The following is a 115,343-nucleotide window of genomic DNA, read 5'->3' on the forward strand; positions in this document are numbered from 1 at the left end:
TCTAGTGCGTTTAATAACAAATCAATTCGTTTCAAAGTAATTTCCTCCCTAAATAGTTAAAGTCTCAATAAAATCCTTATAACTCTGTAGACATTCTACATTTTCAAATAAACTTCCTCCTGATCTCACTCCACAAACTCGTTCAATTATGTAATTAAAATGGCTCACATTTTTTCACTTTACACGTATACTAGCGACAAAAAAGAAGAGGCCGTTCCCAAACAGCCTCTTCCATCTATTTTGGAAGCTCCACCCGAACAGTAGTCCCTTCCCCTTTCGTACTATACACTGAAACGTTTCCATGATGCAGTTCAACAATCTTCTGCACAATAGATAACCCTAAACCACTACCTTCTACATTTCTTGCTCTTGCCGTATCTACTTTGTAAAAACGATCAAAAATACGATCCATTTCTTCTTTTTCCATACCGATTCCGTTATCGGATATCGAGATAATGACACTAGACTCTAACTCTTCGACAAAAAACTCAATGGTCCCAGCATCGTTTGAAAATTTAATGCTATTCGTAAAAATATTACTCCATACTTGATGAAGTAAGTTTTCATCGCCTTGTATTGTAATGTCCGGCACATCAAACTCAACAGTGATATCTTTCTCACGCCACTTCCATTCGAGCATAAAAATGACATCTTTAATTTGCTTTTGTAAATTGAATTCTTTTATTTGCAACACTTTCTCTTCTTTATCTAATGAAGCAAGCGTGAGTAACTGTTTACATAAACTAGACATTCGCTTACTTTCGCCCTCAATAATTTGTAAGTAATGATTTCTTTCTTCTTCACTCATCTTTTCTGTTTGCAACGTCTTCGAAAAACCTTGTATAGAAGAAAGCGGCGACTGGAATTCATGTGAAACGTTTGAAACGAATTCTTGTCGCATTTCATCTAGTTCTTTTATACTTTTCGTCATCTTTTGGAAGCTTGTAGATAACGTTCCTATTTCATCTTTTCGTTTTACGTCTAATTCAATTTCATATTCACCACTCGCAATTTTTTGCGTAGCCTTCGTAAATTTACGAATTGGGCGAACGATATAACCTGCTGCAATCGCTATAAAAATAATACTTAATAACACAATAAACCCAAGTAAAACCGCTAAGAAAATTCGCATCTCACCAAATTGGTTCTGAATGTCAGGACGAATAAATAATGCGTACTGTTTATCCCCGTGTTGTACTGGGACACCGACACTATTAATTAACTCATTATCAAAAAAACCGGTAATAAAGAGACGCGTGGGATACGTAGAAACACCATTAAATGTTTCGCCATGCAATACTTTATGTACGGTATCATCACTAATAGACGTCTTACGAAATGCATTCCCGATACGCTTTCCATTCTTTTGATCATCGACAATATAAATTTCATATCCTAACTTTGCAATAGAATGCAAGTATGCCTCTTGATTTCCTTCACTTTGCTTTTCATATAATGACTTAACTTCTTCCGCATACGCTAAAATCTTCTCACTATTGTACGGTTTTAACTTCACTTGATAATATACGTTCGTTAATAAAAAACCGATAATACTACTAAGAAGCATAATCCCCACTGTCATAAAAACAAATCTAGAATATAGTGATTTCATCTTATTTCAGCTCCAACTTATAACCGAGTCCGCGCACTGTCGTAATTTGAAAATCATCAGTTCGTTTTGAGAAACGATCTCTCAGTCGCTTCACATGAACATCAACCGTTCGTTCGTCCCCTTCAAAATCCATTCCCCATACTAATTCAATTAACTCTTCTCTTGAAAATGTTCTTCCAGGATAACTAGCGAGCTGTGATAATAATTCAAATTCCTTCAATGGAAGTAAAATCGTTTGACCGTTACACTTTACTTCAACACCTTTACGATCAATTGTCGTCCCATGAAGTGTAATAATGTCTGCACTCAGCATTTGATAACGGCGCAACAATGCTTTCATACGGAAAATGACTTCAGCTGGCTCAAATGGTTTTACAATATAATCGTCCGTACCAGAAATGAATCCTTTTTCTTTATCGACTAACTGATCTTTCGCAGTTAATAAAATAACAGGTATATCATGGTACTTCCGTATTTCTTCACATAACGTATAGCCATCAACGAACGGCATCATAATGTCTACTATCGCAAGATGAATATTTTCTTTCTCTAATACGCCTTGCGCTACCTTTCCATCTTCTGCTTCAAAAACTTTAAACCCCTCTTTTTGTAAATGGTAATGTAACAACTCTCTAATATGCTTATCGTCATCAGCTAATAAAATATGTATCATCTTCATTAAACCCTCTCTTGTTCATCCTTCTACATTTCTTACATTAAGAAACAATTGGTTTTTTTGCAAGAAAAAGAAAAAGAATCTATTTTGAAAAAAGATTATTCAAAATAGATTCTTACGTTTTAGTATTAAGATTATTTTAATGAAAAGTAATTTCTATGCTTTAGAAATATCAACGAATCCTTCTCCAAATACGTCACGAACATCGTGTATAGCGATGAACGCAGCAGGATCTGTAGTTTGAACAATCCGTTTTAGCTTCACTACTTCTTGCTTATTAATAACAACATAAAGGATTTCCTTCGGAGTTTTCGTATAATAGCCATGACCTGAGTACACGGTAACCCCTCTGCCCATTAAGGTAGTGACCTTCCCGGCAATCTCATTCGGGTTATCAGAAATAATTGTAATGGCCTTTTTCGGATTTAATCCTTCAATTACAAATTCCATCACTTTCGTTGCTACATATAGCATAATAATTGTTATCATCAGTTTTTCTGCACCAATGATGAAATAAGATGAAAACGCAACAATTAAATCGAAGAACAATAAACCATAGCTAATGCTCCATCCTAAATATTTATGCGTCATCCTTGCTAAGATGGTAGTACCTGCTGTTGTTCCGCCAACACGAATAATAAGACCAATCCCGCACCCAATAAATATTCCTCCGAAAATGGCATTTACAAGCATTTCATCCGAAGCAATCGTCCAACCTTCTGTCAAATGAAGGAATAGCGAGTTCGTAACTACAGCGATAATCGTATAAATTGTTGTAATCTTATTCAAAAATTTATAACCAGCTATTAACAAAATCGCATTTAAAATTAAGTTAACTAAGCCTGGTGACCATTCAAATAAATAGTACGTAATAATCGTGATACCTGTTACTCCACCCTCACCAAACTCGTTCGGGATAACAAACAAATTCACACCTAACGCAAAAAGAAATGCACCGATAATAATAAAAATAATGTCTGTCGTTCTTTTTTTCATACAGTACCTCACTTCTTATGTAAATATTTATTCTGTCATAAACTCTCACCATTATATCGTGGAATATTCAAATCGAACAGTGGTTTATTTTTATTTTAATATAGGATGATACATCAACTTTAGCCTATATCCACATGTGATTAAAAAAGGATAACAACTGTATTTATTATGTACTACAAATAAAGTTTTGATTTCACATGCAATTCAGCCTAAAAAATGAATATACACACTCTCACTCGCACAAACTTCGAATACAAAGCAAATAGGCGAAGCTATAGAATAGACTTCGCCTCAAGCGTGTGATTATAAAAATGTATATGAGATTTTATATTCATACATTCCAGAAATACATTTACTTATCTTTCTCCATATATTCTTTAATCTTTCGTTCTTCCCACTCTTTTCCGAATATCCCAAATGGAAAAGTTGTTAAACCGTGTATAACGATACCGATCCCCCAACCTCCAAGTGGATATAAAAACCATAATTTACTTGAATCAGAACTTATATTTATGAAAAAAAGCATTAAGTTAACTAATATATAGACCGTTAAATGAATATAAAACGCTTGTAAATTCTCTACCCTTTTTTTAGCTCGTAAATAAACATCATCTCGCTCCACCCTTAAACACCTCTTTCCATATTGTTTTTTTCACCTTCGCTCCAGTATTAACATCATATTCTAATCCGAAATCCGTTATTCTCAAAAAAACATAAAACAAAAAAGTACCCATCGAATTATCATACATATGATGATTCGATGGGTACTGCATGATACATTTGTTATTTACAAGCGTCTAATTAAGACCAAATCCAAACACCATCATTATTTTCAACGTTGCTCTTTACCTCATAAACTTTTTCGATATGATCAACTGTGTTCCAGTTAATAGAACTTCCGCCCCAACCTACATACTTCATATCAACTTTTACTTTCTCACCTGTATTAAATACTTGTCCCTTTGTTAAGAAAACATCAATAATAACTTTCTTCCCGTTTAGCGATGGATACTTAACTACGACATATTTAGTAGCACCGTCTCCCTCATCTTCCATCGTCCCTATTTTTGATACTTCTCCAATCACATAATCAGGAGAACCATCTTCTTTCATGTGCATGCCTAACTTGTTTGTTGTATTTTCAATTGCAGTTGCAACCATATATTCTGTAAAATTACGCATCATAGATCCAGTAGCTTTTACTTCATCTCCTACTTTCACGTTTGAAAGAGAATCTATATACACACTAATAGGTTCTTCATATTGCTTAGATTTCACAACAAGTACACCGTTATCTACTTCTACTACTCGTCCTTCTAACGTCGAGATATTCGATTCAATAGAAGCTGCACTCACTTTTGTTACTTCTAATCCTGGTAAATTTGTTCCTGATAATGCTGCGATCCCTAAAGCACCTGCTAAAATTAATTTTTTCATACCCATTATGAAACATCTCCATTCATGATGATTTTATTTTTGATTGGATACGACCAACCTGTAACTATTATAGTTACAGGTTGTAAAAAATAGCAACCATCTTTCTTATGCAATGTTGCATACTGTACTTTTTAAATATAAAGCGGTTTTCCCTATATTCAGCACTACTGCTAAATTCTTGCATAACAGCAGGTAAACGGATTGATGATGAAGAAAATAATCTCATGCATCATATTTTTCAATACTACAGTTTGTATAATTGTAGTCCATTACATTATGTAGGAGCGGAATTCATATGTTAATAAAACCAAAGAGATTACAGCCAGGAGATATCGTAGCAACAGTAAGTGCTTCATGGGGAGGAGCGGGTGATTCTAAGCTAAGATGGCGTTATGAGCAAGGAGTAAAGAGATTAGAAGAAGTATTCGGGCTTACAGTTATCCCAATGCCAAATAGTTTAAAAGGTAGCGAATACCTTTATAACAATCCAGGGGCTCGTGCGGAAGATTTAATGACAGCATTTAAAGATACGCGTGTTAAAGCAATTATTACGAATATTGGTGGGGAAGATAGTATCCGTTTACTACCTTATATTGATTTTAATGTGATACGTGAAAATCCGAAAATCTTTATGGGGTACTCTGACGATACCGTTTCACACTTATTTTGTCATAAAGCAGGAATTTCCTCTTTTTACGGTCCAGCAATCTTAACTGATTTTGCCGAAAATGTAGAGATGAATCCTTATACAATTGAAATGGTAAATCGGACTCTCTTTTCAAATGAGACAATTGGCGAGATTCAACCAGCTCCTGAATGGACGAGTGAGCGTTTAGAATGGATAGAGGTAAATAAAGATACAAGGCGTACGATGAAACAAAACAATGGCTATGAGGTACTTCAAGGCTCTACTACTGTACAAGGACGCTTAATTGGTGGTTGTATAGAAGTATTGGAATTTGCAAAAGGAACGGAACTTTGGCCTGAGAAAAAACATTGGGAGAATCGTATCCTTTTCTTTGAAACTTCTGAAGACCATCCAGAACCAAGCTATATAAAGTATTGGTTACGAAATTACGCAGCGCAAGGCATTCTCCAAAAAGCAAAAGGCATCATTTTTGGTAAACCAAAAGACGAAATGTATTATGAAGACTATAAACACGAAATACTGAAAGTAATGAAGGAACATAACTTAGAAGATTTGCCGATTCTTTATAATTTAAATTTTGGACATACCGAACCGAAGTTTATTTTACCTTACGGTGCGATGGCCGAAATTAATTGTGAAAATGTATCTTTTTCTATTTTAGAGAGTGGCGTGGAATAAAGTGAAACTTGAAATAAGTATAGCCATAAGTTTTATTATTATATTTCCCTGATCCTACAGGAAGAATAGCGTATTTTTTTGTTAGCTTAATAGCGATATGGCAGGACCCCAACAAATACAAACACTCCTATAAGATATGACTGTGAATTGATGCTTTTTAAATGATATGGAAATTACTTATCTAATGATAAAGGGGGATTTACTTGTATGGAAGTAACATTTACAGTAAGTAAATGGGATGAAAAACTACTCGATGATACTAGAAAAGATTTTCCTATTAATATTGCCCATATTGAATATGATATTGATGGTGAATTAAAAGGAAAAGCTTTTGTTGAATACTTATTATATTATCTAGACTCAAATATAAATGATGGTCACTTGGCTACTGCTAAAATTTCTGGATTTTTACACTTTGAAGGAATATATAAGGGGCAACAAGGGACATTTACAGCTATAGAGCAAGGAATATTTGATAAAGGAAATCTAGATTCCCCAGGAACAATTATTAAAGCTACCGGTAATTTAGAAAATCTGAGAGGGTCCTATCATTATCAGTTTACAGGTCAAACTAGTAAACTAATTTTAGAGTTTGAATTTTTAAAAAATACCCTATAATATAGTGGAGAGGACATTTCTTGTAATACTAGGAATGTCCTTTTTGTTGACGAGCTTATTCAACTATTCTTCTATTAGTTAAGAAAAGAACCGAGTATATTACATAACGTCTTATTATCAGTATTCAGCAATGTATAAAACTTTCGTTATGGTGGAATTAAAAATCTAAGCCCGATTGACATGGCCCCCACCTATTCATTACTTTTTCTACTAACTAAAGAATAATCCCCGAAAAACTCCCCTTCATAACTTCTTTTTCAAGTTGATTCCTACATGTAAACATCGCAATAATTTTCGTACGATTTTTTTCATCTGGCTCAAATCGTTCAATGGTTACGTCACAACAAATTGTATCACCGCTAAAAACAGGACGTAAAAATTCAAAATCCATCTTGCGAGCTAACACGTTATAATCACCGCCAATTTTTGTAGGCAACGTTGATGTTAACAGCCCTTGTACAACAAATCTCCCCTGCTCATCTGGTGTAACATGATGAACGCCTTCATCTTTTGATACTTCCGTAAATAATGCAACATCTTCTTTTGTAAAAGTTCGTTCAAAGGTGATTTTTTCGCCTACTTGTAATTTCATCCATACCCCTCCTCAAAAACCCTTTTAAAATAAGAAAAACCGAAACTAAAAATCATTTCGGTTTTTCACTCAAAAGAAGTTTATTTTAACGAATGTACAAACAACCCGCTGCGAAGTTTCGGTTCAAACCACGTTGATTTTGGCGGCATAACTTCTCCAGCGTCTGCGATTGCTAATAAAGCTTCCATTGATGTCGGATATAATGCGAACGCTGCTTTATATGCACCGCTATTTACAAGACGTTCTAGTTCTTCTAATCCGCGGATTCCGCCTACAAAATCGACGCGTGAATCAGATCGCGGATCATGTATTTCAAGTACTTGGCTTAATAAATGATCTTGCAGGATAGATACATCTAAACCTTTCACGAGATCATTCGCATCAAACGTTTCCTCTTTCACTGTGAGCTTATACCATTTCTCATTTACATACATACCAAATGTTTTTGGCTCATTTGGTTTATACGGAGAAACAGCTGCTTCTTCTACATAAAAGTATTGCGTGATTTGCTTTAAAAACTGTTCTTCTGATAAGCCCTTTAAATCTTTCACAACTCGGTTATAGTCCCAAATAGATAATTCATCATGAGGGAATAAAACGGATAGGAAGAAATTAAATTCCTCTTCTCCTGTGTAATTTGGAAATTGTTCTCTTCGCATTAGCCCTACTTTTGCTGCTGATGCTGAGCGATGATGTCCATCTGCAATATAAAGATTCGGGATATCTTCAAATAAGTTTACTAAACTTGCAATTACTTCTTCATCAGCTATTTTCCAAGCAACATGCTTAACGCCGTCTTCTGCTGTAAATGTATAGATTGGTGTATGTTCTTCTTTCCAGTTGCTAATTAATCGTTTCACGTCTTCTTTTGTACGATACGTTAAAAAAATAGGACCTGTATTTGCGTCACACACATCTACGTGACGAATACGATCTAGTTCTTTTTCATGACGCGTTCTTTCATGTTTTTTAATTGTATCATCTTCATACTCATCAATAGATGTACAAACGACAAGCCCTGACTGCTTTCTACCTTGCATCGTCAGCTCATAAATGTATAGTGCTGGCTCTTCGTCTTGAATGAACACTTCTTCTCGTATAAGTTGATTTAAATTTTCACCCGCTTTTTCATATACGCGATCATCGTACGGTGAAAGTGCTGGGTCTAAATCAATTTCTGCTTTATCAACGTGTAAGAAAGAATACGGATTTCCTTTTACAACACCTCTTGCCTCTTCACTATTTAAAACGTCATACGGTAAAGCTGCAACTTGTGCTGCTTTTTCTTCTACTGGACGAATGGCCCGAAACGGTCGGATTTTTGCCAAGTTTTCCTCTCTCCTTTACACAATCATTCGAACGGCTACAACACCTGTAATTTTGCTTATATTTTCCACAATGTTCTCTTTTATTATATCATCAATTCCGTTATCAATATCAATCATTGTGTACGCCCAAGAATGTTTACTACGATTAATCATATCCGCAATATTAATATGATGTTCTGCTAAACATCCTGTAATTTGTCCTACCATGTTCGGTACATTTTGATGCATAATCGTAATTCGTTTCTTTCCGATATACGGAAGTTCTACGTTTGGATAGTTTACTGAATTACGAATATTTCCTGTCTCTAAATATTCTCGTAATTGACGTGCTGCCATGACCGCACAATTTTCTTCCGATTCAGACGTAGATGCACCAAGATGAGGCGTCGCTGTTACATTTTTCATCTTTATCACATTTTCATTCGGGAAGTCCGTTACGTAATGTGTAATAACATCTTCTTCTAAGGCTGTTTGAAGAACTTTTTCATCTACAAGTTCTCCTCTAGAGAAATTGAATAGACGCATACCTTTTTTCATCTTCTCTACAGCGTGTTCCCCAATAATCCCCTTCGTTTGATTTGTAAGAGGAATATGAAGGGTAATATAATCACATGTTGCAAAAATTTCATCTAAACTAAATGCTCTTTGCACATGCGTAGAAAGGCGCCATGCTGTTTCAACTGAAATGTAAGGATCGTATCCGATAACATCCATCCCTAAAGCTAACGCATCGTTCGCAACTAAAGCACCGATTGCACCAAGGCCAATAACGCCTAGACGTTTCCCTGCAATTTCTGATCCAACAAATTGTTTTTTCCCTGATTCAACAAGCTGCGGTACTTCTTCACCCTCTAAATTTTTCGTCCAGCTTACTCCGTTAATAATGTTACGTGAAGACATAATAAGGCTGGCGATAATAAGTTCCTTTACTGCATTGGCATTAGCTCCTGGTGTATTAAATACGACAATCCCTTTTTCTGTACATCGCTCGACAGGAATATTATTTACGCCAGCACCAGCTCTTGCAATCGCCTTTAAGTCTTTTGAAAATTCTTCTTGATGTAAAGAATAGCTGCGAAGTAAAATACCATCTGGATGGTCCATTCTATCTCCTACTTCATAACGCTTTCCGCCAAGTACTTGCAAGCCTTTTTCTGCAATTTGATTTAACGTTTGAACACGAAACATATCCCCATCTCCCTATCTATTCTCAAGCTCAAATTCCTTCATATAATTCACTAATTGCTGTACACCGTGTACTGGCATCGCATTGTAAATACTTGCACGCATACCGCCGACTGAGCGATGTCCTTTTAACGTAACAAGGCCGCGTTCTTTCGCTTTTTGTAAAAACTCATTATTCAGCTCTTCTGACGGCGTTGTAAACGGAATATTCATAAGTGATCGATACGTAGGATCAACTGGTGAAGTAAACAATTTTGATTCATCTAAGAAATTGTAAAGAAGTGAAGATTTCATTCTATTCTGTTCTTCAATCGCAGATACCCCGCCTTGCTCTTTCAACCACTCTAGTACAAGTTTCGTTACGTAAATACTAAAGGACGGCGGTGTATTATATAAGGAGTTATTTTTGCTGTAAGTTTCATAGTTTAACATCGTAGGACAAGAGCGATCTGCTCTCCCAATTAAATCTCTTTTTATAATAGCAATCGTTAAGCCCGCTGGCCCTAAGTTCTTTTGCGCTCCCGCATATATAAGGCCAAACTTCGTAACATCATATCGTTCTGATAAAATATTTGAGGACATATCCGCAACGAGCGGTACTTTATCTAAATGTGGAATGTCCACATATTTCGTCCCCTCAATTGTATTGTTCGTTGTTATATGTATATAATCTAGTTTTTCATCGCTCCGTAAACCATCCAGCTTAGGAATCGTAGTAAACTTCGCTTTTTCAGAAGAAGCAATCACTTGTACTTCTCCTACTTTTTCAGCTTCTTGCATCGCCTTTTTAGACCATGAGCCAGTCAATACGTACCCTGCTTTTTTATACGTATTCATTACATTTAACGGTATCATAGAAAATTGTAATGACGCACCGCCTTGTAAAAACAACACTTCATACTCATCAGGAATGTTCATTAATTCACGAATTAGGCTACTCGCTTCCTCTATAATACTTTGAAAATAAGAAGATCGATGACTCATTTCCATAATAGACATGCCTGTCCCGTTATAATTTACAAGCTCCTTTTGCACTTTCTCTAAAACTGGCAAAGGGAGTATTGATGGTCCAGCTGAAAAGTTATATACTCTCTCCATCACCCTAATAACCTCCCTATTTCTCATTTTTATTAATTTTTAAACTTTCTGAATTATAACCCGAAATATAATATACGGTCAATTTGTTTTCTATTATTACGGCGCAAGACGCAATGGAATCGCTTGCATGTGCAAACTATTTTTTATAAACATACAAAAAAGTGTTAAGTACATAATCGTACTTAACACTCTAGTAGTAATAGAATAATAGCTAATTGTTCGTAAAGAACCGATCAAAAATTTGATAAATAGCAGAAAGACCAAAGAGCCAATAAATAGTGTCCACAAGCGCCGGCATTGAACCAAACCATTTCTCAACTACATTGTAATCTAACGCTACAAATAACCAATTCAAACCGCCAAGAATCACCAAAACTACTGTAAGGTAAGACAAAAATTTCATTATGATTGCCCCCTAGGTGATAAGATGGTGAAAGGCCTTTCACTAGAAATATATGTGGTAAAATTCAAAACTTACCTATTTAATAAAATTTATTTTCGGTACCAGCCGTTAATAACTGCCTCTGCTTCTTTACTATGAATTTGATACGCATGTGTACTATTATTAGAACCAATAAACCAAACTGAGAATCCTTTAAAGTATGGCTTCGATTCCAAAACATTTCGATAAGCACGCCACCCGTTTAGTTGTATATCTCTTGAAAATACATTTGAAACATTTGGATTCCACGGATTTTGCAATCCAAGTTCACGCGCCGGAACGTTAAATCCGCCAAAATAAACAGGCTTTCCTGTTGCTTTATGTAATTGTTCTAGTTGCTGAACAACATTTTGTCCACGATTATATACTGTCGTCGCAAATAAATTTTGTCTTACTTCTTCATACGATGGATTTCTTTTCCCTGAAACTTCAAACCAACTATCGATACTTACAATATCCACCTTTTTTAAATACGGACGATTGATTTTCACTTTAAACTTTGCCTCATATGAAGGATCCCAAGTTGCTGTTAACCACCAATTCATTTGATACAAAACATTTCCTTTATACTGCTTACGAACAAAATCAATCGTATCGCTCCAATATCCTTCTGCATATTCCATATTCACGAAATTAGAAGCAATCTTGAACCCATACACATTGTATTTACTTGTAATCGAATGAAAGATGTCTTGCAAAACAACCGTTTTCCAATTCCAGAAGAAATCATTAATATTACTTGGATTCCACTCCGTTTCTCCAACATTTCCTTGCTGAATATACGGGAACGGTTCCACTATAACTTGAATATTACGCTTTAATAATTCTTGAATTAAAATAATAGCCTGTTTCTTTTGTGCCTGATTAATTACCATATTAGTAGAAGTGACATTCGGAATGTCGACTTGAATCGGTACATTTACTGTATTTAAATTTAAACGTTTCACATCAGCTAACACTTTCGATACATTTCCAACTTCCCATACCGTTACGTTCCCTGATTTTATTTTTCCTGGTTGAACAGCTGCCTGTATATTCCCTTGAAAACAAAAAGAAAACAACATAATAAACACTCCTAAAAAACTTACTAAACTCTTATTTCTCTTCACAACTTTCCTCCTATTATTCTTGGCATACTTGCTTATTTTATACAACGTTTCACATATATTCCATACAAAAAAGAGTGGGATTTTCATCCAAAAAAATGCTATTCATCCTTTATTCATACCTTATTCATACTAACCTCCTAAAAATAGTAAGGTAAATAAAAAAGGAGCGTATTTCTGCTCCCTTTTTATCTTTTCACGATTGAAGTTATTGCATTTTTTCTGATAATCTAATCACATCTATCTTTTCGTATAAATAAATTTTTATACTCATAAATGTATCAAAAAATTTTTATCTATATTCGTTTTTTGTTTGTATTACTTTCATGTCTTTGAATATTCATAATTGCACCTCCATTATATTTGCATATAACACCTACCTAATTATGATATTTATGCATATAACTATATTTTTAGGGGCGTCTTATTTCGCCTTGTCATATTTCACTAATTGAATTTACAACACATCCGTATGCTATTTAGTAAGGTTTATTATTCGAGACATAATTATTGCAGTAATTAAGATAATAATAGCGGTTATCAAGCCAGATTCTCCAATCCAAATATCAGTTTGATATCCTGTACTTGCACGTGCGAAAGGTCCTTGAATAATGGCATTCCAAGTAGTATGGATAATAACCGAAGGCCAAACGCTACCTGTGATAAGTCGTAAATAAGCTGTAATATAACTGAATGGCACAATACAAAAATAGATGCCAAGTACTGAAAGAACGAGAGACGGTCCCTCTACATATAGACCAGCAATAACAATTGGAACATGCCACGTTGCCCAAATCAATCCGCTAATAAGGATGGGCCGTGAAAACTCTGCATCGACTAGCCTTGTGAGCATATAACCTCGCCAACCCATCTCTTCTCCCAAAACTGGGATTAAATTAAGCAAGCTTCCGAAAATGCCGCTCAATACTACTAGATAAATGAAACTGAATGGTTCCGGTAGATACTGAAGTCCAAGTATATTGTAGATTGGTTCTAACATACCACCTTCGGGATGCTGAAACCTCGCAATGCCGCTCAACCAGGCGATAGAATAAGTAATTCCACAAATAACCATAGGTATTAGCAGAGCAAGACCAATCCCCTTCCATATCTTTAAGTTACCGAGACTAAAAGATACATCTTTAAATCCTTCTTTCAGTATTATGCGAGTCAAAATAGAAGATAATGCTGGGGTAAACATATATACCACAATAAGCGGCATACTTTTCGTAATTATTACTACTACATTTAAGATAATAGAAGTAATGATTAAGATACTCAGAAAGAGTTGAAGTCCTATTTTAGCACGTTGGATTTTATCTTTATTGTGGAACGATTTTGCGTGTAATATCATTGTAATCCGCCCTTCCCCTTTCATTCACTTGTTTATCGAATTTACTTCTTGTCATTTCTACAGACACAACTTGGAATAGAAATATTTTGGCATACAGATCATTTCATTCATCTTTAACATCCCTCCCAAACTCATAATCGAGTCTTACTTGCGACTCATCAATATAATTATTATTTATAAGTTGTCATAGCCGGTAGTACAAAAGTGTAATGATTAACCTATGACTTGTGTCAATTTAACCTTATGACAATATGTAACTAGAAAATATGATATGGGATAGATAACAATTGAATTAAGGCAATTGGTTCGTGCAAGTACATGAATCAATCTTGCTTTTACAAATAATTCAATTGAGGTGGAAAAAATGAATAAGAAAAGAATAATTGCAATGGTTAGTACAGCTTTATTAGTCACAGGATGTGTGGAAGTAGGAAACGCTCAAACAGTAGCAGTCGAAAATTCAGGTCAATCAATCCAAAAAAATATAGTTAAATCAATACAATCACAAGCTTACCCATTAAAAACGATAGAGCCATCAAAAACATTTGAGGATTTAAAACCCCTTAAGAAAATGGTTGGGAGCGCACAATATGTAGCATTAGGAGAGAATACTCATGGAAGCTCTGAAATTTTCACTATGAAGTTTCGACTTGTGAAATATTTGGTTACTGAGATGGGTTTTACAAATTTCACAATGGAAGAAGATTGGGGAAATGGCTTAAAGCTAAATGAATATATCCAAACAGGAAAAGGGAACCCTAGGGATTTTTTAAACTTGTTATATCCTACTGATGAAATTATAGCCATGATTGAGTGGATGAAAGATTATAATGCTGATCCATCCAATAAAAAAAAGATCCAATTTATTGGGCTCGACTTAAAGGAGTTGGACCAAGGTTGCTTTAATAAAGTAATTGATTATGTAAGGCTGCATCGACCAGATTTGCTGGCAGAAGTAGAAGAAAATTATAAAGAATTGTCGGCTTTTCATGGAAGTACACAGGAATATATGGACCTTGCTCCTGAAATAAAAGAAAAGTTCAAAGCAAACGCTGAGAGAGTAGCTCGATTACTAAAAGATGAAAATACGCAAGCCAACACAGAAATAGTTTCATCCGAGTACATTTGGGCGAAGGCAACGGCAAGTGCAATAGAGAAATTTACCACAATGCTAATTCCTAACGACTATCCAAGTATGTTAAAGCTACATGAGCAGTACTTGGCCGATCATGCAATGTGGGCACAAGAGGCATTGGGTGGTAAAACGATGGTATGGGGACACAATATTCATATAGCTAAAGGAATTATCGATGAGAAATTATACCCTTATGTTGCCGGGCAGTTTTTGAAGGAACGTTTAGACAATAATTATGTCACAATTGGTAGTACAACTACGGAGGGAAATTTCACCTTATACAGCGAATATGATCCTTCCACTGGAGGTAAGATTACAACTCGCGAAATTCCACAAAATGTGAATAGCTTTAATTATACCCTCGGAAAAGTACCATATAACATGTTTTTATTGGATAACCGTCACCTTAAAGGACAAGCAGAGAAATGGGTTAAAACAAAAAGACCATTACTAAGTATAGGGGGACAAATCTTCCCAAATGAATCGGTATACTTTGATAAATCATTGCTTGAGCAATTTGATATTATTTTTCACATTCGAAAAACAAGTCCATCTCATATTAAATAAAAGTATAAAACAATCCCGTTCTTGCAGATGCAAAAACGGGATTGTTTTGTGGAGATTAATAAAAGCATCTTTTTAACCAGAAGTAGGTAGCTCTCCCCTTTTTAACATCATTTAGAAATGTCATATGACACTTTTACACTAGTGAGAATGACAAAAAAAGCAGTATGATTCGGTTATTGCATAGATAGGAGCGATGAACATTATGAAATCAAGATTCATCCAGAATGGTTATTTTTTATTGTTAACTTTCGTTACAGGATTGTTTTATTTTTGTTTTTATCTAATAGCTCTGCTATTCAGTTTCACCCTTTCATTTACGGTAGTTGGGATTCCACTAGTTATACGCGTACTACAAACTACTACACCTTTTATCCAATTCGAGCGTATACAGACGAAAATTTATACCGATATTTCAATAGACTCTTACGATAAAAGTATAACAATGGATACATCGAACTGGGTTCAGGTGAAATTAGTGCTTACAGATCGTCGCACTTGGTTTGCTATCTATTGGTTAATGCAGAAATTTGTGATTGGCATTTTCAGTCTCATTAGTGCAATCATTTTTTATGTACTGCCACTTATGTTCCTGTTGGCTCCACTACTATATCAACACATCGATATGAATATTATATTTATACAGATAGATACTTTTGCCAAGTCACTCTTTGTAATGTTTATCGGTATAGTATTTACTGCCCTAAGTATTAGAATAGTCGATGGTTTAACAAAGAAAATTGGGGGCTATACACGTAGTATGATTCGGCAACTAAACCAATAGAAGTTTGCAGTCTGTGAGTAGTATCGCAGTTTTAAATTTAAAAGTATAATAAGCATGGAGAATTAAATTATAATATAGGAAGTAAAAAGGTAGGCTACTTAGGGGGTAAATGACTTGTTAGATATGGTTAAGTATTGGTTTTGGTACGATTGGATTATGTTAGGAGTCCGTATACTTGTTAGTATCTCTATCGCCATAAACACATTAAATGTTCAGGATGGTTTAACATTGCCACTTTGGATCATTATTCTTTGGGAAATTATTGCCTTCTCAATTCCATGGGTAGCCTTACTGTTCAATTACAAATATTACCTGTTCGCAGAAATACTGATATATGGTGGACTGTGTATTTATTTAACTTCTTTATTTCCGGCAGCTTACGTTACATTTCTTATATTGGTTTTTCTGATTGCTGCGAATAGTAAGCATTTGTCCTATTATTGGACAGCTCCAACAACAGTTTTTATAACAACTGGAATTCTCTATGCGGTTGCACCAAGTAATAGTTATTGGATTTTAGTTACCCACTATGGACTTGCTTATGTAATGGGCTTCGCTTTCCATTTACTAATCGTCAATCATAAGCAAAATGAAGCGATTCGTAAACAAAACGCGGTACTTGAGCAATATATGTCTCAGATTGAACGCATTACACTGGCAGAGGAACGGAACAGACTGTCGAGTGAGCTTCATGATACAGTTGGTCACGCTTATACTTCTATTATTATGGGAATGGAAACGTTGCGGACCGAACTTGCTACTGAAATGGGTATACAAAGGCTAGATTCTCTGCTTGAAATGGGACGTAAAAGCATCGAAGACGTGAGAGGTTACCTACATCAAATGGATTCTCCGTGTCAATCGCCTTCCTTAATTCAATCTCTACAAAATCTTGGAGCCGAATTTCAGGAGCATGCTCAGGTAAATGTAAGTTTTCGGGCATACGGAGAGGAATATGAATTATCTCGGCAAGCGAAGATCGCATTCATTCGCTGCTTACAAGAATCTCTTACAAATGCAGTACGTCATGGTCAAGGGACTGAAATTATAGTTACATTGCAGTTTGAACAACAATATACGAGATTAGAAGTTCAAGATAATGGAAAAGGAAATGTAGAATGGCAAGAAGGCTTTGGAATGAATGCGATGAAAGAGCGGGCAATGAATTTGCAAGGTCAATTGTCTGTATATACACAGCCAGATGAAGGAATGCTTGTTACCTGTACCATACCGCGACAAGCTGAAATAAAAGATGGACTTATTCGTTTGTTAATTGTAGACGACCAGCCATTTGTTCGGGAAACTTTGAGGACACTACTCGATAGATATGAAGACTTAAATGTAGTCGGTTTGGCTGAGGATGGCAATCAAGCCATCGATTTGTGTGGGCGCCTTCAACCCCATGTTATACTTATGGATCTAGATATGCAACACATGGATGGAGTCGAAGCAACCAAAAAGATTAAGCAACAATGGCCACATATCCGCGTATTGATTTTTACAACTTTTCAGGATACCGAACAGGCATTGGAATCACTTCGCAACGGTGCGGATGGTTTTTTACTCAAATCTATTGAAACGTTGGAACTAGCTAATACGATTCGACTTATTCACAAAGGTGGGACACTGATTGATCAGGGAATGTCTCACAAAATATTTGAGAAGTTTGATGAGCCAAAAGAGACACCACAATCAAAAGCAACCGCTTATGAGCTAACAGCTAGGGAGATAGAAATATTGCAGCTAGTAGCAAAAGGACTTCGATACACTACCATAGCATCAAGATTATATTTATCGAATGGTACGGTCAGAAATTATGCATCCACAGCTTATGCAAAGCTAGGAGTCCGTAACAAGGAAGAAGCTGTTCAAAAGGCTCTAGAAATTGGAATTATTGAATAACAAAATATTTTGCGGGGTATAAAAAGAAGTAACAAAGAAACAGAACGCTTTGTGTGGTTTCCTTTGTAACAGAGTAAAAGGCCCGTTATCATATAAGTAAATGTTAAAACACTTACTGTTTTGCAATAATAAAATCATTGAATCTTATTCTCTAAAACACAAAAGCCTACTATCCACTTAACTAATAGTAGGCTTTTAAAATTATTTTAGGAATGGTTTATGTTCTAATTTATAAGTTTTCATCAGTGGAAATATTATCACTTCGGCTGTAAAGTTAACACTTTCCCCTCTATCCCCTCCGTATTCAATGTAGTCGTATGATACGTGCCATTTACCCAGTCATCTATTTGATCATGATACCAATCACTTCTAAAAAGTCCTGATTGTCCTGGTCCTACGATATGATAACCGTTTGACATATCTTTCGTATCAATGACGAATCTCCAAGACGCCCCGTGATTTACAATACCGTTATCACCGTAACTCGCTGCTTGAACGGTAACTTGACTTCCGCCAATTGGGACTGGTTTTTCACGATTAAATGCTAGTAGCGCTAACATACTAGATGATTTTGAAATTGGATGTGTGAACGCCAGTTGATGGTAATCGCCCCACTTCCACTCCGCAACATTCGGTCCATATTCCTTCTGTAATTTCTTCATTACATTTTCGTACGATGTATGAACAACTTTCGTAAAGCCCCCATACTTCGTAAACCAAGCGCTCTTTTCTCCTGCTACTTCTTTTCGAATCAATTCATCAACAACTTGTGGCTTCCCTTCAAATAACTCCATCACATCTTTCGGTATTTCTTTTGAAAATAACGTATTTGAAATCTCTTTCATTAACAAATGGAATAGTAATGGTGCTGCTTCATCTTTACTATCGTAAAAATTCCATTTTGTTAATTGTTTTACTCCTTCTTTCTCTACTTCATTTAAAGATGCTTTATTTAACTCTTTTAACAATATAGGAGTAAACTCTTTCCCGTATAAATTTTTTTGATCCATCTGTAACTCTTCTAAATCTTTCACCGTATACTTTTCTTTTTCTTGTAAAAATTCTTGAATACGCATTTGTCTATATGGCTGCGCCCACGTATTACTAATATGGTACGGATAATGATCATCAACAATTTTATTATTCGCAGTTGAAATAAACCCTTGTTTTGGATTGATTACTTTTGGAAGTTGATCAAACGGGATATACCCTTCCCATTCATATTCATCTGTCCATCCTGGAACAGGCAAACTACCATCACCTTTTTTACGCACTGGTATATTTCCATTCGCTTTATAAGCGATTGTGCCGTCGTTTGATGCAAACACAAAGTTTTGAGTTGGTGTATGAAAATCTTGAAGAGCCGTTTCAAACTCATTCCAGTCTTTCGCCTTATTCATATTTAATACAGCCTTTAATTCAGCAGAAGGCTCCAAAGCAGTCCATTTCAAAGCAAATACTGTTTTCGTTTTCTCTTTCCCTTTATCCGCAAACTCTGAAATGACTGGACCATGCCTCGTAACCGTAACATTATATGGGATTGTTTTCCCGCCTTTTACTTTAATAGATTCATCCACAACAGTAGCTTTTTCCCACTTATCGTTATACAGAAATTCATTTTCATTATTAGGATTTCGCTTCTCAATATATAAATCTTGCACATCAGGACCGGTATTCGTAACGCCCCATGCTATTTTGTCATTGTGACCTAATATAACGCCTGGCACTCCCGCGAAAATAACGCCACTCACATGTAAATCTTTCGTTTCAAGTTTCGATTGATACCAAATAGAAGGCGTCGCAAGAGATAAATGAGGATCATCCGCTAAAATCGGCTTACCAGACGCACTCTTCTCACCACTTATAACCCAGTTATTACTACCATTAAACTCTGGTGGAATGATCGCTTTTGCAAAACTTTGTGCTACATTCACATTTGTATTTTCCAGTTCAGCTAGCAATCTAGGCGCATCTTTCGGATATGTAGGAAATAGTTCATTTGCTTGCTCTTTCGGTAGATTTTTCAGCGCCCAATAACGAAATGCCTGACCGTGCCAATGTCCGCCTAAATCAAACGCCATATACTTGCCAATTGTTAAAGAATCTACAATTGACCACTCAGCCGGCTCATAACCTAATATAGTAAACTCGACCGGCAATTTCTTTTCCTCTTTCGCCTCACGTATAAAAGCATTCACCCCATCAGCAAATGATTGCAGGGCATATTTCGCTTCTCCATCATATTGACTAACAGACGCTTCGGCTGCTCGCCGTAAACCGAGCGTTCGAAACAACTTATCTCGATCAACAGCTGCTTCCACTACAACTTCACTCAGCATACCAGAAGCTTGCCTTCTACTTAAATCCATTTGGAACAAACGATCTTGCGCTTGTACATACCCTTGCGAAAAATATAAATCATGTGCATTTTCCGCTTTAATATGCGGTACCCCTTTACTATCTCGCTTCACCATAACAGCATGTTGTAAATCCTCTAGCTTTATCGTTCCATCTATCTTTGGCACAGATCTAAGCGTATATATGTTCAAAAAAATCGCTACACAGATAACTAACAAAAGGACGATACTACTAGACCAAATAAAAATTCTCTTACCACGAGTTCGTTTCTTTTTTATAACAACTTCCATATAACCCCTCCTTTCTCAAACTATTCGCTTCTATTTAAGGAAGCACCTTTTAGAAAAGTTGAAAAACCCATACTTTCTCATACTATGGATCATACAAACTACATACCTCTCTCTTATGTACCCCTTCCTTTCCTTCAATGAAATCTACTCGCCCTTTCTTACACCAATTCCTCAAAATCCCCTTCACATAAGCGAGCGTTCGCTTATTCTGTTCAAACGCAATTTTAAGCGCCTCTAATACTCTCTCTCCTGAAACTTTTCGTATCCACTCTTTCAATTCCTTCACGATATATGGGGATAGACTACTTATATGTTGCTCGTAAAACTTATAAACTTCACTATGTGGAGTATCCTCTTCCACTTCCACATCTTTTATTTCTTCAACAACTTCTTGTAAACTACTAGTATCCTCTTCCTCTGGCATACCAAAATACTGCAATAACAATGGAATCTGCCATTCTTCTTCCAGACATGTACGTAAAAACATATGTATGAATTCTTTATTTTTTACAGTCTTTAACTCACGTAACACACATTTTTCTACATTCGTATTTAAAATAGGGTTGTAGTGTAGCCAATTTATTATATATAACTCTTTCGTTTCCGCATCGTATAAAATCTTTCCGTATTCAACAAACCTATTTAATAACTTCTCAACAGTTTCCATACTGTAACCTGTTTCAAGCTCTGCCACTCGCTTCGGTAATACGTAAATTCCACATTGCTTCGTTTTCGTACCAGTTAACAAATATATGTAAAAATAACGCTCCTCTGGCGTTAAATCTAATATGAATTCATCTTGCCAAAAGTTCACCTGCACATTACGGTACACCGCCATATGTTTACCTCCTCCTTGCATTCATAAAGTGAAACTTTAATCAGTGGGGATTTTGTTCATCCCCCACTGATTATTAGTTGAACCAATCGGGCTTTTACGGGCAGTTGATCCCCCACCTAAGTTCTTTGCTTTTGCTGAATTTTGAGGTGGGGATCTTACTGCCCGTTAATGCGGGATAAAAAGGCAGATTTCAATCCTTCAATATACATATAGGAATGAGGGCTTTGTTTTTGCATTTGAATTCCAAATTTTTTTAACTACTACAACGACGATTTTATTTTTTCGCGCTTTTTTGTTCTTGTAGTTGTTTTTGTTTTGTATTGTTTTTTCTTAGTGATTTATTACTTGGTAGGTGCTTATGAGGGGCTTGGAAGGGGCTTAATAGTGGTTAAAATAAAAAGGAGCTGCTCCAAATTCTCATTTTGGATAGCTCCTTTATCATTCTTTCTATTTTTGACTTGCATCTAACATCTTCACTAAAAAGGCAGCTGCCTCACCACGAGTTGTTGTACCTTTAGGATTAAACTCATTATTTCCAACACCAGTAACTACCTGTAAGCTGTATAATCGTTGAACATGCTGTTTATATGTGATCAAATGTTGGTCTGTAAATGGTAATGCGACTAATTTACCTGTAACACCTTTATACTGTAATGCGTTGTCAATCATGATAGATGCTTCTTCACGAGTGATAGATGCGTTAGGATCAAAAATCCCTCCGCCACGACCGTTAATAATTCCTGCACTTGCACTACGTTTAATACCACTATGAAGTGATGGATGCGCTTCGTTAATATCTACAAATGATTTATTTCCTTCTGGTAGTTTAAGAGCATTTGAGATTAATGTCGCAAACTCGGCTCTTGTTATATTTCGATAAGGCGCAAATACACCATTTCCTTCACCATGCATAATTCCTAGGCTATTCAGTTTACGAATATGCCCTTCAAACCATTTACCTGTAATGTCATCTTTTGGTTTTTGCACTTCTTTATTTGGCACATTGTAGTTGATCTTAATCCAGCTTGGGTTATAGAAAATCCACTCATCGTTACCTACTTTATACCAACCGTTTTTAACCGCTAACACTTTGTAACGGTCTCCTTTTGAAGCTTTACGAACAATATGATGCTCAAGGCCTACGCCACTACGTACGTTTATGCCGTCACCATTCACTACAAGCTCCATATTAGGTTCAGCTGGATTATATTCATTTGAATCAAATAGCTCATTTCTTTCTTGTAAAGGCGAATCAATTTGTGCATTAACATTTGCATACCATTGAATTCCTTGTACGAAACCAGTCCAATTCCCGCGAGAAATTAAAATGTCCGGACAGTTTTTTCCACTCCATTGTTGATGCCTATAAATGTGGTCCGCGCTAATTCCTTCTTTATTCATTAAGTAACCTGCAAGTCGCTTTGCATTCTCTAACGCTTTATTGTAATCTCCATCTTGGTTAACTGAAATTTCAATACCGATAGATTCTCTATTTCCTGAACCATCACCATCTCCTGCATGCCAACCGTTTTCGTTTGTTGGTAAGTGCTGATAAATTTGTTTATCGTCCACTGTAAAATGCCATGAAGCTGTTCGGAACGTACCTTCCGTTGCTTGTTTATACAAATATTTCGCATGATTTTCAGCATTCGCACCACGGGCTATATTTGCAGTCTCATGAATTGTAATGTAACGTGCTTTCATCGGATTGGCAGGGCGAATATCAGGGTTTCCTGCTGGAACAATCCACTCTACAAACGGGACACCTGCAAGTGTTCCATATTTTTTTGTAGTCATCGATGCACTATACTGAATAGCTCTTGGCTTTTCAACCGGCTTCATTTCACGAGTAGAGCCATCATTTCGACCGTCTACATGTTCAAATGCCTTTTCAATGTTTGAAATAGCTTCCTCTTCTGCTACTTGACCTTTTTTCGCTTCTTTCATTTTATGTAACTCTTCTGTTTCATCATGTTTATGTTTATATTCTTCTAGAAGGAGCTTCTCGTTCTCCGATACTTCCTCTTCGTTAATTTGCATGTGATCAGGAGTTTCTAGATTGAAATTAGAATAGCTTAATCCGATCGTTCCATGTTCCCCTTGCGCGATACGAAGTTGATCAGTTTTACTCTCTTCTGCTGATATTGCTAAAGGCGCGCCGCCTAACATTACTAAACTAGTTGATAACGCAATTACTCTTTTTTTTATTATTTTATTCATTGCTGTAATCGATACCTACACTGTTCGTGTAAGTATCTCAACCTCCCTTTATTTTCTCATTCGTGAAAGACTATGAACCTACTATGTATATAAATATGTTTATTCCGCCTTTTTATAATCACTTCATTTTATCCCCAGCAGGCGAATAATAGTTTCTAGAAAATCCCTTAACAGACATTATTTTATAACCAATTGCTATCGCCGTCAAAAGCACTTATAAAAAATAAAAAACCTATGCTCCGATAGCTACAGCAAACGCTACTTCTTTTCTCTCTATTACTTTCACCATGCATATGCAAGGGACTATAGAAAATAGACATACCTCTTGATTACGATTAAAATTGAAAAATGAAGAAGATTTAATAAGAAATTTAGACTAAATGCTCGCAATTAAAATAATCTTTATATTAAGGAAGGAAGTGCACAGCTTTGGATTTTAAAACAGTTATGCAAGAGCTTGAGGCCCTTGGTAAAGAAAGAACGAAAAAAATATACATATCTAACGGTGCGCACGAGCCAGTTTTTGGCGTAGCCACAGGTGCTATGAAACCAATCGCTAAAAAAATTAAAGTAAATCAAGAGTTAGCTGAAGAACTTTATGCGACAGGCAACTACGATGCTATGTACTTTGCAGGCATTATTGCGGATCCAAAAGCTATGAGTGAGTCTGATTTTGATCGCTGGATAGATGGAGCGTATTTTTATATGCTATCTGATTATGTAGTGGCAGTAACTTTATCCGAATCAAATATTGCACAAGATGTTGCTGATACATGGATTGCAAGTGGAGACGAGCTTAAAATGTCTGCAGGCTGGAATTGCTACTGCTGGCTTTTAGGAAATCGCAAAGACAACGAATTTGTCGAAAGCAAAATTGCCACTATGCTTGAAATGGTAAAAAATACAATCCATCATTCGCCGGAACGAACAAAATCCGCTATGAATAATTTCCTAAACACGGTGGCCATTTCATATGTACCACTACACGAAAAAGCAGTCGAGATTGCAAAAGAAGTTGGTATAGTTGAAGTAAAACGTGATAATAGAAAAAGCAGTTTGTTAAATGCTACAGAGAGTATTCAGAAAGAACTTGATAGAGGCAGACTTGGTTTCAAACGTAAGTATGTAAGATGTTAGATTATTAAAAAAAGGTGTCAATCTAAGCAAGATTGACACCTTTTTGATAAGCAAAATGAATGAACTCCCCTAGGAAATTATTCATTTCCCCCTGTACACCTTATCCGTTAAAAACTTCTTCATTCAATTTATAAACCCTATCTCTTTTCTCATCACTTTTGACAAAAATAAGCCTTCCTTCTTTAACAAAACCTTCTAATAGTAAGCATACTTGTCCATATGCTTTCGGCTTATTCGTTGTGAATCTTTCATCTGGTATTTTGCCAGATCGTATTAATTGTTCACATAGCTCAAGCGCACTTATTTCTTCCGAATCCACTAATTCCAATATATCTTTTTGTAATGGCGATAAAGGCTCTGGTATATTAGCTACCTCCACCTTTTCTGGTTTGTTTTCTTCTTCAAATAAATCTTCGAATGAAATTTGATTCATACTTCTTTTCCTCTCTAACGATTGATTTGTATAACATGAACTGAACACTATAGCGTAGTTATTATTATGTATTACTTACCTTTTTTCATAAATCTCAAACTCATGTACATCGTTTCATATAGTATATTTTGATTATACCAAATATACGTTCTGTTTTCTATCACAGATTGGAAAAATAGAACTTACTGTATATCTACTACTATCAAATAGAGATGAATATTTATCATCTAAAAATTATAGTTTCATGTAGATCATTGAAATTTTATCCACATTACAGAAATTAATGGAAAATAATCATTGTTTATATGTTACAATTACGATGTATATGTGTAATACGTATAATAAAGTTAAATGAAACTGGGGAGGCTCTCTCAAATGAGCAAGAAAACAAGCAAAGCTAAAAAAATTTTCGGATTCGTAATCACCGCAGCACTAGCAACTACAATGATGGTAGGCACAGCAAACGCACAAACAACTACGAATAGCTATACAGTAGCTAGCAATGCGAACACTGTATTTACAGATGTACCAAAGGACCACTGGTCAAAAGATGCTATCGATTACTTAGCGTCAGCAGGAATTTATAAGGGATACGGAAATGGGAAATTTGGTTTTGGAGACAATGTTACTAGAGGACAGGTAGCTTCTTTAGTCAATCGACATTTAGGCTTAATAGCAGACGATAAACAGGCGAATATGTTTAGTGACATTACAAATCATATGTTTGAAAAGGATATTAAAGCCATTGCGCAAGCTGGAATTATGACAGGTGATGGATCAGGTACATTTCGTCCAGATGATGTATTAACTCGATATGAAATGGCAGTAATACTACAAAAAGCATTTCATTTAGAATCAAAAGGACAAGAGAAATTTAAAGATGTACCAAAAGGTCATTGGGCCTATGAAGCTGTAAATGCAGTGCGTAGTAACCGTATAGCACAAGGTGACGAGTCAGGTAATTTTAATGGAAACATGATTGTGAAGCGTGAGCAGTATGCACAATTTTTCTATAATGCAATAGCAAAGAACAGATCTTATAATTTCAACATTAATTCAAAAGAAGAACTGAAACAAATGTTAACAACAGCTTTACAGAATGGGACGTTTGGTCCATTTAAATTAAATGCACTGGGTAAAGATATATCTGAGGTGAAAAAAGAATATGGAGCGCCTGATGTTTTAAAGCAAGCACCATGTACAGAATGTGATGCACCTAATACAGCAGTATACGGAGATTATAATATTGACATGTACCCTTCGGACGCTAGATATATATGGGTAAAAATGGACATCACTATCAATGAATTAAAAGAGTGGTTTGGTGAACCAGATGAAATTGGAGCGGATATGACTAGTGAAGGCTTTATATATAATCGAGGAAGCTATTCTCTTTATTTCAGCTTCTCTGATGGTTATATTCAACGCGCTGAAATATCTAAAACTGAAGATCGTTAATACGTTACAAGCCATATAAAATATGTAAAGCATACTAAAATCCTTCAAGAACACTCTTATTCTTGAGGGATTTTATTTTGTTCCTATCTATTTTGCATAATATAAATCTATTAAACTCCCACTGATTAAACTTTATTTCTCTTGGTGTTCTGCATCCCATTCACTTAAATACGTTGCATATTCTAATTCATCTGGGTCATCGTATAACATAGAAATAAACTCTAATTTATTCCCATCACAATCTAGAAAGTATATGCTTGCAGCTGGCATCCATCTTTGGACAATTGGCTCTTCATTTCCCTTCCCCTGACTCCCTACTACCTCTATTCCACGATTCTCTAACCATAATTTAGAAGTCTTTAAAAATTCTAAATCCACACGAAAAGCGAAGTGTTTCGTCTCAAAATCTTCATTATTACGTACTTCCCATAATCCGAGCATTTGTTTTTTATTTTCTCCTACCCAAAAGAACGCAACTCGTCTTTTCGATAGTTTTTTTGCTAATGATAAACCTAACTTATTTTGATAGAAATCTATCGCCTTTTCTAAATTCCTTACATGTAAATGAGTTTCATATATGCTTTGTATCATTATATATATTTCTCCCTCTCCTACCTTCTGATTTTTGAAATATGTTTTGTTTTTATCATACAAATAAATATATTTTTAAGCATCCTACTTTTGTATAATTGTTCTTTCCTACAAAGGTATAGGTATCCAGCTATATAACCGATGTCCCAACGGCGAAATTCAATACAATGTAACTAGTGAAGTTTTATTCGCCGATTTTGAGATGGAAGCTTTACTGCCCACACATAGTGGGATAAAAATTTTATTTACATTCATGAATTTTTATAATGTAATAAAAGTAACATCTTAATACTAGAGGAGGAACCGTTCTGGATAAAACAAAAGTTATGGCTTATTTTAGTGCAACGGGTGATATATTCCCTGTTGAAGCAATTACCGACGCCCTAAGTATCGATCCTACAAAAACTTATAAAAAAGGTGATGTTGTTGAAAGACATGATAATCCGAATCTTGTATCCACCAAGACCCTATATAGAAAAGAGACGGATTGGACTATAAGCACTGGATACCAAGAATCATACGACATAAATAATCAGTTGAACGTTATTCTAAAATCTCTTGAAGGGAAAATAGAACAATTAAAACATCTCAAGAAGAAGTATAGTTTAGAGTTTCTTTTTATGGTAGTGATTCAAGTGGCGAATAACGAATCACCCGCAATGTATTTACAAAAAAACATTATTGATTTTGCTAGTTCAATTCAAGCAGAAATTCATTTTGATCTATATATTTAATATAAATAAAAACGCTATTGATATTAGAATCAATAGCGTTTTTTTATTTGAGAACAAGATATGTTTTATCTTACTTACACCTCAAAGCAAATTTTGTTTATATAACTTATTACTTCAATTTCCCCTCAAAAACAATTTTTCTACCGCACGGTTCAACTTCTGTTTTGCCGTCTTTCTTCACTTCATGAAAGATTGGCTCTTCCATGCGACGAGACGGTGCGTATCCTTCTTGTTCCATGCGCGCTAAACAGTCTGTAATTGTTTCGTTTTCGAGTACTTCAAATTTTTTCTTATTAGGTTGTTTTGTCATGCCCTAACCTACTTTCTATTTTTCTTGATGCGAATTGATTCTTCATGTAGATCATATATACCATTGCGAGAACTCCTATTATAATCATAACCGCAATGAAAAAGCTTGTATACTGTATTTTTTCTATAAATACGCCTCCTAATACAGGTCCTAGTATACTTCCTAAACTAAAGGCGATTCCAGATAATATATTTCCTGCTGGTAGTAAGTGTCTCGGTAATAAATCTGTCATAAATCCAAGACCTAATGAGAAGCACGATCCAATGACCATACCCGCTAACAACATGCAAGCAAAGACGATCCAGTAATATTGATCAAATACTGCTGCAAGTAGGAAAATACCCGTACTTACGCTAAACGTCCACGTTAATATACGGTCCCTTCCGTATTTGTCACTCAATATACCGAGTGGAATTTGTGTAATAATGCCCCCAACTGCAAATGCTGGTAATAAGAAGGATACTTCTGAAACAGACCATCCTTTGCGAAGCGCGTATACTGGTAAGTTACTATTTAACATTGCTTCGAGTACACCATATGCAAGTGGCCCAAGTAACGCAATCCATCCTAATCCAACAACTTGTTTATAACGAGAAAATGATGATTCACTCTTCTCTTCTCTTTCATCTTGTGCTGGGAATGCATTTTTCGTTGGAAGTAGTAAGAGCCAACCTATTAAACAAAGTATAGTAGATATAATAAATGGCGTTGCAAGACCGTACTGAACAGTGCTTGCTAAATACGGACCGACGGCAAAACCAATTCCGAAGAATACACCGTATATCGATACTTGTCTCCCTATTTTACTCGGGTCTGATGTTGTCGTGATCCACGTTTGTGTTCCGACATGAAGCATATGATCTCCGACTCCAACTAGAAATCTAAGAATAAACCATACCCAAAATGAAAAGGTTTGTGTAAAAAAGAATAATGAAATAATAACGAGAAACCCACCAATAACGATAATTGGTTTCATTCCAAACTTTTGCATCGGTTTTTCAAGAAACGGTGAAATAACCAATATCCCAATGTATAATGCCGTCGCATGAATACCGTTAATACTTGAACTAACCCCTTCTTGTTCAAAAATCATTGCAATGGCTGGTAAGAGCATACCTTGTGACAAACCCGAGATTGCTACAATCCCAACCATAATCCAAAAAGTAAAACGCATTGACATCCCTTTCCCTCTCCTTCTCACGCTGTCCACTTTTCATTATAAACTGTTTCTTCAAATGCGTGTACGAATATTCGCAATAAAAAAGAAGCGAAAAGAATGAATCTTTTCGCTTCTTATCCTTCCCAAACTTGCGCTTTCACATTGTTATGAAATTGCTTAAAATACGGATTTTTATAAAATGCCGTTCCATATACATATTGCTGTGCGTCAGTAATTGGTGGCTGTGTATGTTGCATTTCTAAAGGAACTACAGCTGGTGAAACTTGCATATACAGCGGATTTATCACCATTTTTGTATATACATGATGATTATATGGCGAATACGCGACTAAAAATGGGTGATGCATTGACATTCTCCCCTTTTACATACAAATTGTTATATTATATGCAATACCTTTCATTTCGGGGATTATTTCTGTTCTAGCCATGCCTCTACATGTTGTATAAATACATCTAAACAATCAATAAACGGCGAATGGCCGCAATCCTCTAACACTTTTAACTCTGCATTTGGCAAATGTTTTGCTAATTCCTCACCGACTACTTGCGGTACGACGTAATCTCTGTCACCTTGTATGACGAGTGTTGGAGCTTTAATATGATGAATTTGCTTATTTCCCTCTACAACCCCGTTATGTTCATCCGAAATATTAAATGTAATGAGCGCATAATTCACATCTACGAAATTACGCTGCGTTAACATATCGTCTAAATACTTTTCATAACGATCCGGTTCAGGTTGATTATGTGTATATATTAATAGATTCCATACTGTACGGTAATATAATTTATTCATATTTTTTATCGCATCTAGCACTGGAGCAATTTGTACTGGATCTTGTGCGATTTCTTCTTTCGTTTTTAATAAACTCGTTACGATTGGTTGCCCATTAATATCTTTTTTGAAAATCGGATAACCTTTCATTCCTACTGATTCTACTAAAATTAACTTTTCAACAAACGTTGGATGATTCGCCGTAAATTGCATGGCAACACCACCGCCCATTGACCAGCCCATTAATGAAAATTTCTTTAGTTTTAATTGATCGATAACTAGTTTTACATCTTCTGCAAAGTCTTGTATTGAATCTATCGATTTATTATATGTTGATTGTCCAAATCCTCTTAAATCAAGAGCGTAAATATGGTATTGATCTTGCAGTTTTTCAATTACTAAATCCCAGTGTTGTGACGATGTCATGTTCCCGTGAATGAGTACAAGAATTTCTGTATTTTGCCTTCCAACTTCCTGATACGCAATCGTTTCTCCGTTCGATAGTGAAACAAACTCCATTGTTGCAGGCTTAATCATCACAAGTTCCCCCATTCTTTTTCATAGAAAGAAAATTCTTTACTTGCTTAAAGAATAACATGCAGAATGTACGTTCTCAACATAAAACCTATACGAAATTTTTACATAAATCAACATGCCTATTACTAGACAATTATTATAAAAAAGTATATAGTTAGCTAGGTAACTAATTTGAAAGGATCTAACTATATGGACGAAAAACAACATTTTTTCCACATTGTCAGCCAGACTTCTCGAAAATTCACAAAGAAATTTAATGAACGCGTATCTCCAACTGGGCTATTTAGTGCGCAATGGGCCGTTATTTTCCGCATTAACCAAACCGGTTCTTGTACGCAAACAGAATTGTGCCAATACTTAAATGTTGAATCACCAACAATGACTCGTACGTTAACACGTATGGAAACGATGGGTTGGATTATTCGTACTGAAGGAAAAGATCGCCGTGAAAAGCTCATTTCTTTATCAGAAACAGCGATAAAAATGATTCCGATATGGCAAGAAGAAGTTGATACTTTCGAAGAAAAAACACTAGAAGATATTAACGAAGATGATTTACATCAAGCATTTCAAGTGTTACAAAAAATCATTAAAAATTTAGATTAAATTGGAGGGATGACGATGCAAAGTGAGAAGCTTTGGACGAAAGATTTCCTCGGAACTTGTTTTAGTAGTCTATTTCTTTTCTTAACATTCTATATGCTTATGACTACTTTACCTATCTATGTAATAGACGGCCTAAAAGGAAAACCTGAGGAAATTGGTTTAGTTGCAACTGTTTTTCTTATTTCATCTGTTTTATGTAGACCATTTACAGGAAAATGGCTCGATGAATTAGGAAGAAAGAAAATATTATTTATTTCACTTTCATTATTTTTAGCTGCTACCGTTATGTACTTCGGTGCGCAAAGTTTATTTTTATTACTTGCCCTTCGCTTCTTACATGGTATTGGGTTCGGTATGGCAACAACAGCCACAGGAACAATTGTAACTGATGTTGCACCAGCTCATAGACGAGGCGAGGCACTTGCATATTTCGGCGTATTTATGAGTTTGCCGATGGTAATCGGTCCTTTTTTAGGTTTAACAATTATTTCTCATTTTTCATTTACTGTACTATTTATCGTTTGTTCCATATTTTCATTGCTTGCATTTTTATTAGGACTACTTGTAAATATTCCGCATGAAGTACCAATGAGCAAACAAAAACGAGAAAAAATGAAATGGAAGGACTTAATTGAACCAGCCTCTATTCCGATCGCTCTGACAGGATTTGTTTTAGCCTTTTCTTATAGTGGTATTTTATCCTTTATTCCTATTTATGCGAAAGAGCTCGGTTTAGGCGAAGTTGCTAGTTACTTCTTTATTTTATACGCACTCGTTGTTGTAATTTCTCGTCCATTTACAGGAAAGATTTTTGATCGCTTCGGTGAAAATGTACTTGTTTACCCAGCTATCATTATTTTCACAATTGGTATGTTCATTTTAAGCCAAGCGCAAACTCCGTTTTGGTTCCTTGGTGCAGGTATGTTAATTGGTTTAGGTTACGGAACATTAATTCCAAGTTTCCAAACGATTGCAATCTCTGCCGCTGCAAACCATCGACGTGGTTCTGCGACAGCTACGTACTTCTCATTCTTTGATAGCGGGCTCGGTTTGGGTTCTTTCATTTTAGGTATTGTCGCAGCGAAATCAAGTTACCATAATATGTATTTCATAGCAGCTATTATCGTTGCCTTCACTTTACTTCTCTATTATGGATTGCACGGACGAAAACAAAAATTCAAGAAACAACATACAGACGGAAAAGTTTCCGCTTAACATGAATAAGGAAAGTAAACTTCCCCGTTTACTTTCCTTATTTTGTATTTCTTTCAATAGAAGCGTATACTTATAATAGAAATAAAAAGGAGGGACCGATATGAAACTTAAAAAATCTCCCCTACTCTTACTCATAATCACATTTATATTTGTAATCACAGGGCTCGGTTTTACATACTTCAAACATAATAAAACAATCCCATCGAAAAATAACGTGACGAAGAAAAATTGGTTAGATGACCCTTACTTACGTTGGTCGTATACTCATATGAAAGAATTCACTTTAATTAACGAGGTAAATAATAACCCGGATCAAGTTTTCCACTTCTCTACCGCATTACAAAACTTAGACGATTTTGCTGTAGAGCGTAGATTTGGAGATACAACTCCTCTAAAAAAACTTTTAGACGATAACAAAACAGATGCTTTTGTCGTTGTACATAATGGACAACTTGTTTATGAACGATATTTCAATGGATATAACGAGAATGAACCTCATGGCATGGCGTCATTAGCAAAGGTCTTTACTGGGGCAGTGATACAATCGCTCGCTGAAGAAAACCGTATTGACTTAGAAAAAACAGCTGACACATATATAAAAGAATTAAAAAACACACCGTTCGGTAATGCCACACTTCAGCAATTAATGGACATGCAAGTTTCTGTTGAATACCCTACTCACGGATATGAACATCCAGCGTTAGAAAATCAAGATGCACAACTATATTTAGCTAGTAATATTTTACCTCGAGGTAAAAACTACGACGGTCCGATGAACATTTATGATATGTTACGAGAAGTAGAAGAAACTGAACCGCCTGGTTCCGATTTTTCTTACGATAACGGATCAGCTGAAACACTCGCTTGGGTTATTCGAACGATCACGGATAAATCATTAGCAGAAAATGTTAGCGAACGCATATGGTCTCAAATTGGTATGGAAGAAAACGCGTATTACGTTACAGATGAAACAAAAGTAGAACAAGCAAGCGCGGGCTTAAATGCAACTGCTAGAGATATGGCGAGATTCGGGCAATTACTATTAAACAACGGGGAATATAACGGAAAACAAATCCTCCCTTCTTCTATTACTGAAGATATAATAAATGTCCAAGAAGGTGAACTTGCAGTTGGCCCTGGAGCTTCCATTTCTTATCATAATCAATGGTGGATTCCGCACAATGAACAGGATGCTTTTGAAGTGTTAGGTAGTTATGGACAATCGCTCTACATCGATCCGAAAGCAAATATGGTCATTGTCCACTTCTCTTCTAACGCTACGCCAAGTAATGAAATCCATTCCGTTTACTCCAATATGTATATTGATATTGCACATCATTTAGAGAAGCTTCCACGGTAGTGGAGGCTTTTTCTTGTTGGGGATAGAAATACTACCGCTACTTCAAAAGTTTGAGTATCCAAAATTGTAATTAAGCCTGAATTGACTAAAGCCGACAGCAATTAGAGAATGCTTATCCCCTGACTTGCTGCCGGCTTTCATTTTAAAATTTAATTAAAAAATTTTTTCTTATTATTTTTGATGTAGTGTATGACTATTACAAAGTAAATAATAGCTATGAGATTAATTATGCTTAATGTTAGACCTGATAAATTGGACCAAGGCAGTACAAAAAGCCAAAATACTACTAAAATTGAACTCACTACATATAACCATTTGAATTGATCTGTCATTTTTAATTCCCCCATTTTTCCTTCTTTAATGATTTTGTCTTTCAAGAAAGCATCTCCTTTAATTAATTCGTCAATGCTAATATTGAATAAATCACTTAATGCAATAAGTGTTTCAATATTTGGATAACCTTTTTCAAGCTCCCATTTAGAAATTGATTGTCTACTAATGTTTAATTTAAGAGCTAGTTCTTCTTGTGATAAGTTATGCTTTAAACGTTCTTCTTTTAGCTTTTTATAGAACTCCATAATTTCAACTCCTATAACTTTATTTTTACTATAGATTATAAAAATCCGTAAGAATCGAGAAGTAGCATGATGTAACCTAAGAGTAGCAATGTTTGAAACAGATGGTTGCACTATACTTCAACACACAATGAAATAACGGTTTAATAAATAAAAACAACCGGTATAAATATCTGAATTTTCTATATATTAAAGGATATTATTCAAACAACCTCGAATAATTGTAATAAATATACATAAGGAGGTTGATCTATTTTGTTTCGTTCTTTTACAAATGGTTGCGTCGCCTTAGTGCAACGTTTCTTGCCAGAGCCGTTTATTTTATCATGTTTATTAACTGTTTTTGTTATTTTCTTCGGCATGTTTGCAACGCACCAAACACCTGTGGAAATGATTAATCACTGGGGTAATGGCATTTGGGGGCTTCTCGCCTTTTCTATGCAAATGGCACTTGTACTCGTGACAGGATCTGCTTTAGCAAATGCTCCCCTCATAAAAAAAGGATTAACGAAAGCGGCAAAACTACCGAAAACGAATGGACAAGGTATTATTGCCATTTCAATCGTAAGTTTACTAGGGGCATACATAAACTGGGGATTTGGTATTGTTGTATCTGTTTTATATGCAAAAGAAGTGGCAAGGCAGCTTGAAGGATTAGATTATAGACTAGCCATTGCCTCTTCTTACTCTGGATTTCTCATTTGGCATGCGGGACTTTCTGCTTCTATTCCTCTTACGTTAGCAACTGGCGGTGAAACGTTAATTAAAACGACAGCAGGAAGTATTAAAGAAGCGATTCCAATAACAGAAACGCTATTCTCACCATACGCACTTGTACCCGTTATTATTTTTCTCGTTACGATGCCTCTCATTAACCGGGCCATGCATCCAGATGAAAAACATACGATAACGGTAGATCCTAGCGTGTTCCATGAAGAAGCCGCCGCTCAGGAAGTAGGAAACAATACATTCGCTGAAAAAATGGAAAATAGCATCATTATTACACTTTGTGTTGGATTGTTGGGTCTCATTTATATTTTCAATTACTTTTATACGAAAGGCTTTAACCTCACGCTAGACATCGTTATTTTTATGTTATTAATTGCTGGACTTATTTTTCACCGCACTCCGATTCAATACATTCGTGCCTTTTCAGACTCTACGAAAAGTGCTTCTGGCATTTTACTTCAATTTCCGTTTTATGCTGGAATTATGGGAATGATGATTGGAGCAAATAGTGAAGGACTTTCACTTGGAGGAGCTATTTCGAATTTCTTTATTAGCATTTCAAACGAAACAACTTTCCCACTCTTTACTTTTTTAAGCGCTGGCATCGTTAATATTTTCGTTCCATCCGGTGGCGGTCAATGGGCTGTGCAAGCACCAATTATGATTCCAGCTGGCGCTGAACTTGGCGTACCTGCTGCAAAAACAGCAATGGCAATTGCGTGGGGTGATGCTTGGACAAATTTGATTCAACCTTTTTGGGCATTACCGGCATTAGCGATAGCTGGTTTAGGTGCCCGTGATATTATGGGATTTTGCGTTGTTAACTTACTATATGCAGGATTTATCATAAGTCTATGTTTCCTATTTATTTAAACGAAAAGCTAGTTTTATACTAGCTTTTTTACATAATGAATCACTTATTTCCCACGCAATTTATAATCCCTCTTCCACTCTATCTCCGTAAGATGTAATGCCTCAAATGCAAAAAAATCTTCACATACTTTTTCAATTAGATGTGGATTTTCTCTCAAGAAATTCCACTGTAACGCTTTAGGAAGAAAATACATTTCATATTCTTTACTTCCCCGTACAACCTCATCAACTTCTCTTTCACAAATCCCTCTTATTAAATAATTATTTCTTAATTGCATTTGAATTTGTTCAAACGTTTCGCTACATTTTTTCAATTGAAGTAAACATGTAATATACGTTCGCAAAAGTTCATTATCATACCCACAACAGTTTATACTACGTTCCATTTCATTCATAATGTACGAGCCTTTTCTTCTCTTCATTAAAAACAAGGACTGGATCAAATTGTTCTTTATATAAATCAAGTACCGTAACCGAATGATTTGTTTCTGGTAATCCTTTTTGCACATGCTTTAAAATCGCTGCGTTATAACTTGAAGGACTAGAATGAGCGTATACAATTCGTATATTCACTACACAACAACTCCCTCTATAAGTTAAAGTTTCCCCTTCTTTAACATCTTCTCTACAATTTGCACGTTTTTCGAACTTTGTAATAAACGATTTAATACTGTAAGTAACTCTTCCTTTTCTAAATCTTTCAGTTTCTCTTTCACCGTACTTTCACCAGCACCTTGAATATCATAAACAACTGCCGCCATATGCTTACAATAATTTTCATATGGACACTCGCAGCTACTTTCTATAAAATTTTCAAGATCAATAATCACTTCATAGTTTCCTGCATTTCCAGTAACGAAAGCAAATATTTTCTTTTCTTGTATTTCAACATCTTCTACATGTCCTTCTTCATAATATTCATACCCTTTATCCATAATGTACTTAGGAATCCATTTCGTTATATCATTTAGTAAGTAAGCGTACATAACAACACCTCTTCCTTTAATTCCCTTTTGACTTCCAAAACCCTGCATGTTATTCTAATAACTGTCAAATAGCAAGTCTATATGACAAAACGACTGACACCTATTCGGCGGAGGTGTCTCTTTTCATTTGCAGCCGATATGAAGTGCCTCTTTCAGGCACATTCAATCTTTGACACTACACACTCAACACCATTCCCTTGTATCAGGCTGCTTAAGCAGTCTTTTACTCTACATACTTCAAAAAAAAGAGAGCTTAGCTCCCTTTTCCCGCCTTATAAAATACCCCTTTTTCAGTATAGAGATATTCATCAGCTAATGTAATTTTCCCATCCAGTTTCAGTTCATCTAATAGTCTTGATAAATAAAATTGATGTAACATCTTTTTCGTGAATTTTCCTTCATGATGCGAAACGATATGTTCTTGAATATCTAACAATGATATTGGCTTATTTTGCTCTATCATATATTCATAAACTGTACTACGCAGTTTTACGTATTTTTCGAGTGTCACAGTACTTCGCAACCCCTTTCTTCTTAAGATAAATTTTCGTAATCGGTTTTTTTGCAACAAAAAAACCTCTCCGATAAGAAGAAGTTACGTATATATCTTCGTCTTATCTCCCAGAACAAATATGTTCTGCTGGAATTAGCACCTGCATCGCGGTTGCTGGGTTTCATCGGGCCAGTCCCTCCACCTCTCTGGATAAGAAAATATTCACTTAATTCCTACTATACGTAATTTCGTTTTAATTGTCAAATAAATATAACAAATTATATTTTGTTCCTTACTGTTCATACTATACATATATGAATATGCAAGGAGGATTATGAAATGCACGAAAATGCTCGCGGATATGTCCAAAATTCTTTTCAATCATTACAAGAAGCAAAACATTGTTTAGAAGAAGCGCTACAGACTGTTGAAAAAGATTTTAATCGCGCTCGTATTGAACAATCCCTTTATGCGATCGAACAAGCTATTCAACGCTGTGATTACACCGTTCACATTTTAGAACAAGATTGAAAAAACTTCCCATCAATTTGGTGGGAAGTTTTTTCAAATGGCATACTTCATTATTATTGCCGTTATAATTAAAAAATATACAGAAAAATGCTCCTTACAATCTGTAAGAAGCATGAAAGAGGCAAACGAATATGTAAGTCGCGACCCTACCTTATATGAATATGCTTTTCTATGCCATGTTATGCTTATCTAATATGCCATATTTCCTTTTAAATCTTGTAAGAATCGTAATCCAAGAAGTACTAAATAGTAGTAAGAACACAACATTCGAAATCGCATGGCTCAAATCGAAGTAAAAACTTGCGATATAGTATGAAATAACTGTTTCCCACGTTGCTTCCTGTATAAAACCGAGCAGCCCCCAGAAATTCATGATCCAGCCAAATAAAAAGCCAACGAAGAATCCGTATAGTAGTCTTCCCCATAACCTTTTCATTAAAAATGTATTACGTAGTAATCCAGCTATAAACCCGATCATGCCCCAAGAGAACATTTGCCACGGCGTCCACGGACCTTGTCCTAAAAAAATGTTAGATACAATAGCTGCTGTTGCACCGATCATAAAACCAGTTTCACTCCCAAACACGATTGCAGAAACGATAATAACGAAAGAGGTCGGTTGTACACTCGGTAAAATAGAAAATGGTACGCGGCTCACTGCTGCGATTGCTGCTAACACAGCAACGAGAACAATTTCACGTGAAACAAACGCCTTTCTTTCAAAGCGGATATAGAAAGGTAACATAATAACTACTAATAAAAACAAACTACTTAACATGTAATAACCATCCATGATAAGTGTAGTAAAGAGTAATGTGCCTATTATTACTGCAAAAATACATATTATGAATGCGACATATCGTTTGGACACGCTTCGTACACATCCTCCCACGTTAATGCATATGGCAATTCTTTTCGAATGAATCGATTGATAGATGTTGTATAAAAGAAGTTTCCACTAAAAAATTCTTTCGGTGCGTCATTCATAATAACTGCTCCGTCAAATAACATCATACATTGATCCACATATTTCGCCGCAAATTCAATATCATGCGTTGCCATTACAATTGTTGTACCTTCCTTTTGCAATTTCCTAAATAGCTCTCCTACTCTTTCTTTCTTCCATGGATCTAATCCCTTTGTCGGTTCATCAAGTAACAATAACGTCGGCTTTGACAATAACGTTGTACATAATGCGAGTAATTGTTGCTCTCCCCCGCTACAATCATGCGGATGGCGTTCTTTAAGCGAATACAACCAAAACTGTTTTAGCATATCTTCTGCAATTGCTTTTCCTTGTTCTCCGTATAATTCACGTGCACGTTCATACACTTCTTCCCACACTGTATCAAATGTAAAATGATAATACGGATGCTGCGATACATACCCGATACTTTTAAATCGTTCTTTCGAATCAATTTTATGTATCACTTTCCCATTCCACTTTACTTTCCCTCTTCTCGCTTTTTGTAATCCAGCTAAAATCGTTAACAGTGTAGACTTCCCTGTACCATTTTTTCCAACGAGCGCTACCCATTTTCCTTTTTCAATCGATACTGTTAAATCTCGTAAAATAAGTGGACTATTTTTTTCATATTGAAACGAAATATGCTCCGCACTTAAAATAACTTCTCGCTTTTCACTTTGTGCTATTGGCTCATTCACATATGATATCGCTGAAAAATCATTCATTTTCATTTGCGCCTCTCGCACTGTAAACGGAATATCTGTTACATTCCACTCTAAAAACAATCTTGGAATTTGCGGAATAAATGGACGAAACTGTTCGACTTCCCACATGTTCACTATAACCGCTTTAGGACTACCATCATACACGATTCGGCCGTTATTCATGCAAATGACGCGCGTTGCCAGTGGTATTACTTCATCTAAACGATGTTCACTTAAAACGATCGTAATTCCAAGTTCTTCGTTAATACGCTTTAACAATCCTAAAAACTCTTTCGCAGCAATCGGATCTAACTGCGCCGTTGGTTCATCTAATAATAATAATTTCGGCTGCATAACTAATACTGCAGCTAAATTGACAAGCTGCTTCTGTCCGCCAGATAACGTATGTACAGATTGGTGCAATAAATCTTGAAATCCTAAGAAGCTAATAAGCTCGGCTATTCTCTTTTGAATAATATGAGACGGTAATCCGATATTTTCTAAAGAAAATGCTAATTCTTGAATTACTGTATCCATTACGATCTGATTTTCTGGATTTTGAAATACCATGCCAATTTCTTGCGCAGATAATAAATCCGGTACATTCTCTAATAAAGTACCATCATAATATGTATCTCCAGTACGCTTACCAATTGGAAGTAACTCCTTTTTAAAATGTTTTAATAAAGTCGTCTTCCCGGATCCTGATCCTCCAGCAAGTGCAATAAACTCTCCTTTTTGAATAGAAAGAGAAATATGCTGTAACGCGTATTCGTTTTCATCAGCATATACAAATGATAAATTGTTTATTTCTGCATGCGCCACCATATCCATTCCCTTCCTTCCATTATAATTGGTAGACTAATAAACATCGTAAATACGACAAACATCATTCCATCGTATTGCTGAAATAGAATAGATTCGACTTTCGGATAAATAATTAACTTTCCTCCGCCATAATTACTAAAGATGACTGCAGCTATGAATAGAATCGTTAAATAACTGAGTGTATACCAATCTCGCCTTTCCATTCTATACCGAATATACGTCGTACGCTTCGTTACACCAAATCCACGAGCTTGCATAGAATCTGCCGTTTGCAGTGCATCTTCTAATGAACAAATTAATAATACTTGCAGCAATTGCATACCATTTTTCACGCGTTCAATAATGGAACCTGCATCTACTTGTACACCTTTTGTCTTTTGGACGAGTGTTATTTTCTGTAATCGTCTAATAAACAAAGGAACAAACCTCACTGTAATCATCGTTAACAATGCTACTTTCGGTGAAATTCTAGAAAACAAATATAAAAATTTATGACTTGAAATAATATCATTATACGAAGCAAACGTAAACATAATCGCAACTAGTAATAACCCCATTACTAATCCAAACATAATCGCCTCAAGCTTAATCCGGCTATCACCTAACCAAAATAACGTAGTTCGGCCTCTATGCGTTAATAACGAATTAAATAAAATGACCATAAAAAAGAAAACGATTGTGCTCGGTAACATCTTTCTAATCTTTTCGCTATTCCCTTGCATCACATTGATTATAACGATTAATAGAATTGCTCCAATTAAAAAAAGAGGATGAAGACACATCATACATAGTATCATCACCCCGATATAATAGAAAAAATTCACAAAAGGATGTAAAGAAGCAAAACTTATTTTCATAGTCCTTTACCGAATGCCTTTCTTATTTTAATACATACACCCACTCGATTGTATCTCCTGGTTTAACTGTTACTACACCTGCACTATGGTTTGGAAACGCACCGTTCACACGATATTTCCATCCACTAGTAGCTGTAATATCTTTTTCATATAAATCATTAATCCCTTTTACATAAATATCGCCTTTAGATCCATTCGCATCCACATCTAATCCTGTACGCTGCAATACTTTATAAACTGTATCGCCTTCTTGTACATCAACCTTTTTCGCACCTAATAAGTATCCTTCATTACCTTTTACTGAGATAGTGACTTGTTTTGCTTGTGGTTTTGGTGGTTCTGGCGGATTAGGTGGCACTGGTTTCGGTGGTGTTGGAAGAGTAACTTCGTTTCCACCTTTATTCGGATCTTCTTTTTGCTCCTGCTTTGGTGTTTCTTTCGGCTGATTCACAACCTTCGCTTCTTCTTGTGCTTTCGGTTGTTGCTGTTGCTTCTCTTCTTGTGCTTTTTGTTGTTCTTGTTGCTTATTTACAGCTGGTTGTTCTTTCGGTTGTACCTGCTGTTTCCCTTCTTCCTTTACTTCCGGTTGTGCCTGTGGCTTTTCTTCTTTCGGCTTCTCTTCTACTTTTTGTTCTTGTTTCTCTTTCTGTTCGTCTTGCTTATTTTGCTCTTGTTCAGCTTGTTTTTCCTCCGGTTTTTCTTCCGGTTTCGCTTCATCTTTTTTCTCTTCTTGTTTTGCTACCTCTTCTTGCTTTGGTTCTACTTTCTTCTCAGGCTTTACAGCTGCCTCTTCACATCCGGCAAGTAGCCCAAGTGAAAGCATTAAAGAAATAAACCACTTCATCTTACTCATGTTGTCTCTCACCTTTCATAAGAAAATTAGGAGCGAATGATTGCTCCTAATTTTTGTTAAGCTGCTTTACGTCTCCATAATACATATGCAGAAGCAATACATAATACACCCATACCTACTTCTGTAGCTGCACTATGAGAGGATGCTCCTGTTTTTGGTAACGTGCTACCGTTTCCGGATTTTTTATTTTTAACCGGTTCATTATCGACAACAACTTTTAGAGTGTCATCTTTCGTTTCTTGTTGTACTTGTACTTGTTTTTGTTCTTGTGGTTGTTCAGTAACTTCTTTTTCTACTACAACATTTTCTGAATCCACATTTGGTTTCTTATCGATTTCAGGAACAGATACATTTGACCAATCATAAATCGATTTCCCAAGGTCTTTAAACTGAAGTAAAGCTAAGAATGCTTGCTCTGTAGCCATTCCGCTACCGTTTTGATCACTTGGTAACCATTTGAATTCACCATTTGGAAGTTGATATGATAGTAGATTTTGCATTGCCTTATGTAGACGATTTTGATCTACATCTTTCACAAGTGATAATCCAATAATTGCTTGCGCAGCACTATTAGAATTTTCTTGTCCATCAGCAGAGAAACCACCATTTTCTAGTTGTTCATTATATAAGTATGCAACAGCCTTTTGTACAGCTGGTTTCACATCTTCTCGGTCTTGATAAGGAGCTAACGCTGATAAAACCATTCCTGTTACATCAACGCTACTAGCACTATCTTTACTGCTTGTACTATCGTAAGTCCAGCCGCCATCTGTATGCTGTGCGTTTAAAAGGGCATCTACTAAAGCAACTCGATTCCATTTTGAATTCACTGGAACTTCATATTTCTTCGTATCAAATGCAAGTAAGGCAAATGTATAACCTGTAACAGAATTCACTTTATCTGATTCGTACAATTTTTGAACTAAATTATGTTCACCTACCTTTGTAGGGTCTGCATGCATTGCATTCATCATAATAATCGTTCTAGCTAAATCTGTCGCTGAAAAACGGTTAATGCGCTTTTCTACTTTTTCAGTTACTGCCTTAACATAATTTAATTTCGCCTCAATTGGAACATTCTTTCCAGAACGAGAAAGGCCTAAAGCTACCCAATCACTTTCAATTCCATCTTGTAACATCTTTTCAGATGTTTTAGAGATTGCTTCATTTACTTGTGCTGCTGGAACTTGAATGTTCTCTTGTTTTGGATCATCTGTTTTTGGTTCTTCTGGCTTTTCTTGTTTTGGATCATCCGTTTTTGGTTCTTCTGGCTTTTCTTGTTTTGGATCATCCGTCTTTGGTTCTTCTGGCTTTTCTTGTTTCGGATCATCCGTTTTTGGTTCTTCTGGTTTTTCTTGTTTTGGATCATCTGTCTTTGGTTCTTCTACAGTTTTACAAGTACCAAATTTATCTAATGTTTGCTGTAATGTTTCCTGGCTCATATTGCTCCAGTCTGCAACAAAACGAAAGACAACAACATCTCCAGCATTTAATTTATAACTATCTGCTCCAACTTCTGCAGATTTATCATTTACATCATACAGCCAGCCGCTTGTGTCCCCAGCCATTAAGCCGTCAATGCCTTTTACATACGTTCCAAACGACATCGTCTCTGCTGTTACTTTGTCCCCCATGACTTTTTGTAACAAACTTAAAGCTGTATCCCCATCTTTAATTTGCTCTTCTTTTGGACATAACATAATGCCCTTTTGTGATTCACCAATAATTGCAAGTTTTGCTGTATTTCCTTCAGCAAACGTAATATGTACTGTATTCGCAAAAGAAACAAATACAAGTGTAACTGCCATTAACGACGTAAGCAGCCATTTTTTTAACATTGCCATCCCAAAATTTCCTCCCTTACTACTATTTACACAAAAAAAGGCCCTTCAAGGGCGTGCAATTGACACTCTTTTTTTGTAAGTGTCGAACAAACTGTGCAACACCTCCGACCCGCATCATTCGCGGCTATATTTGTATAGGAAAAATAATTTTGTTCATGAACGTATCATTGTGATAACATTCACTTTTCTAGGCACAACTTACTTCCATTTCAGTTATCGTAAAACGATAAACCTATACATTCTGTTAATTATAAATTTCTGTATTATTTTACTATTGACAAAGAATTTTGTCCATGCTTTATCGGATTTATTTTCTAAGAATAGTAACTTATTAACTCTTAACTATGTAAACTCTTTTTACTAATAATGACGCCATCTTCATCCACATAAACATATTCATCTGGTTTCCATTCTACTTGTCCAAATTGCAATGAAATATTCCGTTCCCCTTTTCCTTCTTTTACACTTCTATTTGGCATCGTCCCTAGTGCTAAAATACCAATATTAATATTCTTTAGTTCACTCGAATCACGAACATAACCATTTACAATAATCCCTGCCAGCTTTCTTTCCTCCGCAATAGCTGCCAAATTATCACCAAGTAACGCACAATTCGTAGATGCTCCGCCATCAACAACTAATACCGTTTCTTCTGGTAATGTTTGCAACCCCTCTTTTACTAGTACATTATCATCCTTCACTTTCACCGTTGCAATTTTCCCGTGAAATTGTTCTTTCTTCCCAAAAGACTGAAAAGACTGGCGACATATTTGTAATTCCTTTTCAAACTCATCACATAAATCCGTAGTTTTCCACATCTTTTTCCCTCTTTTCTTTTTCCTTCTATTTAACATATTCTTGGATTATTTTCGTTTCCCTGTCTATTGTTGCAATAATTTGTATGCGCGGGAAAAGGACAGAAAAACTATTGCCTTAAGAAGCCACCTTTATTATAATCTATTTCACAGATAAATTTCAGAATATTAAAAATTAACCAAGTGAAAAAGGAGGGATTTTATGCAATTACAAACTGAGACAAAAAGACAACCTAGTAAACGAAAGTTTAAAATGCCTGATGCGTACGTACTACTATTTTTTATTGCCTTACTTTGTGCAATAGCTACTTATTTCGTTCCGGCTGGAGAGTTTAAAAGAGTTACAAATGGGACTGTTACAACGACAATACCAGGAAGTTATCATTCTGTTCCACAATCGCCTGTAGGGTTTGTTTCTTTTTTTACCGCTATTGAAAAAGGAATGACACTTGCTGCTCCTATCATCTTCTTAATTTTATTTACAGGGGGTGCCATTGCCATTCTTGAAAAAACAGGTGCTCTTGACGGTTTAATCTATCATGTTATTAACAAATTTCGTAATCAGCAATTACTTTTCATATGTATTGTCGCCGCACTCTTTTCTATTCTCGGAACGACTGGTATTATCGTTAACTCAGTTATCGGCTTTATCCCCATCGGGATCATCGTTGCACGCACATTAAAATGGGACGCTATCGTTGGCGTAGCAATTATCTATTTAGGCACTTATGCTGGTTTTAATGCTACTATTTTATCTCCCTCACCTTTAGGTATTTCACAAAAAATCGCGGAACTCCCAATGTTTTCAGGAATTGGTTTACGTACAGCAATTTATATCTCTTTTTTACTGGCTACCATTCTATATATTAATTGGTATATAAAACGCTTAAAAAAATCGAATAAAGGAAGCATACTCGGCGATAACTGGTTTCCAAGTAATGCTCTTTCAAGCGAGAAAGAAACAGAGAAAACAGAAGTTCCTTGGACAATACGTCATAAATTAATTTTACTCGTTTCAGCTTTATCATTAATTGCATTTTTAATAGGTGCTTTTCGTCTACATTGGACGGACGCAGAAATGACTGCTACTTTTATTTTCATAGCAATTACAGCCGGAATAATAGGTGGCATGAAAGCAAACGATATCGCTTCTACTTTTCTAGCAGGCTGCCAAAATCTCATATACGGTGCTTTGATCGTCGGAATGGCTCGTTGTATTTCAGTCATTTTAGAACAAGGTAAATTACTTGATACAATCGTTAACCAACTCGCACAGTCTCTCGAAGGACATAGCCCTGTATTTGGCGTTCTCGGTATGTATGTAAGTAGTGCCGCATTACATTTCCTTATTTCATCAGGGACAGGTGAATCTGTTATTTTCATTCCGATATTAGCTCCATTAGCCGATTTCATGCACATTACACGCCAAGTCACAGTACAGGCTGTTATGCTTGGAGAAGGTGTAGTGAACTGCCTCAACCCAACTTCCGGTGTTTTAATGGGAGTACTCGCAGCGAGCGGCATTTCTTACGGAAAATGGATTCGATTTATGGCTCCACTTGCATTCATTTGGTTTATCATTGGACTTATTTTTCTTATTGTTGGTGTGAATATTGAATGGGGACCGTATTAAAAGACTCATATTATACTTAACTTAATAAAATATCTATTCTATTATCCAATCCTATAAAAATCATTTATTCTAGTATAGATATAAACAGGGATTGATCATAGTAATCAATCCCTTCTCTCAAAGTAAAATACCTTTAAGTATTTTACTTCCAAATTTTATTTACCCATTCCGGATGATCAATAAAAGGATTACGATTATGTTGATATTTCGTAAAAATCACTTCATTACGCTTTCGCTCTAAATCATCTACCGGGTCTTGTTCATTCCATTTTAGTAAAACGGATAGTTTGCCCATGTATGGATCTTTATTGTTATTCACCTTTTCATTTAATTCTAAGTCTATTTCGCCGTTGTCTCCTTCATAACGAACAGCCATGTAAAATAGCATTCTAGCGATATCTCCTTTTACACTATTACGAGGTTCCCAAGAATCACTATCGTATTTACATTCTGTCGCTTCCGAATGATTCACACCACCATTATCAAAATCCAAATTTCCACGTGAACTATTTACAGATACATCCGTCGCTCTTAAATGATGCAAATCTGTTCCAGCTCCTGCAGTCGTTCCAAAATCACCGTGAGATTTTGCCTAAACATGCTCTCGGTTCCAATTATCAACTCCTGAACCATTCGTAAGTTTCCCTTGCGAACGCCCAGTATATAAGAGTAGCACATTATTTTTATTATTTGGATCTTCATCAGTATCTCTTAGCGCTTCCCAAACCGCACTGTATGATAACTTTGTGTGATCATCAATAATATTATGAAGTTCCTTCTTTAATTCTAAACCCGTTTTTCCTATTGCATTATTATAATATGTATCGTCATAGCTTTTTACAGTAATCTCTTGTAGTGATGCAGAAGCTACTTCACCGTGTATGATATCGGTGAATGATAGAGATGCAGTACCTAAATTGAACTACCCCCACTTAACACTCTAACGAGCTGTTTGAAGTGAGGGATTCCTACGAACACCAAGGTATCCCTCAGTTTTATGAGTAGGCAATCCCCGTAATCCCTACGGTTAGTAGCCTTATGGCCTCTTTTCTCAAATTTTCCGCTGCATTCACATCTCTATCATGATACATACCGCAAGAAGGACACTTCCATTCACGCAGGTTCAGGCTTTTCACATCTTTATTTTTGTAGTCGCAATGCGAACAAGTTTGCGAACTAGCGAATGTTTTCGACACCACAATCACTTGTTTCCCATACCAGCGTGCCTTATACAACAACATCGCTTTGAATTGTGACCATGATACTTCTTGAATCGCTTTCGCTAGTTTGTGATTCTGTAACATATTCGATACTTGCAAATCTTCTATCCCAATCACATCGTGGTTTTTGATGATCCTTGTAGAGAGTTTTTGCAAGTAATCCGTTCTTGCATTTTTGATTCGTTCATGAATACGGGCGACTTTAATTCGCTGTTTATGCCAATTCGCTCCGCCTTTTGTACGTCTAGATAGAATACGCTGGGCATGAGCGAGTTTCTTTTCTAATACCCGAGACCATTTTGGATTACCGAATACCTCACCCGTTGAAAGAATAGCAAAGTTTTTCACACCAACATCTATACCAACAGCGGAATCGGCCTTCGGTAATTCTTGTACTTCTGCTTCAGCAAGAATCGAGACAAAATATTTTCCACTTGGATTCCTTCTGACAGTAGCACTCAAAATTCGTCCTTCTACCTCACAACTTTTGACAAATTTGATAAGACCAAGTTTCGGTAACTTCAATTTATTATCTATAATCGCAATGTTTCCATTTGTATGTTTCGTTGTATAGGATTGGACTTTATTGTTCTTCGATTTAAACCGAGGTGCTTTGTTTTGTTTTTTGAAGAATCTTGCATACGAGTCAGCGAGGTTGTGAAGAGAAGATTGAAGAGCGATACTGTCCACTTCTTTTAGCCATACAAATTCTTTTTTGAGAGTAGGTAATTGCGAAGAACAAGTGCCATAGGATAACCCTTTTCCTGTTTCTTTATATCTATCATTCCACTTTTCCAAAAAGTAGTTAAATACAAATCGTGAACAACCAATTGTTTTCGTAATAGCTATTTTTTGTTCTAAACTAGGATAGATCCGAAACTGATACGCTTTATGGATAAGCATCGCTTTTCACCTCACTTCCTTTTTTTATTTGTTTAAAATCTTTTTCACGATATGCATGAGAACGATATCATGATGTAGCAAAAAATACTAATCACGTATCATTTCTTCTTTTTTGTCGAAAGTCCTCTGTCCCTTTCAAAAAAATATACAAATGAAAGAAATTTTACAATGAAACCATTTCGTAGATGTAAAAATGCCTCGGAGCTATAACATTTTCTTTCTATAGGAACGAACTGATTAGAATACCGGTACCTCATACTGATTCTTCACCAAAAAGAACCTTTAGGCTTTTTCCTAACCGTCATTCAGCTCCCACCTACTCATTGGACCATGTCCTACCCATTCCTTGAGGTGGCAGTTTTCTGTCGGGAAATGATAAATTTCAATTTTTTTATGCAATTATGCATATTTGATAAATCGTTCAAAAAACATTTTGAATAAAAATTAAGATGATAGTTCGACTTTTCCTTTTTCTATAATTGTCTTTATTTTTTTGGTGTAAAACCCTTCCTCCTCTGAAGAATAAGTACAAAAATAGATTGGATACCATGTAGGCACCAATCTATTTTAATTAAAGAAACTGTGTCAATTCTGAGTTCACAACACGTTGTGCAGTAATGATAACACTTTCAGCTGTTAGTCCATAAACACTATATAGTCCACCAGGTTGATTAGGAACAATTTGAACTTCATATTCAAATGCTTGTCCAAAAGCAGGATGAACTAAACTTAGAGTTTCAAAAGTAGAAGCATTAGAATTCACATTGAAGTTTACCTGTTCAATTAATACTAATGAACCGTCAAGTCTAAAAACTCTAGCTACTCCAGTAAGTGGGCCCGCAGTACGGTTAAGGATCTTCACCCTAACTCTATTTGCATTAGCAGGTTGATTTCCTACGTTTTCAATTGGTCCTGTAGTAAGAGCCATATAACATCACCTCCATTATATTATTATGATATTCTACGATACACATTGATGTTATAGTTTAATTACCCAATTTATTTTAAATAAAAAAGCTTGTTTCTTATATTTTTATAAGAAACAAGCTTTTCTTTTTCAACTACCATTCCTAAGATAAATCTACCCGTCTCAGAAACCATTAGGATTTCTTGACGTTTATGTTGGAATAGAACTACTACTTATTTTGCATAGAACCTATATATTTTTTAACTACTTCATATACATATTCTTGATTTGCCGCTGCTGTATTTGGATTGTATTTTCCTCCGTTTGTTTTATTGTTAAATAACACTCGAATTCCTAAAAATGGTACGTCATACGCTTTTGCGATTTGCGCTGCTGCAGCGCCTTCCATTTCTTCTACAGATGTACCGTATTTTGTATGGAACTATTTCATTCTATCCACTTCATTATTCCAAACATCTGCTGAACCTATAGTCCCTTCAACATAAAGGTTGTTGAAATCCATGAGTATGTCTATTGCTCTATTCAACATATCAAAGAAGAATATTCGGATGTGTATGAAGAAAATAAATTAGCTTTTCTTTTCCACGAAGAGGACGGAAAAGAGTATCTTGAATACGGAGAATTAGTGAAAAGCATAGGGGAAGAAGTGGCAGATTTGATTTTCGATAATGTAACAGAGAAGACGTATCAAAAAATCCAAAAAAGAAGAGAAAATAAAAAGAAAGAATAGCTTATTAGCTACTCTTTTCGTTTGGAATTTCTTGTTTTTCATATCTTCTATTAGGGGGAAATTCACGCTAATAGAATTTTCGTAATAATGTTTGTTTGTTTGTTTAATAAAATGGATATAGGAGTAAGCACACCAATACATTAGAAGTTTTGCGAACATGAAGTACATGGTCCACCAGTAGGTTGGAATACAACATTATCAACAAAAGCTACTGCTCCTTCTCCACCTGTAGCTAAGTTTTGGAAACTAACACATGCTGTAGTTACACCGGCAGGTATACACGCAACAAGAGTATAATGTTGGAAACCAGCTTGTTGTTGATTTGCAACAGGTACAATGTGTGGAATGTTTAATGGTCCAAGCGTTGTGGGGTTAGGCGGACATCCTTGACCAAGTTCTGGAAACGATACAGAAGCAACAAGGAGTGCTCCGTCTCTTATATCCCCAGCAAAAGAAAGAGTAAAGCAACAACCTTCTCCCACATCAACAGATTGAGTCATAATTCCTCCAGGTCCAATAGAAACAGCTAGGGTACTAAGGGTTCCATTTGGAAGAAAACGACCGCTGTGCGCATTTGGAAATCCTACTTCTGAAATATTTCCCGTTACAATCCATCCTGGAACTGGGTTGCCTGGTGTTGCAGGTTCATCAAATCCAGGGTTATCAAGAAGATTCGTACATGGGCAACATGCCGTAGCAGCTGGTCCCGTAGGTCCTGTAATCCCTGTAGCTCCTGTCGGTCCTGTTGGTCCAGTATTTCCTGTGTTACCTGTCGGTCCTGTTGGTCCGGTATTTCCTGTATTACCTGTTGGTCCTGTCGCTCCTGTTGGTCCTGTTGGTCCTGTTGGTCCTGTTGGTCCAACTTGAGGTGGAGGTATAGGGGGGAAGAAACACTCACACGGAATTTCAAATTTCTTTTTAAAATTACCCATTTTTATATCACCCTATCTTACCCACTTACACCCTATAACCTATGAATTAGTAAACAAACAAGTATAAGAAAAGAACCTAAAAAATAAAAAAATATAAACAGCAAGTCCTTATATCACATTCATAGATTAATTTCATAATCTATAAGGGACATAAATTCACAGGTGTTTTTTATTTTGCTTAAATTTGGTTCCAGATTTCATTCATAAATTTCATCATAAAACATGTAAATAACGTTACCTGTTCCTCCTGTTGCTCCTTCTGGACAACTTATTTTATTTTTTGCTTAACGTGGGTTTTTCCGAAATGCTGGCGATACCTCTACTATATCTTAACGTATTATTGTACACCCTAATCACACAATCGAAACACAGTGTCTTCAATAACGAAACAGTGGATGATTAGGATTAACCTGCAATAGACAAAACAGTCTTTTTATTCCAAATAAACCACCTGTGGAAATAAATGTAAATATATAACTTGTTTTTACATATATCTCGGTCGAACCCCGTTAGGGTTTATTTCGTATTCAAATCTTTAAATTCCCTACACGTAGCCTTTAGAAAAAAGAAACAACCTCTACTATAATTGAGGTTGTATGAGCTTAGCTTGATAGCGATGGGGTAGCACCAACAAAACGTGAATTTCGTACGCTAAGAGATCATTGGTTTCTTACTGTTTAGTTGTTTCTAGTGGTTGTAGAAAATCTACTGGTGCACTTTCTCTTTTGCTAAATCGGTATTCTCCTAGAAAGTTAATGTGTTCCCACCCTACTGAAGAACTATGTTTTAATAATTCTTCATCAAATTGTTCTTTTTTCTTCAAAGCTTTTATTTCTTCACTTAAATAAATAGTATTCCACATACTAATTGCATTAATTAAAAGGTTTAGTGCACTACTTCTTGGAAGTTGATTTTGTAGCGCTCTTTCTCGTAATTCACTATGTTTTCCAAAGAAAATAGCGAAAGGCAAGGCGATGAATACATTTACAAAATGACAAAACTGTAAGAATACACGAATGTTTGTAAGAAAGTTCGATGTTTTCCTTTTTCTTTTTTTATTATAGTGAAAAAGAAGAACGAAATATTCTCTTATGTAGGAAAGGAAGATACTAATGATTGATCTATTAAATAAATGGATGTTAGAAAGTACAGGCAATTTCAATATCGTTGTAGGACTTACAGCACTTCTATTTTTTGGTTCAGTAATTGCACTTATTATTATTTACAAAAAAATTGGTAAACCAGATGAAAGAACAAATGCTATTTATTTAAAAATTACTTCTCGTATGTTTACTACTCAAATTCTAATGAATGCTATATTTATTTCTTTAGTTGGTAAAGATATTGAGAATTCCCGTCAAATCTTTATATTATTTGAAGCTTTTGTATTTTTTATTGGAGCTATTTATTCGTTTAAATTATATAGACAGGAATATAAATAATTCACTTGCAAGAAACAATAAAAAAACAGTAGTGTATAAAATCACTACTGTTTTTTTATTATGCATTTTCAAATGTATACTTTTGAATATTAGTTTACTTTCAAATCCTCATAAACATTGACCTCACGTAAAATATCCTGATATCCTCGAAACATTAAACAAAAGTATACATTCAAAATATGATAAACAAAGAGACTAAAATACCCGTGATCAAAAAAGAAAAAACTAGATTCATGCTAACTTTTTTACATAATTCTCGATTGCGGAAGTTGAATTTTATCCTATTTTTCTTTTTATCATATTCTTTTGTTAACCACGACTTATTCACTTTTATTTTAATTAGTTTTCAGCAATACCGTAAGCAAGTAATAAAATATACCCGATTATACAAATTGCAATAAAATTAAGTATTATAAGTAGCCATTTCATTAAGCCTTTTTTGGCTTTTAATCCCGAAAAAATCCCTAATAATGGGAACAGAAACATTGAAATAATAAATGGTTTGCCTAATGGTAGTCCTAGAAATGGTTTACCTAATCTCAACAACAAACCACTAAACATTGTATAAAATAAAACAATGAAGATTACCAAAGTGGCAAGTGAAAAAACACTATATTTATTCATATGGGTTCACCTCCGGAAAGTTAGTTGTTATTTTCAATGTATAATATTCAAATCATTATACAATTACTATTTAATTCTTCTACAATGCCATTTAGTCGAACAATATTTTTTTAACGGCTTATTTTATATCGGAATTCGTGTTTTGTTGATGCTATCCTATAAAAAAAGACACCCTAAGGTGCCTTCCTCCGACTTGATAACCACGTTGATTTACATAATTATCGATATCGGAAGTAAATGTAAATGATTTTTAAAGTAGGTATACCTACTTTAAATTCTTGAATTGCGCTCGTTTGTTGAAGTTTAATTTTCATTATACTTTTTGTACTGAGTCCAGCGCTTTTTTTAATTCGTCTGGTTTTTGAGTGCCGATTACCACTGTGTTATATTTTAACTTTAACTCTATACCTTTATTTCCATTCATGTTATAGGCTTTTTCATTCTTAAGGTTAAAACGAATTCCCCATCCCCCAAATCGTTTTAGTGGACTGTAAGTAATGCATTCATAATGATGTATATTTTTGAAAAGGTACTGCTTATATTGAAAATGAAAAGGAACAAAACGAACATAAAGACCTTTTTCACGGACCTCAATGATCAGTTTCAATACACCAAGCATTAATACAGGAAGGGCAATCCCGAAAAACAACCACAAAACAATTAGTACCCCATTAGGGGCTGGTTTATCTCCAAACGGGGTATCAAGAATAATTTGTTGAATGAATCCATACCACATCAGCATGGCAATTCCTAGTATGAGTATCCATACCCAAATTGGAGATCGCTGAACCTCACGAAAGATAACTTGTTCTTGTTGTTTCATTAATGATTGTCACCTCCTAAGTGATTTATTTTTCCTCACTCATTTTAAGCCGTTTTGCACTTCCGAAAAAAGCACTTCCAATTATGAATATAACGGAAGAAAGGTACATTGTTATCCCTGAGTATTTATTATCAAACATTGTAATATTAAGTAAATTAATGAACATCATCAATATAAGTGATATGTACAATCCATTAATATATTTCACTTATGCCCCTCCCTTTTTACTTCACTTTTTTCGGAAACCCCTATGTAATAAATAGTGGTTTCTAAAGGTATTATTTAAAATATATTTTTCCCTATTTTACTATTTTATAGAGTTGATATGTTGTTTGTTTTCGGTTGAATATTGTATACATAATCGATTAACATAACGTATTATTACGTAGATAAAAAGGATAATCCGCCCTCATAACGGACTAATTATCCTAAAATCTGTATCTAAACTTAATAAAACTAAAACTTCTTTCCCCTATGTATCATTATTTCGTTATCTCACCAAACTGTGCTCTCGTCACTTTCGCCAAGTCATTTACATTCAGCTCAATTTGTGTACCAATCTTCCCGCCACTTACAATGATTGTTTCAAGCGATTGAGCAGTCGCATCAATACATGTTGAAAATAACTTCTTCATTCCGACTGGTGAACAACCACCGCGAATGTATCCTGACACTTTCGTAATATCTTTAACAGGAATCATTTCAATCTTCTTTTCACTTACTGCTTTTGCAGCAGCTTTTAAATTTAGCTCTTCATCTACCGGGATGATAAACACGTGATAATTTTTACTATTCCCTTGAGCGATTAACGTTTTATATACTTCTCTCACTTCACGTCCAATTTTCTCAGCTACTGATACACCATCAATTTTTCCGTCTTCCGGATCATATGACATCATCGAATATTCGATCTTTTCTTTATCTAATATTCGCATCGCATTTGTTTTATCTTTTTTCATAGCGCTCTCCTTAAAAGGTTATTTCATATTATTAAGTTTTATTATACACTCTTTTCCATTTCTCCTACATAACTTCACGTATATTTCAAAACTAAAAATATTGATAATTCAAAAATCATCTGATATAATTTGGAAAAACTTATGTTAAGGAGAGATTTGTCATGCGAAATGTTAATACTTCTTTCCAACTTCATCATCATACGTAATGCCGTGTATCCGAAGAAAAATTTTTCTTCGTGGGTACAGGGCTTTTCCTGTTGACCCACGAAGCGTTCATAAAGCTATGTGGGTATTTTTATACCTGCATAGCTTTTTTTAATTTAAAAAGGAGTGATTACAATGGAAATGAAAAATGTAAAAGGAACGAAAGACTATTTACCAGAGGAACAAGTGTTGCGAAATAAAATGAAAAGAACTTGTGAAGACACGTTTGAACGATACGGATGTAAACCGTTAGAAACACCAACGTTAAATATGTATGAGCTTATGTCTTACAAGTACGGCGGTGGTGATGAAATATTAAAAGAAATATATACGCTTCAGGATCAAGGAAAACGCGACCTTGCCTTACGTTATGATTTAACAATTCCATTCGCAAAAGTCGTAGCAATGAATCCGAACATCCGCCTTCCTTTTAAGCGGTATGAAATTGGAAAAGTCTTTCGAGATGGACCAATTAAACAAGGAAGATTTCGTGAGTTCATTCAATGTGACGTTGATATAGTCGGTGTAGAATCAGTCATGGCAGAAGCGGAACTTATGAGCATGGCGTTTGAACTGTTCCGAACGTTAAACTTAGAAGTAACGATCCAATATAATAACCGAAAATTGTTAAATGGTATTCTCGAGTCCATTAACATCCCTACTGAACGAACAAGTGACGTCATTTTATCATTAGACAAAATCGAAAAGATTGGGATTAATGGTGTACGAAAAGATGTGTTAGAGCGCGGAATTTCTGAAGAAATGGCTGATACGATATGTAATACCGTTTTATCTTGTCTAGAGCTTACAATTGCTGACTTTAAAGACGCTTTCAATACTCCACTCGTTGCTGATGGAGTAAACGAATTACAACAATTACAGCAATATTTAATCGCTCTTGGAATAAATGAGAATGCTATATTCAATCCATTTTTAGCGCGAGGACTTACAATGTACACAGGCACCGTATATGAAATCTTTCTAAAAGACGGCTCAATTACATCCAGCATTGGTAGCGGCGGTCGATACGATAATATTATTGGGGCATTCCGTGGTGATAATATAAGCTATCCAACAGTCGGTATTTCATTCGGTTTAGACGTTATTTATACAGCACTATCGCAGAAAGAAACGATATCATCTACAGCGGATGTATTTATCATCCCACTCGGGACAGAATTACAATGCTTACAAATTGCCCAGCAATTACGTGCTACCACTTCCTTAAAAGTTGAACTCGAACTAGCAGGCCGCAAATTAAAACGTGCCCTTAATTATGCAAATAAAGAGAATATCCCTTATGTGCTTATTATTGGGGAAGAAGAACTTAGTACAGAAACCGTTATGCTGCGGAATATGAAGGAAGGTAGTGAAGTGAAGGTTCCCCTTTCTTCTTTAAATAGTTATTTATAATACGAACCACCCTCGTTTGGGTGGTTTTTCTATTTTAAAGATAAGGAAACAATTAGTTTACATAAAATAATTATATTCCACTAAAAACCACAAGTATTTAATATCCAATCATCTATTATCTTTGGTAATATATACATATGAATGATTTTAGGAGGATTTACTTTGAAAATTTACATACAATCACTAAAGTGGACCACAGGGATCTATCATCTTTTCTTACTTCCTTGTTATTATTTATTTCCAAGTCTTGTTAACCTAAATGGGATACCTTTACTACTATTGATTGCTTTACATATCACTACTATTTTATTATCTAAAAAAGAAGGCATGAATACGTACCCTCATTATATCGGTATTATCGTTACTCTCGTTGCCTTCTTTCCTTATATAGACATCGTTCTACATATGATAGCAGCCGTTTTCCTTTTATTAGATGCTATTTCTACGAACACAAAAGAAGTGTATGAATCATAGCAGGTTGAACAATTTAAATTTGCGGCCATCCTTCAATAGCTATTACAGAAATCACTTGATATAAAAGTGGATATTCTTAATCTTTCTATAATAAAATGTCCAAACCAAATGGCATAAAACCTACGCCTAAGAAAAGATGACTCAGCAGTGCAATAATGTTATTTCTTAACATTACTTCTCATCCGGTTCTCTTTATACTACATGTTTTCCAACCCCACTAACAATTCAAGAAAAATCCATAGCCGTCTCTACTATAGCACTTTACCTATTAACTATTATTTTTCGTATTCCTACTCTCCAAAACTTTCTCCATATTATGAGTTGCCCATTCCATCATTAATAGAATCATTGGACGAAGTGATTCACCAAGCTCGGTTAACGAATATTCTACTTTTGGAGGCACTTCACGGTACACTTCACGATGTATGATACCATCTGCTTCGAGTTCTCTAAGCTGCAGTGTTAACATTCTTTGTGTGATATTAGGTTTTAATCTTTTTAATTCATTAAACCTCTTTGTACCATCTAATAAATGATACAAAATAACCCCTTTCCATTTCCCTCCAATGACCTCGACCATCGCTTCCACTGGACAAGAATATTTATTTAAAAATGGGTAATTTATATTATTTTCGTTTGAACAATCCATAATAAATCCCTTCCCTTACCAATAGTATCTTTTTTGATACTATACCACATAAATGTGCGTACTTGTATCTATGTTACTTTAAAAATATAATTTACTTACAAAAATAAATTAACGAAAAGAGGAACTTTTATGACAAATACAAAACAAATTACAAAAGAGAAAATTATGGAGGCTTTTCATTTCAGACATGCATGTAAAGAGTTCGATCCTATGCACAAAATTTCAGAAGAGGATTTTACATTTATTTTAGAAACAGGCAGATTATCTCCTTCTTCTTTTGGATATGAACCTTGGAAATTTGTTGTCGTGCAAAATAAAGAATTAAGAGAAAAACTACAACCGTATTCATGGGGCGCTGGTGGGCAACTTGCAACAGCAAGTCACTTTGTCATTGTTCTTTCAAGAAACATTAAAGATATGCATTATGATGCAGAGTATATTAAATATATGATGAACGATATTATTGGATTGCCTGAAGACACTCAAAAAATTAGATATGAATTCTTCAAAAAGTTCCAGGAAACAGATTTTAACTTATTACAATCCGATCGTGCTGTATTTGATTGGGCATCTAAGCAATCTTATATTGCTTTAGGTAATATGATGACGAGTGCAGCTCAAATTGGCATTGATTCTTGTCCAATAGAAGGATTTGATAAAGAGAAAGTAGATTCTTTACTTCGTCAAGAAGGCATTATACAGGGCGATAATCTTGAAGTATCTGTTATGGTTGCCTTTGGTTACCGTAAAGAAGAGCCAAAGCGTGATAAAACAAGACAGACTACGGATACAATTGTTGAATGGATTTAGTAACATAGCACGCAAAAAATAATGCTCCTTATAGCTGGATACCCATACTAAAGAAGAATCAGTTGTTTTTCTTTAGTATGAATTTGGTTTTTCATGGAAAGATATGTTAGTATGTATACAGTTTGAGTGCTCTATTTTTAGAGTCGAACAGGAGGAGAATGAATATGTCTGATATTGAAGTTGGCGAAGTGTTTACTCTTAGTGATGAGAATAATGAGGATCAGGAAGTAGAAGTACTTGGAGCGATGGATGTCGAAGGTGCAGAATATATTGCAGTTGCCTTTGTTGAAGATATCCAAACAGAAACTGAGGAAGACATTGATATCTTCTTTTTAAAAGTAGAAGAAGATAATGAGTTTTCATACATTGAAAATGACGAAGAGTTTGACAAAGTATCTGCTGCTTTTGATAAGATTTTGGATGAGCAAGAGCAAGATTAATATGAATGAAAAACACGAGGGGGATGCATATCCGCCCTCTTTTTTATTCATCAATCACCGAAAGATCTATGCAGTAATTCCAGTACTTCTTTCATCACAAAAGGCCCGTCTTTTTTCACATGCTCCGCAAATTCAGAAACGAGACGTAATGTTTTTACACTTTCAATTGGATGCTCGCCTGATGCACTTTCAGCAGAAAGCATAACTGCATTCGTTCCGTCCAGTACAGCTTGAAACACATCAGTCACCTCAGCCCTTGTTGGAATAGAATGATCTACCATTGATTGAAGCATTTGTGTCGCTGTAATAACATATGTATTCGTTCGATTACATTCCTGAATCATCATTTTCTGCAAGAGCGGAATAAATTGATACGGCAACTCTACTCCTAAATCCCCCCTTGCAATCATAATTCCGTCTGCTTCTTTACATATATCTTGAAAATTCTCGATGGCTTCCATCGTTTCTATTTTGGCAATTACATTAGGTGATGTTTCTTTGTACTGTTGTATATAATCTCGTATTTCTTTTATATGACTAGGTTTCCGTACGAAAGAACATGCGATAAAATCAATATCCTCTGCTAAAAGAAACTGAATATCTTTTTTATCTTTCTCTGTAATGGCTGGTAAACTAACGATTGCCCCAGGTAAGTTCACCCCTTTATGAGATGAGATATTACCACCTGTTTTGACCTTTGTTTCTATTTTATCCGCACTTACCGTTTCAACAATTAACTCAACTTCTCCATCATTAATTAAAATTCTACTGCCAACTTTCACGTCATTCCCAATTCCTTCATAATCAACACTTGCTTCTCTATTGCTCCCTGTAACTGGTTGCGTATGTAAAATAAAAGAATCTCCCGCCTGAAGTGTAATTTGTTCTCCTTTTACTTCACCTAACCTTATTTTAGGACCTTGTACATCGCCTAAAATTTTAATAGAATCGTCTAACGATTTCACTAAACGAATAATATCTTTATGACTTTCATGCGTGCCATGTGATAAATTCAACCGCACTATTTTCATACCATTGTTTATTAACTGCGCTAACGTTTCTTTATTATTACTTGCTGGCCCAATTGTACAAACTCGATCGATTGTCATTTTTATCACCATCCTTTTTTAAATAAGTTTCCCACATAACCTTAAAAATAACAGAGCTCATGAAATGAATAGATTTAAATTTACACGAACTTCATAAAGTTAAACCTGTTTCCCTTGCTAGCTAAGCATTAGAAGAGATATTCGATTTTTTACAAATGAAGAAATGTTGGATCAAAAGTAAAAGAAAAGTTAAGTATGGGACAAGTTATTGAGAGTTTCAAAATTTTCCTATATTGTATGAATTGAGTTCGAACTCAAAAATTTTAAAAGGTGGGAAAATTAGTGAATATGAAAAAATCTTTAGCGGTGACAACTTTAGGGTTAGCGGTTTTAGGTTTTGGTTTTACTAATCACGCAAGTGCTTCAGAGGTGGGTGCTGCAGACAAGCAGCCTGTTTTAGTTGACTATGATACAGTTCAATCAACAAAAGCATCTACTGTTCCTAGTTTGGTTGTTGCAGCTGCACCTAAGAATGACTCTAACATTAGCGTGTATACTCCCTTTTTCGGTAACCCCTATGCAGTTGCTAAATCGAAATCAACTACGACCGAAGACTATATTTATGCAAAAGCAAGAACTTTCAATGGCGACGGATCATTAGTGAATACGAAAAGTAATAGTGCAAAAAACTCAACTTATGTAAGTGCTACAGCGACCAACACAAGTGTTTATTATGGAGATGGTTATGCTATTGGTAATCATACCTATAAATTGAATGGTTATAATGATGTGAATCACGAAACAAAAGCTTCCTGGTAAGAAAGAGAAAAAAGATATGCATCTTGCATATCTTTTTTCTCTTATATTTTAAATATATTGAGGTGCTATTTATGAAACAAATGTATATTATTATCAGCGTTGTACTTATTTCGTTACTTATAATTTATGTTTTGTTCCATACTTCAATCATACAACCACATACACCTTCTAAAGAAAATAAGAGAGCGCAACAAACCAACACTATTTCTTACGGATTGAAGGATAATCAAGGCCAACATATTAACAATGGCAGTCAAATTACTAATAAGAATAATAATATTAACGTAGTATTATCATTCGTACATAGCATCGATGAAAAACGAAAATATGCATTAATTGTTCTAGAAGATTACGAACAAAAACCTTTTATAATAGAAGATACTGCAAATGAAACATCATACTATTCTTTCGATATGCAACCAAATAGCTCAATTACTACGAAAATCTCTTTACCCACTTCTCCTAATGCAAGTGAATTAGCCTTTTTAATAATTAAAAAACCTGAATATAAGTTAAAAGATAATGACTTAAATAAAGCAGCTATATTAGAAGAGATTTTAAGTATGCGCTACTCAATAAATCCCTCTCAGGAAGAAAGTGAAAAAATAAAATTCACCCCTATAGATTCAAATACTATTTTAAAAGATGGTCTTTATGAACCATTATTTGTTACGAACAATGAAGAAAAATTACAAACGGTATTTTCTGAAAGAGAAGGTAAAAAATTAACTCTATCTAACGGTAATGAAACAAAAGATGAAATGACTTATGCGATCGTGGCCTTTAAAGATTGGGAACAAGTTCAAATATTTAATAATAAAAAAGTCCTTTATACTGCAGTCGCACCTGAAACGAGACAAATTTTCAATTTCACATTACCTTCAGTGGATCAGGAAAGTAATTTTCAACTAGTTGCATTCCCATTTCCTTATAAAGTACGTGAAGATCATTATGTAAGTCAACAAGCATACGGTTCATTTCGTATCGTAGTTGAAAATGAAAATAAATAGGATTTTACAAAAAATATAAAAAAGCCTACTCACACAAGTAGGCTTTTGAAACTACGAAAGTTTCGTTAATAACTGATTTAAATCTTTTTTCGTTTTCGTCGTTAACGACTTCATTTTAGTAACATCAATCTTTTCCTTCTCCGCTCCTACAATTAACGGATACATACTTTGTCCGATTGTTTTATATTCAGCTGGATGTGATGCTTCTAACTCTTTCTCGATTACATCCCACTTTTCATTAATTTGTTTACCAAGTTTATTTACTGTTTCTAATTTAGGATTTGCAGCTAATTGCTTGTCTAAGCTTTCAATTAATGCAGCAACTTCTTTAACATTTGTTTTCACAGCTACGCTTTTCTTCGGATCTTTCGTTGTTTTTCCGTTTGAGTTTGTACTTGTACTTTGATCTGTTGTTTTTCCGCTAGTCGTTTGGTCATTCGTTTTTCCTGTCGTTTCTTTTTCTTTTGTTTTCACACCCTCATTTTGAGTTGAAGTTTTACCATTACTTTCTGTTCCTGATGATTCTTTCGTATTTTTTGCATCTTTATCTGTTTTTTCATTTGAAGAAGTATTTGTTTCTTTTTCATTATCTTTCGTTGTTTTTGACGTCTCATCTGCACTTGTCGTTTTTGCTTCTCCTTCATTTTGCGCTGTTACTTGTTCTTTCTTTTCTTTCTCTTTATCTGCTGAAGGACTACAAGCTGCCATAGTAAGCATTGTACCAATTGTTATCGATGCGATAGCGACCTTTTTCATTTTCATATAAATCCCCCTATGTTTATATAATTTATCCTCCCCTTTACGATTCGATTTCCCCTTAAAAAATCCCTTTTCATATGAATTACCATCTTTCCGACAGTAATCTTCATAATAATACGTACAAAAACTGATAAAACAATTCAAATATTCGAGTTTCTTCTACTTCATTTTTCTTCTCTCTAACAAAAGAAAAAGAGTATATTGTCACATGAAGAATTACTATCTTCATATGACGATATACTCTCCTATCAAATTTTTATCTTTCTTGACATTTTATTTATACAAAAAAATAAAATTTTCTTTTATTTTTTTGTTTCTCAACAATTGTTAACATAATATATTTATGAGTAACCACCATTTGAATGAATGACTTGCCCCGTAATCCATTTTGCTTCTTCGCTTACTAAAAAAGAAATTAAGCGTGCTGCATCCGCCGATTCTCCTACTTTACCTTGCGGGAACTTCCATACTAAATGATGCTTCAGCTCCTCTGTAATCCATCCTGTATTCGTCGGTCCTGGATCAACAGCATTCACTGTAATCCCCTTCTCCATCGCAACTGGTGCTACTGATTTTGTAAATGCTTCAATTGCTCCTTTCGTCGCTACGTATGCTAGTTCATCAGGCATGGGTCCTAATGATTGCCCTGAAGTAAGATTAATAATACTGCCACTCGCTTTCAGTGCATAATGTTTTATAAATAATGAGCTTAATAACATAGTAGCACGAACATTCACTGTATAATGTTTATCTAACTGTTCTACATTTAATTCCTCAATTCTCGTATGAGTAGCATACGCTGCATTATTAATTAAAATAGATGGATCACCTAAACGTTCTGAGACCATATAAAACAAACGATTTGGCGAATATGACTGCGATAAATTGATTTCTGCCATTTCACATCGAACACCTAAACTTTCAATCTCCTCTTTCAACAAAAAGGGCTCTTTGTCATGCATTCCCCATGGCATCGCTTTATCATACTGAGACCAGTACGTGAAAAAAATGTCTATTCCTTTTTGAGCAAGCACCTTGCATACAGCTGCACCAATTCCATTCAGACGAGTTGCCCCTGTTACAATTGCTATTTTCTTCACCTTTTCTCCTCCATCTATGGATAGATCCTCTGCACGAATACAGAGGATCTATCCTTTTATTCAATATTTGACAATATACGTTCTGCACCTAATTTTAAAATTTTAATAAAGATATAATTTACTATCGTAAACATTACAAATAAAACAATAAACATAACCCACAGTCCTACTTGAAGGAAGAAGTATAATAGACTTACTCCCGCTACAATAACTAAAGCTATTAAAATATTAGCTAAAAAATTCCACAAAGTTGTATAGCGGCTCTTAAATAATTTCTGCTCTGTATCCCAATGTATATCTGCAGTTTGTGCATCCCAGCGTGTACCGATTAAATTAATTAACAATAAACCGTTCGCACTTAATAAGAACCAAAGAACCATAAATACTGGAGAAATTCCCGCTACAACTGCCATCGTAATACCGAATACTGCTAAAATGATCACATTAATTAACCAAGCCGTTATCGCTTTCGCAAAAAAGATATCTGAAGCCTTTACTGGTAAATAACGATTCACAAACCATGAACTTCCATCTCGTGAGAATGAAGTTGTTGCAATAACGTTACTTCCCATTAAAAATAGAGAGGCACAAAGTCCAACACCAATTGCAAGACCTGCTGATTTTGGATTATTAATATAACCTGTAATCCATTTTAAATTTCCATCTTGTACAAATAAAACGAAGAACAACATAATCGGCATAACGAAAGTTTGTACGATACAATTTAAGAAAAATTGTGGTGTACGGAATAACGTTTTAAATTCTTTTTTCACATATGCTTTCAAATGTGAACTTTGTACCGTTGATTTCTGTAAGCCTTCTGCTGAAATGACCTCTTTTTTTGCTGTACTCGTTGACAGGCCAATTACCCCTTTTAAATATGTACGCTCTGCAATGTAATAAAACAACACAAAGAATACAAATGAAATAAGTGCAAAGATGATTACGTATAAAGGACCCTTCCAATTTGCATTTTCTACTAACGCCACTGCTCCAAAATATGTAGTTGGAAAATAATTTGTCATTTGTACTAAAAGAGAGGATTGATTATTGGCAAGGTAATCCGCAATTGCACCTTCCGAAAACGAACTTTTATTTTTCCACTGCAGAAATACGTTAATTCCTACAATAAATAGTATACTTACGATTCCGATAAATATATTTCCTCGGTCTTTATTTTTCGCTATATTTGTATACCTCATAATAACTGTCATCAGTAACGAAGCTAATACTAACGGCACAATCGGGAAGAGTATGTAAATAAAAATCATGTATATGTAATATGTAATAAATGCGCCACTTTTTAACCCGTACGTAATAAAGATTGGTAGTAAAATAAATGAACTCATTACGTATTGTGTAATTAATACTGTTAAAAATTTTGCCGAAATAATTTGCGCTGGTTTTAATGGTAAGGGTAGTAACATTTCAATATCATTACTGTAGTAAAATACAGTTAAAATGTTCGTAATACTCATTAAAAATACCCATATACTCGCAATCGCAAGTCCCATTGCGATAATCATTCCTGGGTCTTGCCCTAATTGTTTCATCCCTTCATACATTCCGTGCGTGATAGAACCAAATATTAAAAAGCCGACAAATAAAATGGCTGCAAATGAAAATACATATGCCCATCTCTTCTTCTTATCTGTTATGAAATCTGCATAATTTAATTTCAATAATACTTTCGTTAACGTCCAAATTTTACTCATTGCCCGTCATCTCCAAGAACATTTTTTCAAGTGATTCATTGGATTTAAAATGATCTCTCATTTCATCTAAATTCCCTTTAAACTGAAGATTCCCCTTATTAATAATCGCGACGCGGTCACAGATTTTTTCCGCTACTTCTAATACGTGTGTAGAGAAAAATACAATCTTTCCTTTATCCGCGTGTTCTCTCATCATTTCTTTTAAAATATATGCAGATTTCGGATCAAGCCCCGTTAACGGTTCATCTAAAATCCATACATCAGGCTCATGCACGAGCACACCAATAATAACGATTTTTTGTCTCATACCGTGCGAGTAACTTTGAATTTGATCCGATAGCGCATTGTAAAGATCAAATTTCTTCGCTAAAGACTCGATTCGTTCTTGGCGTACTTCTTTCGGCACCTCATACATATCTGCCATAAAGTTTAAATATTCAATTCCCTTTAATCGTAAAAACATATCTGGACTATCTGGAACATAACCAAACGTCCTTTTCGCTTCCATCGGATTTTTCATAATATCTTTACCGTTAATCGTAATCGTTCCTTTGTCCACCCCATGAATACCAGTAATCATCTTAATTGTCGTTGATTTACCCGCACCATTCGGCCCTAAAAATCCAAAGATTTCTCCACTAGGCACAGATAAACTTAGATCTTTTACTGCATAGGTAGACCCATTATAACTTTTTGACACATTCGTAATTTCAATCATTCCATCCAATCCTTTCCTTAATTACCAAATAACTATATTGATATTATAGCATACTTCTATTTTTAGATTTTTATATTTTTTCAGTTTTTTTAACCTTTAAAATAAATATACACGCCTAATCCAACGATTAAAACGACAGCTAGTATAATATAAATCATTGTCAGCCGTTTAATATTCCCCTTTGTTGCTTTACTATAATTCGCATCACCATTTCGTCCAATTAACACCGTTGCCACTACAGTAATCACTACAAGTAATACAACGATCATGATCCACGTTAGCATACCTTCCTCCCCCTCCTTACACCATTTTACAATATTATCCTCTTTATTTCGCAGTATATTTCCTCTTTTTACTATTATTATGAAAAGAATTGGAAAACTATTATTACTATACATTTCTTTATGTGATATATTTATAACATAAAGTTAATTATTTATAACAACTCAAGGAGGTCCTACCATGAAAACAACTTGGATAAAATATTTAGGATTTCTCGGTTTCTTCGGTTTCCTCGGCTTTTTTTATGAAAAAGGATTGTTTACTATGTTCTGTTTCTTCTCCTTTTTCACGACTTATAGAACGGTTCAACACGATGAACTGTTTGAACAAATCGTCAATAAATCGTGCCGCAATGCCTTTATCGTTACATTACTAACTACCGCTATCGTTATGTTTATTGAAATGTTATTTCCAAACCCTACGCTACAAGAAATTGATATCGCTCTTATTTTCTGCACACTCATTCTTACATTCGGCTTCTCTATGTTCTTTTACGATAAACCAGTTGATGAAATGGAAGATGCGCCATGGCGTTCGTAACGAGAATAAAAGAATACCGTGCCAAATCGAACATGACACAAGAAGATTTAGCGAAAACTGTTGGTGTACGCCGTGAAACAATTAGCCATCTCGAAAAAGGAAAATATAACCCTTCCTTACAGCTTGCTCACGATATAGCGAAGGCACTTCATAGTACAATTGATGAAATTTTTATTTTTGAGGATTAATTACGGACACAAAATCACCAGAACCACGTAAAAATACCGGCATCCTTCCTATGAAGAATACCGGTATTTCTCATTTATCACCCATACAAAACCGCATGAAATACGCCTAACAGTAAATATTGATCGTCTATATAATCCTCCTCATATAGATTCATCTCAATGTAATACATATCTTCCTCAAGACGAATATTCCAATCTGCAGTTACATAGCCGTTTCGTAATAACTTTCCAAGCCCAATTGTAGTTTTGTGAACAACAAATTCTTCTCTCTTATATGTAAAGGTAAATAAGAAATTTGCATCCAATAACTTCCCGTCACATACAAGTATTTCATGCTCTGCATCATTATGATCGATGTATGTTACTAAAATCCTTCTTTGACGCTGCCTACTTACATCCTTTGCAATGACGCGAATATTGTCCTTACTATCCTTTATTTCGTAAATGATATTACTACCAACTTTCGGAATAAAGTCTAGCACTTTCATCAACGTATTTTTATAATAGCCCCGTACTACGCCTACCTGTTTACTTTCATTATAAACCTCGATAGACGTCGTATCCGCTTTACTATCACACAGTCGCTTATAAGAAAGCTGCATTATTCGCTCTCCTCTTAAGTACTGATCAAATGTAACCGGATATTTTATCGCGCGCAGTTCCTTATTTAGCTCATATAAATAACGTTGAACGCTCTCTACTAATGCTGTAGTGGATATACGCTCTTGAAGTTCAAATTGTTGCCAACTGGAAGAAACCCTCCACTGATCTTCCTCTTCATATAAGAATCCGAGAATTACTTCCTCACGATCACTCGTTTCATAATTCAACTGTTCGTTCTGCCCATGTTGTACTTGTTCCATCCACTGTCCTAAATAAATACCGAGCTCTGCGACCTTCATACACGACTTCTGAAAAAGTACCCTATCACTCGCGCGAATCGTTAAATCCCCTTCAATAAAGCCCTTTGTATACGCATCATACTTTGGATCATCCTTCTGCGGAATAGCCTTGTCTAACTCAAATAAAAATGTTAGCATTCTTTACTCACCTCTAGTTATTACACCGATCGTACCTATAAATTGAACGCAACTCAAATTATATCGACGATTTTTCCAATATATCTACCGTAACTCAAAATATATCAACACAATTAAAATGAAGTTACCCTTTCTTCCGCCACTTCCACAATTTCTAAAATGTGTAGCAGACTCTCCACTTCATAAGTCGGCTTAACACCTGCCCTATTTTCTTTCAAACTCGGATTATACCAACACGTATCAATGCCGTAATCTTCTCCGCCTTTCATATCAGAAGTTAGCGAATCTCCAACGATTAATACACTTGATTTATCAGTAATCCCAAACTTTTCAAATGCATAATCAAAAATCTCACGTGCTGGTTTTTGATGACCAACCTCTTCTGAAATAATAATATGATCAAAGAAGTTACATAAAGGCGAATTTCCAATTCTTGATTGTTGCACCTTCGTATATCCATTCGTAATAATACCTAACTTGCAATCTTGTAGTTTCTCACATAATTGCACTGCACCTTCTATAAGGTGTACTTCTTTCCCTAAGTTTTCAAGGTATACATCACTAAATTGCTGTGCATCTACTTCTATATTATGAATGGCAAATAATTGTCTAAATCGATCTACTGCTAATTCACTTAGCGTAATCATTTTATTTTCTAAATCTCTCCATAATCCATTACTAATCTCTTTATAACTTGCAAGATAATCATTATATCCTGTAGGCATCCCGAACTGTACAAACGCGTTATGTAATGCGTTTCTTTCCGTTTCAGGAAAATCTAATAATGTATCATCTACGTCGAATAATATAACTTTGTATTTCATGATGTTCTCCTCAATTCCTATTTTAAAAGCTTCACTCTCATATCTTATAAGCTTTTATATATTTCATTATGAAGTGCTTTAACCCGCTCTTTATAGAATACACCTTTATCTTCTATTTTCAAATGTTCTATAAATAAGTTTGCAAGCATGACCGCTGTATCTAGTCTATAAAATAAGCTAACAATATGAGGAATAGAGTTAAAGATATTATCATTCTTATATCCAGCTCTAAATTCATCCCAGCTAACCTCATTCGTTTCAGCTATCCTCATAAGCTCTAATAATGGATGACCAATTAGGGCATTATCCCAATCAACTATCGCTTTAATTTCCCCGTTATACCCAATTACATTTGCTGGTCGAATGTCCATATGTAATAAACACTTTACATGATCTGCCGTACTAAGAGTATGTTCAATTGTTTTTGTATCCGGAAGAATAATTTCACATTTCGTAATTGTATTAAACCCTTCTATCCGTTTCACAATTCGTTCTGCTATATACTTACTAATGGGCTCTCCACTATTTTGTTCGTAATGCAAACCATCAATTGGCATACTATGAAGATTGCTCACTAACTCCCCTATTTTGCATGCAGAAATTGGCATATGATCAGTATACACACAATCCGAAATTAAAAAATCAAGTTCGGTTGAAAGATGCAATCCGTGTATCCTTGGTACTGGAATACTTTTTGAATGACAATACTTAGACAGTTCTGCTTCCTTTTGCAACGAAATCCGACTGTTAAATAAATCTTCATTTATATTTTCCACTTCTCTTTCCCACGGCACTCGAAATGCCAAAGGCCCCTTTTCTGAATCTCCTCGAAAAACAATATTTTGCACTCCCGTTCCAATCACCTTTAAATCCTGAACAGCTAGTTCCTTATAATCTAGACTTAGTATTGTTGCTAGCTTTTCTCTTAACCCCTCTGCTTTTACACGTGTATGAATCATTTTATCCCCCGATTCGTAAGTTCTTTTCATCCATTTTCTCCTCGGTGCACAACATCCTCATTAACAAAATTATAGCAACAATAATAAAAGGAGGCTAATCCAATTAGCCTCCTGACTTCTTATTTATCCTCTAACAATAACACTTTCATTTCCTCTAACGACTCTTTCGTAAAGCCTAAAGCTTTTTCAGCATATGCTTCAATTGATCCGTATTGTTTCTTAATTTCATTAATCGCAGCTTGTAAATATTCAGCACGTGCTTCAAACATCGCACCTAATATTGCTCTGCTCTCATCATTTTGTAATTTCGCACCTAAAAAGACCATCATTTTTTCATTTAATTTTTCACGGAAACCGTTACTTAGTAAGTAGTCTTCCATTACTGTTTTTTCCGGTACACCTAGTAAAAGTAATAGTAGGGCTGATCCAAATCCTGTACGGTCTTTTCCAGCTGTACAATGATTTACTAACGGTAAGTTTTCCTGGTTTTGTGCTAAGTTTAAGAAGCTCACGAATGCTTCATTACCACTTACGAAATCTTGATTCATTTTCACAAGATACTCGCCTGGTTTTCCTAACATAGAAAGGTCACCAACTTGGAAAAATTCATTTATATTCAAGTCTTTCGCTAAATCTTGCATAACTGGTAAGCAAACTTGACGAGCACCTGTAATCTCCGGGTTCGGCTTATGCTTCACTTCAAAATCTGTACGGTAGTCACAAATTAACTTTAAGCCAGACTTTTGTAAATACTCAATATCCCATTCTGTTAGTCCTGCTAATTCTTCAGAACGGTACAACTTGCCCCATTTTACTTTACGGCCTTCAATCGTTTCATATCCTCCCATATCACGGAAGTTAAACGCACCTTGTAATGGCAATCTACGCTCAGCTACTGTCACTGCTTGTCCATTACTTCCTACTAGTCTAAAATATGGACGTTCAGTTTCACTCGGGTTTTGAACTGTACATGATGATTCTCCATTTACAGTTGCAAGTAATTCTCCCGTTTCTTCAATATGATCTGGTGAAGTACTCCAATAAATACGAACTTCTTCTATATTATTTTCCCACTTTATTTGTAACGTAGTAGCTTCATTTCTTTCTACAGTTGCTTGTAACCAATTTCTTTGCTGCCCCATTCTTTCACCAACGCTTTCTCTTATAATCGAATCTTACTCTATTGTATTATAGGAATATCCACTTTGTCGTTCTCATTTTTCTTTTTATCTTACAAACAGGCAAAAAGTTCTTTTACTTGTTCAAAATTTGGACACGGATTCTCACTAGATGAGTTCCAGATTATACCTTAAAACTTCCTCACATATCGCTCAGTGGAACTTAGCAGCTGACATCCATTCTTTTCAAAAACATCCTTCATCCACTCATTTTGTACATTTGTCTCGCCAATATAATAAGATGCTCCTATTTCTTTTAAGACAAACATTGCCCCTGTAAAGAATGCTGTTTCATACCCTTTATTTCGCATATTTGGAGCGATTGCGAAATACATTAGTTTCCCTTCTTCTAACGTACCCCTTTCAATATGCGGGATGACAATCCCTATCGACTCTTCATCGATACTCGCTGTTAAACAATGCTCTTTCCACTGTTCACCAATTTCTTGTAACATCATATTTACAAATTGATCATAAGTGACTTGTTCTTCCGTCATGTCGTTCCAAAGAGAATAAAAAGCTTCTTCATCTACTTCTTCAATAAGCTTAAAATCAATTTCACTTTCTACATCTTCTACTTCGTATATATCCTTAAATACGATTATGTTTTCCGTAACATATTCAAAAGAATACGTTTCGAAGCATTTTTTATACACATCATAATTTGGACTTTTTGAAGAAATTTCAAAATGTAAGTTTTTTATTCCCTCTTTTTCAGCCTCAGCAACGCAATACTGCATCATTTGCTTTAATTGCTCTTCTGCAAAAGGCTCTGCATTATTTTCTTTTATTATTATAGAAGAAGCATTTCTTCTTATTTTAAAGTTTTTTTCTAACTGTTCTTTCATCATCATATACTTCCCTCATCTATGTCATACTCGAATTTCTACTTGTTCTCCTTGCATGAGCAGGATTGTCCTTGAATATATAGAATACTAGAAAACATCGCATCTTTAAAGTGCGGAGGAGGTTCTCCATTGGATATTACAGCGCTGCAACAACAGTTAGAGCTTATACAACAAAATGACTATACGCAACTACAACATATAGATATTAATGAGTTAACGTTGAACATGTTACAGTTTATCGGAACGACTGATAGCTATATTCGTTACCAACTTATCTATAAATGTTTTGCCCATTTTATTCATCACGAATTTCTTATGGACGATCAGCTAAAATTACTGTTGCAAACTTGTTTAAGTGATGAATATTTATATTGTGACATTTACTCCCCACATACAGATGGGGTTTTCACACGTTCTTACACCGTTTCGTTAATTGCGTTAATACTCCAATTCGCTAATTCGCACTACTTTTTTACAGAGGAGGATATCGAAGAAATAAAAAACAAACTCATTACATACACAAACTTAGAAACAGATTTTCGAGGTTATATTGAAAATAAAGGATGGGCTCATTGTCTTGCCCACGTATCAGATGCCTTCACTGAAATAGTTCACAATTCCTATACAATCTTTGAATGGTATGAAGAATTAATTCATTGCTTATTAAATAAAATTTTCATTCCATCTGACCTTTTTCATAATAACGAAGATGAACGCATCGTTACTCCTTTACTAGCAATGCTGTATCATGACTTCCCGCAAGATGAGTTAGTCACTATTATTCATAAAAAAATAAAAAGGCTTCCCCAAATTAGAAAACGCCTTTCGCTTAACGAGTATTGTATTTTATGTGCCAATATTAAAACCTTTTTACGCACATTATTTTTTAGAGCAAAAGATGACCATAACTTAGCTTTTACAGCTCGTAAAACAGAAAAAATGTTAAAAGAACTGCCTAACTATTATTAAATATAAGGAGAACAAGTATGGGTTATATTGAAGATATGAGAAATTTAGTAGGAAATCATCCACTGATTTTAATAGGTTCACACGCTATTATAGTAAATGAGAAAAATGAAATATTACTCCAGCTCCGCACAGATTTTAACCGCTGGGGTATTATTGGCGGCGCCTTAGAATATAACGAAACACTAGAAGACGCTTTAAAACGAGAAGTATATGAGGAAACTGGGCTTATCATTGAAAATCCAGAACTATTCCGCACGTACTCAGGACCAGATTACTTTCAAATCTATCCAAACGGCGATCAAGTACACGGTGTACTCGTCGTTTATATTTGTCACGAATTTCACGGTGAACTTAAATGTGATCAAACTGAGTCAAAAGAATTGCGCTTCTTCCCACTTGACGAATTGCCTAGTACTCTTCATCCAATCATTGAGGGGATTCTTCGCGATTTTCATCACTCCAATTAAAAATAGAAATAAAACAACCTCATTTCCCGTCATTACAACTTGAAATGAGGTTGTTATCGTTCACCGTAAATCCCTATTTCCCCAAAATGATATTAACGTTCTCTTTCTACAATTTTATATTCCTTTGCAAATAAGATAGTTATATAAGAAATAACGAATGAAAATATAGTATACATGCCCACCCAAAAGAAAAATGGTGGCTCGTACAATGTAACATTTAACATAAGAAAAATAAGAAATGTTACCATTGGCATGACATAAAATGTACCTATTTTATATGTCACAGCTATTGAAATCATACAAATAAGCAATGGATATATACAGAAAATCAAAATTGACTCACTCACTGCTATGTCCCCCTTTCTGAAGAAATAATAGATTTCTCATAAACATTTTGGGGAACAACAAGTTTTATATTTCTACCAATTATGAATAAGATGTTAGATTGTTATCTCAATCTGATTTCCTTCAGGATCACTTACTACACTTTCATAGTAACCATCCCCTGTAGTACGCGGGCCGTTTAACACAGGGTATCCCGCTTCTCTTAATGTATTAGTTAATTCGTTCACTTTTTCTTTACTACCTACTGAAAAAGCAATATGTGCATATCCTATTGTTTGTGTTTGTAATGCATCATCTATCCCTACCTGCTTCATAAGTTCTAGACGCACACCACCTTCAAAAGTTATGAAATAAGATTCAAACTGCTTTTTCGGATTGTGATATAAGCTATTTTCTTCACCATTAAAGTACTGTTTATAGAAATCACGCATTCCTTCTAAATCATTCACCCAAATTGCTATATGTTCAATTTTCATAATCGACACCTTTTCTTTTATGTTATTCAACTGACACTTGGATGCTTCATTGCCAGCACATTTAATTTTCTTTATTTGTTCTCGTAATCATAAGATCAAGTCCAAGGCTTTTTAATCCATATAAATAATCTTCTTTCCAATTACTCACTGTTATTTTCGGAATATGTTCTGCCGGGATATACTGCGGACAACTCTTTACAATTTGATCTATTACGAATTGGTTCACTTCATCATCACAGAAGATGAATCCATGGGGGTTAATAACAGCTATACATGTAGCTATTAAACGAGTAATCGCATCTATATTATATCCCTCTGGATTATTGGAATTTTTAACTTCTTCTCCACTTCTCAAAGCTTGCAGGAAATTTTTATTATCGTACTGCGGGACGAAAGATATCTCTCCTGAGAAAAATGTACTTCCGCGTACGACATCTCCATTTACCATAATTCCCGCACCTGGTCCATTTTGACCTGAATACAAATATACAAGAGAAGACTTGTCATTATCCCCCGTATTTTTATGATAGCCAAGCACTGCAGCATTCATATCGTTTTCTATTACTACAGGTATAGAAAACCGTTCTTCCAAATGATTTTTCAAATTAAAATTTTGGAACTTTTCATATCCAGGGATGTAGAAAATACGCCCATTATCGACCGCACCAGGAACACCAATTGATATAGAACTTATTTTTGGAAATGTAGCTATAAGACTTTCTATATGTTCTGTTAATACGCTTAGGCCGGTATCAATTAATGCACTTGAAGTACTCCCTTGTTCTTTTACTTCCCCTAAACAGTTAAAAATTGTATAGTTCGTCTCATTTCTCTCTAAAAATATCGCTAAACCTAACATATATTCTGGATTATATTCATATCGTTTTGCTCTTCTTCCGCCACTTGAATCATCTAAACCAGCTAAAGTGACTTCACCGTCTTGTTTCATATTTTCTATAAATTTACTTATCGTTGGAAAACTAATTTCTAATGTATTACTAAGTTCAACTTTCGTTGCACTACCTCGTTCTAGAAGAGCTGTACGAATGCCGCGAAGTATTGTCTCTTTAATCGATTTTTGAGTAATAAATTGTTCACTCAAATCGCTCACCACCTTAATCAACATACTTATTAAACACTTTTAATAAGTTGCGTTGACAATATATCATACATCATTTTCTAAAGCAATAGAGATGATATATTTCTACTAGCGGCACTCCGTATTTAACTCGCTGTATTCTCTCTCGTAACATACGATACAATTCCAGACAAGATAACAAATATTAAAACAGCTAGCAAGGCATTACGTATTCCAAATGCTTCTCCAAGTATCCCTAAAAATGGTGGTCCAACTAAAAACGCTGTAAAACCGATTATAGAAACTGTAGCAACATTTGAAGTCGCATTTTCACTGTCATCTCCAGCAGTAGAAAGCCCAATCGGGAAACCTAGTGCGGCACCAATCCCCCACAGTACGACACCAACTGAAAGAACATATAAGTTACTCCCAAATATTACGATTGAAATCCCTATAATCGCCATAATAATAGTAACACGTACGACAGCGACGCGACCGAATCGATCAAGGAAATAACTACTGCACATTCGAGCTAATGTCATTGCCAATACAAAAATTGTGTACATAATAGAGCCAGTCACTACATTTTGTTCATGCCCGTCTACCATTATAATAGATAACCAATCATTCGCACTCCCTTCTGCAAATGCCATTCCAAGCACAAAAAGACCAATTAAAAGCACCTTTTTTTCCATACGTAAGGACGTACGCTTCGCTCGCTTTTTGTTCCGCGATTTCTCCTTCTTTCCTGTTCCATGCGGAAGAAAACGATACAACATACATACAAGTAATACAAACACGACCGAAATCGCAAGAAACTGATACAGAATCGGGATGTGAAGCGAAATGGCGGCAGAACCACTGAGCGCGCCTATTAAAGTTCCTATACTAAAAAAACCATGGAATTTCGGAAGAAGAGTTGTTCCTAATTTCTGCTCAATAGAAGAACCTTCTACATTCAATGCGACTTCTGCTAATCCATATCCCACTCCAAATACTAGTAAGCTACTAAAAGCCCCCACACTAGAAACAAAATAAATAGTAATACCTAAACTAAGTAATCCAACAATCATAAAAAGCATACTGCCTATAATAACGTCTCTAGCTCCCTTACAGTCAATAAAGCGACTTGCACTCAGTAGACCGATTATTGAACCGACAGATAGTCCGAACAAAATCCAGCCCATTTCTGCATTTGACACTGCTAAAATATCTCGAGTAGCTGCTGTTCTTGAAATCCATGTAGCAAATGCGACACCTGGCAAAGCGAATAAGAGAAAAAGAGCGTTTCGAGAGGCACGTAATGTCTTTGTATGATTGTCTGCACTATATTTCTCCATATGAAACACCTTTCACATTGTTTATACGATAATTTACGAACTGGTGAAAACACCTTTTATTCGTCTATCACTTTAATAACTTTAGCTGGATTACCACCAACTACTACATTATGAGGTACATCTTTTGTTACAACTGCCCCTGAGGCAATTACAACATTATCACCAATTGAAATACCAGGGTTAATAATAGCTCCACCGCCAACCCAAACATTGTTACCTATTTTTACAGGCTTGCCATATTCTTTGCCGGAGTTCCGTTCAACTGGATGCAACGGATGCGTAGCAGTATAAATGTGGACACAAGGTGCAAACATACAATTATCACCGATTCGCACTTCACAAACGTCCAAAATCACACAATTGAAATTTGCGAAAAAGCTCTTTCCAACATGAATGTTGTAGCCGTAATCACAACGAAAATCAGGATTAACGTGGGGTTTTCCGTCAGCTGAAGAACCTAAAAGCTGATTTAATAACGTAAAATGTTGTTCATCTCCTGTCTCTATCGCCTCGTTATAAAGGCGTGTTAAACGTTTTGCTTCAGTCCTATCAGCTACTAGCTCTTCATCATCTGGCATATACATTTCTCCTGCCACCATCTTTTCTTTCTCCGTTTTCATACAATCCTCTCCTTTTTTATTGAATGAGCTCCACTTATTAAACTTCTTTAATAAGTGGATTTAATTTCACTTATTAAACACGTTTAATAAGTAACCCTATATTAGCATACTTTTTCATATATGCAACTAATAAATTCAGTAAGAAAATGTGAATCCCTCATTTTACATGCAGATACAGCGAATAAACAATTAAGATTCACATAGAAAAAACAAGGGAACGCTCAGCGTCCCCTCTCAAATCCAATCCGTTTTTTTATTTCCGCTAAATTCACCTTCGCAATAGCCCGTGCCCTCTCAGCACCTTTTTCCAACGCTTCATATAATAAATTCGGCTCATTCATATACATTGCGTATTTCTCACGAGGTCCAGCTAATTCGCGGTCTACAACGCGAAACAACTCTTTCTTCACGTCACCCCATCCAATGCCAGTTTCATACTTTTCACGCATCGACTGTATTTCAGCTTCCGTCGCAAATTCTTTATATATCATAAATAATGTTTCTAATTCTTTCGGTTCATTTGGAAGTGAAGAATCGGTTTTGATTTTAAATATTAACTTTCGTAGTTTTTCTTGTTCTGTAAATAATGGGATCACATTTCCATAACTTTTACTCATCTTTCTTCCATCAAGACCAGGTAAAATGGCACCCTCTTCTTGCACTACATACTCTGGAAGCGTAAATGTCGCGCCGAACGTATGGTTAAAATACGTCGCAATATCACGCGCGATTTCAATATGCTGAATTTGATCTTTCCCAACTGGCACATGCGTAGCTTGAAATAGTAATATGTCAGCTGCCATTAAAATCGGATACGTATATAATCCCATATTCACTCCAGCATCGACCTCTAAACCCGCTTCTTTATTTTGCTCCACCTTCGCTTTATACGCATGGGCACGGTTCATAAGTCCTTTCGGAGTTAGGCAAGCTAACATCCAAGCTAATTCTAGAATCTCTGGCACTTCTGTTTGTCGGTAAAAAATAACATCTTCTCCAAGTCCAAGCGATAACCAAGTAGCAGCTACCTCTTTCGTATAACTACTGAACTGATTCGGATCATGCACAGCATTTAACGCATGATAATCCGCTATAAAATACAATGCTTTTCCTTCATTCTTCTTTGACATTTGCAATGCTGGTTTAATCGCACCAATATAATTTCCTAAATGCGGATAACCCGTCGGCTTAATTCCTGTTAACATTATTTTTTCACTCATCCTAACTCCTCCTTTCTCAAAATAAAAAGAGCCCCTCATCCTTAAAAAGGACGAGAGACTCCCGCGGTACCACCTTAATTAGCTATTGTTAGCTCACTTCAACTTCTTAACGTGAAGCAACCGTCTTTACCTACTCATTTCAGTTAGAAGCTCCAGAGCCCATTCCACATTCATCCCTTACTGATTTCCACCACACATCAGCTCTCTGAAAAGTTTCGAATATGTACTCTTCTCTTTCATTGCTTTTTGTTATTTTTTACAGTTTATCACAATTTCTCTTCGAACAAAACTAAACATTCTAACTTTTAACATTTTAACAATAATCATTACCAATTTATTCCGTATAATATATAATCAATATATATAGAAGCGATTTGCAATACAAAAAAGAGGTGATGTAATGGGTTGGTTTACTAAAGAGAATGTTGAAAAGATTGATGAGTTTAAAAACGATGATACAACGCAAGATGATACTTTAGGGGTAATTATACATTTCACACCTATCGCTATATATTTATACACTTGTGATGAGTATATAGAATCGTTTGAAGGTGCGCTCACTTTTGAAAACGAGAACGGAAATCAAGTAGAAATCGGAGGTACTTTTATTTCTCTTGAAGTGGATGCGAATTTTCGCATGGACGATTTAATACTTGATTACAAACTGAAGGAAAGCAATCTACCTATTGTTGAATTAAAAGCCTACGCATGAGGTCAATTTGTCTACTATAGAAAGAGTAAAAAAGCTAGAACAGTAATATCTGTTCTAGCTTTTTTCACGTATTCAACTTAACAAATCTATAACCATGCGTAACTAACACTTTTAATATCGCATATCCTGGGATCGCTAAAATAATGCCCATAATCCCGAATAAGTTTCCAGCAGTTAAAATAATAAATATGATTGTAATCGGATGAATATCTAGCTTTTTCCCCATGACTTGCGGAGAAATAAATTTACCTTCCGCTAATTGTACAATCATCATTACGATAATTACCTTTAAAACCATTCCTGGCGAGTCAATAAATGCGATAATTAACGCTGGTGTAATTGCAATAATTGGTCCTACGTACGGAACGATATTGACAATCATCGCTAAAATAGCAAGCAGTACTGCATATTTAATACCAATAATAAGGTAACCGATTAATAGCATAATACCGATAAACAAACTAACGATAATTTGTCCTCTAATATACGAACTAATCGCATAATGCATATCGTCTAGTATACTCTTAGCTGCTGGGTGTCTTTGTTCTGAAATAAACTTTAAAAAGTGATTCGGCAATTGCTCACCATCTTTTAAAAGATAGAACAATATAAATGGAACCATTACAAACGTTAAAACCACTTCTGTAACAGTGCTTAAAAATCCAGTTACATTCCCAGTTACTGATGATAATGACTTCGTAAAATCAACTGTATAGTCTTTTACCATACTCGCTACATCAATATTTAAATTCTCCTGAATTTTTCCTAGTAAATTACTTTCTCCAAATCTACGTGCTGCTCGTTCGATTTCATGACCGAAATACGGTAAGTTATCTATTAATGCATCAATTTGATCTTTAATAATCGGGATTACTGTTACAACTAAAAACACAAATAATCCTAGTACTATTATATATATAGAAGCGATTGATACGATTCTTGAAACACCTTTCTTTTCTAAAAGCGAAACGAATGGATGCAAAATATAAAATAGTACACCCGCTAATAATACCGGGAAGAAAATTGTTTTTAAAAAGACGATAAACGGAGTAAACACAAAAGAAATTTTCGTTAGCAATAAAATATTAATGAACAATAATGCAAATCCAAGTAGCACTGCTAAATAATTGTGTTCTCTAAAAAACTGTTTCAGCTTATCTCTTTTTCTTATATTTACTTTCTCCAACTAAACCACCTCTTCGAATGATGAAAAGCCCTTATTCAGGGCTTTTCGTCATAATCTATATTTATTTCCTTGCAGCTTTCACTACAAATGATACAATAAAAATTAACACGATTGCTCCTAATAATGCTGGCACAACATGAATTCCACCAAATGATGGCCCAAAAGATCCAAATAATCTACTGCCTAACGAAGCACCTAATAAACCTGCGATAATATTTCCAAACATACCACCCGGAAAATTTTTACCCGTTATAGAACTTGCAATTGCACCTATAATAGCACCAACTATTAATGTGATAATCCATCCCATTTTTAGTCCTCCATTTCTATTATAGTGTATTTCTTTTTGATACTAAATTATTATGTAACTATTATAATTATTATATCCAATAAAGAAAAATCTTGTCAAATCTATGAAAATAAAGCCTACAAGGAGGTTTCACCCTATGATTCAAAAATTAATAACAACTTCTCACAACACCGCTGCTTCTATTTTAAACATTCAAATACCCGCTTATGAAATCGAGGCGAAATATATAAATAGTACCGCTATCCCTCGTCTTTATGATACTGTAGCCGATATTCAATCATGTGATGAAATTTTTTACGGCTATTTTTATGAAGATACACTTGCCGGGTTTATTTCATTTAAAATGGATGAAGAGGAAGTTGATATTCATCGTTTAGTAGTATCCCCTGATCATTTTCATAAAGGAATTGCAACAAAACTACTACTATATGTATTTGACATGTTCTCCCCTTCCAAAACATATATTGTACAAACAGGGAAAGCAAATACCCCTGCTATTGCATTATATAAAAAACACGGATTTATTGAAGTAAAGGATATCATATTACCCGATGGTGTGGTTTTAACCTCCCTTAAGAAATCAGAAAACAATAAATAGTTTGACTCATCAATTTATTTATGATATCTTTTACTTTATAAAACCTTTTGCTGAGTCCAAATTTTGGAGCGGGGGAACCATTTTTGTAGCCATGCTACTTGGGGCGAATCTTATTTAAGTAGGGAAACTCTCACTTCCCGAGTCCGACAGCTAACCTCGTAAGCGTAATGGGAGAGGAAGGTGCTTTTTGCCTATGTTACACAGTGTACCTCCTTAATTATAAATATGGAATCGATACCATTAGACACCTATATTTATAGAAAAGGAGACATGTATAATGTTACGTTTATCTGATCACGCAATAAAAATGATGGAGCAAAGACTTCGACTCGAACAACATCGCACATATCAAGCAAATAAAGTTGTAGATAATTTACATCACAAATACTTCTTTCAACATATTTTCCAACCGAAAAGATAAAGAAATTGTTCATTTAACATCAAAAACACAAGGTGTGTCTAAAAAGACATTCCTTGTGTTTTTTATATTTCTTATAATATTCTCACTACATTTAAACTTGCCGTAATCGCGCCTGCTATAGTAGTCACATGCCCTACACCTAACGGGCCATTTTGTAGTACTAATGTTGAATTAGCACTCGTTACATTCACAAGAAGTGTATTTGAAATGGCTGGCTCGATTACTACAGTTGATGTCGTTACGTTTTGTATAAAACTCCCTGTTAGTTGAGCTCCATTTAATAGTAATCTGACAGATACTGTCTCATTCCCAGCATTTGCATCCCCTTGGAAATAGTAGCTTACTAAATATATTCCTGGCGTGGATACTGTAACAGTTGTAGCACTAGTTAAAGATACACCAGTTCCATATACAGTGGATCCCGAATTAATTGGAATGTTGGCATTTGCTGCAATTGTACTTGTTGAGGTAGAGAAGAAATAGCCGCCACCAGTTGATATTGCAGATGATCCAGTTGCACCTGTTAAGCCGGTTGGACCCGTGGCACCTGTTGGGCCTGTTACTCCCGTTTCCCCTGTTGCTCCAGCTATTCCTTGTATGCCTTGTATTCCTGTCGGTCCTGTTGCACCAGTCGCTCCAGTCGCTCCGGTTGCTCCGGTTGCTCCAGTCACACCTTGTGGACCTTGAATTCCTTGGATTCCTTGTGGGCCTGTTATTCCAGTAACTCCAGTTGCTCCCGTCGGACCCGTTATCCCCTGTGGACCTTGGATTCCTTGGATTCCTTGTGGACCTGTTACTCCCGTAGGGCCGGTCGCTCCCGCCTGCCCCGTTACCCCTTGCGGACCCTGTATTCCTTGGATTCCTTGTGGACCTGTTACTCCCGTAGGGCCGGTTGCCCCTGTTAGACCGGTTGCCCCTGTTGATCCGGTTATTCCTTGGATTCCTTGAGGTCCAGTTGGGCCTGCCTGCCCAATCGGACCTTGAATTCCTTGCAGACCTTGAATTCCCTGTGGACCTGTTGGACCTTGTATCCCTTGTATTCCCTGAATTCCTTGCGGGCCTGTCGCACCGGTTGGACCTGTTGGCCCCTCTGGACCTTGCACTCCTTGAATTCCAGTCGCACCGGTTGGACCTATACCTCCTTGTGGACCCTGAATTCCTTGTATCCCTTGAGGACCTGTTGGACCGGTTATACCACTTGGACCTTGTACGCCTTGCACTCCTTGAGGACCAGCCTGCCCAATTGGACCTTGAATTCCTTGAAGACCTTGTAAGCCTGTTGGTCCAGTTGCTCCCATTACTCCCTGCTCACCTTGTATTCCTTGTATTCCTTGCGGGCCTGCCTGCCCAATTGGACCTTGTGCCCCTTGTACTCCTTGTGGACCAGTCGCACCGGTTGGACCGATTGGACCTTGGATTCCTTGTAGCCCCTGTGGACCAGTCGGACCGGTTACTCCTTGTATTCCTTGTGGACCTTGAATGCCTTGATCGCCCGTTGGACCCGTTGCCCCCACTGGCCCCTGTACGCCTTGCAAACCTGTTAAACCAGTTACCCCTGTCGGTCCCTGTATTCCTTGCACTCCTTGTATTCCAGTCGCTCCTGTTGCCCCGGTCACCCCTGTTGCCCCTGTTGCTCCAGTCGGACCTGTTGGACCTCCCGGTGATCCTGCTGGACCCGTTGGACCTGTTGGACCTCCTGGCGGACCTGTTGGACCCGTTGCTCCAGTTGGACCCGTTGCAGATCCAGTCGGACCTGTTACTCCCGCTTGACCTGTCGATCCTGTTGGGCCTGGATCCCCTTGCAAGCCGGTTGCACCTGTTGGGCCTATTACGCCTTGCACTCCTTGTATACCCTGAGAACCTGTTGGACCGGTTAGACCCATCTCACCTTGTGGACCTTGTAAACCTTGAACACCAGTTGCACCTGTTGGGCCCATTGGCCCTTGTTCCCCTTGAATTCCTTGTGAACCTGTTGGACCTGTTGGACCTATTTCACCTTGAATACCTTGTATTCCTGTTACACCTTGTAAACCACTACCCCCTAAATTTCCTTGAACACCTTGTATACCCGTATTTCCTGTTGGGCCAGTCGGCCCTATTTCACCTTGCACGCCTTGTATACCTTGTATTCCCGTTGGACCCGTCGAGCCGTTTTCACCTTGTATTCCCTGTATGCCTTGTATTCCTGTTGGACCAGTTGGACCGATTAGGCCAGGTATTCCTTGTATCCCTTGAATACCTGTTGGACCCGTCGGACCTCTTTCGCCTTGAATACCTTGAACACCTTGAATTCCTTGTGAACCTTGTTCCCCCATCGGTCCTTGACTACCTTGAGACCCTTGTGGTCCTGTTAAACCGGTTGGACCGGCTGGACCAATTTCTCCCTGTACCCCTTGTACTCCTTGAATTCCTGTTGGACCAGTTGGACCGATTGGACCTTGTACGCCCTGTATTCCTTGCGGGCCAGTCGGTCCACCTAAAGAACCTGTCGGACCCGTTGGACCAGTCGGTCCCGTAATACCTGACGCCGGAAAAGGAATAGGTGCTTGAAACTTACTACACTTATCTTGATCCCTCACAAGCATCTCCCCCCATTATAACTAACGTATCAAACTATTTTTAATACATTTAAACTAGCTGTTATCACACCAGATAATGTCGTTACATGCCCAATAGCTAATGGGCCATTTTGTAATGACAAGGTGGAATTTGGAGAAGTAACTTCAATTACCATCGTATTAGAAATCGCTGGTTCCAATACAAAACCTGCTGTAACATAAAAAATAAAACTCCCTGTGACTTGTGTTCCGTTTAACGTCAACCTCACTGAAATCGTTTCATTTCCAGAAGTCGGATCCCCCTGAAAATAATAACTTACTAAATATATTCCCGGCGTACTTAACGTTACAGTTGTTGCATTTGTTAAACTGACACCAGAACCAAAAACTGTAGACCCGGAATTAATTGGTATTAACGCATTAGCTGCAATTGCACTCGTTGAAGTAGAAAAGAAATAACCGCCACCGCTAGGTAAGCCAGTCGCCCCTGTTGCACCTACTATCCCTAAGGAACCTATAGCCCCTATACTACCAGTTGCGCCTGTTGGTCCCACATCCCCAATCGGCCCTTGACTACCTTGCAATCCGGCTGGCCCTACACTACCGCTAACCCCTGTCACTCCACTTACTCCAGTTGCGCCTTGTATACCTTGAATACCTTGAGAACCTTGTATCCCGGTTACCCCCGTTGCACCGGTAGGTCCTGTCATTCCTGTACTTCCTTGTATCCCCATAATCCCTTGAACGCCTTGTATACCTTGTGCCCCAGTCGCTCCTGTTTCTCCTGTCGATCCTGTTGCTCCAGTTACACCCGTAATCCCAACATTTCCTTGTGGTCCCTCGGGTCCCTCAATACCTTGCGCACCTTGCACTCCTTGGGGACCTGTTATCCCGTTTTCTCCTAAATTCCCTTGAGGACCTCTAATTCCTTGCGCTCCTGTTGGACCTACTATACCTTGTATTCCTTGAGGGCCTTGCAAACCAATAGCTCCAGTCGGTCCTATTATTCCTTGCACACCTTGAGGACCTTGTGCACCTTGCGGACCTGTCAATCCCGTTGTCCCTTGTATCCCTTGAACTCCTTGTATTCCTTGTACTCCAGCTGCCCCTGTTTCTCCTCGGATTCCTTGCGTACCTTGTATTCCTTGTGCTCCTGCTGGACCGGTTGCTCCTTGGATTCCTTGTGCACCTTGAACTCCTGCCGCTCCTGTTGTGCCTGTCGGACCTAGTATTCCTTGTAACCCTTGTATTCCTTGTGCTCCTGTTGGACCCGTTACCCCTTGTATTCCTTGCACACCTTTAGAACCTTCTGCACCAGTTGGACCAATTTCTCCCTGCGGACCTTGTATTCCTTGAGGACCTTCTACACCGGTTGCTCCTGTTATTCCTTGGTTACCTTGAGAACCTTGTGCACCTTGTACGCCAGCTACACCAACTACACCTTGAGAACCTTGTGCTCCCCTTACACCTTGAGCACCAGTGGGACCAGTTATACCTTGTAACCCTTGCGTTCCTATTGCACCAGTTCCCCCAGTTACACCCTGTGCACCAGTTTCGCCCGTTGGACCTGTTGGCCCCCCAGGCGGACCGGGTGGACCCGATGGACCAGTCACTCCACTAGATGGACCAATTGGGCCGGTTGTTCCCGTCGGAGCACCCCGAGGGCCTTCTAGTCCTTGCATACCAACACTTCCAGTTGCTCCTGTTATCCCTCGTACTCCTTTTGCTCCTTGAAAACCTGTGGATCCGTTTGTTCCTTGTATTCCTTGAACACCTTGTGGACCTTGAGGACCTATTACACCTGTTATCCCCTTTATTCCACTTATACCTTGAGATCCTTGTATTCCAGGAGAACCAGTTGGGCCAGTTACACCTTGTATCCCTTGATCGCCTTGGTGTCCTTGTTCTCCAGTAATTCCTTGTATTCCTGGTTGGCCTTCTTCTCCTTGTATACCTGTAGTTCCATTCTCTCCTTGTATTCCTTGCGCTCCTTGGGGACCTTGAGGGCCTGTTACACCTGTAATACCAGCTTCACCTACCACGCCTTGCATTCCTTGGGCTCCCGTTTGTCCTCGTTCGCCTATTTCTCCTTGTATTCCTTGGGCGCCTTGTATACCTTGACTACCGGCAGGACCAATTACTCCTTGTATCCCTTCTAATCCTTGTACTCCAATATCACCTGTTGGACCTTGGTTTCCAATTAATCCTTGAGGACCTTGTAAGCCAACTGGACCAGTTACACCTCGCTCTCCAGTATCACCAATGGCACCTTGTATTCCTTGAGCTCCTGTTGTCCCTCGTGGACCTTGTATTCCCTCAATACCTTGAGGACCTTGTGGACCAGTTGCTCCTCTAGGTCCAGTGATTCCTGGAGGCCCGACCGGACCTTCATGCCCTCCAGTTGGACCAGTTGGGCCACTATTACCAGTAGGGCCAGTTGCTCCTATAAGCGGAAGAGGCAGTGCCACTCCAAATTTTTTGCACTTTCTATGATGACGCACAACAATCCCCCTTCCCCAAAATAATTACACCTTTTATATGAAATGCATTTTTCTAAGAAAAGTACACCTCTGGACTCATTTTTCAAAAAATAAAGAAGCCTATCATTTCATTTATTTGAAATGATAGGCTTCTTTTCATAAAACAATTTACTTCCTCGCCTTAATAATAAAAGTAGTTGGCACCATTCTAGCTTTATATAAAGAATAATATTTCGTAGACGGCTCAGCTGTTTCTTCATCAAATATACGAGACGGTTCAGGCTCTTCAATCCTCTCAATTGTAAAACCAACTCTATTTAACTCATTTATGTATGTACTCATTTTTCGTTTATACAATGTCGCTTGTACATCCTCCCCTTTAAATGTTTCAAACGTAATAGGAGTTTCTTCATGATAAGAGGACTTTAAAAGGAGTTCTTCTGTACCATACTGTAAGTTTGAATATACGGGATGCTCCCAGCTAAAAATAAAACTTCCTCCTGGCTTTACATATGAATAAATCAGTTCCAACGTTTTTCTTAAATTCGAAGTCCAACCTAATGCATAAATAGAATATACAATATCAAAATACCCTTTCGGAATATCTCCTTCCTCTTCCATTGCTCCGCATACTAACTTTGGATTCCAACACTTTAACGTTTCATTCGCTGTTTTAATTTGTTCACTTGAAAGATCAAGCCCCCATACTTCCTCTGCCCCATGTTCCGCCATATATCGCAACGAATGCCCACTTCCACATCCAATATCAAGAACCTTTTTATCTCTAATTGAATCGAACAAATGAATCTCATCTTCAGACGCTGTATACGGACCATATTTCGGTAAACAATCCACTTGAAAGAAATATGGTGCAACTGTATCCCAACACTTTTTATTTAAAGCTAACATTTGTGTACTTTCCATACGCTTCATTCCCCCATCCTATTTTCTTCCCCTACTATTAATTACACATCATAACCCGATCTCCCTTTTCTCTTCGCTCGGTAGTTTTTTACTTTTGCAATTGTACCGCACGCTCTTCCTCCTTCCCCACAATTTCCAATTAACTAACTGTACTATATCCCAGTTAGTTAAAGGGCATTATTTTACAATCATTATTCGGAATCAAAAAGCAACCTATAATAAAAAGATTCGACCATCATATTTGACAGTCAAATCTTTTTATTTTTCATATTCAAGATGATTATGTCTTTTACAACCAAATAAATAGCAACCCCCTAAATGATAAGTTTCAAATTCTAACCCTGGAACATATCCAGATTTGATACGTGCTATCATTGTTTTATAACAATTATTCTCTTCTGTATATTCCTCAATTAGCTCATTCTTATCTTTTTCTGTCCAGTTTTCTTCTACTTCTTCATTTTGAACATCTTCTATTTCTGCTGTTTTCGCTTCGATAGATTCCCGTATCACTTCATTTATACGCGTGAAATTATTAGCTTTATATAGAGCATACACAAATCTTCCAATCCAATTGGGACTTTTCCAAACTTCTTTGTATCCCTTTTCGAACCATTCAATTGCTTCGTTATAGCAATTCAACTCAACATATAAATCTGCTACACTAACTTCTCCTAAAAAATCATCAGCTTTCCTGTTAAAAGCATCTAACTTCTCTTTCGCTTCTGTCGTTCTCCCTAAATCAATTAAACATTTTACATAGCTATACATTATATAGTCCGAATCCCCTGCAACTCGCAAGAAAAATTCCGAAGCTTTTTCAAACTCTCCAAGGTTATAATGTGCTACAGCTACATTGTGAAATGCTTCATCCGATGGTTGAATCGAAATAGACTTTTGTAATACTTCTTTCGCTTCTTCCCACTTTTTTTGTTTTATGTAAACGTCCCCTAAGATGTTATAAGGAAAGTATGAGGAAGGATTCAACTTAACAACTTCTCTTATTAATTCAAGAGCTTTATCATCATCCTCTTCCTCATAAAAGTACATCCAAGCAAGATTATTGAGAGATTGTACACCTCTAGATTTATGTACTGCTCGTTGAAACAGTTCCATTGCTTCCTCGTATTTATTTTGTTCAAACATTTCAATTGCCTTCTCGTTAATGTTCAAGTAACTACCTCCGAAGTGAATAAATTCATCTATCCTATACCTTTATTTTAATATGAAAAAATTGTAATTTCCATAAAAATAAGTTCTTTCGCCTGTCTACATTTCGATTGAAATAGAAGTTAAAACACACGAATTTACAACAATAAGTAAACTTTTCAGTCTCCCTAAAACTGGATATACAGCCTGTTTCATTTTACATATTATGGTACAATTAAAAAGAGTGCTAGCTAAACATTTACGTTCCACACTAGCAGTCTAGCAATGCTAACATCAAAAATCACTTGAAATTGGGGGATGTTATGAAACAGAAATTAGCTGCTCTTCTATTCATCGGAATCATATTATCCGGATGTTCAACTGTAGCAGAAAATTCTTTAGAAACTGGAAAAGGCAGTATGGAATTATTAACACCAACGATTACAACAACAGATAACGAATTAGAAATTAAGACTGAAGGTATTGATGAAAATAAAGTGACGTTTATTTATGTTGCCAATAAAAAAGTATTGGAACAAAAAATAAAAAATGGTGAACCTTACAAACTTAACATTAAAGATATTGAACACGCTCATAGGACAGATTACAAACCAAGAGTTCAACTTTTGCAAACGAAAGATGATGATAAGGATGGAGAAATGGTAACGTTTAAACAAGTTAGATATACAGTTAAAAGCTAATTTTAAAGTTGCTTCATTATAAATATAACGAACGAAAATATACTGTTAACAAAGGGTAAATATAAGGGATACTAATATGAAAAAACGATGGATTTCTTGGTGGATGGGTAACATATTTTGGATTATAGCTTTCGGGATATTGGCAGCTATCATTTGGCTAAGAGAAGTTGAAGGTGTTACTCAAACACCCGGAATTAAATCCATATCACTTATCGTTTTATTAATCGCATTTATCATACCGATATTTATTCAAGTCGTATGGCTAATCATTAATTTGAGGATGAGTAAAAAAAATAAGTATACGATTTAGTTTTTTGAATTAACAGATAAAAAATCATAAAAAAGAGAGGAATCTTCATCAAAATAGATTCCTCCCTTTTACATATGGACTTATACTGCACTTTTAATGCAGCATTACTCCCTTTTCTTTACGATGCATGTTCATCTTTCTTCTTCATTAACGCTCTTTTCTTCATCGCCTTCGTTAAATATCCGCCTTTAAATGAACGGATTTCATAAGAAGACATAAACGCTTTTGGTGCAATCTCATTAATAATTTCTAACAGTTCTTTTTCTCTAGAACGCTTTGCAACGATATCTAAGCGATAACGTATTGAATTAATACCTTCGCCTTCAAATACTGTAACACCAAATCCAGAGTGACGTAGTTCATCTACTAATTCATTACAACGGTCTAGTAAACTAACTTGATACGTAATATAACCAATTGCTAATTTATTCTCTATATAACCGCCTAATAATAGTCCTGTACTAAAGCCAATGACATAGGCAATGATGTTCATCCAATTTGATAAATCTTGAAACACAATACCTAAACTGACAATGTAAATAGCTCCTTCTAACAATCCAACACCAGCAGCGGATCTTGTTTGATTCTTTACAAGCAAAATCGTACGGATTGTCAAAATGGGAACGTAAATAATTTGAAGCACAAAAATAAGTAACGCTTGTAACATTGGTATCCACCTCTTTCAAAAAGTCTTTTGTCATAATAACATACATAACCTTTAGAAATCGATGGCTTTTTAAATTTTTTTACAATATTTTTCATACTATTGAAAAACGTAAAAAAGAAGCGTATTATATTTGTCGTAAATTTGATTCCTATCCTTAACGCACTTAAATTCAAAAAAGGAACCCCATTAGGTCCCTTTCATCATAGCTCTATGTTTTTCGAAGCATGTTCCCTTTGCTTCTCTTCTTCTTTCACTAACTGCATATTTGCATAAGCTAAATTCGCAATCATTAAAAAGTGACCACCTAAAATGCCTGTACCGAATGCCCACATTTCCATTTCATGCTCAATTTCATACATGATGATAGCTCCTAAAATGGCTGCTGCAAATCGATTTAGAACTCCTAATCCCGGAGCCTTTTCTTTCATTACGATACTTTTCCCCAGTTTCTCCACTCTGCGAGCTAATAACCAAAGACAATATGCACTTACAGCTAATCCGATACCAAACCCTGTTACTTGTTTTCCAAACGGAGTAATCGTCCACATAAGTAGTAAACCACTAAAGATCACATACAATTGTAATCGATATACACGTAAGGCTGCTTGAATCAAAATATCCGCTCCTAATCTCGCATTTTTTATACTTTAGAAGAAAAGCAGCAACTTACACAGTTGCTGCTTTCTCTTCTTCTTGTTCTTGCTCCATTTTACGAATTTCAACACGTTTAATTTGGTAAGCGTCTTTTTCTAACACTTTAAATTCATAACCTTCCGCCTCAACGTGTTGTCCTTCTTCAATTTCATGATTTTGCATCATGATCCATCCACCGATTGTATCCACATCATCTTCTTCAATGTGTAATCCAAATAAATCTTTCACTTCTGAGATAAGCACTTTTCCATCAACAATGATGTGTTGCTCGTTCACATGTTGAATTGGTGGTGCTTCATCTTCATCATATTCGTCACGAATTTCGCCGACGATTTCCTCCAAGATGTCCTCAAGCGTTACAATCCCTGCTGTTCCTCCGTACTCATCATATAAAACAGCCATCGGAATTCGCTTCTTCTGCATTTGAAGTAATAAGTCGTGAATTGGAGTCGTTTCCATCACTTCAATAATCGGACGCATATACGAGCGAATTGATGATAAATCTTTTTGATCTTCGGTCATATATCGAATAAAGAAATCTTTTACGTTGACCATACCGATAATATCATCTTTATCTTCTCCAAAAATCGGATAACGTGTGTATCGCTCATTTTGGATTACTTTCATGTGTTCTTCTACTGAATCTTCCAGGTAGAAACCAACGATTTCTGTTCGCGGTACCATAATTTCTTTTGCAATACGATTATCAAATTCAAAAATGTTATTTACATACTTGTATTCGGCTTGATTAATTTCGCCACTTTCATAGCTATCTGAAAGGATAAGACGTAATTCTTCTTCTGTATGAGCTACTTCATGTTCTGAAGCTGGTTTTAAACCGAATAAACCAGTTATCACACGCGCTGAACCGTTTAATACCCAAATAAATGGATACATGATTTTATAGAACATCATTAACGGAGTTGCCAATAATAATGTTACTTGTTCAGCCTTTTGAATCGCCATCGTTTTCGGAGCTAATTCCCCTACTACAACGTGTAAATACGTCATTAGCATAAAAGCAAGACCAAATGTTAATACTGATGAGATAGAAGGGTTTAAGTTCCATTTCTCAAATAGCGGGTGTAGTAACTTTTCAATTGTCGGTTCACCTAACCAACCTAATCCCATAGCTGTAACTGTAATACCTAATTGACAAGCAGATAAATATTCATCTAAATTTGTTGTTACTTTTTTCGCTGCTAAAGCACCGCGTTTCCCTTCCGCAACAAGCTGATCGATACGACTTGAACGTACTTTTACAATCGCAAACTCTGCTGCTACGAAAAATCCAGTAAATGCGATTAAAATCGCAACCATGACTAAATTAAATATTTCCAATGAATCCCCCTAGTTTAAAAAACTAAGGTGTCCACCTCCTGTATACTATAATGTTTTCTTATTTGTTCATTAGAAAACATAGCCCGATACAAAAATTAAAGAGGTCGGATTTCACTTTTTTCTATAATAATAGAGCAAGTGTCTGTATTAAAGCTGTCGTTTGACCAGATAAAGATTTCGATATTTTTTCACGTTGTGAATCAGTCAATCCATCTAAAAGCGGTTTTAACTCCGTTAACTCTGCTTCTAATCGATGAATATGGTCTGTCACTTCATTCACTTGTTTCGAAACGTGTTCATTGATACCGAGCAGCTTCTTCTTCTCCTCGATTTTCTCTTTAATCTCACAAAGCGGCATATGCATTTCTTTGCACTTCTCAATAAATTGTAATGTCTCAAATGCTGTTTCGTCGTAATAGCGATAATTAGATTGAGATCGCTCCGCTTTTAAGATTCCTAGATTCGTATAATAATCAATCGTTCGTTTCGACACGTGAGCCATGAGAGCCAACTGTCCGATTCGATACACCTTCCCAACGATCTTCCCCCCTTGTTTATATTACTACCATCATACAATACATAAACTGTACAGTCAAACGTGACGGTTTCTTATTCATAATTTATACAAAATTTATCGTCTCATCTTATACGATCTAATCTGTTAATTTAATTATATAATAAAATACTCAAACCCGAAAAACTAAAACGAACGAAATATAACCATAGAATTTCCCGTTCCTTTCTAATTTTAAGTACATATCATAACAACATCGATATCAAATTCTTTTATACTTAGGAGGATAAAATGAAAGCTGTTATTCTTGCTGGTGGATACGGGACTCGGATTGGGGAAGAAACACATTTAAAACCAAAGCCTATGATTGAAATTGGAACAAAGCCTATTCTATGGCACATTATGAGTTTATATAGTCATTACGGCATTACTGAGTTTATTATTTGCTTAGGCTATAAAGGATATGCAATTAAAGAGTTCTTTCTAAATTACAACTTACACATGTCAGATTTCACAATACATTTAAGCGACAATACAATTACTAGCCATTCTCATCGTATTGAACCGTGGAAAGTTACACTAATTGACACCGGTCTAAATACCGAAACGGGTGGACGGGTTAAAAAAATACAAAATTACGTCGGGGACGAACCTTTTTGCCTTACTTATGGTGACGGATTAAGCAATGTAAATATAAAAGATCTTATTGCATTTCATAAAAGCCACGGGAAATTAGCTACTGTTACAGCCGTACAGCCTCCTGGGAGATTCGGTTCTCTCGTCTTAGATAAACAGTCTGTCACATCCTTTCAAGAGAAACCTTTAGGTGATGGTGGATGGGTTAACGGTGGATTTTTCGTTTTACATCCTGATGTTTTCAATTATATTAGCGGAGATAAGTCTGTTTTTGAAACAGAAACTTTAGTGCAGTTAGTAAATAAAAATGAATTAGCAGCCTTTCAACATACTGGTTTTTGGCACCCGATGGATACATTGCGCGATAAAAATAAATTAGTCGAGCTATGGGAAAGTAATAAAGCTCCGTGGAAGGTTTGGTAATATGACTTCATCATCTTTTTGGGATAAGAAAAAAGTATTTATTACGGGACATACTGGCTTTAAAGGCTCTTGGCTCACCCTTTTTTTAACCTCATTAGGTGCAGAAGTAATCGGTTACTCTTCTCATCTTCCATCCATTCCTAACCTTTTTGAACAATGTAACGTAGCAAAAGAATGCATGACAATTAAGGGCGATATTACAGATTACGATTCTTTATTCCTTGCCCTAAAACAACATAACCCAGACATACTATTTCATTTAGCAGCCCAGCCAATCGTCACCACTTCCTATAAAAATCCTATCGAAACATTTAAAACGAATGTTTTAGGAACTGTTCACGTATTAGAAGCCGCAAAACATATAGAAAGCATACGCAGCATCATTAATGTTACAAGTGATAAATGTTATGAAAATGACGGGAGCGGTAATCGGGCATTTGTGGAAAGTGACCGGCTAGGAGGTTTCGATCCTTATAGTGCTAGTAAAGCTTGCGCTGAACTAGTTGCAACATCCTATCAAAAATCATTCTTCCGCACTCATACTCAGAAACTTGCCTCAGTAAGAGCAGGTAACGTCATCGGTGGTGGCGATTGGGCAGAAGACCGATTATTTCCAGATATTATTCGAGCGTATTTACAACATGATACATTAACTATTAGAAACAAAAACGCTATTCGTCCGTGGCAACACGTATTAGATCCTTTACACGGCTATATTCTTTTAGCTGAGAAGCTTGGGCATGACGCCGAATATGCAGCAGCGTGGAATTTCGGCCCGATAAATGAACCTAACAGAACCGTTCATGATGTTATTCAATCTATAATGAAATTATGGAATCAACCACTAACAATCCTTTCTCCTCATACAAACACTCCTTATGAATCACCTATTTTAACACTTGATAGTACAAAAGCAGTAAATAAACTCGGTTGGACACCTAAGTTATCAACAGACCATTCTATCGCTTGGACTGTTGATTGGTACAAAAAATATGCATCTGGTGAAAATATGGAATCTTTCACGCGACAACAAATCGATGCATTCAAAAATTTATAAGGGGGCTATAAAATGGAACAGAAAAAATGCCGTTTTTGCCACTCATTACTAACAAATACTTTTTTAGATTTAGGAGTTTCCCCTCTCGCTAACTCATTTGTAGCTCCTGAAAATTCATATAAAATGGAACCATTTTATCCGCTGCACACATTTGTTTGTAACTCTTGTTTACTTGTACAATTAGATGAATTTGAATCTCCGCACAATATTTTTCATGACTATTTATACTTCAGTTCTTACTCATCAAGCTGGCTACTACACGCTAAGCAATATGTAGAAATGGCTATAAAGCGTTTTAACTTAACAAACCATTCGAAAGTGATTGAAATCGCGAGTAACGACGGGTACTTATTACAATACTTTCAAAAAGAACATATCGAAACGTTAGGAATTGAACCAGCAAAAAATGTAGCAGAAATCGCTATCCAAAAAGGCATTCCTACTGAAGTAAATTTTTTCAGCAATGATTTAGCAAAAGAGTTACCACAAGCTGATTTAATCATCGCAAATAACGTATTGGCACACGTTCCGAACTTACATGATTTTGTCGCCGGTTTAAAAACGTTATTAAAACAAGATGGCACGATAACAATTGAATTCCCGCACTTATTAAATCTCATATCATGTAAACAGTTTGATACGATCTACCATGAGCACTTCTCCTATTTCTCACTTATAAGTCTTCAAAAAGTTTTAGCTCATCATCATTTACAAATTGTCGATGTAGAAGAACTTGCAACGCACGGTGGTTCCTTGCGTATTTTTATAAACCATCATAATGACTCATCTACTATCCATTCCAATGTTACAAATTTAATCCAAAAAGAAGTAGATCACGGGCTAGATACATTAGATTGCTATCTCCTTTTCTCTAAACACATCGAACAATTGAAAATAAATATTTTAAAGTTTTTTATCGAAGCAAAAGCTTTAAACAAACAAATTATCGGTTACGGTGCTCCTGCTAAAGGAAACACCCTTTTAAATTATTGCGGGATAGGAAAAGAATTTCTAGCTTATACAGTAGATAAAAACCCTCACAAACAAAATCTCCTTCTACCAGGTACCCGCATTCCAATACAACCTCCAGAAGAAATTAAGCGTACAAAACCTGATTACATTCTCATACTTCCTTGGAATTTAAAAGATGAAATTATGAAAGAATGCTCTTTCATTCGTGAATGGGGCGGCAAATTTTTAGTAACGATACCAGAAGTTGAGGTAATTAAGCCATGAAAAAAATCCTTGTAACAGGCGGTAGTGGATGGATTGGTAAATATATTGTATATTCTCTTATACAAAAGGGCTATGAAGTGCACGCCACTTACAATACAAATAAACCTTCTCACCTTTCTTGCCATTGGCATAAAGTAAACTTACTTTGCGATGAAGAAGTAAAAAAACTCATTTACAACATTAAACCTAGTCATCTCATTCATTTAGCTTGGGAAGCAGTGCCGCCAGCGTGCTATGTATCTATTCATAATTACTATTGGCTTACATCCAGTATCTCATTGATTCAACACTTTACAACATGCGGTGGAAAGCGAGTCGTTGTTGCAGGTACTGGCGCAGAGTATGAATGGTTTAACGGCGTACTATTTGAAGATTCACCGCTTCTTTCCTATAAAACCCCGTATTCATTATGTAAAAACGCACTACACTCTTGGCTACAATCATACGCTGAGCAAACAGGCCTCAGCATGTGTTGGGGCCGCATTTTCCATATGTATGGCCCTCACGAACAAGGGAATCGACTCGTTTCTAACATTATCACTTCCTTATTAAAAAATGAGGAAGCACTATGTACACATGGAAAACAATCAAGAGATTTCCTCCATGTGGGGGACGTCGCTGATGCTCTCGTAACAGTATTAGAACACGACGTTACAGGCACAATCAATATCGCTTCTGGTCAATCTGTACAAATTAAAGAATTAGCTTCTATTATTGCTAAAAAGATAGGAAAAGAACATTTAATTAAACTAGGTGCGATCCCTTTCTCTAAAGATGAACCTTTATTCGTCGGCGTTAATGTAGAACGTTTAAAAAATGAAGTAAACTGGAAACCAACATACGATCTAAATACAGGAATTGAAGAAACAATTTTGTGGTGGGAATCATTTATAAAAAAGCATAACGATACGCACCACTAAAACGTAAATCCTTCGCTCCTCTCGCTAAATCTTTATACCATTCTTCTAATTTTTCAGGTGTAATAATATGATGCGTTCCCATTCCCCCATGCTTACTAGCTTCAGAAAGAGTCGGACCAATTTGTAATTTTCGCTTTCTCATCGCATCATTCCACGGACTGAAACCAAACCATGCAATACACGCAAGGGGCGGATAAATCATAGATTCATGCGCAGATAAATGTCTTCCAACCGTATAACTTCCATGTCCATGATTATGAATAAATCTGCCTCTTCTCCATAACGCCCAATCTTCTGGTAAATAGCCGTGAAATCGCTGCTTCATTAAAGGTATTCCAAAATTAAGGTCCGGATAAGTATAGTTAAGGTCATCGACCATAATAAGCCCTTCTAGCCAATACATTCTCCCTCCCAATTCATTTAGTGATTTCCAAAACTGATTTTTATCTTGCACGCAAAGAAACTCAGTCGTATTTAAAATCATTTTCCATCCCTTTACTTCTTGTTCTACCATCATCACTTCATGGTCTGTCGCTAGCGCATCAAATTCCGGGTATGCAGAATCTCGTACTTCCCAATGCGGCGCATATCGCTTACAAATTTCAACTGAACGATCTGTTGAACCTTTATTAATTAAAATACCATGATCAAACAGTTTCGTATGATGCATAAGCCACCACGGTAATAAATATTCTTCATTGTAAAAATGAGAAATAACGGTTGTAGTTATAATAATCTCCTCCTCTTTCTCTATTAATCTACTTTTTCATCCTACTCTTAATATACTTATCAGTTATGTAATTGGTTTCTTTTATTTTAAAAATATGTTTTTCTACCATATACTATGCTTTCTTAGACAACCACCATTTCCATTTTCTAAAGAAACATCACAATAAACTGAAAATTAAGTTATAATATCATTATAAAATATGAAGGAGGAATGCACGTATGTACTACAACACTTCATTCGAAAACGATCAACCTGTAGACCGTCTATAATCTAAGACGGGCATTCATATAACAAGTGCACTATGCCTCGTCTTAGGGAATAAATCATAACCCTAAAAATAGACGGAGGTAATTCAAATGAAACAAACAATTTTAGGAGCTATATGTTTATCACTAGCAGCTAGTATATGGGGCGGTATGTACGTCGTTAGTAAATACGTACTCGACTTTATCCCACCACTGACACTCGTTTGGCTACGCTTTATTATTGCTTTTGTTGTTTTATATGCAATTTTGAAAATAGCTGAGAAAAAGCAAAAGAAAAAAATAACCATTCGCAAAAAAGATTGGCTATTATTCGCTTGGATTGGATTTATCGGATATTTCATTTCGATTACATGTCAATTTATCGGAACAAAACTATCTGACGCTCATACAGGCTCGTTAGTAACATCAGCTACTCCGGCATTTATGGTTATATTTGCAGCGATCATTTTGAAAGAAAAACTAACTACTCGTAGACTTTTCTCAACTATAATAGCGACAATCGGTGTCATTATCGTCATTGGATGGGATATTGAAATTGGCTCCTATTTTATCGGTACAATCATATTAGTCGGGGCCGCTATTACGTGGGCTTTACTATCCATGTATGTGAAGATTGCTTCAGCTCGATTTTCATCTTTAGTGATTACAACGTACGCCATATTCTTTTCACTCTTTTTTATTACACCTTTTATGATATGGGAATTTCAATCAAACCCGATTGAACATATGAACATGTATGTAGTATTAGGCGTACTTTATTTAGGAATCATCTCAACAGCAGGTGCCTTTTTCCTTTGGAATAAAGGATTAGAACTAATGGACGCAAGCATTGGTTCCTTATTTTTCTTCTTCCAACCTATCGTTGGATCGTTACTTGGTTGGCTCTTATTAAATGAGACATTAAATAGTAACTTTTTCATTGGTGGTATTCTTATTATATGTAGCGTTTTCATTACTACTTTTGAAAAGAAATAACAAAACAGGCAGAGATTCTTAATCTCTGCCTGTTTTTATATACTCTTTACGCACCCCAATGCGATGGACGGGACAACAATTTCGGCAATTTCGTATGTTTATCCCCTCTCGCCGCATTAACTTGAACTTGCGTCAGAAAAATACTATTTGTAAAATCGACGCCGCGAATATCTGCATCTCGCAAATCTGCTCCGATGAGATCTGCTCCACGTAAGTCTGCGCCATTTAAGTTAGCAGCAATTAAGTATGCTCCTCTTAAATTCGCCCCTTGCAAATTTTTCTTTTTCAGATTTGCTCCCATAAGGTCTGCTCCGCGGTGAATGATTCGTTTCTTACGCGCAGCATTCATTTCCTTCCAGACTAATTCGCTCGTTTCTAAAAGAAGAATGTTCACTTCCGCTCTGTGTAATGGAACATTTATTTTCATTAACTCATCTGAACTTAAATTTGATAGGCGCTCCGTCTCTTCAATCGCTTTACTTAACTCTTTATGAATCGATTGTGTCGCCTGTAAAAGAATAGCCTCATTCAAATACCACAGTATTTCATGAAGCTGATGCATAATCGGAAAAGCATCATACATTTTTCTCGCATGCTTAGCATCTTTCCGCCAATCAATCCCGTTAAATGTAACTTGAGAAATTTTCTGCCCAGCGCCGAAACATTCAAATACTGTACAACCTTTATAACCTTTTTCTCTAAGATTTTTATGTATGCTACATTTAAAATCTGATTGTAAGTTGGAACATGGTTTACCACCATCTTTATTCACTGCGAAATCTACTGACGCTGCGAACGGTAATGCTACACAGCATAAACCAAAACACTTTTCACAGTCTGCTTTTAAACTATTGTGATTTACATCCTCTTCTACATGAAAATAATCGTTATTATTAGTCAAAATATATACCCCCAGTTGCCTTTCAACTATTCCATAATAATCCAACTATAGTAAATTATCAAATTTAAAATAAACGGGCATATTTCATTTCAAACAACAACATAATCCTTTTATTTCTTTTCAATAAAAAAAGACTTCCACTACACTATCAATTATAATTAAATTAAGAACTTTCAAATAACAAGGAGGATTACTATGGCACTACAAATGAAAACAAATTGTCAAATTTGCGATCAATCGCTCGAGCAAGATTCTGAAGCTTACATTTGCGTGTATGAATGTACATTTTGCGCACCGTGTACAGAAGAAAGACATAACGTTTGTCCAAACTGCGGCGGCGAGTTAGTACGTAGACCGAAAAAGAAACAATAAAAAGCAAAGCGATATCGCTTTGCTTTTTATTGTTTTTGATATATAAATTCTACCGATCACAACTTAAACATTTAAAAATTTAACACAAACAGGCTCTGGGACAACAACATCAGATTGGATAAGCGTTAGCTTACCTGTAGATTCATGTCTTGAAAATAGCACAAGATTATGCGACTTTTCATTTGTAGCAACAAGGAACTTTTCAGTAGGATCTAATACAAAGTCCCTCGGCCAATTTCCTTCTGTAGATGTATGTGCAACAAATGTAAGCTGACCTGAGTTTTGATCCACGCTGAAAATCGCAATACTATTATGACCACGATTACCTGCATATACAAAACGGCCGTCTGATGAAATATGAATCGCACTTCCTTGACTATTTCCATCAAATTCTTCTGGAATGGTAGAAATATACTGTAATTCTGTAAACGTTCCCTCTGCTGGATTATATGTTAACACAATAACCTCTGAACTAAGCTCCGTCATCACATACGCATACTTTCCATTCGGGTGAAAAGTAATATGTCTCGGGCCACTCCCTGGATTTACAGATAAACTATTCACTTCTGTTAATGTACTACCTTTTATATCATACGTAATTAATTTATCTATCCCTAAATCAACACCCACCACATATTTTTCATCAGGAGTATATCCCACGTAATGCGCATGTGGTTTTTCTTGTCTTTCTTTATTCGGACCTGAACCTTTATGCGTCATAATAGATGCGGCAGGATTTACAGTTCCATTTTCTTCATTTACTACGAAAGACTCAATCGTTCCTTTATGATAATTCGCTGTAACTACTGTATGATTTCCACTATCAACACTCACATGACAAGGAGAAGCCCCTTCTACTACTTGTCTGTTTTCTACCTTTAGCTCTCCAGTTTTACTATCAATCGAATAAGCAGCTACACCACCAGATTCGCCTTCCTTAACAACGGAATAGAGATATTCATTATTTCGATTAATCGTTACATATGTAGGGTTATCCAGCTTGGCCGCAAGTGTTACATTACTAATTTTTTTCGCTTCCGTGTCTAACGTAAACTTATATATTCCTTCACTATTTTCTTTCGTGTATGTTCCAACATATCCAATAAACTCTTTGTTATCCTTCATTTTCATAACCCTCTCTCCCTATATTTTTCGTTCATCATACTTCTTAAAATATTTTATGTTGAAAGAGTATCCTAAAAAATCGGAGTACCTCTTTATACGTTACCATATTTTCTTGTTAAATAGCCTTTAAACCCACTTTTTTTGGTACGCCGCTATACTTTCATATTCTTCTTCCAAGTGACGAGACAGACGAATATAGATTGGTGTTAAATCTTTATATTTTTCTACACTTTCCATGTTTGGCTCATGATGAAAATCTGCACCTACCATTTCAGAAACTACGCATAATGTATCTATTTCACCTAAACTATATAAACCGAGGATTGCAGCTCCTAAGCAAGAGCTTTCAAAACTTTCCGGAACATATACATCTTGATGAAAAATATCTGCCATCATCTGTCTCCAAAGTTCCGACCTTGCAAAACCACCTGTCGCTTGAATTTTTTTCGGTTCGCCAATTAGTTCTTTTAACGCAAGAAGAACTGTATACAAGTTATAAATGATTCCCTCTAAAACAGCACGTATCAGATGCTCTTTCTTATGATGTAGCCCAAGCCCAAAGAAAGATCCCCGCGCATTCGCATTCCATAAAGGTGCTCTTTCACCGGCTAAATACGGATGAAATAATAAACCATCAGATCCAGGATTCACTTTTGCTGCTATTTCCGTAAGCACTTCATATGGATCTTTTCCTAAACGCTGCGCATGCTCAACTTCTAACGTACATAATTGATCGCGAACCCACCTAAAAATCATACCACCATTATTAACCGGTCCTCCAATTACCCAAAGATCCTCAGTTAACGCATAACAAAAAGTCCTCCCCTTCGGATCCGTTACAGGCCGATTTGTTACAACTCGCACCGCACCGCTCGTACCAATTGTAATAGCAACTACTCCAGGTTCTATTGCATTTACACCTAAATTCGATAGTACTCCATCACTCGCACCGACTATAAAAGGAGTAGTAACAAGTACATTCATCTCTTTTGCAAGCTCTTCATCTATCCCTCTTAAACTGTGCGTCGTTGGAACAACTGTAGATAGCTTTTCATCTGTAATTCCTGCAACACGCAAGGCTTCTTCATCCCATTTTAAAGATTTCAAATTGAACATTCCTGTTGCTGATGCAATAGAATAATCAATTACATATTCCTTAAATAACTTATAGAAAACATACTCTTTAATAGAGATGAATTTATAGCTCTTTGCAAACAACTCAGCATGTTCATTCTTAAGCCAAACTAATTTCGAAAGTGGTGACATAGGGTGGATTGGTGTTCCAGTACGAAGGTAAATTTCATGACCATTCATATCATTCTTTATTTTTTCTGCCCAGCTTGCGCTTCTATTATCTGCCCAAGTGATACATCTCGTTAACGGCTTCCCTGCTTCGTCTACAGCAATGACACTATGCATTGCCGAACTAAAAGAAACACAAAGAATATCAACTGGCTGCACATTACTTGATTGTATAGTTTCTTTAATCGTATGTATGACCGCTTGAAAAATCTCTTCTGGATCTTGTTCTGCTGTTTCTGGTGCGGGAGAATATAAAGGGTATTCAATCCCATGACTTGTAATAACTGATCCATCAATCGAAAACAAAACTGATTTTGTACTAGTTGTTCCAATATCTACACCGATCATATATTTCGAGCTCACCATGTAACCCCTTTCAAATTATTCCTATAACAAAAGAGCACTCTGATTTTGATTTATACAAAAAAGACTCTCCCTTATGAGAGCTACGTTTTAATAAACTACACTCTCATAAGGGGGTCCTTCTCATAACCATTGTGCTATTCTGAGTTCCTTTTCATATTGCTGCTTTCACGTAATAAGATGCCAAACTCGAGATTAAGTTTATAGGATGAAGTTACATAGAGATTGGCCCTCTCGTGAAAAAGAAATTGGTGAAACTTTACTTCATTATAACTTAGGCGCTTTCGCCCAATCCGCAGCAAACTTTTCAATACCTTGATCTGTTAATGGATGCATAGCAAGTTGTTCAATTACTTTATAAGGAATTGTTGCAATGTGAGCACCTGCCATCGCTACACGCGTTACATGATCTGGGTGTCTAACAGAAGCCGCAATAATTTGTGTATCTAATTGATGAACCTCGAATAATTCAGCAATTTTAGCAACTAATAGTACACCATCTTCAGAAATATCATCTAAACGTCCTAAAAATGGAGAAACGTATGTTGCACCTGCTCGGGCTGCTAAAAGTGCTTGGTTCACAGTGAAAATAAGTGTAACGTTCGTTTTCACACCTTTTTCAGTAAGATAGCGACAAGCTTCTAATCCTGCTAGCGTCATTGGGAGTTTTATCGTGACATTTTTATCTCCACCGTTAATTTTAATTAACTCTTCTGCTTGAGTAATCATTTCTTCAGCAGTAACAGCATCTGGCGTTACTTCTGCCGAAACAGACTCAACTTTAGGTACTGCCTGACAAATTTCTGCGATACGGTCTTCAAACTTAACGCCCTCTTTTGCTACTAAAGAAGGATTCGTTGTAACACCAGCTAAAACTCCAAGTTTATATGCTTTTTTTATGTCCTCAAGATTTGCAGTATCAATAAAAAATTTCATGATTAATTCCCTCCAGTTTTTAAACGTTGATGAGTTACATGTTTAATATGCTTATCCCGCTATTTGCCGGGCAGTAAGCCCCCGATTGGTTCAACTAATAATCAGTGTGGGGTGAAGCCCCCACTGATTACAGTTTCACTTTATTTCTTTTCTACTGCATGTCCGCCAAATTCATTGCGCAGAGCTGCTACTACTTTTCCTGTAAATGTATCATTGTCTAATGAGCGGTAGCGCATTAATAGAGACATTGCGATAACAGGAGTTGCTGTTTGAAGGTCTAATGCTGTTTCTACTGTCCATTTCCCTTCACCAGAAGAATGCATAACTCCCTTAATTTCATCCAGTTTCGCATCTTTAGAAAATGCATTTTCAGTTAATTCCATTAACCATGAACGGATTACTGAACCGTTATTCCATACTCTTGATACTTTTTCATAATCGTAGTCAAATTCACTTTTCTCTAGGATCTCAAACCCTTCACCAATAGCAGCCATCATGCCGTATTCAATTCCGTTGTGAACCATTTTTAAGAAGTGACCACTACCAGCTTTTCCAGCGTATAAGTATCCATTTTCTACAGCTGTATCACGGAAGATAGGTTCAACGATGTCCCAAGCTTCTTGATCTCCTCCGATCATGTAACAAGCACCATTACGAGCGCCTTCCATTCCGCCAGAAGTTCCTGCATCCATAAAGTGAATACCATCTTTCTTTAGTTGCTCATATCGGCGGATAGACTCTTTATAATGTGAATTACCCGCTTCAATTAAAATATCTCCTTTTGATAAAAGTGGTGTAACCTCATCAATAACAGAATCAACAACAGCGTGTGGTACCATAACCCAAAGAATTCTTGGTGATTGTAATGACTGAACAAGTTCACTTAAACTAGATGTACCTGTAGCCCCGTACTCTTTCATTTCTTCTACTGCGCTCGTATTTAAATCAAACGCTGCTACTTCATGCTTATGATCCATTAAATTCTTCCCTAAATTTAATCCCATTTTACCTAAACCAATTAATCCTACTTGCATAATATAATTCCTCCTCAAATCATCTTTTATTAAAAATTCAATACACTACGATTTTGAATACCTTTCAGTATCGATAAATCCAGAAAGGTATTCACAGTCATAGCTTAAGAATTCAGTACACTTTTTGTAATCTGAACAACATTTTCTGTCGTAAATCCAAATAGATTCATGACTTCAGCTCCAGTTCCTGAAGCTCCAAATGTTTCAATCGATAATATTTTTCCTTCTTGTCCTACATAACGCTCCCATCCAAGAGATACACCCATCTCAAGCGATACTCGTTTCGTTACAGAAGACGGAAGAACAGATTCTTTATATTCTTTCGATTGGCGATCGAATAATTCCCAGCTCGGCATTGCAACGATGCGAACAGAAACTTGTTCTTCTTCTAGTTTCTGTTTTGCACTAGCAGCTAAGGATACTTCTGAACCTGTCGCAATTAAAATCACATCCGGATTTTCATTTGTTTGCGTTAGTACATAAGCTCCTTTAGAAAGATTTTCTATGTTTACTTTCGTTTCATTAAACACCGGTAGATTTTGACGACTAAGTACTAAAACAACTGGACCATCCGTTTGCTGTAATGCATACGCCCACGCGCTCGCTGTTTCATTTGCATCTGACGGGCGGATAACTGTTAAACCAGGAATTGCCCGAAGAGCTGCCAAGTGCTCGATTGGTTCATGCGTTGGACCATCTTCTCCTACAGCGATCGAATCATGTGTGAATACGTACGTTACAGGTAACTTTTGCAACGCAGCGAGTCGAATAGATGGACGAAGGTAATCATTAAATACAAAGAATGTACTTACAAAAGGTTTTACTCCTCCATGAAGAGCCAGTCCATTCGCTGCCGCTCCCATTGCATGTTCACGTACACCGAAGTATATATTTCGGCCAGCATACGATTCTACTGCATACACTGCTTCACCTTTTATATCTGTCATCGTAGAATGAGAAAGATCCGCACTTCCACCGAAAATAGAAGGAATCGTTTTCACATAATGATTAATAGCTTCCCCACTTGCAACACGAGTGGAAATCGTTTTTTCAGTATCAAAGGATAGAATGTCTTTCGCTTCGATTAAAACCTCACCTGTAATCGCTTTTTCTAATTCATCTGCTAGTGCAGAATTCGATTCTCTGTATAAATTGAAATGCTCATTCCATTCGTTCTCTTTTTCAATACCTTTTTGTTTCAAATCATTAAAATGAGCTGTTACTTCTTCAGGCACAAAGAAGTCTTCCTCATAATGCCAACCATACACTTGTTTTGTCGCTGTTGCTTCTTCTACTCCAAGCGGGTTACCATGTGCTTTGTTCGTTCCAGCAACTTTTGGACTTCCATAACCTATAATGGTTCTAATTTCTATAAGAGTAGGTTGATCCGTATTGTCTTTCGCTAATTGAATAGCTTTTGTAATAGCCTCAACATCGTTTCCATCCTCAACTCTTACATATTGCCAATGTGCAGATTCTACCCTTTTCTGAATATCTTCAGAAAAAGCAATGTTTAATTCACCATCAAGTGAAATTTCATTTGAATCATACAGTACAATTAACTTGCCAAGTTTCATATGCCCTGCCATCGACATCGCTTCATAAGCGACACCCTCCATTAAGTCACCGTCTCCAACTAAAGCGTACGTATTATGATCTATAATAGAGTGACTATCCTTATTGAACTTCGCTGCTAAATGCGCTTCTGCCATTGCCATTCCGACAGCATTTGCAATCCCTTGTCCTAACGGTCCTGTAGTCGCTTCAACTCCAGAAGTATGACCAAACTCAGGATGTCCTGGTGTTTTACTATTTAACTTTCTGAAGCTTTTCAAGTCATCAATTGAAACGTCATATCCAGCTAAATGAAGTAAGCTATATAGTAGGCTCGATCCGTGTCCCGCTGATAAAACGAATCGATCACGGTTAAACCATTTTGGATGATTAGGATTATGATTTAAATGATTCGCCCATAATGCATAAGCCATCGGTGCTGCTCCCATCGGAAGACCTGGATGACCTGAATTTGCCGCATTAATAGCATCAATTGATAACGTACGAAGTGTATTCACTGCTAATTGATTTATGTTTTGTGTCATAGTAATCGTCCCCCTAAGTACTTTCATGAAAGTACTTATTTTTCCGTTTCTTGATCTAACCACCATTTAAATCCACTTTCTTGCAATAATTCATTCGACGCATCTGGACCATATGAACCAGATTCATATTCATGAAGTGGTAATAAGTTCTCCTCGAATGCTTCAAGAATTGGTTGTACCCATTCCCATGACAATTCAACTTCTCTCCAGTGTGCAAAGAATGTAGCGTCTCCACTCACAGCATCATGAATGAGTCTTTCATACGCTTCAGGTACTCCCACATCCGCTTGCTCGCAAGTAAAGTTAATACGCATCGGTTCAATCTCTCCATTTTTCAATGGATTTTTACTATTTAACTGTAATGAAACATTTTCACCTGGGCTAATTTCAATTATTAATAAGTTAGGTTCTGCATTTGGGTTATTATCTTGATATTGCTGTTTTAACGTATTTTTAAATTCGATTACAATACGAGTAGACTTTTCTTTCATTCTTTTACCTGTTCGTATATAGAAGGGAACATCAGTCCAAAATGGATTATCGATCCACAAGCGAGCAGTAACAAATGTGTCTATGTTAGAAGCAGGATTTACTCCAGGCTCCTCTTTATACGCTACAACTTGCCCACCTTTTATCTCTCCTGAAGAGTATTGACCGCGAATGATATGCTTCTGAACGTCTTCTTTTTTCACTTTACGAAGCGTCTCCATTACCTTTCGCTTTTCCTCTCGAATTTCACATGCGTTAATTTTTTCCGGCAGATTCATAGCAGTCATCATTAATATTTGTAACATGTGATTTTGAACCATATCACGAATGGCTCCGGCGTGATCATAATATCCGGCTCTTTCTTCAACCCCAACCGTTTCACTTGCTGTGATTTGTACATTTGCTATATGTTCTTTGTTCCAAATCGATTGGAGAACAGGATTTGCAAATTCTAGTGCTTCAAGGTTTTGAATCATCGGTTTACCCAAATAATGATCAATACGGTATATCTCGTCTTCTTCAAACGTGCGACTAAGCTTATCATTAAGCTCACGAGCAGATGTAAGGTCGTGCCCAAACGGTTTCTCAATCATTAGGCGTTTCCATCCATCCGTTTTATCAAGTCCGCTTTCCTTAATATTTAAAGCAATGGTCTCGAAAAATTCAGGTGCAACGGAAAGATAGAACATTCTATTACCTTTTATATGTAGTTCCTCTTCCCTTTCACGAACGACTTGTAATAACCTCTCATAGTCTTCCGGCTTACTCACATCTAATGGACAATAACGAAAATTATCTAAAAAACCTTCGAGCTCTGGAGTACCTTCTTCTCTATGACGGGAAAACGTCTCTATTGATTCTTGTATTCTTTTTTGAAAATCTATATGAGATACTTCACGTCTTCCAAGCCCAATAACGGATATTTGCTTTGGAAGCTTTTGATCTCTATATAAGTTATATAGTGCGGGGTAAATTTTGCGTTTCGCTAAGTCCCCTGTCGCTCCAAATAAAACAAAGGTCATTGATTCCAATTTTAGTCCCCCTCTTGTTGTATAATCCTGGTCAATATATTAGAAATGAATTGTACAGAAGCCCATGTTTTATAAAAAACAAAGAGTTATCAAATTCCAATTCTTTTTTATACCTTTCGCTTTCTAATTGTCCCCAATATTAATAGTGCCAATTCAAAGCATTTCTACTACAACTTACTTATTTATCGAACTTAACAAACTAATATATATCAAATTACTTTTAGTAATCAAATAACCTTACGTCTAGTATATTAACTATATAAATTACTATCGTCAATAAAAATGTCTCGAAATAAAGATTCTTTATTTCACAATATTTTTTTTGTGTATTCCTAGTTACCATTCATTTTCAAAGATAATGATCAATACAATAAATATCAGCTTTATAAAAACTTTTAATTACCTTCGTATTTAACTCACGAGCAGATTTTACATTATGACCAAAAGGCTTTTCTATAATGAGACGGTTCAATCCTTTTGTAGCCCACAATCCACTCTCTTTAATATTTAAAGCAATCACATCAAATACTTCTGGTACAACAGATAGATAAAACATACGGTTTTCAGGAATTTTTAATTCTGTTTCACGCTTTTTTACTAGGCTCAGTAAATCTTGATAGCCCACTATATTCGCTGTATCTAATTGACAATAACGAAATGTGCTAATAAATTCTTCTACTCCTGATTCGTCATCAGTAGATATTCTAGAAAATGTAGCAAGGGATTGTTCTACCTTTGTTTGAAATTCCACATCTGACATTACCTTTCTGCCAATACCGATAATCGAAATAGATTGTGGTATATTTTGATTACTAAATAGTTTATATAAAGCAGGATAAATTTTGCGTTTCGCTAAATCTCCTGTCGCTCCGAATAAAAGAAATGTCATTGAATCCATTTGTTCTCTCCCTTTTAAAACAATTGCTAGAATAGAATATATAAGCTCATTCGCTACTTAGCACAATACTGTCTCTACAACCTCATACTTTACCAATGTTTCTTCAATACAATTTTGCCAAGAGCACGTTCTGACTCACTTATGTGGTGTGCTTTTTTTACGCCTTCTACATGTAAAGGCAACACATGCGTTACAACAGGTTTAATCTTCCCGCCCTCAATTAATTCTGTAATAAGAGAAAGTTCATATCCATTAGGTTCAGTAAATATATGGTCACTCTCAATATTTTTCTCTCTTGATATTTCAGTTTGTGGAATTTCCATACCTTTCGGACCATAAATAGACGCTAACTTTCCATTTTGTGCAAGCACTTTATAACTATCCTTTAGTACATCCCCGCCTAACACATCAAATACAATATTGTAATTATGCAGAAGTAAAGAAAAGTCTTCTGTTTTGTAATCAATGACAGTATCAGCGCCTAGATCCTTTACAAACTGCATGTTTTTCGTACTAGTCGTAGTTGCAACATGTGCACCTAAACTTTTCGCTAGCTGAATAGCAAACGTGCCAATCCCGCCAGATCCAGCATGAATTAAAACCTTATTACCTTTTTGAACATTTGCGAACTTCACTAAACTTTGCCAACTTGTCAAACCTACTAGAGGGGTTGATGCTGCTTCCTCAAAAGATAGATTTCTCGGTTTTTTCGCCACATACTTCTCATCTACAGCCACGTACTCTGCATAAGTACCATTTCGTTCAATATCTGGACGACTATATACTTCATCCCCCACTTTACATGCTGTTACGTTTTTCCCTATATCAGCAACTACCCCTGCAACATCCCATCCTAAAACGAGCGGGAAGTTATAAGAAATTACGTCTTGAAGTAAACCTTCACGTATTTTCCAATCCACGGGATTTACACCAGCTGCATATACTTCAATCAGTACATCATTGTCTCCCAATAGCGGTGTCTGCATTTCAATCTCTTGTAGTACACTTTTATCTCCATATTGCATAAGTCCTATCGCTTTCATTCTTTTCACTCCTTTACAATGCTGGGAAATGAGGTAGTACTTCTTCTCCTAGCTCATCCAATACTTCGTCAGCTGGACGTTGACCATCAAATAAAGCAAGGAATAAATGATTCACACCAATACTTCGATATATATCAAGCAATTCAATTAGCGCCTTACGCCCTGTACGGTAACCTAAACGTATCGGTGTAGGACGTTCATTTGGATCTTCAGATAAGTCTAAATGCATCGGTTGTATAAATGGTTTGAATACATCTGGATGATAATCTTCTACTCGTTCTCTCCATTGTCCAATTGCTGCAGCCTGATGTACTGGACTACGTGGATAATACATCCATCCATCTCCATGTTCAGCGAACCAGTCCATATTTTGCTGACTAAAACCTGTAATAAAGGTTGGAATACGTTTTGACGGTTTTGGAACTAAATTCGCTCCATTCACTTCTCCTAGTGTCGACTGGATAGATGGAAAGTTTTTATACAAAATCTCTTCCAAGTAAGCAAACGCTTCTCTAAACTTTTCACCTCTTGTTTCATGACTAACACCTAACGCTTTAAAATCAGCGCGTCGGTCACCGGATGAAACGCCGAGCATAATTCTTTCTGGAAACAGTTGATCTAATGTCGCAATTTCCTTCGCCACACGCAATGGATGGCGAAGCGATAATACAGTTGCCGACGTTCCGAATGCGATTTTCTCTGTTTTACTTGCTAAATACGTTAAATAAATCATCATATCGTAAATTTGACCTGTTGCAGGATCGCCAAAGTCAGGGTCTTGTAGCAATACATCGCGAAGCCATACGCCTGTAAAACCATATTGTTCTGCTTTTTGCACTAACTCTACTTGTTTTTCCATCGTTGGCGCATGAAACTGATAATTTTCAATCGGAATGTGAACTCCTAATGTAAGTTGATCTTTCGCAAACATACGATTATATCCAAAATGATTCGCAAACTTTTCCATGTGTTTCACTCACTTTCCTTCATTCATATCAATCTATAGTTTTCTTTACTTTTCATATTTCTTCTCAAAATTCATGAGCAATACTGTAACACCACATTGTTGCCGATTGTAATCGTTATAACTTTCTTTGTGCTACGAGTGTTATTATAAATCGGTCATAACATGAATAACAGTACGTACTTTAAAGTGATGTAGGCACTTTTAAGTACCTATACTAAGTGAGTAATAATAAAGTGAAACTTTAATCAGTGGGAGTTTTGTTCATCCCCCCACTGATTATTAGCCCTCACCAATCGGGCTTTTACGGGCAGCCCGACCCCCACCTAACTTCTTTGCTTCCGCTGAATTTTGAGGTGGGAGTCTTACTGCCCGGCGAATAGCGGGATAAACGTAATTACTAAATCATGCTGCAAAAATAACATCTATCCTTTCTTCAAAAAGCTTTACAATTGCTTTTACAAGTACGTTATATTAGTTCACGTACTTTCCCCTTCTTTATATAAAATTCTCACTAACAAAATTCAAAATATTATACTTATTTTCCGTACTTTGCTATGCTATAACCACAAACAGGAGGTATACACAATGAAAGCACAAATTATCCATTCTTTTGGGGATTCATCTGTATTTCAATTAGAAGAAGTTTCAAAACCGAAACTTTTACCAGGTCATGTTCTAATCCATGTAAAAGCAACAAGTGTAAATCCAATCGATACAAAAATGCGTAGTGGTGCCGTTTCAGCAGTCGCTCCTGAGTTTCCAGCTATATTACACGGAGATGTAGCTGGTATTGTCATTGAAGTAGGAGAAGGTGTTTCGAAATTCAAATCTGGGGATGAAATATACGGATGTGCCGGAGGTTTTAAAGAAACTGGTGGTGCACTTGCAGAATTTATGCTTGCTGATGCACGACTGATTGCTCACAAACCTAACAATTTAACAATGGAAGAAGCAGCTGTCTTGCCATTAGTTGCAATTACAGCTTGGGAATCTTTATTTGATCGTGCAAATATTAAACCGGGTCAAAATGTTCTCATTCATGGAGCTACTGGTGGTGTAGGACACGTAGCCATCCAATTAGCTAAATGGGCAGGTGCTAAAGTTTTCACAACAGCTTCTCAGCAAAACAAAATGGAAATAGCCCATCGTCTAGGAGCCGATATAGCTATTAATTATAAAGAAGAATCTGTTCAAGAATATGTGCAAAAACATACGAATGGAAACGGATTTGAAGTTATATTTGATACGGTAGGTGGCAAAAATCTCGATCATTCTTTTGAAGCTGCTGCAGTCAATGGAACTGTCGTAACAATTGCAGCTCGTTCAACCCATGACCTCTCTCCTTTACACGCAAAAGGACTTACTCTGCACGTTACTTTTATGGCGTTAAAAATATTACATACAGATAAACGTGGCGCTTGCGGGGAAATTTTAACTAAACTAACGCAAATAGTAGAAGAAGGAAAACTTCGTCCATTGCTAGATTCGAAAACTTTTACTTTTGATGAAGTTGCACAAGCACATGAGTATTTGGAGTCGAATAAAGCAATAGGTAAAATAGTTTTGAAAAACGTTTGGTGACTTTCACTAAATAATACAAATAACAAATGTTTTTTGTAGGAAAATAACAGCGGGATCGCTTCGCCTTATCTTTTTCTTAAGAAATGCCACAACGCTAAAATCTTCCATCCTTTACAACAAGTAAACAAATAACAGCCGAATTTTTCTTATAGTAGAAAATCCGGCTGTTTTCATGTCGCAATTTGCTTTTTGTATATTTCTGTTAACTAGTAAAATACAACTTATTTGTCTTACCATCTTTACCTTCTACAGAATACTATGTTGTTTTTAATTTATTAAAATACACTACGTACTAATCCCCCGTCTATTCGCAACGCAGAACCATTAATCGCTGAAGAAAGTGGGCTACTTAAGAAAGTGACAAGATTGGCGATTTCTTCTGGTCGAATAAGTCTTTGAATAATAGAGGTTGGTCGATTCTCTTTCATAAATCGCTTCTCAGCTTCTTCTATTGTCAATTGCTCATTAGGATAAAGACTATTTAACATAGTCTCCACTCCTTCCGTTAAAGTCGAACCAGGCATGATAGTATTAACAGTCACATTCGTTCCTGTCGTCAGCTCAGCTAAACTGCGAGAAAGTGAGAGCTGCATCGTTTTAGTCGCACTATAATGAGCCATTTCTTGAGATGGCATAATAGCTGCTTCGCTAGCAATAAAGATAACTCTTCCTTCTTTTCTTTCAATCATTTTTTTCAAGTACGAGCGAGTAAGTCGAACACCACTCATAATATTGACTTCAAACAATTTAAACCAATCTTCATCAGGGATATCAAAATATTCTACAGGTTCAAAAATTCCTAAGTTGTTAATAAGAATGTCTACTTCAGGGTACTTTTCAATCACATGTTGGCACCCTTGTTCTGTTCCTAAATCAGCTACTACGGGTTGAAGGATAGCATCCGGATATTGTGCTCGAATTTCTTTTATCGTTTGATTAACATTTTCTTCACGGCGTCCATTAATAAGTACAGTAGCGCCTTCCGCTACTAATGAAGTGGCAATTGCTTTTCCAATCCCTGCCGTAGATCCAGTAACCAGTGCTGTTTTTCCTTTTAATTGCATATGCATATAGATCCCTCCAAATTCATGTGCTACATGATTGACTTACGTTGGAATAAATAATTACGTTTATATTGTGGTTCATTTCTCTTATCTTTAACAGAAAATAAGCAGATCCACTCTTTTCTCAAAAGAGTATAAACGAAAATTATGTAGCTATTTCACTCTGTACTGTATTAAAAAAATCGAAATTATGAGCATTTGGATCTACTCGATAATTCTGATTCTAATCATTGTAATGTTAAAAATCACATCAACAGCAGAGTAAAGCTAACACCAACTAGTAAATACCATTATGATATATATTAACTAGAAAGAAAATTACGCACTTTAAAGTTCCATAGGAACAAAAAAGTGCCCTATAAACTATAATTTCTAACTCTTTATATTTA

General features: G+C 36.1%; 117 protein-coding genes, 6 pseudogenes, 2 riboswitches and 1 other annotated feature (1 of these 126 only partly in view). Of the genes and pseudogenes, 38 read left to right on the forward strand and 85 right to left on the reverse strand.

The annotated features are described in order from the left end of the window. The 6 genes from KZZ19_RS15675 to KZZ19_RS15700 all read right to left on the reverse strand — a co-directional run. Positions 1 to 35, reverse strand: the start of a protein-coding gene (locus KZZ19_RS15675; RefSeq protein ID WP_237980886.1) for a DinB family protein. 436 nt of this gene lie to the left of the window's left edge; the window shows 35 of its 471 coding nt (coding positions 1–35); the start codon lies at positions 33 to 35; its stop codon lies off the left edge, out of view. Between the two features lie 200 nt (positions 36 to 235). After that, the gene (locus KZZ19_RS15680; RefSeq protein ID WP_088096989.1) at positions 236 to 1,612 is read right to left on the reverse strand and encodes a sensor histidine kinase; all 1,377 of its coding nucleotides are present in this window, start codon (positions 1,610 to 1,612) and stop codon (positions 236 to 238) included. 1 nt (position 1,613) lies between these two features. Beyond that, on the reverse strand, positions 1,614 to 2,291 hold the full coding sequence (locus KZZ19_RS15685; protein WP_000781972.1) for a response regulator transcription factor: 678 nt from the start codon (positions 2,289 to 2,291) through the stop codon (positions 1,614 to 1,616). 153 nt (positions 2,292 to 2,444) lie between these two features. Further along, positions 2,445 to 3,284 carry a YitT family protein gene (locus KZZ19_RS15690; protein WP_000747488.1) on the reverse strand — a complete coding sequence of 280 codons (840 nt, stop codon included), beginning with the start codon at positions 3,282 to 3,284 and terminating at the stop codon, positions 2,445 to 2,447. Between the two features lie 352 nt (positions 3,285 to 3,636). Further along, the gene (locus tag KZZ19_RS15695; protein WP_088096990.1) at positions 3,637 to 3,906 is read right to left on the reverse strand and encodes a 2TM domain-containing protein; all 270 of its coding nucleotides are present in this window, start codon (positions 3,904 to 3,906) and stop codon (positions 3,637 to 3,639) included. A gap of 179 nt (positions 3,907 to 4,085) precedes the next feature. After that, positions 4,086 to 4,727, reverse strand: a complete 642-nt coding sequence (locus tag KZZ19_RS15700; RefSeq protein WP_237980885.1) for a hypothetical protein — start codon at positions 4,725 to 4,727, stop codon at positions 4,086 to 4,088. A 289-nt stretch (positions 4,728 to 5,016) separates the two neighbouring features. Here KZZ19_RS15700 and KZZ19_RS15705 point away from each other — a divergent pair, with 289 nt between their 5' ends. After that, complete coding sequence (locus KZZ19_RS15705; protein ID WP_237980884.1) at positions 5,017 to 6,048, forward strand: S66 family peptidase; 1,032 nt, start codon at positions 5,017 to 5,019, stop codon at positions 6,046 to 6,048. A 207-nt stretch (positions 6,049 to 6,255) separates the two neighbouring features. Further along, positions 6,256 to 6,666 carry a DUF3224 domain-containing protein gene (locus KZZ19_RS15710; protein WP_237980883.1) on the forward strand — a complete coding sequence of 137 codons (411 nt, stop codon included), beginning with the start codon at positions 6,256 to 6,258 and terminating at the stop codon, positions 6,664 to 6,666. A 214-nt stretch (positions 6,667 to 6,880) separates the two neighbouring features. Here the strand turns inward: KZZ19_RS15710 and KZZ19_RS15715 are convergent, their stop codons facing one another. The 7 genes from KZZ19_RS15715 to KZZ19_RS15745 form a co-directional block, all read right to left on the reverse strand. Beyond that, a complete protein-coding gene (locus tag KZZ19_RS15715) occupies positions 6,881 to 7,258 on the reverse strand; it encodes an enoyl-CoA hydratase (RefSeq protein WP_237980882.1) in 378 nt (125 codons plus the stop codon). Positions 7,259 to 7,338: 80 nt separating this feature from the next. Then, the gene (locus KZZ19_RS15720; RefSeq protein WP_237980881.1) at positions 7,339 to 8,586 is read right to left on the reverse strand and encodes a DUF1015 domain-containing protein; all 1,248 of its coding nucleotides are present in this window, start codon (positions 8,584 to 8,586) and stop codon (positions 7,339 to 7,341) included. A gap of 15 nt (positions 8,587 to 8,601) precedes the next feature. Beyond that, on the reverse strand, positions 8,602 to 9,774 hold the full coding sequence (locus KZZ19_RS15725; protein ID WP_237980880.1) for a 3-phosphoglycerate dehydrogenase family protein: 1,173 nt from the start codon (positions 9,772 to 9,774) through the stop codon (positions 8,602 to 8,604). 12 nt (positions 9,775 to 9,786) lie between these two features. Then, complete coding sequence (serC, locus tag KZZ19_RS15730) at positions 9,787 to 10,869, reverse strand: 3-phosphoserine/phosphohydroxythreonine transaminase (RefSeq protein ID WP_237980879.1); 1,083 nt, start codon at positions 10,867 to 10,869, stop codon at positions 9,787 to 9,789. Between the two features lie 211 nt (positions 10,870 to 11,080). After that, positions 11,081 to 11,272: a DUF378 domain-containing protein gene (locus KZZ19_RS15735; RefSeq protein WP_088097000.1), complete on the reverse strand. Its 192-nt coding sequence runs from the start codon at positions 11,270 to 11,272 to the stop codon at positions 11,081 to 11,083. A gap of 89 nt (positions 11,273 to 11,361) precedes the next feature. After that, the gene (locus KZZ19_RS15740; protein WP_237980878.1) at positions 11,362 to 12,420 is read right to left on the reverse strand and encodes a glycoside hydrolase family 113; all 1,059 of its coding nucleotides are present in this window, start codon (positions 12,418 to 12,420) and stop codon (positions 11,362 to 11,364) included. Between the two features lie 472 nt (positions 12,421 to 12,892). Beyond that, positions 12,893 to 13,771 carry a CPBP family intramembrane glutamic endopeptidase gene (locus KZZ19_RS15745; RefSeq protein ID WP_237980877.1) on the reverse strand — a complete coding sequence of 293 codons (879 nt, stop codon included), beginning with the start codon at positions 13,769 to 13,771 and terminating at the stop codon, positions 12,893 to 12,895. A gap of 364 nt (positions 13,772 to 14,135) precedes the next feature. Here KZZ19_RS15745 and KZZ19_RS15750 point away from each other — a divergent pair, with 364 nt between their 5' ends. The 3 genes from KZZ19_RS15750 (at position 14,136) to KZZ19_RS15760 (ending at position 18,156) form a co-directional block, all read left to right on the forward strand. Further along, a complete protein-coding gene (locus tag KZZ19_RS15750) occupies positions 14,136 to 15,473 on the forward strand; it encodes an erythromycin esterase family protein (protein ID WP_237980876.1) in 1,338 nt (445 codons plus the stop codon). Positions 15,474 to 15,675: 202 nt separating this feature from the next. Beyond that, on the forward strand, positions 15,676 to 16,254 hold the full coding sequence (locus KZZ19_RS15755) for a sensor domain-containing protein (RefSeq protein WP_237980875.1): 579 nt from the start codon (positions 15,676 to 15,678) through the stop codon (positions 16,252 to 16,254). A gap of 114 nt (positions 16,255 to 16,368) precedes the next feature. Further along, a complete protein-coding gene (locus tag KZZ19_RS15760; RefSeq protein WP_237980874.1) occupies positions 16,369 to 18,156 on the forward strand; it encodes a helix-turn-helix transcriptional regulator in 1,788 nt (595 codons plus the stop codon). Positions 18,157 to 18,413: 257 nt separating this feature from the next. On the opposite strand, the gene KZZ19_RS15765 is transcribed toward KZZ19_RS15760, so the two are convergent. The 3 genes from KZZ19_RS15765 to KZZ19_RS15775 form a co-directional block, all read right to left on the reverse strand. After that, on the reverse strand, positions 18,414 to 20,804 hold the full coding sequence (locus KZZ19_RS15765) for a penicillin acylase family protein (protein WP_237980873.1): 2,391 nt from the start codon (positions 20,802 to 20,804) through the stop codon (positions 18,414 to 18,416). 82 nt (positions 20,805 to 20,886) lie between these two features. Then, positions 20,887 to 21,642, reverse strand: coding sequence for a DnaD domain-containing protein (locus tag KZZ19_RS15770; RefSeq protein WP_237980872.1), 756 nt, complete (start codon positions 21,640 to 21,642; stop codon positions 20,887 to 20,889). Positions 21,643 to 22,089: 447 nt separating this feature from the next. After that, the gene (locus KZZ19_RS15775) at positions 22,090 to 23,862 is read right to left on the reverse strand and encodes an S-layer homology domain-containing protein (RefSeq protein WP_237980871.1); all 1,773 of its coding nucleotides are present in this window, start codon (positions 23,860 to 23,862) and stop codon (positions 22,090 to 22,092) included. Between the two features lie 429 nt (positions 23,863 to 24,291). On the opposite strand from KZZ19_RS15775, the gene KZZ19_RS15780 reads away from it, so the two are divergent. After that, positions 24,292 to 24,999: a DNA alkylation repair protein gene (locus tag KZZ19_RS15780; protein ID WP_237980870.1), complete on the forward strand. Its 708-nt coding sequence runs from the start codon at positions 24,292 to 24,294 to the stop codon at positions 24,997 to 24,999. Positions 25,000 to 25,099: 100 nt separating this feature from the next. On the opposite strand, the gene KZZ19_RS15785 is transcribed toward KZZ19_RS15780, so the two are convergent. After that, positions 25,100 to 25,432, reverse strand: coding sequence for a DUF3895 domain-containing protein (locus KZZ19_RS15785; RefSeq protein WP_237980869.1), 333 nt, complete (start codon positions 25,430 to 25,432; stop codon positions 25,100 to 25,102). A 375-nt stretch (positions 25,433 to 25,807) separates the two neighbouring features. On the opposite strand from KZZ19_RS15785, the gene KZZ19_RS15790 reads away from it, so the two are divergent. Next, positions 25,808 to 26,890: an S-layer homology domain-containing protein gene (locus KZZ19_RS15790; protein ID WP_237980868.1), complete on the forward strand. Its 1,083-nt coding sequence runs from the start codon at positions 25,808 to 25,810 to the stop codon at positions 26,888 to 26,890. Positions 26,891 to 27,022: 132 nt separating this feature from the next. Here KZZ19_RS15790 and KZZ19_RS15795 read toward each other — a convergent pair whose 3' ends face one another. Beyond that, positions 27,023 to 27,481: a VOC family protein gene (locus tag KZZ19_RS15795; RefSeq protein WP_237980867.1), complete on the reverse strand. Its 459-nt coding sequence runs from the start codon at positions 27,479 to 27,481 to the stop codon at positions 27,023 to 27,025. 326 nt (positions 27,482 to 27,807) lie between these two features. On the opposite strand from KZZ19_RS15795, the gene KZZ19_RS15800 reads away from it, so the two are divergent. Continuing rightward, positions 27,808 to 28,215 (forward strand): DUF4279 domain-containing protein, encoded by a 408-nt coding sequence (locus KZZ19_RS15800; protein WP_237980866.1) that lies wholly within the window; start codon positions 27,808 to 27,810, stop codon positions 28,213 to 28,215. Positions 28,216 to 28,324: 109 nt separating this feature from the next. Here KZZ19_RS15800 and KZZ19_RS15805 read toward each other — a convergent pair whose 3' ends face one another. The 4 genes from KZZ19_RS15805 to phaZ all read right to left on the reverse strand — a co-directional run bounded on the left by KZZ19_RS15805 (position 28,325) and on the right by phaZ (position 31,032). Continuing rightward, positions 28,325 to 28,525, reverse strand: a complete 201-nt coding sequence (locus KZZ19_RS15805; protein WP_000166302.1) for an NETI motif-containing protein — start codon at positions 28,523 to 28,525, stop codon at positions 28,325 to 28,327. Continuing rightward, on the reverse strand, positions 28,509 to 29,705 hold the full coding sequence (locus tag KZZ19_RS15810; protein ID WP_237980865.1) for an MFS transporter: 1,197 nt from the start codon (positions 29,703 to 29,705) through the stop codon (positions 28,509 to 28,511). The genes KZZ19_RS15805 and KZZ19_RS15810 overlap by 17 nt, the downstream gene beginning before the upstream one ends. Before the next feature lie 113 nt (positions 29,706 to 29,818). Then, the gene (locus KZZ19_RS15815; protein WP_088097031.1) at positions 29,819 to 30,052 is read right to left on the reverse strand and encodes a hypothetical protein; all 234 of its coding nucleotides are present in this window, start codon (positions 30,050 to 30,052) and stop codon (positions 29,819 to 29,821) included. Between the two features lie 62 nt (positions 30,053 to 30,114). Then, positions 30,115 to 31,032 carry an intracellular short-chain-length polyhydroxyalkanoate depolymerase gene (gene phaZ, locus KZZ19_RS15820; protein ID WP_237980864.1) on the reverse strand — a complete coding sequence of 306 codons (918 nt, stop codon included), beginning with the start codon at positions 31,030 to 31,032 and terminating at the stop codon, positions 30,115 to 30,117. A 174-nt stretch (positions 31,033 to 31,206) separates the two neighbouring features. On the opposite strand from phaZ, the gene KZZ19_RS15825 reads away from it, so the two are divergent. From KZZ19_RS15825 to KZZ19_RS15835, 3 genes are all read left to right on the forward strand, one after another. Next, positions 31,207 to 31,623, forward strand: a complete 417-nt coding sequence (locus KZZ19_RS15825; protein ID WP_120341119.1) for a MarR family winged helix-turn-helix transcriptional regulator — start codon at positions 31,207 to 31,209, stop codon at positions 31,621 to 31,623. 15 nt (positions 31,624 to 31,638) lie between these two features. Continuing rightward, positions 31,639 to 32,838, forward strand: coding sequence for an MFS transporter (locus KZZ19_RS15830; protein WP_088097034.1), 1,200 nt, complete (start codon positions 31,639 to 31,641; stop codon positions 32,836 to 32,838). 100 nt (positions 32,839 to 32,938) lie between these two features. Further along, positions 32,939 to 34,198, forward strand: coding sequence for a serine hydrolase domain-containing protein (locus tag KZZ19_RS15835; protein WP_237980863.1), 1,260 nt, complete (start codon positions 32,939 to 32,941; stop codon positions 34,196 to 34,198). A gap of 149 nt (positions 34,199 to 34,347) precedes the next feature. On the opposite strand, the gene KZZ19_RS15840 is transcribed toward KZZ19_RS15835, so the two are convergent. After that, the gene (locus tag KZZ19_RS15840; protein WP_237980862.1) at positions 34,348 to 34,776 is read right to left on the reverse strand and encodes a helix-turn-helix domain-containing protein; all 429 of its coding nucleotides are present in this window, start codon (positions 34,774 to 34,776) and stop codon (positions 34,348 to 34,350) included. A gap of 252 nt (positions 34,777 to 35,028) precedes the next feature. Here KZZ19_RS15840 and KZZ19_RS15845 point away from each other — a divergent pair, with 252 nt between their 5' ends. Continuing rightward, the gene (locus KZZ19_RS15845; protein WP_226545167.1) at positions 35,029 to 36,375 is read left to right on the forward strand and encodes a short-chain fatty acid transporter; all 1,347 of its coding nucleotides are present in this window, start codon (positions 35,029 to 35,031) and stop codon (positions 36,373 to 36,375) included. 40 nt (positions 36,376 to 36,415) lie between these two features. On the opposite strand, the pseudogene KZZ19_RS15850 reads toward KZZ19_RS15845, so the two are convergent. The 4 genes and pseudogenes from KZZ19_RS15850 to KZZ19_RS15865 form a co-directional block, all read right to left on the reverse strand. Then, positions 36,416 to 36,770 (reverse strand): annotated as a pseudogene (locus KZZ19_RS15850) (group-specific protein). A 10-nt stretch (positions 36,771 to 36,780) separates the two neighbouring features. Beyond that, positions 36,781 to 36,948 (reverse strand): annotated as a pseudogene (locus KZZ19_RS15855) (NAD(P)H-dependent oxidoreductase); the annotation flags it as partial. A 23-nt stretch (positions 36,949 to 36,971) separates the two neighbouring features. After that, positions 36,972 to 37,361, reverse strand: coding sequence for an SWIM zinc finger family protein (locus KZZ19_RS15860; protein ID WP_237980861.1), 390 nt, complete (start codon positions 37,359 to 37,361; stop codon positions 36,972 to 36,974). Between the two features lie 253 nt (positions 37,362 to 37,614). Continuing rightward, a complete protein-coding gene (locus KZZ19_RS15865) occupies positions 37,615 to 37,932 on the reverse strand; it encodes a hypothetical protein (protein WP_237980860.1) in 318 nt (105 codons plus the stop codon). 40 nt (positions 37,933 to 37,972) lie between these two features. Then, positions 37,973 to 38,071, reverse strand: a riboswitch (SAM riboswitch). A 122-nt stretch (positions 38,072 to 38,193) separates the two neighbouring features. Between KZZ19_RS15865 and KZZ19_RS15870 the strand changes: the two genes are divergently transcribed. Beyond that, entirely contained in the window at positions 38,194 to 38,385 is a 192-nt protein-coding gene (locus KZZ19_RS15870) for a hypothetical protein (protein ID WP_000545003.1), read from the forward strand. Between the two features lie 169 nt (positions 38,386 to 38,554). Here KZZ19_RS15870 and KZZ19_RS15875 read toward each other — a convergent pair whose 3' ends face one another. From KZZ19_RS15875 to rraA, 6 genes are all read right to left on the reverse strand, one after another. Further along, positions 38,555 to 39,256, reverse strand: coding sequence for an ECF transporter S component (locus KZZ19_RS15875; RefSeq protein ID WP_237980859.1), 702 nt, complete (start codon positions 39,254 to 39,256; stop codon positions 38,555 to 38,557). Then, positions 39,229 to 40,890 carry an ABC transporter ATP-binding protein gene (locus KZZ19_RS15880; RefSeq protein ID WP_237980858.1) on the reverse strand — a complete coding sequence of 554 codons (1,662 nt, stop codon included), beginning with the start codon at positions 40,888 to 40,890 and terminating at the stop codon, positions 39,229 to 39,231. Before KZZ19_RS15880 ends, KZZ19_RS15875 begins: the two co-directional genes overlap by 28 nt. Continuing rightward, positions 40,863 to 41,741 (reverse strand): energy-coupling factor transporter transmembrane component T, encoded by an 879-nt coding sequence (locus tag KZZ19_RS15885; protein ID WP_237980857.1) that lies wholly within the window; start codon positions 41,739 to 41,741, stop codon positions 40,863 to 40,865. Before KZZ19_RS15885 ends, KZZ19_RS15880 begins: the two co-directional genes overlap by 28 nt. Before the next feature lie 22 nt (positions 41,742 to 41,763). Continuing rightward, positions 41,764 to 42,594, reverse strand: coding sequence for a DUF4430 domain-containing protein (locus tag KZZ19_RS15890; protein ID WP_237980856.1), 831 nt, complete (start codon positions 42,592 to 42,594; stop codon positions 41,764 to 41,766). 56 nt (positions 42,595 to 42,650) lie between these two features. Continuing rightward, entirely contained in the window at positions 42,651 to 44,438 is a 1,788-nt protein-coding gene (locus KZZ19_RS15895; RefSeq protein ID WP_237980855.1) for a DUF4430 domain-containing protein, read from the reverse strand. Positions 44,439 to 44,776: 338 nt separating this feature from the next. Then, positions 44,777 to 45,256, reverse strand: a complete 480-nt coding sequence (gene rraA / locus KZZ19_RS15900) for a ribonuclease E activity regulator RraA (protein WP_237980854.1) — start codon at positions 45,254 to 45,256, stop codon at positions 44,777 to 44,779. Between the two features lie 199 nt (positions 45,257 to 45,455). Between rraA and KZZ19_RS15905 the strand changes: the two genes are divergently transcribed. Beyond that, positions 45,456 to 46,886, forward strand: a complete 1,431-nt coding sequence (locus KZZ19_RS15905) for a YfcC family protein (RefSeq protein ID WP_088097047.1) — start codon at positions 45,456 to 45,458, stop codon at positions 46,884 to 46,886. A gap of 142 nt (positions 46,887 to 47,028) precedes the next feature. Here the strand turns inward: KZZ19_RS15905 and KZZ19_RS15910 are convergent. The 4 genes and pseudogenes from KZZ19_RS15910 to KZZ19_RS15925 form a co-directional block, all read right to left on the reverse strand. After that, positions 47,029 to 47,772 (reverse strand): annotated as a pseudogene (locus KZZ19_RS15910) (endonuclease I family protein). Between the two features lie 109 nt (positions 47,773 to 47,881). Further along, on the reverse strand, positions 47,882 to 49,009 hold the full coding sequence (tnpB, locus tag KZZ19_RS15915; protein ID WP_237980853.1) for an IS200/IS605 family element RNA-guided endonuclease TnpB: 1,128 nt from the start codon (positions 49,007 to 49,009) through the stop codon (positions 47,882 to 47,884). 571 nt (positions 49,010 to 49,580) lie between these two features. Then, positions 49,581 to 49,937 carry an ATPase gene (locus tag KZZ19_RS15920; RefSeq protein WP_088097049.1) on the reverse strand — a complete coding sequence of 119 codons (357 nt, stop codon included), beginning with the start codon at positions 49,935 to 49,937 and terminating at the stop codon, positions 49,581 to 49,583. Positions 49,938 to 50,145: 208 nt separating this feature from the next. After that, positions 50,146 to 50,418 (reverse strand): annotated as a pseudogene (locus KZZ19_RS15925) (5'-methylthioadenosine nucleosidase); the annotation flags it as partial. Between the two features lie 69 nt (positions 50,419 to 50,487). Between KZZ19_RS15925 and KZZ19_RS15930 the strand changes: the two are divergent. Then, positions 50,488 to 50,667 (forward strand): hypothetical protein, encoded by a 180-nt coding sequence (locus tag KZZ19_RS15930; RefSeq protein WP_237980852.1) that lies wholly within the window; start codon positions 50,488 to 50,490, stop codon positions 50,665 to 50,667. Between the two features lie 140 nt (positions 50,668 to 50,807). On the opposite strand, the gene KZZ19_RS15935 is transcribed toward KZZ19_RS15930, so the two are convergent. Together KZZ19_RS15935 and KZZ19_RS15940 are read right to left on the reverse strand one after the other, a co-directional pair. Beyond that, the gene (locus KZZ19_RS15935; RefSeq protein ID WP_237980851.1) at positions 50,808 to 51,599 is read right to left on the reverse strand and encodes a collagen-like protein; all 792 of its coding nucleotides are present in this window, start codon (positions 51,597 to 51,599) and stop codon (positions 50,808 to 50,810) included. 670 nt (positions 51,600 to 52,269) lie between these two features. After that, positions 52,270 to 52,572, reverse strand: a pseudogene (locus KZZ19_RS15940) (Tn3 family transposase); the annotation flags it as partial. 139 nt (positions 52,573 to 52,711) lie between these two features. On the opposite strand from KZZ19_RS15940, the gene KZZ19_RS15945 reads away from it, so the two are divergent. After that, entirely contained in the window at positions 52,712 to 53,041 is a 330-nt protein-coding gene (locus KZZ19_RS15945; RefSeq protein WP_348637999.1) for a 6-aminohexanoate hydrolase, read from the forward strand. Positions 53,042 to 53,380: 339 nt separating this feature from the next. Here KZZ19_RS15945 and KZZ19_RS15950 read toward each other — a convergent pair whose 3' ends face one another. From KZZ19_RS15950 to ybaK, 4 genes are all read right to left on the reverse strand, one after another. Beyond that, positions 53,381 to 53,665, reverse strand: coding sequence for a hypothetical protein (locus KZZ19_RS15950; protein WP_237980849.1), 285 nt, complete (start codon positions 53,663 to 53,665; stop codon positions 53,381 to 53,383). 313 nt (positions 53,666 to 53,978) lie between these two features. Further along, positions 53,979 to 54,488 carry a DUF6141 family protein gene (locus tag KZZ19_RS15955; protein WP_237980848.1) on the reverse strand — a complete coding sequence of 170 codons (510 nt, stop codon included), beginning with the start codon at positions 54,486 to 54,488 and terminating at the stop codon, positions 53,979 to 53,981. A 25-nt stretch (positions 54,489 to 54,513) separates the two neighbouring features. Further along, positions 54,514 to 54,696: a hypothetical protein gene (locus KZZ19_RS15960; protein WP_098815522.1), complete on the reverse strand. Its 183-nt coding sequence runs from the start codon at positions 54,694 to 54,696 to the stop codon at positions 54,514 to 54,516. 274 nt (positions 54,697 to 54,970) lie between these two features. Beyond that, positions 54,971 to 55,447 (reverse strand): Cys-tRNA(Pro) deacylase, encoded by a 477-nt coding sequence (gene ybaK / locus KZZ19_RS15965; RefSeq protein ID WP_098344129.1) that lies wholly within the window; start codon positions 55,445 to 55,447, stop codon positions 54,971 to 54,973. A gap of 339 nt (positions 55,448 to 55,786) precedes the next feature. Here ybaK and KZZ19_RS15970 point away from each other — a divergent pair, with 339 nt between their 5' ends. Together KZZ19_RS15970 and KZZ19_RS15975 are read left to right on the forward strand one after the other, a co-directional pair. Beyond that, a complete protein-coding gene (locus tag KZZ19_RS15970) occupies positions 55,787 to 57,064 on the forward strand; it encodes a histidine--tRNA ligase (RefSeq protein ID WP_237980847.1) in 1,278 nt (425 codons plus the stop codon). 162 nt (positions 57,065 to 57,226) lie between these two features. After that, entirely contained in the window at positions 57,227 to 57,538 is a 312-nt protein-coding gene (locus tag KZZ19_RS15975; RefSeq protein ID WP_237980846.1) for a hypothetical protein, read from the forward strand. Positions 57,539 to 57,806: 268 nt separating this feature from the next. Here the strand turns inward: KZZ19_RS15975 and KZZ19_RS15980 are convergent, their stop codons facing one another. Further along, positions 57,807 to 58,187, reverse strand: coding sequence for a winged helix-turn-helix transcriptional regulator (locus tag KZZ19_RS15980; RefSeq protein ID WP_000340656.1), 381 nt, complete (start codon positions 58,185 to 58,187; stop codon positions 57,807 to 57,809). 129 nt (positions 58,188 to 58,316) lie between these two features. On the opposite strand from KZZ19_RS15980, the gene KZZ19_RS15985 reads away from it, so the two are divergent. After that, entirely contained in the window at positions 58,317 to 58,997 is a 681-nt protein-coding gene (locus KZZ19_RS15985) for an NAD(P)H-dependent oxidoreductase (RefSeq protein ID WP_237980845.1), read from the forward strand. Between the two features lie 158 nt (positions 58,998 to 59,155). After that, on the forward strand, positions 59,156 to 59,437 hold the full coding sequence (locus tag KZZ19_RS15990) for a DUF1292 domain-containing protein (RefSeq protein WP_098267525.1): 282 nt from the start codon (positions 59,156 to 59,158) through the stop codon (positions 59,435 to 59,437). A 50-nt stretch (positions 59,438 to 59,487) separates the two neighbouring features. Here the strand turns inward: KZZ19_RS15990 and KZZ19_RS15995 are convergent, their stop codons facing one another. Continuing rightward, positions 59,488 to 60,558, reverse strand: coding sequence for a pyruvate kinase (locus tag KZZ19_RS15995; RefSeq protein ID WP_237980844.1), 1,071 nt, complete (start codon positions 60,556 to 60,558; stop codon positions 59,488 to 59,490). Between the two features lie 270 nt (positions 60,559 to 60,828). On the opposite strand from KZZ19_RS15995, the gene KZZ19_RS16000 reads away from it, so the two are divergent. Both KZZ19_RS16000 and KZZ19_RS16005 read left to right on the forward strand, forming a co-directional pair. Beyond that, positions 60,829 to 61,305, forward strand: coding sequence for a XoxI protein (locus KZZ19_RS16000; protein WP_237980843.1), 477 nt, complete (start codon positions 60,829 to 60,831; stop codon positions 61,303 to 61,305). Between the two features lie 71 nt (positions 61,306 to 61,376). Next, positions 61,377 to 62,315: a hypothetical protein gene (locus tag KZZ19_RS16005; protein ID WP_237980842.1), complete on the forward strand. Its 939-nt coding sequence runs from the start codon at positions 61,377 to 61,379 to the stop codon at positions 62,313 to 62,315. A gap of 51 nt (positions 62,316 to 62,366) precedes the next feature. Here KZZ19_RS16005 and KZZ19_RS16010 read toward each other — a convergent pair whose 3' ends face one another. From KZZ19_RS16010 to KZZ19_RS16035, 6 genes are all read right to left on the reverse strand, one after another. Then, positions 62,367 to 63,077: a hypothetical protein gene (locus KZZ19_RS16010; RefSeq protein ID WP_237980841.1), complete on the reverse strand. Its 711-nt coding sequence runs from the start codon at positions 63,075 to 63,077 to the stop codon at positions 62,367 to 62,369. A 103-nt stretch (positions 63,078 to 63,180) separates the two neighbouring features. After that, the gene (locus tag KZZ19_RS16015) at positions 63,181 to 63,303 is read right to left on the reverse strand and encodes a hypothetical protein (RefSeq protein ID WP_348638000.1); all 123 of its coding nucleotides are present in this window, start codon (positions 63,301 to 63,303) and stop codon (positions 63,181 to 63,183) included. Between the two features lie 112 nt (positions 63,304 to 63,415). After that, the gene (locus KZZ19_RS16020; protein WP_088097064.1) at positions 63,416 to 64,174 is read right to left on the reverse strand and encodes an SDR family oxidoreductase; all 759 of its coding nucleotides are present in this window, start codon (positions 64,172 to 64,174) and stop codon (positions 63,416 to 63,418) included. Between the two features lie 56 nt (positions 64,175 to 64,230). Continuing rightward, positions 64,231 to 65,889, reverse strand: a complete 1,659-nt coding sequence (locus KZZ19_RS16025; protein ID WP_237980840.1) for a putative ABC transporter permease subunit — start codon at positions 65,887 to 65,889, stop codon at positions 64,231 to 64,233. Next, the gene (locus KZZ19_RS16030; protein WP_088097066.1) at positions 65,882 to 66,607 is read right to left on the reverse strand and encodes an ABC transporter ATP-binding protein; all 726 of its coding nucleotides are present in this window, start codon (positions 66,605 to 66,607) and stop codon (positions 65,882 to 65,884) included. The genes KZZ19_RS16025 and KZZ19_RS16030 overlap by 8 nt, the downstream gene beginning before the upstream one ends. Before the next feature lie 89 nt (positions 66,608 to 66,696). Beyond that, on the reverse strand, positions 66,697 to 66,891 hold the full coding sequence (locus tag KZZ19_RS16035) for a hypothetical protein (protein WP_000958865.1): 195 nt from the start codon (positions 66,889 to 66,891) through the stop codon (positions 66,697 to 66,699). A gap of 178 nt (positions 66,892 to 67,069) precedes the next feature. On the opposite strand from KZZ19_RS16035, the gene KZZ19_RS16040 reads away from it, so the two are divergent. Beyond that, positions 67,070 to 67,429: a DUF3796 domain-containing protein gene (locus tag KZZ19_RS16040; protein WP_237980839.1), complete on the forward strand. Its 360-nt coding sequence runs from the start codon at positions 67,070 to 67,072 to the stop codon at positions 67,427 to 67,429. Further along, positions 67,417 to 67,617, forward strand: coding sequence for a helix-turn-helix transcriptional regulator (locus KZZ19_RS16045; protein ID WP_087984149.1), 201 nt, complete (start codon positions 67,417 to 67,419; stop codon positions 67,615 to 67,617). Before KZZ19_RS16040 ends, KZZ19_RS16045 begins: the two co-directional genes overlap by 13 nt. Positions 67,618 to 67,694: 77 nt before the next feature. Here KZZ19_RS16045 and KZZ19_RS16050 read toward each other — a convergent pair whose 3' ends face one another. The 5 genes from KZZ19_RS16050 to KZZ19_RS16070 form a co-directional block, all read right to left on the reverse strand. Then, entirely contained in the window at positions 67,695 to 68,657 is a 963-nt protein-coding gene (locus KZZ19_RS16050; RefSeq protein WP_237980838.1) for a tubby C-terminal domain-like protein, read from the reverse strand. Between the two features lie 113 nt (positions 68,658 to 68,770). Continuing rightward, positions 68,771 to 69,481 (reverse strand): YjjG family noncanonical pyrimidine nucleotidase, encoded by a 711-nt coding sequence (locus KZZ19_RS16055; RefSeq protein ID WP_237980837.1) that lies wholly within the window; start codon positions 69,479 to 69,481, stop codon positions 68,771 to 68,773. Between the two features lie 44 nt (positions 69,482 to 69,525). Continuing rightward, positions 69,526 to 70,470 (reverse strand): phosphotransferase family protein, encoded by a 945-nt coding sequence (locus KZZ19_RS16060; RefSeq protein ID WP_088097070.1) that lies wholly within the window; start codon positions 70,468 to 70,470, stop codon positions 69,526 to 69,528. 89 nt (positions 70,471 to 70,559) lie between these two features. Next, positions 70,560 to 71,582, reverse strand: coding sequence for a tyrosine-protein phosphatase (locus KZZ19_RS16065; RefSeq protein WP_237980836.1), 1,023 nt, complete (start codon positions 71,580 to 71,582; stop codon positions 70,560 to 70,562). A gap of 167 nt (positions 71,583 to 71,749) precedes the next feature. Then, the gene (locus tag KZZ19_RS16070) at positions 71,750 to 72,472 is read right to left on the reverse strand and encodes a GNAT family N-acetyltransferase (RefSeq protein ID WP_237980835.1); all 723 of its coding nucleotides are present in this window, start codon (positions 72,470 to 72,472) and stop codon (positions 71,750 to 71,752) included. 123 nt (positions 72,473 to 72,595) lie between these two features. Here KZZ19_RS16070 and KZZ19_RS16075 point away from each other — a divergent pair, with 123 nt between their 5' ends. Both KZZ19_RS16075 and KZZ19_RS16080 read left to right on the forward strand, forming a co-directional pair. Then, positions 72,596 to 73,435, forward strand: a complete 840-nt coding sequence (locus KZZ19_RS16075; protein ID WP_088097073.1) for a DUF2785 domain-containing protein — start codon at positions 72,596 to 72,598, stop codon at positions 73,433 to 73,435. 17 nt (positions 73,436 to 73,452) lie between these two features. Continuing rightward, the gene (locus KZZ19_RS16080) at positions 73,453 to 73,902 is read left to right on the forward strand and encodes an NUDIX hydrolase (RefSeq protein WP_237980834.1); all 450 of its coding nucleotides are present in this window, start codon (positions 73,453 to 73,455) and stop codon (positions 73,900 to 73,902) included. Positions 73,903 to 73,994: 92 nt separating this feature from the next. Here the strand turns inward: KZZ19_RS16080 and KZZ19_RS16085 are convergent, their stop codons facing one another. The 6 genes from KZZ19_RS16085 to KZZ19_RS16110 all read right to left on the reverse strand — a co-directional run bounded on the left by KZZ19_RS16085 (position 73,995) and on the right by KZZ19_RS16110 (position 79,020). Further along, positions 73,995 to 74,249: a YbeF family protein gene (locus KZZ19_RS16085; protein WP_237980833.1), complete on the reverse strand. Its 255-nt coding sequence runs from the start codon at positions 74,247 to 74,249 to the stop codon at positions 73,995 to 73,997. A gap of 93 nt (positions 74,250 to 74,342) precedes the next feature. Continuing rightward, positions 74,343 to 74,723, reverse strand: coding sequence for a VOC family protein (locus KZZ19_RS16090; protein WP_237980832.1), 381 nt, complete (start codon positions 74,721 to 74,723; stop codon positions 74,343 to 74,345). Between the two features lie 61 nt (positions 74,724 to 74,784). Then, complete coding sequence (locus KZZ19_RS16095) at positions 74,785 to 75,825, reverse strand: ROK family transcriptional regulator (protein WP_237980831.1); 1,041 nt, start codon at positions 75,823 to 75,825, stop codon at positions 74,785 to 74,787. A 122-nt stretch (positions 75,826 to 75,947) separates the two neighbouring features. Next, a complete protein-coding gene (locus KZZ19_RS16100; protein WP_237980830.1) occupies positions 75,948 to 77,141 on the reverse strand; it encodes an MFS transporter in 1,194 nt (397 codons plus the stop codon). 56 nt (positions 77,142 to 77,197) lie between these two features. Then, on the reverse strand, positions 77,198 to 77,761 hold the full coding sequence (locus tag KZZ19_RS16105; RefSeq protein WP_237980829.1) for a maltose acetyltransferase domain-containing protein: 564 nt from the start codon (positions 77,759 to 77,761) through the stop codon (positions 77,198 to 77,200). A 221-nt stretch (positions 77,762 to 77,982) separates the two neighbouring features. After that, positions 77,983 to 79,020, reverse strand: coding sequence for a tryptophan--tRNA ligase (locus KZZ19_RS16110; RefSeq protein WP_237980828.1), 1,038 nt, complete (start codon positions 79,018 to 79,020; stop codon positions 77,983 to 77,985). Positions 79,021 to 79,024: 4 nt separating this feature from the next. Then, positions 79,025 to 79,230 (reverse strand) — a binding site (T-box leader). Between the two features lie 151 nt (positions 79,231 to 79,381). Here KZZ19_RS16110 and KZZ19_RS16115 point away from each other — a divergent pair. Then, entirely contained in the window at positions 79,382 to 79,693 is a 312-nt protein-coding gene (locus KZZ19_RS16115; RefSeq protein WP_237980827.1) for a hypothetical protein, read from the forward strand. 64 nt (positions 79,694 to 79,757) lie between these two features. On the opposite strand, the gene KZZ19_RS16120 is transcribed toward KZZ19_RS16115, so the two are convergent. Continuing rightward, complete coding sequence (locus KZZ19_RS16120; protein ID WP_237980826.1) at positions 79,758 to 80,879, reverse strand: AI-2E family transporter; 1,122 nt, start codon at positions 80,877 to 80,879, stop codon at positions 79,758 to 79,760. A 61-nt stretch (positions 80,880 to 80,940) separates the two neighbouring features. After that, a complete protein-coding gene (locus KZZ19_RS16125; protein ID WP_088097083.1) occupies positions 80,941 to 81,189 on the reverse strand; it encodes a GlsB/YeaQ/YmgE family stress response membrane protein in 249 nt (82 codons plus the stop codon). 136 nt (positions 81,190 to 81,325) lie between these two features. Between KZZ19_RS16125 and KZZ19_RS16130 the strand changes: the two genes are divergently transcribed. After that, positions 81,326 to 81,787 carry a GNAT family N-acetyltransferase gene (locus KZZ19_RS16130; protein ID WP_088097084.1) on the forward strand — a complete coding sequence of 154 codons (462 nt, stop codon included), beginning with the start codon at positions 81,326 to 81,328 and terminating at the stop codon, positions 81,785 to 81,787. A 38-nt stretch (positions 81,788 to 81,825) separates the two neighbouring features. Then, positions 81,826 to 81,968, forward strand: a riboswitch (cyclic di-AMP (ydaO/yuaA leader). A gap of 96 nt (positions 81,969 to 82,064) precedes the next feature. Further along, positions 82,065 to 82,208, forward strand: coding sequence for a hypothetical protein (locus KZZ19_RS16135; protein ID WP_000945246.1), 144 nt, complete (start codon positions 82,065 to 82,067; stop codon positions 82,206 to 82,208). A 71-nt stretch (positions 82,209 to 82,279) separates the two neighbouring features. Here the strand turns inward: KZZ19_RS16135 and KZZ19_RS16140 are convergent, their stop codons facing one another. The 5 genes and pseudogenes from KZZ19_RS16140 to KZZ19_RS16160 all read right to left on the reverse strand — a co-directional run bounded on the left by KZZ19_RS16140 (position 82,280) and on the right by KZZ19_RS16160 (position 89,343). Further along, positions 82,280 to 84,793, reverse strand: a complete 2,514-nt coding sequence (locus KZZ19_RS16140; RefSeq protein WP_237980825.1) for a BC_3345 family exosporium-associated protein — start codon at positions 84,791 to 84,793, stop codon at positions 82,280 to 82,282. Positions 84,794 to 84,816: 23 nt separating this feature from the next. After that, positions 84,817 to 87,267 carry a collagen-like protein gene (locus KZZ19_RS16145; protein ID WP_237980824.1) on the reverse strand — a complete coding sequence of 817 codons (2,451 nt, stop codon included), beginning with the start codon at positions 87,265 to 87,267 and terminating at the stop codon, positions 84,817 to 84,819. Positions 87,268 to 87,414: 147 nt separating this feature from the next. Further along, entirely contained in the window at positions 87,415 to 88,170 is a 756-nt protein-coding gene (locus KZZ19_RS16150) for a class I SAM-dependent methyltransferase (protein ID WP_237980823.1), read from the reverse strand. 41 nt (positions 88,171 to 88,211) lie between these two features. Then, a pseudogene (locus KZZ19_RS16155) lies at positions 88,212 to 88,295 on the reverse strand (CGNR zinc finger domain-containing protein); the annotation flags it as partial. Between the two features lie 133 nt (positions 88,296 to 88,428). Continuing rightward, the gene (locus KZZ19_RS16160) at positions 88,429 to 89,343 is read right to left on the reverse strand and encodes a tetratricopeptide repeat protein (protein WP_237980822.1); all 915 of its coding nucleotides are present in this window, start codon (positions 89,341 to 89,343) and stop codon (positions 88,429 to 88,431) included. A 299-nt stretch (positions 89,344 to 89,642) separates the two neighbouring features. Here KZZ19_RS16160 and KZZ19_RS16165 point away from each other — a divergent pair, with 299 nt between their 5' ends. Beyond that, positions 89,643 to 90,020 (forward strand): hypothetical protein, encoded by a 378-nt coding sequence (locus tag KZZ19_RS16165; RefSeq protein ID WP_237980821.1) that lies wholly within the window; start codon positions 89,643 to 89,645, stop codon positions 90,018 to 90,020. Between the two features lie 76 nt (positions 90,021 to 90,096). Further along, entirely contained in the window at positions 90,097 to 90,330 is a 234-nt protein-coding gene (locus KZZ19_RS16170) for a DUF3923 family protein (protein WP_237980820.1), read from the forward strand. A 118-nt stretch (positions 90,331 to 90,448) separates the two neighbouring features. On the opposite strand, the gene KZZ19_RS16175 is transcribed toward KZZ19_RS16170, so the two are convergent. The 4 genes from KZZ19_RS16175 to KZZ19_RS16190 all read right to left on the reverse strand — a co-directional run bounded on the left by KZZ19_RS16175 (position 90,449) and on the right by KZZ19_RS16190 (position 93,521). Then, positions 90,449 to 90,997, reverse strand: coding sequence for a DUF2179 domain-containing protein (locus KZZ19_RS16175; RefSeq protein ID WP_088122707.1), 549 nt, complete (start codon positions 90,995 to 90,997; stop codon positions 90,449 to 90,451). A 200-nt stretch (positions 90,998 to 91,197) separates the two neighbouring features. Continuing rightward, a complete protein-coding gene (locus KZZ19_RS16180) occupies positions 91,198 to 91,611 on the reverse strand; it encodes an ATP synthase subunit I (protein WP_000613585.1) in 414 nt (137 codons plus the stop codon). A 52-nt stretch (positions 91,612 to 91,663) separates the two neighbouring features. Continuing rightward, a complete protein-coding gene (locus KZZ19_RS16185) occupies positions 91,664 to 92,992 on the reverse strand; it encodes a hemolysin family protein (RefSeq protein WP_098343958.1) in 1,329 nt (442 codons plus the stop codon). A 121-nt stretch (positions 92,993 to 93,113) separates the two neighbouring features. Next, positions 93,114 to 93,521 (reverse strand): MerR family transcriptional regulator, encoded by a 408-nt coding sequence (locus KZZ19_RS16190; RefSeq protein WP_000285637.1) that lies wholly within the window; start codon positions 93,519 to 93,521, stop codon positions 93,114 to 93,116. A gap of 276 nt (positions 93,522 to 93,797) precedes the next feature. Here KZZ19_RS16190 and rfbF point away from each other — a divergent pair, with 276 nt between their 5' ends. The 4 genes from rfbF to KZZ19_RS16210 are packed head-to-tail and all read left to right on the forward strand — an operon-like array spanning position 93,798 to position 97,778. Continuing rightward, the gene (gene rfbF / locus KZZ19_RS16195; RefSeq protein WP_237980819.1) at positions 93,798 to 94,565 is read left to right on the forward strand and encodes a glucose-1-phosphate cytidylyltransferase; all 768 of its coding nucleotides are present in this window, start codon (positions 93,798 to 93,800) and stop codon (positions 94,563 to 94,565) included. A 1-nt stretch (position 94,566) separates the two neighbouring features. Then, the gene (gene rfbG / locus KZZ19_RS16200; protein ID WP_237980818.1) at positions 94,567 to 95,622 is read left to right on the forward strand and encodes a CDP-glucose 4,6-dehydratase; all 1,056 of its coding nucleotides are present in this window, start codon (positions 94,567 to 94,569) and stop codon (positions 95,620 to 95,622) included. A 12-nt stretch (positions 95,623 to 95,634) separates the two neighbouring features. Then, on the forward strand, positions 95,635 to 96,858 hold the full coding sequence (locus KZZ19_RS16205) for a class I SAM-dependent methyltransferase (protein ID WP_237980817.1): 1,224 nt from the start codon (positions 95,635 to 95,637) through the stop codon (positions 96,856 to 96,858). Continuing rightward, complete coding sequence (locus KZZ19_RS16210; RefSeq protein ID WP_237980816.1) at positions 96,855 to 97,778, forward strand: NAD-dependent epimerase/dehydratase family protein; 924 nt, start codon at positions 96,855 to 96,857, stop codon at positions 97,776 to 97,778. The genes KZZ19_RS16205 and KZZ19_RS16210 overlap by 4 nt, the downstream gene beginning before the upstream one ends. Here the strand turns inward: KZZ19_RS16210 and KZZ19_RS16215 are convergent. Further along, positions 97,747 to 98,532, reverse strand: coding sequence for a glycosyltransferase family 2 protein (locus tag KZZ19_RS16215; RefSeq protein WP_237980905.1), 786 nt, complete (start codon positions 98,530 to 98,532; stop codon positions 97,747 to 97,749). The two genes, KZZ19_RS16210 and KZZ19_RS16215, sit on opposite strands and share 32 nt — an antisense overlap. A 332-nt stretch (positions 98,533 to 98,864) precedes the next feature. On the opposite strand from KZZ19_RS16215, the gene KZZ19_RS16220 reads away from it, so the two are divergent. Further along, positions 98,865 to 99,749: a DMT family transporter gene (locus tag KZZ19_RS16220; RefSeq protein ID WP_237980815.1), complete on the forward strand. Its 885-nt coding sequence runs from the start codon at positions 98,865 to 98,867 to the stop codon at positions 99,747 to 99,749. A gap of 46 nt (positions 99,750 to 99,795) precedes the next feature. Here the strand turns inward: KZZ19_RS16220 and KZZ19_RS16225 are convergent, their stop codons facing one another. After that, the gene (locus tag KZZ19_RS16225; protein ID WP_237980814.1) at positions 99,796 to 100,650 is read right to left on the reverse strand and encodes a pentapeptide repeat-containing protein; all 855 of its coding nucleotides are present in this window, start codon (positions 100,648 to 100,650) and stop codon (positions 99,796 to 99,798) included. A 195-nt stretch (positions 100,651 to 100,845) separates the two neighbouring features. On the opposite strand from KZZ19_RS16225, the gene KZZ19_RS16230 reads away from it, so the two are divergent. Further along, positions 100,846 to 101,022 (forward strand): DUF1272 domain-containing protein, encoded by a 177-nt coding sequence (locus tag KZZ19_RS16230; protein ID WP_001207874.1) that lies wholly within the window; start codon positions 100,846 to 100,848, stop codon positions 101,020 to 101,022. A 63-nt stretch (positions 101,023 to 101,085) separates the two neighbouring features. Here the strand turns inward: KZZ19_RS16230 and KZZ19_RS16235 are convergent, their stop codons facing one another. From KZZ19_RS16235 to KZZ19_RS16275, 9 genes are all read right to left on the reverse strand, one after another. Beyond that, positions 101,086 to 102,153, reverse strand: a complete 1,068-nt coding sequence (locus KZZ19_RS16235; protein WP_237980813.1) for a lactonase family protein — start codon at positions 102,151 to 102,153, stop codon at positions 101,086 to 101,088. Positions 102,154 to 102,273: 120 nt separating this feature from the next. Next, on the reverse strand, positions 102,274 to 103,815 hold the full coding sequence (gene gntK / locus KZZ19_RS16240) for a gluconokinase (protein ID WP_226545146.1): 1,542 nt from the start codon (positions 103,813 to 103,815) through the stop codon (positions 102,274 to 102,276). A gap of 264 nt (positions 103,816 to 104,079) precedes the next feature. Continuing rightward, the gene (gene fsa, locus KZZ19_RS16245; RefSeq protein ID WP_088097101.1) at positions 104,080 to 104,748 is read right to left on the reverse strand and encodes a fructose-6-phosphate aldolase; all 669 of its coding nucleotides are present in this window, start codon (positions 104,746 to 104,748) and stop codon (positions 104,080 to 104,082) included. Between the two features lie 140 nt (positions 104,749 to 104,888). Then, the gene (gene gnd, locus KZZ19_RS16250) at positions 104,889 to 105,782 is read right to left on the reverse strand and encodes a phosphogluconate dehydrogenase (NAD(+)-dependent, decarboxylating) (RefSeq protein WP_048525136.1); all 894 of its coding nucleotides are present in this window, start codon (positions 105,780 to 105,782) and stop codon (positions 104,889 to 104,891) included. 104 nt (positions 105,783 to 105,886) lie between these two features. Then, complete coding sequence (tkt, locus tag KZZ19_RS16255) at positions 105,887 to 107,881, reverse strand: transketolase (RefSeq protein ID WP_226545144.1); 1,995 nt, start codon at positions 107,879 to 107,881, stop codon at positions 105,887 to 105,889. Between the two features lie 35 nt (positions 107,882 to 107,916). Beyond that, positions 107,917 to 109,401 (reverse strand): glucose-6-phosphate dehydrogenase, encoded by a 1,485-nt coding sequence (gene zwf, locus KZZ19_RS16260; RefSeq protein WP_098343950.1) that lies wholly within the window; start codon positions 109,399 to 109,401, stop codon positions 107,917 to 107,919. Between the two features lie 349 nt (positions 109,402 to 109,750). Continuing rightward, positions 109,751 to 110,299, reverse strand: a complete 549-nt coding sequence (locus tag KZZ19_RS16265; RefSeq protein WP_237980812.1) for a glucose-6-phosphate dehydrogenase — start codon at positions 110,297 to 110,299, stop codon at positions 109,751 to 109,753. Positions 110,300 to 110,388: 89 nt separating this feature from the next. Then, complete coding sequence (locus KZZ19_RS16270; RefSeq protein ID WP_237980811.1) at positions 110,389 to 111,342, reverse strand: NADP-dependent oxidoreductase; 954 nt, start codon at positions 111,340 to 111,342, stop codon at positions 110,389 to 110,391. A 13-nt stretch (positions 111,343 to 111,355) separates the two neighbouring features. Then, positions 111,356 to 112,309 (reverse strand): LLM class oxidoreductase, encoded by a 954-nt coding sequence (locus tag KZZ19_RS16275; protein ID WP_237980810.1) that lies wholly within the window; start codon positions 112,307 to 112,309, stop codon positions 111,356 to 111,358. Positions 112,310 to 112,894: 585 nt separating this feature from the next. Here KZZ19_RS16275 and KZZ19_RS16280 point away from each other — a divergent pair. Beyond that, entirely contained in the window at positions 112,895 to 113,890 is a 996-nt protein-coding gene (locus tag KZZ19_RS16280; RefSeq protein WP_237980809.1) for a zinc-dependent alcohol dehydrogenase family protein, read from the forward strand. A 275-nt stretch (positions 113,891 to 114,165) separates the two neighbouring features. Here the strand turns inward: KZZ19_RS16280 and KZZ19_RS16285 are convergent, their stop codons facing one another. Continuing rightward, positions 114,166 to 114,960, reverse strand: a complete 795-nt coding sequence (locus KZZ19_RS16285; RefSeq protein ID WP_098343946.1) for an SDR family NAD(P)-dependent oxidoreductase — start codon at positions 114,958 to 114,960, stop codon at positions 114,166 to 114,168. Positions 114,961 to 115,343: the final 383 nt, after the last annotated feature.

The organism is Bacillus thuringiensis, assembly GCF_022095615.2.
Classification (GTDB): domain Bacteria; phylum Bacillota; class Bacilli; order Bacillales; family Bacillaceae_G; genus Bacillus_A; species Bacillus_A cereus_AG.

What these genes read in the sequence shown, in the direction of transcription:
- KZZ19_RS16285 (WP_098343946.1), bottom strand. Translation starts at nt 114,960, where the DNA reads ATGCATATGCAATTAAAAGGAAAAACAGCACTGGTTACTGGATCTACG.
- KZZ19_RS16045 (WP_087984149.1), top strand. Translation starts at nt 67,417, where the DNA reads ATGGCGTTCGTAACGAGAATAAAAGAATACCGTGCCAAATCGAACATG.
- KZZ19_RS15785 (WP_237980869.1), bottom strand. Translation starts at nt 25,432, where the DNA reads ATGAATCAAATTTCATTCGAAGATTTATTTGAAGAAGAAAACAAACCA.
- KZZ19_RS15895 (WP_237980855.1), bottom strand. Translation starts at nt 44,438, where the DNA reads ATGGCAATGTTAAAAAAATGGCTGCTTACGTCGTTAATGGCAGTTACA.
- serC (WP_237980879.1), bottom strand. Translation starts at nt 10,869, where the DNA reads ATGGAGAGAGTATATAACTTTTCAGCTGGACCATCAATACTCCCTTTG.
- KZZ19_RS15680 (WP_088096989.1), bottom strand. Translation starts at nt 1,612, where the DNA reads ATGAAATCACTATATTCTAGATTTGTTTTTATGACAGTGGGGATTATG.
- KZZ19_RS15800 (WP_237980866.1), top strand. Translation starts at nt 27,808, where the DNA reads ATGGCTTATTTTAGTGCAACGGGTGATATATTCCCTGTTGAAGCAATT.
- KZZ19_RS15970 (WP_237980847.1), top strand. Translation starts at nt 55,787, where the DNA reads ATGGAAATGAAAAATGTAAAAGGAACGAAAGACTATTTACCAGAGGAA.
- KZZ19_RS16135 (WP_000945246.1), top strand. Translation starts at nt 82,065, where the DNA reads ATGTTACGTTTATCTGATCACGCAATAAAAATGATGGAGCAAAGACTT.
- KZZ19_RS16030 (WP_088097066.1), bottom strand. Translation starts at nt 66,607, where the DNA reads ATGATTGAAATTACGAATGTGTCAAAAAGTTATAATGGGTCTACCTAT.
- KZZ19_RS15815 (WP_088097031.1), bottom strand. Translation starts at nt 30,052, where the DNA reads ATGCATCACCCATTTTTAGTCGCGTATTCGCCATATAATCATCATGTA.
- KZZ19_RS15770 (WP_237980872.1), bottom strand. Translation starts at nt 21,642, where the DNA reads ATGGCGGTGTACCGTAATGTGCAGGTGAACTTTTGGCAAGATGAATTC.
- KZZ19_RS15725 (WP_237980880.1), bottom strand. Translation starts at nt 9,774, where the DNA reads ATGTTTCGTGTTCAAACGTTAAATCAAATTGCAGAAAAAGGCTTGCAA.
- KZZ19_RS16050 (WP_237980838.1), bottom strand. Translation starts at nt 68,657, where the DNA reads ATGCTAACATTTTTATTTGAGTTAGACAAGGCTATTCCGCAGAAGGAT.
- KZZ19_RS15710 (WP_237980883.1), top strand. Translation starts at nt 6,256, where the DNA reads ATGGAAGTAACATTTACAGTAAGTAAATGGGATGAAAAACTACTCGAT.
- tkt (WP_226545144.1), bottom strand. Translation starts at nt 107,881, where the DNA reads ATGACACAAAACATAAATCAATTAGCAGTGAATACACTTCGTACGTTA.
- tnpB (WP_237980853.1), bottom strand. Translation starts at nt 49,009, where the DNA reads ATGCTTATCCATAAAGCGTATCAGTTTCGGATCTATCCTAGTTTAGAA.
- KZZ19_RS15755 (WP_237980875.1), top strand. Translation starts at nt 15,676, where the DNA reads ATGAAATCAAGATTCATCCAGAATGGTTATTTTTTATTGTTAACTTTC.
- KZZ19_RS16270 (WP_237980811.1), bottom strand. Translation starts at nt 111,342, where the DNA reads ATGAAAGCGATAGGACTTATGCAATATGGAGATAAAAGTGTACTACAA.
- KZZ19_RS16170 (WP_237980820.1), top strand. Translation starts at nt 90,097, where the DNA reads ATGAAAAAACGATGGATTTCTTGGTGGATGGGTAACATATTTTGGATT.
- KZZ19_RS15995 (WP_237980844.1), bottom strand. Translation starts at nt 60,558, where the DNA reads ATGGTGATAAAAATGACAATCGATCGAGTTTGTACAATTGGGCCAGCA.
- KZZ19_RS15945 (WP_348637999.1), top strand. Translation starts at nt 52,712, where the DNA reads ATGATTGATCTATTAAATAAATGGATGTTAGAAAGTACAGGCAATTTC.
- KZZ19_RS15935 (WP_237980851.1), bottom strand. Translation starts at nt 51,599, where the DNA reads ATGGGTAATTTTAAAAAGAAATTTGAAATTCCGTGTGAGTGTTTCTTC.
- KZZ19_RS15715 (WP_237980882.1), bottom strand. Translation starts at nt 7,258, where the DNA reads ATGAAATTACAAGTAGGCGAAAAAATCACCTTTGAACGAACTTTTACA.
- KZZ19_RS16105 (WP_237980829.1), bottom strand. Translation starts at nt 77,761, where the DNA reads ATGAAAACGGAGAAAGAAAAGATGGTGGCAGGAGAAATGTATATGCCA.
- KZZ19_RS15920 (WP_088097049.1), bottom strand. Translation starts at nt 49,937, where the DNA reads ATGGCTCTTACTACAGGACCAATTGAAAACGTAGGAAATCAACCTGCT.
- KZZ19_RS16140 (WP_237980825.1), bottom strand. Translation starts at nt 84,793, where the DNA reads ATGCTTGTGAGGGATCAAGATAAGTGTAGTAAGTTTCAAGCACCTATT.
- KZZ19_RS16265 (WP_237980812.1), bottom strand. Translation starts at nt 110,299, where the DNA reads ATGGATTCAATGACATTTCTTTTATTCGGAGCGACAGGAGATTTAGCG.
- KZZ19_RS16280 (WP_237980809.1), top strand. Translation starts at nt 112,895, where the DNA reads ATGAAAGCACAAATTATCCATTCTTTTGGGGATTCATCTGTATTTCAA.
- KZZ19_RS15690 (WP_000747488.1), bottom strand. Translation starts at nt 3,284, where the DNA reads ATGAAAAAAAGAACGACAGACATTATTTTTATTATTATCGGTGCATTT.
- KZZ19_RS15870 (WP_000545003.1), top strand. Translation starts at nt 38,194, where the DNA reads ATGCACGAAAATGCTCGCGGATATGTCCAAAATTCTTTTCAATCATTA.
- KZZ19_RS15890 (WP_237980856.1), bottom strand. Translation starts at nt 42,594, where the DNA reads ATGAGTAAGATGAAGTGGTTTATTTCTTTAATGCTTTCACTTGGGCTA.
- gnd (WP_048525136.1), bottom strand. Translation starts at nt 105,782, where the DNA reads ATGCAAGTAGGATTAATTGGTTTAGGTAAAATGGGATTAAATTTAGGG.
- KZZ19_RS15700 (WP_237980885.1), bottom strand. Translation starts at nt 4,727, where the DNA reads ATGGGTATGAAAAAATTAATTTTAGCAGGTGCTTTAGGGATCGCAGCA.
- KZZ19_RS16055 (WP_237980837.1), bottom strand. Translation starts at nt 69,481, where the DNA reads ATGAAATACAAAGTTATATTATTCGACGTAGATGATACATTATTAGAT.
- KZZ19_RS16010 (WP_237980841.1), bottom strand. Translation starts at nt 63,077, where the DNA reads ATGAAAATGAAAAAGGTCGCTATCGCATCGATAACAATTGGTACAATG.
- KZZ19_RS16060 (WP_088097070.1), bottom strand. Translation starts at nt 70,470, where the DNA reads ATGAAAAGAACTTACGAATCGGGGGATAAAATGATTCATACACGTGTA.
- KZZ19_RS15705 (WP_237980884.1), top strand. Translation starts at nt 5,017, where the DNA reads ATGTTAATAAAACCAAAGAGATTACAGCCAGGAGATATCGTAGCAACA.
- KZZ19_RS15825 (WP_120341119.1), top strand. Translation starts at nt 31,207, where the DNA reads ATGGACGAAAAACAACATTTTTTCCACATTGTCAGCCAGACTTCTCGA.
- KZZ19_RS15860 (WP_237980861.1), bottom strand. Translation starts at nt 37,361, where the DNA reads ATGTACGCTTACTTACTAAATGATATAACGAAATGGATTCCTAAGTAC.
- KZZ19_RS16130 (WP_088097084.1), top strand. Translation starts at nt 81,326, where the DNA reads ATGATTCAAAAATTAATAACAACTTCTCACAACACCGCTGCTTCTATT.
- KZZ19_RS15835 (WP_237980863.1), top strand. Translation starts at nt 32,939, where the DNA reads ATGAAACTTAAAAAATCTCCCCTACTCTTACTCATAATCACATTTATA.
- KZZ19_RS16005 (WP_237980842.1), top strand. Translation starts at nt 61,377, where the DNA reads ATGAAACAAATGTATATTATTATCAGCGTTGTACTTATTTCGTTACTT.
- KZZ19_RS16235 (WP_237980813.1), bottom strand. Translation starts at nt 102,153, where the DNA reads ATGAAAATGAAGGATAACAAAGAGTTTATTGGATATGTTGGAACATAC.
- KZZ19_RS16035 (WP_000958865.1), bottom strand. Translation starts at nt 66,891, where the DNA reads ATGCTAACGTGGATCATGATCGTTGTATTACTTGTAGTGATTACTGTA.
- KZZ19_RS16175 (WP_088122707.1), bottom strand. Translation starts at nt 90,997, where the DNA reads ATGTTACAAGCGTTACTTATTTTTGTGCTTCAAATTATTTACGTTCCC.
- KZZ19_RS15685 (WP_000781972.1), bottom strand. Translation starts at nt 2,291, where the DNA reads ATGAAGATGATACATATTTTATTAGCTGATGACGATAAGCATATTAGA.
- KZZ19_RS16100 (WP_237980830.1), bottom strand. Translation starts at nt 77,141, where the DNA reads ATGGAGAAATATAGTGCAGACAATCATACAAAGACATTACGTGCCTCT.
- KZZ19_RS16065 (WP_237980836.1), bottom strand. Translation starts at nt 71,582, where the DNA reads ATGGGGCAGCAAAGAAATTGGTTACAAGCAACTGTAGAAAGAAATGAA.
- KZZ19_RS15810 (WP_237980865.1), bottom strand. Translation starts at nt 29,705, where the DNA reads ATGTCAATGCGTTTTACTTTTTGGATTATGGTTGGGATTGTAGCAATC.
- KZZ19_RS16040 (WP_237980839.1), top strand. Translation starts at nt 67,070, where the DNA reads ATGAAAACAACTTGGATAAAATATTTAGGATTTCTCGGTTTCTTCGGT.
- KZZ19_RS16165 (WP_237980821.1), top strand. Translation starts at nt 89,643, where the DNA reads ATGAAACAGAAATTAGCTGCTCTTCTATTCATCGGAATCATATTATCC.
- rfbG (WP_237980818.1), top strand. Translation starts at nt 94,567, where the DNA reads ATGACTTCATCATCTTTTTGGGATAAGAAAAAAGTATTTATTACGGGA.
- KZZ19_RS15750 (WP_237980876.1), top strand. Translation starts at nt 14,136, where the DNA reads ATGAATAAGAAAAGAATAATTGCAATGGTTAGTACAGCTTTATTAGTC.
- KZZ19_RS16070 (WP_237980835.1), bottom strand. Translation starts at nt 72,472, where the DNA reads ATGATGATGAAAGAACAGTTAGAAAAAAACTTTAAAATAAGAAGAAAT.
- KZZ19_RS16150 (WP_237980823.1), bottom strand. Translation starts at nt 88,170, where the DNA reads ATGGAAAGTACACAAATGTTAGCTTTAAATAAAAAGTGTTGGGATACA.
- KZZ19_RS16220 (WP_237980815.1), top strand. Translation starts at nt 98,865, where the DNA reads ATGAAACAAACAATTTTAGGAGCTATATGTTTATCACTAGCAGCTAGT.
- KZZ19_RS15985 (WP_237980845.1), top strand. Translation starts at nt 58,317, where the DNA reads ATGACAAATACAAAACAAATTACAAAAGAGAAAATTATGGAGGCTTTT.
- KZZ19_RS16275 (WP_237980810.1), bottom strand. Translation starts at nt 112,309, where the DNA reads ATGGAAAAGTTTGCGAATCATTTTGGATATAATCGTATGTTTGCGAAA.
- KZZ19_RS16205 (WP_237980817.1), top strand. Translation starts at nt 95,635, where the DNA reads ATGGAACAGAAAAAATGCCGTTTTTGCCACTCATTACTAACAAATACT.
- phaZ (WP_237980864.1), bottom strand. Translation starts at nt 31,032, where the DNA reads ATGGGGGAACTTGTGATGATTAAGCCTGCAACAATGGAGTTTGTTTCA.
- KZZ19_RS16090 (WP_237980832.1), bottom strand. Translation starts at nt 74,723, where the DNA reads ATGAAAATTGAACATATAGCAATTTGGGTGAATGATTTAGAAGGAATG.
- KZZ19_RS15885 (WP_237980857.1), bottom strand. Translation starts at nt 41,741, where the DNA reads ATGAAAATAAGTTTTGCTTCTTTACATCCTTTTGTGAATTTTTTCTAT.
- KZZ19_RS15790 (WP_237980868.1), top strand. Translation starts at nt 25,808, where the DNA reads ATGAGCAAGAAAACAAGCAAAGCTAAAAAAATTTTCGGATTCGTAATC.
- KZZ19_RS15950 (WP_237980849.1), bottom strand. Translation starts at nt 53,665, where the DNA reads ATGAATAAATATAGTGTTTTTTCACTTGCCACTTTGGTAATCTTCATT.
- rraA (WP_237980854.1), bottom strand. Translation starts at nt 45,256, where the DNA reads ATGTGGAAAACTACGGATTTATGTGATGAGTTTGAAAAGGAATTACAA.
- KZZ19_RS15735 (WP_088097000.1), bottom strand. Translation starts at nt 11,272, where the DNA reads ATGAAATTTTTGTCTTACCTTACAGTAGTTTTGGTGATTCTTGGCGGT.
- KZZ19_RS16025 (WP_237980840.1), bottom strand. Translation starts at nt 65,889, where the DNA reads ATGAGTAAAATTTGGACGTTAACGAAAGTATTATTGAAATTAAATTAT.
- rfbF (WP_237980819.1), top strand. Translation starts at nt 93,798, where the DNA reads ATGAAAGCTGTTATTCTTGCTGGTGGATACGGGACTCGGATTGGGGAA.
- KZZ19_RS15765 (WP_237980873.1), bottom strand. Translation starts at nt 20,804, where the DNA reads ATGGAAGTTGTTATAAAAAAGAAACGAACTCGTGGTAAGAGAATTTTT.
- KZZ19_RS15905 (WP_088097047.1), top strand. Translation starts at nt 45,456, where the DNA reads ATGCAATTACAAACTGAGACAAAAAGACAACCTAGTAAACGAAAGTTT.
- KZZ19_RS15880 (WP_237980858.1), bottom strand. Translation starts at nt 40,890, where the DNA reads ATGGATATGGTGGCGCATGCAGAAATAAACAATTTATCATTTGTATAT.
- KZZ19_RS15745 (WP_237980877.1), bottom strand. Translation starts at nt 13,771, where the DNA reads ATGATATTACACGCAAAATCGTTCCACAATAAAGATAAAATCCAACGT.
- gntK (WP_226545146.1), bottom strand. Translation starts at nt 103,815, where the DNA reads ATGGTGAGCTCGAAATATATGATCGGTGTAGATATTGGAACAACTAGT.
- KZZ19_RS16110 (WP_237980828.1), bottom strand. Translation starts at nt 79,020, where the DNA reads ATGAGGGGCTCTTTTTATTTTGAGAAAGGAGGAGTTAGGATGAGTGAA.
- KZZ19_RS16080 (WP_237980834.1), top strand. Translation starts at nt 73,453, where the DNA reads ATGGGTTATATTGAAGATATGAGAAATTTAGTAGGAAATCATCCACTG.
- fsa (WP_088097101.1), bottom strand. Translation starts at nt 104,748, where the DNA reads ATGAAATTTTTTATTGATACTGCAAATCTTGAGGACATAAAAAAAGCA.
- KZZ19_RS15775 (WP_237980871.1), bottom strand. Translation starts at nt 23,862, where the DNA reads ATGAATAAAATAATAAAAAAAAGAGTAATTGCGTTATCAACTAGTTTA.
- KZZ19_RS15955 (WP_237980848.1), bottom strand. Translation starts at nt 54,488, where the DNA reads ATGAAACAACAAGAACAAGTTATCTTTCGTGAGGTTCAGCGATCTCCA.
- KZZ19_RS16210 (WP_237980816.1), top strand. Translation starts at nt 96,855, where the DNA reads ATGAAAAAAATCCTTGTAACAGGCGGTAGTGGATGGATTGGTAAATAT.
- KZZ19_RS16125 (WP_088097083.1), bottom strand. Translation starts at nt 81,189, where the DNA reads ATGGGATGGATTATCACATTAATAGTTGGTGCTATTATAGGTGCAATT.
- KZZ19_RS16115 (WP_237980827.1), top strand. Translation starts at nt 79,382, where the DNA reads ATGGGTTGGTTTACTAAAGAGAATGTTGAAAAGATTGATGAGTTTAAA.
- ybaK (WP_098344129.1), bottom strand. Translation starts at nt 55,447, where the DNA reads ATGAAAAAAGATAAAACAAATGCGATGCGAATATTAGATAAAGAAAAG.
- KZZ19_RS16230 (WP_001207874.1), top strand. Translation starts at nt 100,846, where the DNA reads ATGGCACTACAAATGAAAACAAATTGTCAAATTTGCGATCAATCGCTC.
- KZZ19_RS15805 (WP_000166302.1), bottom strand. Translation starts at nt 28,525, where the DNA reads ATGACAAAACAACCTAATAAGAAAAAATTTGAAGTACTCGAAAACGAA.
- KZZ19_RS15990 (WP_098267525.1), top strand. Translation starts at nt 59,156, where the DNA reads ATGAATATGTCTGATATTGAAGTTGGCGAAGTGTTTACTCTTAGTGAT.
- KZZ19_RS15840 (WP_237980862.1), bottom strand. Translation starts at nt 34,776, where the DNA reads ATGGAGTTCTATAAAAAGCTAAAAGAAGAACGTTTAAAGCATAACTTA.
- KZZ19_RS15830 (WP_088097034.1), top strand. Translation starts at nt 31,639, where the DNA reads ATGCAAAGTGAGAAGCTTTGGACGAAAGATTTCCTCGGAACTTGTTTT.
- KZZ19_RS15980 (WP_000340656.1), bottom strand. Translation starts at nt 58,187, where the DNA reads ATGGATTGTTCAAACGAAAATAATATAAATTACCCATTTTTAAATAAA.
- KZZ19_RS16015 (WP_348638000.1), bottom strand. Translation starts at nt 63,303, where the DNA reads ATGAAGATAGTAATTCTTCATGTGACAATATACTCTTTTTCTTTTGTT.
- KZZ19_RS15795 (WP_237980867.1), bottom strand. Translation starts at nt 27,481, where the DNA reads ATGATACAAAGCATATATGAAACTCATTTACATGTAAGGAATTTAGAA.